At 54.7% G+C, this 115,343-nt stretch carries 105 protein-coding genes and 1 riboswitch (2 of these 106 cut by a window edge); of the genes, 48 read left to right on the top strand and 57 right to left on the bottom strand.

From position 1 onward, the window contains the following. Positions 1-926, top strand: the 3' portion of a protein-coding gene (locus tag IP582_RS08075; RefSeq protein ID WP_193795598.1) for a VirK/YbjX family protein. Its footprint begins 28 nt before the window's first position; 926 of the gene's 954 nt are visible here — the last part of the coding sequence; the start codon falls outside the window, past its left edge; the stop codon is at positions 924-926. On the opposite strand, the gene IP582_RS08070 is transcribed toward IP582_RS08075, so the two are convergent. Beyond that, on the bottom strand, positions 923-2,581 hold the full coding sequence (locus IP582_RS08070) for an ATP-dependent endonuclease (RefSeq protein WP_039078521.1): 1,659 nt from the start codon (positions 2,579-2,581) through the stop codon (positions 923-925). The genes IP582_RS08075 and IP582_RS08070 overlap by 4 nt on opposite strands. A 347-nt stretch (positions 2,582-2,928) precedes the next feature. Here IP582_RS08070 and aqpZ point away from each other — a divergent pair, with 347 nt between their 5' ends. The 3 genes from aqpZ (at position 2,929) to hcr (ending at position 6,595) form a co-directional block, all read left to right on the top strand. Continuing rightward, on the top strand, positions 2,929-3,624 hold the full coding sequence (aqpZ, locus tag IP582_RS08065) for an aquaporin Z (RefSeq protein ID WP_193795597.1): 696 nt from the start codon (positions 2,929-2,931) through the stop codon (positions 3,622-3,624). Positions 3,625-3,963: 339 nt separating this feature from the next. Next, a complete protein-coding gene (gene hcp / locus IP582_RS08060) occupies positions 3,964-5,616 on the top strand; it encodes a hydroxylamine reductase (protein ID WP_193795596.1) in 1,653 nt (550 codons plus the stop codon). Between the two features lie 10 nt (positions 5,617-5,626). Further along, positions 5,627-6,595 (top strand): NADH oxidoreductase, encoded by a 969-nt coding sequence (gene hcr, locus IP582_RS08055; RefSeq protein ID WP_193795595.1) that lies wholly within the window; start codon positions 5,627-5,629, stop codon positions 6,593-6,595. A 58-nt stretch (positions 6,596-6,653) separates the two neighbouring features. Here the strand turns inward: hcr and IP582_RS08050 are convergent, their stop codons facing one another. Continuing rightward, positions 6,654-7,085 carry a DoxX family protein gene (locus IP582_RS08050; RefSeq protein ID WP_165158926.1) on the bottom strand — a complete coding sequence of 144 codons (432 nt, stop codon included), beginning with the start codon at positions 7,083-7,085 and terminating at the stop codon, positions 6,654-6,656. Between the two features lie 152 nt (positions 7,086-7,237). On the opposite strand from IP582_RS08050, the gene poxB reads away from it, so the two are divergent. From poxB to IP582_RS08030, 4 genes are all read left to right on the top strand, one after another. Further along, on the top strand, positions 7,238-8,956 hold the full coding sequence (poxB, locus tag IP582_RS08045) for a ubiquinone-dependent pyruvate dehydrogenase (protein WP_193795594.1): 1,719 nt from the start codon (positions 7,238-7,240) through the stop codon (positions 8,954-8,956). Positions 8,957-9,109: 153 nt separating this feature from the next. Further along, complete coding sequence (gene ltaE / locus IP582_RS08040; protein WP_107222897.1) at positions 9,110-10,111, top strand: low-specificity L-threonine aldolase; 1,002 nt, start codon at positions 9,110-9,112, stop codon at positions 10,109-10,111. A 10-nt stretch (positions 10,112-10,121) separates the two neighbouring features. Continuing rightward, on the top strand, positions 10,122-11,558 hold the full coding sequence (locus tag IP582_RS08035; protein WP_193795593.1) for a DUF2867 domain-containing protein: 1,437 nt from the start codon (positions 10,122-10,124) through the stop codon (positions 11,556-11,558). 96 nt (positions 11,559-11,654) lie between these two features. Further along, a complete protein-coding gene (locus IP582_RS08030; protein WP_071196072.1) occupies positions 11,655-12,668 on the top strand; it encodes an NAD(P)-dependent oxidoreductase in 1,014 nt (337 codons plus the stop codon). A gap of 22 nt (positions 12,669-12,690) precedes the next feature. Here IP582_RS08030 and IP582_RS08025 read toward each other — a convergent pair whose 3' ends face one another. Together IP582_RS08025 and IP582_RS08020 are read right to left on the bottom strand one after the other, a co-directional pair. Beyond that, complete coding sequence (locus IP582_RS08025) at positions 12,691-13,521, bottom strand: N-acetylmuramoyl-L-alanine amidase (protein WP_193795592.1); 831 nt, start codon at positions 13,519-13,521, stop codon at positions 12,691-12,693. Beyond that, positions 13,521-13,841 carry a heavy metal-binding domain-containing protein gene (locus IP582_RS08020; protein WP_039078511.1) on the bottom strand — a complete coding sequence of 107 codons (321 nt, stop codon included), beginning with the start codon at positions 13,839-13,841 and terminating at the stop codon, positions 13,521-13,523. Before IP582_RS08020 ends, IP582_RS08025 begins: the two co-directional genes overlap by 1 nt. Before the next feature lie 103 nt (positions 13,842-13,944). Here IP582_RS08020 and IP582_RS08015 point away from each other — a divergent pair, with 103 nt between their 5' ends. The 6 genes from IP582_RS08015 to artJ all read left to right on the top strand — a co-directional run bounded on the left by IP582_RS08015 (position 13,945) and on the right by artJ (position 18,470). Further along, the gene (locus tag IP582_RS08015) at positions 13,945-14,460 is read left to right on the top strand and encodes a lipoprotein (RefSeq protein ID WP_193795591.1); all 516 of its coding nucleotides are present in this window, start codon (positions 13,945-13,947) and stop codon (positions 14,458-14,460) included. A 220-nt stretch (positions 14,461-14,680) separates the two neighbouring features. Next, on the top strand, positions 14,681-15,409 hold the full coding sequence (artP, locus tag IP582_RS08010) for an arginine ABC transporter ATP-binding protein ArtP (protein ID WP_169039651.1): 729 nt from the start codon (positions 14,681-14,683) through the stop codon (positions 15,407-15,409). 18 nt (positions 15,410-15,427) lie between these two features. After that, positions 15,428-16,159, top strand: a complete 732-nt coding sequence (gene artI / locus IP582_RS08005; protein WP_193795590.1) for an arginine ABC transporter substrate-binding protein ArtI — start codon at positions 15,428-15,430, stop codon at positions 16,157-16,159. Between the two features lie 6 nt (positions 16,160-16,165). Next, on the top strand, positions 16,166-16,882 hold the full coding sequence (artQ, locus tag IP582_RS08000; protein WP_039078507.1) for an arginine ABC transporter permease ArtQ: 717 nt from the start codon (positions 16,166-16,168) through the stop codon (positions 16,880-16,882). Continuing rightward, entirely contained in the window at positions 16,882-17,550 is a 669-nt protein-coding gene (artM, locus tag IP582_RS07995; protein WP_039078506.1) for an arginine ABC transporter permease ArtM, read from the top strand. Before artQ ends, artM begins: the two co-directional genes overlap by 1 nt. A gap of 188 nt (positions 17,551-17,738) precedes the next feature. Then, positions 17,739-18,470, top strand: a complete 732-nt coding sequence (gene artJ, locus IP582_RS07990) for an arginine ABC transporter substrate-binding protein ArtJ (protein ID WP_039078505.1) — start codon at positions 17,739-17,741, stop codon at positions 18,468-18,470. Between the two features lie 47 nt (positions 18,471-18,517). On the opposite strand, the gene IP582_RS07985 is transcribed toward artJ, so the two are convergent. Together IP582_RS07985 and IP582_RS07980 are read right to left on the bottom strand one after the other, a co-directional pair. Further along, positions 18,518-19,999: a sensor histidine kinase KdpD gene (locus IP582_RS07985; RefSeq protein WP_193795589.1), complete on the bottom strand. Its 1,482-nt coding sequence runs from the start codon at positions 19,997-19,999 to the stop codon at positions 18,518-18,520. Next, positions 19,996-20,715 (bottom strand): response regulator transcription factor, encoded by a 720-nt coding sequence (locus IP582_RS07980; RefSeq protein WP_193795588.1) that lies wholly within the window; start codon positions 20,713-20,715, stop codon positions 19,996-19,998. The genes IP582_RS07985 and IP582_RS07980 overlap by 4 nt, the downstream gene beginning before the upstream one ends. Before the next feature lie 190 nt (positions 20,716-20,905). Between IP582_RS07980 and IP582_RS07975 the strand changes: the two genes are divergently transcribed. Beyond that, complete coding sequence (locus IP582_RS07975; protein WP_039078502.1) at positions 20,906-21,160, top strand: hypothetical protein; 255 nt, start codon at positions 20,906-20,908, stop codon at positions 21,158-21,160. Between the two features lie 56 nt (positions 21,161-21,216). Here IP582_RS07975 and IP582_RS07970 read toward each other — a convergent pair whose 3' ends face one another. From IP582_RS07970 to nfsA, 10 genes are all read right to left on the bottom strand, one after another. After that, positions 21,217-21,816 (bottom strand): hypothetical protein, encoded by a 600-nt coding sequence (locus IP582_RS07970; RefSeq protein WP_193795587.1) that lies wholly within the window; start codon positions 21,814-21,816, stop codon positions 21,217-21,219. Positions 21,817-21,843: 27 nt separating this feature from the next. After that, a complete protein-coding gene (rlmC, locus tag IP582_RS07965; RefSeq protein ID WP_193795586.1) occupies positions 21,844-22,980 on the bottom strand; it encodes a 23S rRNA (uracil(747)-C(5))-methyltransferase RlmC in 1,137 nt (378 codons plus the stop codon). A gap of 40 nt (positions 22,981-23,020) precedes the next feature. Beyond that, complete coding sequence (locus IP582_RS07960; RefSeq protein WP_039078499.1) at positions 23,021-23,494, bottom strand: YbjO family protein; 474 nt, start codon at positions 23,492-23,494, stop codon at positions 23,021-23,023. Between the two features lie 71 nt (positions 23,495-23,565). Further along, positions 23,566-24,414 carry a putrescine ABC transporter permease PotI gene (gene potI / locus IP582_RS07955; RefSeq protein ID WP_079498317.1) on the bottom strand — a complete coding sequence of 283 codons (849 nt, stop codon included), beginning with the start codon at positions 24,412-24,414 and terminating at the stop codon, positions 23,566-23,568. Then, positions 24,411-25,364, bottom strand: coding sequence for a putrescine ABC transporter permease PotH (gene potH / locus IP582_RS07950; RefSeq protein WP_039078497.1), 954 nt, complete (start codon positions 25,362-25,364; stop codon positions 24,411-24,413). The genes potI and potH overlap by 4 nt, the downstream gene beginning before the upstream one ends. Before the next feature lie 9 nt (positions 25,365-25,373). Next, positions 25,374-26,507 (bottom strand): putrescine ABC transporter ATP-binding subunit PotG, encoded by a 1,134-nt coding sequence (gene potG / locus IP582_RS07945; protein WP_039078496.1) that lies wholly within the window; start codon positions 26,505-26,507, stop codon positions 25,374-25,376. A gap of 139 nt (positions 26,508-26,646) precedes the next feature. Further along, positions 26,647-27,756 (bottom strand): spermidine/putrescine ABC transporter substrate-binding protein PotF, encoded by a 1,110-nt coding sequence (gene potF, locus IP582_RS07940; RefSeq protein ID WP_039078495.1) that lies wholly within the window; start codon positions 27,754-27,756, stop codon positions 26,647-26,649. A gap of 346 nt (positions 27,757-28,102) precedes the next feature. Continuing rightward, positions 28,103-28,582 carry a YbjN domain-containing protein gene (locus IP582_RS07935; RefSeq protein WP_039078494.1) on the bottom strand — a complete coding sequence of 160 codons (480 nt, stop codon included), beginning with the start codon at positions 28,580-28,582 and terminating at the stop codon, positions 28,103-28,105. An 86-nt stretch (positions 28,583-28,668) separates the two neighbouring features. Then, the gene (gene rimK / locus IP582_RS07930) at positions 28,669-29,571 is read right to left on the bottom strand and encodes a 30S ribosomal protein S6--L-glutamate ligase (protein ID WP_193795585.1); all 903 of its coding nucleotides are present in this window, start codon (positions 29,569-29,571) and stop codon (positions 28,669-28,671) included. 198 nt (positions 29,572-29,769) lie between these two features. Continuing rightward, a complete protein-coding gene (nfsA, locus tag IP582_RS07925) occupies positions 29,770-30,492 on the bottom strand; it encodes an oxygen-insensitive NADPH nitroreductase (protein WP_193795584.1) in 723 nt (240 codons plus the stop codon). A gap of 172 nt (positions 30,493-30,664) precedes the next feature. On the opposite strand from nfsA, the gene IP582_RS07920 reads away from it, so the two are divergent. Beyond that, positions 30,665-30,928 (top strand): GrxA family glutaredoxin, encoded by a 264-nt coding sequence (locus tag IP582_RS07920; RefSeq protein WP_039078491.1) that lies wholly within the window; start codon positions 30,665-30,667, stop codon positions 30,926-30,928. Positions 30,929-30,956: 28 nt separating this feature from the next. Here IP582_RS07920 and IP582_RS07915 read toward each other — a convergent pair whose 3' ends face one another. Then, positions 30,957-31,325 (bottom strand): inner membrane protein YbjM, encoded by a 369-nt coding sequence (locus IP582_RS07915; RefSeq protein ID WP_071196063.1) that lies wholly within the window; start codon positions 31,323-31,325, stop codon positions 30,957-30,959. A gap of 277 nt (positions 31,326-31,602) precedes the next feature. Between IP582_RS07915 and IP582_RS07910 the strand changes: the two genes are divergently transcribed. Further along, a complete protein-coding gene (locus IP582_RS07910) occupies positions 31,603-33,288 on the top strand; it encodes an aspartate:alanine antiporter (protein WP_039078489.1) in 1,686 nt (561 codons plus the stop codon). 169 nt (positions 33,289-33,457) lie between these two features. Here IP582_RS07910 and IP582_RS07905 read toward each other — a convergent pair whose 3' ends face one another. Further along, complete coding sequence (locus IP582_RS07905; RefSeq protein WP_193795583.1) at positions 33,458-34,000, bottom strand: TetR/AcrR family transcriptional regulator; 543 nt, start codon at positions 33,998-34,000, stop codon at positions 33,458-33,460. Positions 34,001-34,080: 80 nt separating this feature from the next. Between IP582_RS07905 and IP582_RS07900 the strand changes: the two genes are divergently transcribed. After that, the gene (locus IP582_RS07900) at positions 34,081-35,283 is read left to right on the top strand and encodes an MFS transporter (RefSeq protein ID WP_169039655.1); all 1,203 of its coding nucleotides are present in this window, start codon (positions 34,081-34,083) and stop codon (positions 35,281-35,283) included. 99 nt (positions 35,284-35,382) lie between these two features. Next, a complete protein-coding gene (locus IP582_RS07895; RefSeq protein WP_039078486.1) occupies positions 35,383-35,640 on the top strand; it encodes a hypothetical protein in 258 nt (85 codons plus the stop codon). A gap of 36 nt (positions 35,641-35,676) precedes the next feature. Here the strand turns inward: IP582_RS07895 and IP582_RS07890 are convergent, their stop codons facing one another. From IP582_RS07890 to IP582_RS07875, 4 genes are all read right to left on the bottom strand, one after another. Continuing rightward, complete coding sequence (locus tag IP582_RS07890; protein WP_193795582.1) at positions 35,677-38,745, bottom strand: efflux RND transporter permease subunit; 3,069 nt, start codon at positions 38,743-38,745, stop codon at positions 35,677-35,679. Further along, complete coding sequence (locus tag IP582_RS07885; protein ID WP_193795581.1) at positions 38,742-39,893, bottom strand: efflux RND transporter periplasmic adaptor subunit; 1,152 nt, start codon at positions 39,891-39,893, stop codon at positions 38,742-38,744. Before IP582_RS07885 ends, IP582_RS07890 begins: the two co-directional genes overlap by 4 nt. Before the next feature lie 90 nt (positions 39,894-39,983). Continuing rightward, positions 39,984-41,159, bottom strand: a complete 1,176-nt coding sequence (locus tag IP582_RS07880) for a cell wall metabolism sensor histidine kinase WalK (protein ID WP_193795580.1) — start codon at positions 41,157-41,159, stop codon at positions 39,984-39,986. Continuing rightward, a complete protein-coding gene (locus tag IP582_RS07875; protein WP_193795579.1) occupies positions 41,156-41,851 on the bottom strand; it encodes a response regulator in 696 nt (231 codons plus the stop codon). Before IP582_RS07875 ends, IP582_RS07880 begins: the two co-directional genes overlap by 4 nt. 277 nt (positions 41,852-42,128) lie before the next feature. Here IP582_RS07875 and IP582_RS07870 point away from each other — a divergent pair, with 277 nt between their 5' ends. After that, positions 42,129-42,917, top strand: a complete 789-nt coding sequence (locus IP582_RS07870; RefSeq protein ID WP_193795578.1) for a MipA/OmpV family protein — start codon at positions 42,129-42,131, stop codon at positions 42,915-42,917. 65 nt (positions 42,918-42,982) lie between these two features. After that, complete coding sequence (locus tag IP582_RS07865) at positions 42,983-43,318, top strand: helix-turn-helix domain-containing protein (RefSeq protein ID WP_039078480.1); 336 nt, start codon at positions 42,983-42,985, stop codon at positions 43,316-43,318. A 145-nt stretch (positions 43,319-43,463) separates the two neighbouring features. Here the strand turns inward: IP582_RS07865 and IP582_RS07860 are convergent, their stop codons facing one another. Then, positions 43,464-44,246 (bottom strand): DsbA family protein, encoded by a 783-nt coding sequence (locus IP582_RS07860; protein WP_193795577.1) that lies wholly within the window; start codon positions 44,244-44,246, stop codon positions 43,464-43,466. Between the two features lie 253 nt (positions 44,247-44,499). Then, positions 44,500-45,732 (bottom strand): MFS transporter, encoded by a 1,233-nt coding sequence (locus IP582_RS07855; protein WP_193795576.1) that lies wholly within the window; start codon positions 45,730-45,732, stop codon positions 44,500-44,502. Positions 45,733-46,011: 279 nt separating this feature from the next. Between IP582_RS07855 and ybjG the strand changes: the two genes are divergently transcribed. Both ybjG and deoR read left to right on the top strand, forming a co-directional pair. Then, on the top strand, positions 46,012-46,620 hold the full coding sequence (gene ybjG / locus IP582_RS07850; protein WP_039078477.1) for an undecaprenyl-diphosphate phosphatase: 609 nt from the start codon (positions 46,012-46,014) through the stop codon (positions 46,618-46,620). 65 nt (positions 46,621-46,685) lie between these two features. Next, entirely contained in the window at positions 46,686-47,444 is a 759-nt protein-coding gene (deoR, locus tag IP582_RS07845) for a DNA-binding transcriptional repressor DeoR (RefSeq protein WP_193795575.1), read from the top strand. Positions 47,445-47,475: 31 nt separating this feature from the next. On the opposite strand, the gene dacC is transcribed toward deoR, so the two are convergent. Next, positions 47,476-48,675: a serine-type D-Ala-D-Ala carboxypeptidase gene (gene dacC, locus IP582_RS07840; protein WP_039078756.1), complete on the bottom strand. Its 1,200-nt coding sequence runs from the start codon at positions 48,673-48,675 to the stop codon at positions 47,476-47,478. 229 nt (positions 48,676-48,904) lie between these two features. Between dacC and IP582_RS07835 the strand changes: the two genes are divergently transcribed. Beyond that, on the top strand, positions 48,905-49,531 hold the full coding sequence (locus IP582_RS07835; RefSeq protein ID WP_193795574.1) for a glutathione S-transferase family protein: 627 nt from the start codon (positions 48,905-48,907) through the stop codon (positions 49,529-49,531). Between the two features lie 19 nt (positions 49,532-49,550). Here IP582_RS07835 and IP582_RS07830 read toward each other — a convergent pair whose 3' ends face one another. The 9 genes from IP582_RS07830 to IP582_RS07790 form a co-directional block, all read right to left on the bottom strand. Beyond that, on the bottom strand, positions 49,551-50,666 hold the full coding sequence (locus IP582_RS07830) for a PQQ-dependent sugar dehydrogenase (RefSeq protein ID WP_193795573.1): 1,116 nt from the start codon (positions 50,664-50,666) through the stop codon (positions 49,551-49,553). Between the two features lie 108 nt (positions 50,667-50,774). Beyond that, complete coding sequence (locus IP582_RS07825; protein WP_039077160.1) at positions 50,775-51,158, bottom strand: biofilm formation regulator BssR; 384 nt, start codon at positions 51,156-51,158, stop codon at positions 50,775-50,777. A 124-nt stretch (positions 51,159-51,282) separates the two neighbouring features. Next, complete coding sequence (gene atzF, locus IP582_RS07820) at positions 51,283-53,082, bottom strand: allophanate hydrolase (protein ID WP_193795572.1); 1,800 nt, start codon at positions 53,080-53,082, stop codon at positions 51,283-51,285. Next, complete coding sequence (gene uca, locus IP582_RS07815; RefSeq protein ID WP_193795571.1) at positions 53,079-56,681, bottom strand: urea carboxylase; 3,603 nt, start codon at positions 56,679-56,681, stop codon at positions 53,079-53,081. Before uca ends, atzF begins: the two co-directional genes overlap by 4 nt. Positions 56,682-56,858: 177 nt before the next feature. After that, positions 56,859-57,494, bottom strand: a complete 636-nt coding sequence (locus tag IP582_RS07810) for an urea amidolyase associated protein UAAP2 (RefSeq protein ID WP_370551795.1) — start codon at positions 57,492-57,494, stop codon at positions 56,859-56,861. A gap of 8 nt (positions 57,495-57,502) precedes the next feature. Then, positions 57,503-58,231, bottom strand: coding sequence for an urea amidolyase associated protein UAAP1 (locus IP582_RS07805; RefSeq protein WP_193795570.1), 729 nt, complete (start codon positions 58,229-58,231; stop codon positions 57,503-57,505). Positions 58,232-58,235: 4 nt separating this feature from the next. After that, entirely contained in the window at positions 58,236-59,012 is a 777-nt protein-coding gene (locus IP582_RS07800) for an ABC transporter ATP-binding protein (protein ID WP_193795569.1), read from the bottom strand. Continuing rightward, complete coding sequence (locus IP582_RS07795) at positions 59,009-59,824, bottom strand: ABC transporter permease (protein WP_039077166.1); 816 nt, start codon at positions 59,822-59,824, stop codon at positions 59,009-59,011. Before IP582_RS07795 ends, IP582_RS07800 begins: the two co-directional genes overlap by 4 nt. Before the next feature lie 22 nt (positions 59,825-59,846). Beyond that, complete coding sequence (locus tag IP582_RS07790) at positions 59,847-60,905, bottom strand: putative urea ABC transporter substrate-binding protein (RefSeq protein WP_193795568.1); 1,059 nt, start codon at positions 60,903-60,905, stop codon at positions 59,847-59,849. Positions 60,906-60,962: 57 nt separating this feature from the next. Further along, a riboswitch (guanidine-I (ykkC/yxkD leader) is annotated at positions 60,963-61,061 on the bottom strand. 223 nt (positions 61,062-61,284) lie between these two features. On the opposite strand from IP582_RS07790, the gene IP582_RS07785 reads away from it, so the two are divergent. From IP582_RS07785 to rimO, 3 genes are all read left to right on the top strand, one after another. Continuing rightward, the gene (locus IP582_RS07785) at positions 61,285-61,908 is read left to right on the top strand and encodes a glutathione S-transferase family protein (RefSeq protein WP_193795567.1); all 624 of its coding nucleotides are present in this window, start codon (positions 61,285-61,287) and stop codon (positions 61,906-61,908) included. Positions 61,909-62,408: 500 nt separating this feature from the next. After that, on the top strand, positions 62,409-62,768 hold the full coding sequence (locus IP582_RS07780; protein WP_071196050.1) for a hypothetical protein: 360 nt from the start codon (positions 62,409-62,411) through the stop codon (positions 62,766-62,768). 156 nt (positions 62,769-62,924) lie between these two features. Then, positions 62,925-64,250, top strand: coding sequence for a 30S ribosomal protein S12 methylthiotransferase RimO (gene rimO / locus IP582_RS07775; protein WP_193795566.1), 1,326 nt, complete (start codon positions 62,925-62,927; stop codon positions 64,248-64,250). Between the two features lie 39 nt (positions 64,251-64,289). On the opposite strand, the gene IP582_RS07770 is transcribed toward rimO, so the two are convergent. Continuing rightward, positions 64,290-65,630 (bottom strand): MFS transporter, encoded by a 1,341-nt coding sequence (locus IP582_RS07770; protein WP_228007949.1) that lies wholly within the window; start codon positions 65,628-65,630, stop codon positions 64,290-64,292. 39 nt (positions 65,631-65,669) lie between these two features. After that, entirely contained in the window at positions 65,670-66,623 is a 954-nt protein-coding gene (locus tag IP582_RS07765) for a 2-hydroxyacid dehydrogenase (protein WP_193795565.1), read from the bottom strand. A gap of 97 nt (positions 66,624-66,720) precedes the next feature. On the opposite strand from IP582_RS07765, the gene IP582_RS07760 reads away from it, so the two are divergent. Further along, complete coding sequence (locus IP582_RS07760) at positions 66,721-67,608, top strand: LysR family transcriptional regulator (RefSeq protein ID WP_039077172.1); 888 nt, start codon at positions 66,721-66,723, stop codon at positions 67,606-67,608. On the opposite strand, the gene gsiD is transcribed toward IP582_RS07760, so the two are convergent. The 5 genes from gsiD to iaaA are packed head-to-tail and all read right to left on the bottom strand — an operon-like array spanning position 67,598 to position 73,874. Continuing rightward, positions 67,598-68,509, bottom strand: coding sequence for a glutathione ABC transporter permease GsiD (gene gsiD, locus IP582_RS07755; protein WP_193795564.1), 912 nt, complete (start codon positions 68,507-68,509; stop codon positions 67,598-67,600). The genes IP582_RS07760 and gsiD overlap by 11 nt on opposite strands. A 2-nt stretch (positions 68,510-68,511) precedes the next feature. Further along, complete coding sequence (gene gsiC, locus IP582_RS07750) at positions 68,512-69,432, bottom strand: glutathione ABC transporter permease GsiC (protein WP_039077174.1); 921 nt, start codon at positions 69,430-69,432, stop codon at positions 68,512-68,514. Between the two features lie 47 nt (positions 69,433-69,479). After that, positions 69,480-71,018 carry a glutathione ABC transporter substrate-binding protein GsiB gene (gene gsiB, locus IP582_RS07745; protein ID WP_039077175.1) on the bottom strand — a complete coding sequence of 513 codons (1,539 nt, stop codon included), beginning with the start codon at positions 71,016-71,018 and terminating at the stop codon, positions 69,480-69,482. Between the two features lie 32 nt (positions 71,019-71,050). Beyond that, positions 71,051-72,922 (bottom strand): glutathione ABC transporter ATP-binding protein GsiA, encoded by a 1,872-nt coding sequence (gene gsiA / locus IP582_RS07740; protein ID WP_079498290.1) that lies wholly within the window; start codon positions 72,920-72,922, stop codon positions 71,051-71,053. A gap of 10 nt (positions 72,923-72,932) precedes the next feature. Beyond that, positions 72,933-73,874: a beta-aspartyl-peptidase gene (iaaA, locus tag IP582_RS07735; RefSeq protein ID WP_108701762.1), complete on the bottom strand. Its 942-nt coding sequence runs from the start codon at positions 73,872-73,874 to the stop codon at positions 72,933-72,935. Between the two features lie 203 nt (positions 73,875-74,077). Between iaaA and moeA the strand changes: the two genes are divergently transcribed. After that, the gene (gene moeA, locus IP582_RS07730) at positions 74,078-75,310 is read left to right on the top strand and encodes a molybdopterin molybdotransferase MoeA (protein WP_193795563.1); all 1,233 of its coding nucleotides are present in this window, start codon (positions 74,078-74,080) and stop codon (positions 75,308-75,310) included. A gap of 1 nt (position 75,311) precedes the next feature. Further along, entirely contained in the window at positions 75,312-76,070 is a 759-nt protein-coding gene (gene moeB, locus IP582_RS07725) for a molybdopterin-synthase adenylyltransferase MoeB (protein WP_193795562.1), read from the top strand. A 168-nt stretch (positions 76,071-76,238) separates the two neighbouring features. Here the strand turns inward: moeB and fsa are convergent, their stop codons facing one another. Next, positions 76,239-76,901: a fructose-6-phosphate aldolase gene (gene fsa / locus IP582_RS07720; protein WP_193795561.1), complete on the bottom strand. Its 663-nt coding sequence runs from the start codon at positions 76,899-76,901 to the stop codon at positions 76,239-76,241. Positions 76,902-77,035: 134 nt separating this feature from the next. On the opposite strand from fsa, the gene IP582_RS07715 reads away from it, so the two are divergent. The 4 genes from IP582_RS07715 (at position 77,036) to IP582_RS07700 (ending at position 82,802) form a co-directional block, all read left to right on the top strand. Beyond that, the gene (locus IP582_RS07715; protein WP_193795560.1) at positions 77,036-77,935 is read left to right on the top strand and encodes a glycyl-radical enzyme activating protein; all 900 of its coding nucleotides are present in this window, start codon (positions 77,036-77,038) and stop codon (positions 77,933-77,935) included. 4 nt (positions 77,936-77,939) lie between these two features. Next, positions 77,940-80,372: a formate C-acetyltransferase/glycerol dehydratase family glycyl radical enzyme gene (locus IP582_RS07710; protein ID WP_193795559.1), complete on the top strand. Its 2,433-nt coding sequence runs from the start codon at positions 77,940-77,942 to the stop codon at positions 80,370-80,372. 192 nt (positions 80,373-80,564) lie between these two features. Then, a complete protein-coding gene (locus IP582_RS07705) occupies positions 80,565-81,377 on the top strand; it encodes a Cof-type HAD-IIB family hydrolase (protein WP_193795558.1) in 813 nt (270 codons plus the stop codon). 168 nt (positions 81,378-81,545) lie between these two features. After that, on the top strand, positions 81,546-82,802 hold the full coding sequence (locus IP582_RS07700) for a DUF1479 domain-containing protein (protein ID WP_193795557.1): 1,257 nt from the start codon (positions 81,546-81,548) through the stop codon (positions 82,800-82,802). Here IP582_RS07700 and IP582_RS07695 read toward each other — a convergent pair. After that, complete coding sequence (locus tag IP582_RS07695) at positions 82,799-83,872, bottom strand: LacI family DNA-binding transcriptional regulator (protein WP_193795556.1); 1,074 nt, start codon at positions 83,870-83,872, stop codon at positions 82,799-82,801. The genes IP582_RS07700 and IP582_RS07695 overlap by 4 nt on opposite strands. 298 nt (positions 83,873-84,170) lie before the next feature. Here IP582_RS07695 and IP582_RS07690 point away from each other — a divergent pair, with 298 nt between their 5' ends. Together IP582_RS07690 and IP582_RS07685 are read left to right on the top strand one after the other, a co-directional pair. Beyond that, entirely contained in the window at positions 84,171-85,475 is a 1,305-nt protein-coding gene (locus tag IP582_RS07690) for an MFS transporter (RefSeq protein ID WP_193795555.1), read from the top strand. A 15-nt stretch (positions 85,476-85,490) separates the two neighbouring features. Next, the gene (locus tag IP582_RS07685; RefSeq protein WP_193795554.1) at positions 85,491-87,854 is read left to right on the top strand and encodes a TIM-barrel domain-containing protein; all 2,364 of its coding nucleotides are present in this window, start codon (positions 85,491-85,493) and stop codon (positions 87,852-87,854) included. 74 nt (positions 87,855-87,928) lie between these two features. Here the strand turns inward: IP582_RS07685 and IP582_RS07680 are convergent, their stop codons facing one another. Further along, the gene (locus tag IP582_RS07680) at positions 87,929-89,521 is read right to left on the bottom strand and encodes an ABC-F family ATPase (protein WP_039077188.1); all 1,593 of its coding nucleotides are present in this window, start codon (positions 89,519-89,521) and stop codon (positions 87,929-87,931) included. A 216-nt stretch (positions 89,522-89,737) separates the two neighbouring features. Between IP582_RS07680 and ldtB the strand changes: the two genes are divergently transcribed. Beyond that, positions 89,738-90,658 carry a L,D-transpeptidase gene (ldtB, locus tag IP582_RS07675; protein ID WP_039077189.1) on the top strand — a complete coding sequence of 307 codons (921 nt, stop codon included), beginning with the start codon at positions 89,738-89,740 and terminating at the stop codon, positions 90,656-90,658. 44 nt (positions 90,659-90,702) lie between these two features. On the opposite strand, the gene IP582_RS07670 is transcribed toward ldtB, so the two are convergent. The 9 genes from IP582_RS07670 to mntR form a co-directional block, all read right to left on the bottom strand. After that, a complete protein-coding gene (locus IP582_RS07670) occupies positions 90,703-91,419 on the bottom strand; it encodes a GntR family transcriptional regulator (protein ID WP_039077190.1) in 717 nt (238 codons plus the stop codon). 15 nt (positions 91,420-91,434) lie between these two features. Next, positions 91,435-92,757 carry a PTS sugar transporter subunit IIC gene (locus IP582_RS07665; RefSeq protein ID WP_193796205.1) on the bottom strand — a complete coding sequence of 441 codons (1,323 nt, stop codon included), beginning with the start codon at positions 92,755-92,757 and terminating at the stop codon, positions 91,435-91,437. A gap of 41 nt (positions 92,758-92,798) precedes the next feature. Further along, positions 92,799-94,175: a glycoside hydrolase family 1 protein gene (locus IP582_RS07660; protein ID WP_193795553.1), complete on the bottom strand. Its 1,377-nt coding sequence runs from the start codon at positions 94,173-94,175 to the stop codon at positions 92,799-92,801. Positions 94,176-94,351: 176 nt separating this feature from the next. Next, positions 94,352-95,392: an aldo/keto reductase gene (locus tag IP582_RS07655; protein ID WP_193795552.1), complete on the bottom strand. Its 1,041-nt coding sequence runs from the start codon at positions 95,390-95,392 to the stop codon at positions 94,352-94,354. A gap of 103 nt (positions 95,393-95,495) precedes the next feature. Then, positions 95,496-97,019 carry an efflux transporter outer membrane subunit gene (locus tag IP582_RS07650; RefSeq protein WP_193795551.1) on the bottom strand — a complete coding sequence of 508 codons (1,524 nt, stop codon included), beginning with the start codon at positions 97,017-97,019 and terminating at the stop codon, positions 95,496-95,498. 1 nt (position 97,020) lies between these two features. Beyond that, a complete protein-coding gene (locus tag IP582_RS07645) occupies positions 97,021-98,592 on the bottom strand; it encodes a DHA2 family efflux MFS transporter permease subunit (RefSeq protein ID WP_071195617.1) in 1,572 nt (523 codons plus the stop codon). After that, positions 98,589-99,692 (bottom strand): HlyD family secretion protein, encoded by a 1,104-nt coding sequence (locus tag IP582_RS07640; protein ID WP_103245799.1) that lies wholly within the window; start codon positions 99,690-99,692, stop codon positions 98,589-98,591. Before IP582_RS07640 ends, IP582_RS07645 begins: the two co-directional genes overlap by 4 nt. A gap of 100 nt (positions 99,693-99,792) precedes the next feature. Then, entirely contained in the window at positions 99,793-100,902 is a 1,110-nt protein-coding gene (locus tag IP582_RS07635; RefSeq protein WP_193795550.1) for an anion transporter, read from the bottom strand. Continuing rightward, a complete protein-coding gene (gene mntR, locus IP582_RS07630) occupies positions 100,899-101,369 on the bottom strand; it encodes a manganese-binding transcriptional regulator MntR (RefSeq protein WP_039077198.1) in 471 nt (156 codons plus the stop codon). Before mntR ends, IP582_RS07635 begins: the two co-directional genes overlap by 4 nt. A 193-nt stretch (positions 101,370-101,562) precedes the next feature. Here mntR and mntS point away from each other — a divergent pair, with 193 nt between their 5' ends. Beyond that, the gene (gene mntS / locus IP582_RS07625; RefSeq protein WP_039077199.1) at positions 101,563-101,691 is read left to right on the top strand and encodes a manganase accumulation protein MntS; all 129 of its coding nucleotides are present in this window, start codon (positions 101,563-101,565) and stop codon (positions 101,689-101,691) included. A 277-nt stretch (positions 101,692-101,968) separates the two neighbouring features. Further along, complete coding sequence (locus IP582_RS07620; RefSeq protein WP_039077200.1) at positions 101,969-103,552, top strand: phosphoethanolamine transferase; 1,584 nt, start codon at positions 101,969-101,971, stop codon at positions 103,550-103,552. Between the two features lie 66 nt (positions 103,553-103,618). Here IP582_RS07620 and ompX read toward each other — a convergent pair whose 3' ends face one another. Next, positions 103,619-104,131: an outer membrane protein OmpX gene (gene ompX, locus IP582_RS07615; RefSeq protein WP_039077201.1), complete on the bottom strand. Its 513-nt coding sequence runs from the start codon at positions 104,129-104,131 to the stop codon at positions 103,619-103,621. A 353-nt stretch (positions 104,132-104,484) separates the two neighbouring features. Between ompX and rhtA the strand changes: the two genes are divergently transcribed. The 6 genes from rhtA to ybiO all read left to right on the top strand — a co-directional run bounded on the left by rhtA (position 104,485) and on the right by ybiO (position 111,175). Continuing rightward, positions 104,485-105,372 (top strand): threonine/homoserine exporter RhtA, encoded by an 888-nt coding sequence (gene rhtA / locus IP582_RS07610; RefSeq protein WP_193795549.1) that lies wholly within the window; start codon positions 104,485-104,487, stop codon positions 105,370-105,372. Between the two features lie 297 nt (positions 105,373-105,669). Continuing rightward, complete coding sequence (dps, locus tag IP582_RS07605) at positions 105,670-106,173, top strand: DNA starvation/stationary phase protection protein Dps (protein ID WP_039077203.1); 504 nt, start codon at positions 105,670-105,672, stop codon at positions 106,171-106,173. Positions 106,174-106,547: 374 nt separating this feature from the next. Further along, positions 106,548-107,291, top strand: a complete 744-nt coding sequence (glnH, locus tag IP582_RS07600; protein WP_039077204.1) for a glutamine ABC transporter substrate-binding protein GlnH — start codon at positions 106,548-106,550, stop codon at positions 107,289-107,291. A 137-nt stretch (positions 107,292-107,428) separates the two neighbouring features. Beyond that, positions 107,429-108,088 carry a glutamine ABC transporter permease GlnP gene (gene glnP, locus IP582_RS07595; protein WP_039077205.1) on the top strand — a complete coding sequence of 220 codons (660 nt, stop codon included), beginning with the start codon at positions 107,429-107,431 and terminating at the stop codon, positions 108,086-108,088. Continuing rightward, on the top strand, positions 108,085-108,807 hold the full coding sequence (gene glnQ / locus IP582_RS07590; protein WP_039077206.1) for a glutamine ABC transporter ATP-binding protein GlnQ: 723 nt from the start codon (positions 108,085-108,087) through the stop codon (positions 108,805-108,807). Before glnP ends, glnQ begins: the two co-directional genes overlap by 4 nt. A 130-nt stretch (positions 108,808-108,937) precedes the next feature. Further along, complete coding sequence (gene ybiO, locus IP582_RS07585; protein ID WP_193795548.1) at positions 108,938-111,175, top strand: mechanosensitive channel protein; 2,238 nt, start codon at positions 108,938-108,940, stop codon at positions 111,173-111,175. Here ybiO and rlmF read toward each other — a convergent pair. Beyond that, the gene (rlmF, locus tag IP582_RS07580) at positions 111,138-112,100 is read right to left on the bottom strand and encodes a 23S rRNA (adenine(1618)-N(6))-methyltransferase RlmF (RefSeq protein WP_193795547.1); all 963 of its coding nucleotides are present in this window, start codon (positions 112,098-112,100) and stop codon (positions 111,138-111,140) included. The two genes, ybiO and rlmF, sit on opposite strands and share 38 nt — an antisense overlap. Positions 112,101-112,195: 95 nt before the next feature. Between rlmF and IP582_RS07575 the strand changes: the two genes are divergently transcribed. The 3 genes from IP582_RS07575 (at position 112,196) to ybiJ (ending at position 113,734) form a co-directional block, all read left to right on the top strand. Beyond that, complete coding sequence (locus IP582_RS07575; protein WP_039077209.1) at positions 112,196-112,810, top strand: flavin reductase family protein; 615 nt, start codon at positions 112,196-112,198, stop codon at positions 112,808-112,810. Between the two features lie 111 nt (positions 112,811-112,921). Next, a complete protein-coding gene (locus IP582_RS07570) occupies positions 112,922-113,188 on the top strand; it encodes a DksA/TraR family C4-type zinc finger protein (RefSeq protein WP_039077210.1) in 267 nt (88 codons plus the stop codon). 285 nt (positions 113,189-113,473) lie between these two features. Beyond that, positions 113,474-113,734, top strand: a complete 261-nt coding sequence (ybiJ, locus tag IP582_RS07565; RefSeq protein ID WP_039077264.1) for a DUF1471 family protein YbiJ — start codon at positions 113,474-113,476, stop codon at positions 113,732-113,734. A 122-nt stretch (positions 113,735-113,856) separates the two neighbouring features. Here ybiJ and ybiB read toward each other — a convergent pair whose 3' ends face one another. Together ybiB and dinG are read right to left on the bottom strand one after the other, a co-directional pair. Further along, positions 113,857-114,819, bottom strand: coding sequence for a DNA-binding protein YbiB (gene ybiB / locus IP582_RS07560; protein WP_039077211.1), 963 nt, complete (start codon positions 114,817-114,819; stop codon positions 113,857-113,859). 25 nt (positions 114,820-114,844) lie between these two features. Further along, a protein-coding gene (dinG, locus tag IP582_RS07555; RefSeq protein WP_193795546.1) for an ATP-dependent DNA helicase DinG crosses the window boundary here: on the bottom strand, positions 114,845-115,343 show its final stretch. The gene runs 1,643 nt beyond the window's last position; only the last 499 of its 2,142 coding nucleotides appear in the window; its start codon lies off the right edge, out of view — the gene reads right to left on this strand; it ends in the stop codon at positions 114,845-114,847.

Here is a 115,343-nt window from a genome sequence, read left to right as displayed (position 1 = left end):
CCGTACTCTGTGCAAAAACAGGCTGGCAACTTTTTTGTCAACTTGCCAGCGGCAAATTAATGCCAGGCCTTGCATGGAAAAACCCCTCTTATCGGCGAAAATTTCTGCTGCGCTCGTTGCTCAAACCACTCGGCACCGCGAAACTGCTATCCAGCCTGGCACAGCACCCGGATTTATTGCTTATTCTTAATGCCCAGCCAGGTTTGCCCTGCCGATTACATCGCCCGTGGCTGTCATTAGCCTTCGATGAGAAAAAAACAGTCGCCGCGCTCGATTATCATTACAAAACCTTTTGTGCGCGCCTACCCACCTCTGTACGTTCAGGTTTTTTTACGCCGCAGGGCATCACCTTTGCCGAATTAACCGGCAAGAATGGGGAGCAGTACACTATCCGTTTTTATACGGACCCGATGCTGGATAAAGAAGGTGAAGCGACACTGGTTTTCTGCGATGAGCAGCGAACCCAACTGGCGGGAATGACCTTCGCGCTGTGTCTGCACGAGGGGAAACGCACGCTGTTTATCGGTGGCTTACAGGGCGCTAAAGCGAATATTCCCCATGAGGTTATCCAGACTGCAACCAAGAGTTGCCACGGTTTATTTCCTAAACGCCTGTTGCTGGAAGCCTGTACAGAACTGGCATCATATCTGGATGTTGAACAGATTATCGCTGTCAGTAATGACACGCATATTTACCAAAGCTGGCGCTACCGCAAGAAAAAACAGGACAAGTTGCACGCCGACTACGACAGCTTCTGGGAATCGCTCAGCGGCGAACGCACCGCCGAGGGAACCTTCCGCCTGCCAATGTTGATTGCGCGAAAAACCATGGAAGAGATTGCCAGTAAAAAACGCGCGGAGTATCGCCGCCGCTATGATTTACTGGATTCACTACAAAACCAGATGCGTCAGATTTTACACCGCTAATCCGCTCTCCCGCGCGCCAGCCAGAGTACGCGGGAGAACATCTTACGTAGAAGTAATGGCACCGACTCCACGCCCCGCCGCCCCGCTTCCATCGCGACTTCAATAGCTAAGTCGGGTTTCGACGAACGATGAATCGCTTTGATAATGATACGCCGCATATTCATCGGCACATTTTCAGGCAACTGCGCCACACGGCGATACACATCGTCAAACCCCTCGCGAAACATAAAATGCTCCATGTCCAGCGCCGGCAGTTCGGTTAAGTGCTCACGCACCTGGTCACGTTCCTCGTTCAGCAGACCGCGCACCGTTGCCGCATATTTTTTGCCCGCTTCATCCCCGTCGACCAGCACATGCCATTCAATGCCCATGCGTCTGGCGAATTTGATCAAGGGCTTTAACCCGGACTGGGCGAACTCAATAACCTTAATCCCTTCCGCGTCGAAATGGTGCCCGCACTGCCGTGCCAGTTCGTTAATCACCCAGGTCTCCGTTTCCCCCTCTACCAGAAGCCAACAGCGGGCAAACAGCGCCGATGCACGGTTAAAACGAATATGGAAGGCAATACGCCGCCCCTCCTCTGCATTCATGCCGCCCGGCCCCAGCCGCCATGCGGCAACCCGTGAAGACTCCCTCACAAGGCGGCATACATGCTCAACCGGTGTTAGCGAAAGCAGTTCTCCTGAGTTAGTGGTCGTGATTTGCTGTAACGGCAGCAAGTTGAGTAATTGCCAGGCGACGGAAAGCATAATGGGGTGCAGTCGCGTTTCCGGATCTTCAACCAACAAAAGCGGTCGGGCGTCGCGGTCCAGGCGCACTGTCCCTTTGGCCTGTAACAACGTCGCAAAAAAGCCTAACAGAATGACCCGGTACATACGGCCACCGGGTTTATCGATCATACGGTTAATGATATCGAGGTAACGCCAGCTACGCTGCTCATCGTGAGAGCGACGGCGCATCAGACGCTGGTGGGATGGACCGCTGCCCTGTTCAGCAAAATAGTGCTCCAGCAGTTGCACCATGGCTGAAAGCCCGTGGCGAATTTGTCCGTCCGTCAGGTTTTGCGGATGGGTCACCAGTTCCCGTGAGAGAAAATCAAGCTGACGCGCGGTTGCTTCCACTTCCAACGTCTGCGGCAGCGAACCATTACGGATACGTCGCATAAAACGCGCATCACGCAGACGCAACACCGGCATCAGGCGGATAAGGTGGCGCGCCAGGTCATCAATATCGTCGAGTATCAGGGGGTGCCCCTGGGCATCAAGAAAGCTTCGTAGCGTCATGACGCTCTCATCTTGCGCCAGTTCCCCTTCCAGACGGTAAAACAGACGTTGATAGCCATCATCGCTGGGCACCCAGCAGGGCTGAAGCGGTCGATAACGGCGTGTACGGTAGCGCCCCGGTTCGGATTCACGAAACGTCAGGATAATGTGCAGATGGTGTTCCCGCCCCTGAATATCTCCCGGCGGAAACCAAAAATCTTCACGTACAAAATGATATAAATCTGTCTCCGGCGAGAGCAACAACGTCAGCGCATCCAGCAGGCTTGATTTACCCCAGGCATTTTCCCCGATCAGGACGTTGGTTTGTTCCAGCATCAGCGATAGCCGATTGATACCGCGAAACCCGACAATCTCTACGCGCTCCAGAATCATAGCCCCTCCGGGAAATATGTCTTTTTTCCATTAAGTTAGCTCAAGTATAGCGGCATGAAACGGGGCAAAACACCGTATTTATCATAGATTAAGCATCTTTGAATGAGAGCCGGCGTATCGACGCGCTTATGGTTTAATTTTTACCGAATGGCTTCTTTCATTCGAAATTATTTCCTGCTGCGTTTCTTCGTTCATCGAAAAGCTATTATCATCATTTTGCCTTAAATCAAATTTAGGCCATTTATTTGGCTGGTCCTCACGCGCTATTATTTCTAAAATAGTGACACAGCAGCCAGCGAAATGTTTTCGGCTGTCTTCACAGGATGTAAATTTTTATTGAGGATACTATGTTTAGAAAATTAGCGGCAGAATGTTTCGGGACATTCTGGCTGGTATTTGGTGGTTGCGGGAGCGCGGTATTAGCTGCGGCATTCCCAGAACTGGGAATTGGTTTTGTTGGCGTAGCGCTGGCATTTGGTTTAACCGTATTAACGATGGCTTACGCTGTCGGGCATATTTCTGGTGGGCATTTTAATCCCGCCGTAACCCTGGGATTATGGGCGGGTGGCCGTTTCCCGGCAAAAGAGATTATCGGCTATATTATTGCGCAACTGGCAGGCGGGATAATTGCTGCCGGTGTGCTATACCTGATTGCCAGCGGTAAAGCGAGCTTTGATGCTGTCGCCAGCGGCTTTGCGTCAAATGGCTACGGCGAACATTCTCCTGGTCAATATTCCATGACCTCAGCTATCATAATAGAAGTTGTTCTGACTTGTGGCTTCCTGTTAGTTATTCTCGGCGCGACGGATAAATATGCACCTGCTGGTTTTGCCCCTATTGCCATTGGTCTTGCTTTAACGCTGATACATTTGATCAGTATCCCTGTAACAAATACCTCCGTTAACCCGGCACGTAGCACCGCAGTGGCACTCTTTCAGGGTGGCTGGGCGCTAAATCAATTATGGCTATTTTGGGTCATGCCAATTATTGGCGGCATCCTTGGGGGGATTTTGTATCGCGCTCTGCTGGAAAAACGTGATTAATTCAAATTAAGCCAATAGGTTATTGGTTTATTTTATCTCTTCGTTTTACGTTGTCAGTTACTCCGAACATTCCTTCTGCCTCTAAGCGGCAACCGGCGTTTTTCATTTAAGGGAGACGCCGGTATCTTCGCCCCTGCCAGTATTGCTAATAATTCTCTTTATTATTAAGCGCCCTCTCTCGTGTTAACATTTACCCCTTAAGCGGTAGACTGGCCGCCTTAAAATTGCGCTAAATCAATCTCTCTGCACATTGCATAAAAAACATCTTTTAAGCCTTTCGGGAGCGGCATAATCTTAAACATGCATTTTAAATATAACTTTAATTTATAAGGTGTGATTATGTTTTGTGTGCAATGTGAACAGACCATCCGTACGCCGGCTGGTGATGGCTGCGCTTATGCGCAGGGTATGTGCGGCAAAACGGCCGAAACATCGGACCTGCAGGATCTGCTGATCGCCGCGCTACAAGGGCTGTCAGCCTGGGCCAGCAAAGCGCGTGACTACGGCATTATCGTTCATGACATCGACAACTTTGCCCCGCGCGCCTTCTTCTCTACGCTGACCAACGTCAACTTCGATTCCGTGCGTATCGTTGGCTATGCGCGTGAAGCGATTGCCTACCGTGAAGCCTTAAAAGCACAGTGCCTGAGCAAAGATCCGGCAGCCACAGTTGATAACCCGATGGCAGAACTGCAACTGGTCAGCGACGACCTGGGCGATCTGCAGCGTCAGGCAGCAGCCTTCACACCGAATATTGATAAAGCGGTTATCGGTGAAAATATTCTCGGCCTGCGCCTGCTGTGCCTGTACGGCCTGAAAGGGGCCGCAGCCTATATGGAGCATGCCCACGTACTCGGCCAGTACGACAACGAGATTTACGCCCAGTACCATAAAATTATGGCGTGGCTGGGTACCTGGCCTGCTGATATGAACGCCCTGCTCAACTGCTCGATGGAAATCGGTCAGATGAACTTTAAAGTGATGAGCATCCTGGATGCGGGCGAAACGACCGCCTACGGTCACCCGACGCCGACTCAGGTCAACGTAAAAGCGGTTGCCGGTAAATGCATCCTGATTTCCGGTCACGATCTGAAAGACCTGCATAACCTGCTGCAGCAGACCGAAGGCACGGGTGTTAACGTCTATACCCATGGCGAAATGCTGCCAGCCCACGGCTACCCGGAACTGCGTAAATATAAACATCTGGTAGGTAACTACGGCAGCGGCTGGCAGAACCAGCAGGTTGAATTTGCCCGCTTCCCGGGCCCTATCGTGATGACCTCTAACTGCATCATCGACCCGACTGTCGGTTCCTATGATGACCGTATCTGGACGCGTAGCATCGTCGGCTGGCCGGGTGTCAATCATCTGGAAGGCGATGACTTCACCCGCGTTATCGATCAGGCACAACAACTGGCAGGCTTCCCGTACAGCGAAATCGAGCATCTGATCACCGTTGGTTTTGGCCGCCAGACACTGCTCGGTGCAGCCGATACCCTGATTGATTTAGTGAGCCGTGAAAAACTGCGTCACATCTTCCTGCTTGGCGGCTGTGATGGCGCGCGTGGTGAACGTAACTACTTTACCGACTTCGCCACCAGCGTACCGGATGACTGCCTGATCCTGACCCTGGCGTGCGGTAAATACCGCTTTAACAAGCTGGACTTCGGCAATATCGAAGGCCTGCCGCGTCTGGTGGATGCCGGTCAGTGTAATGACGCCTACTCGGCCATTATTCTTGCCGTCACGCTGGCAGAGAAACTGGGCTGTGGCGTGAACGACCTGCCGCTGTCACTGGTGCTTTCCTGGTTTGAACAGAAAGCGATTGTGATTCTGCTGACCCTGCTCTCGCTTGGCGTCACCAATATCGTGACCGGCCCAACGGCACCTGGCTTCCTGACGCCAGATCTGCTGGCAGTACTGAATGAGAAATTCGGTCTGCGTTCAATCACGACCGTAGAGCAGGATATGCAGCAGTTACTGGGCGCATAAGGAGTAGAGAATGACGATGCCAACCCCGCAGTGTCCGTGGCGTATGCAGGTTCACCACATCCAACAAGAAACACCGGATGTCTGGACACTGTCGCTGTTATGCCACGATTATTACCCGTACCGCGCAGGACAATATGCGCTGGTCAGTATTCGCAACAGCGCTGAGCAGATGCGTGCCTATACGATCTCCTCCACGCCGGGCGTCAGCGAATACATCACGCTGACCATCCGTCGTCTTGGTGGCGGTCTGGGCTCAGAGTGGCTGACGCGAGACGTCAAACGCGGCGATTATCTCTGGCTGTCGGATGCGCAAGGGGAGTTCACCTGCGACAACAAAGCCAGTGATAAATTACTCTTGCTGGCGGCGGGCTGTGGGGTAACACCGATCATGTCGATGCGCCGCTGGCTGGCAAAATACCGTCCAGAGGTTGATGTGCAGGTTATTTTTAGCGTGCGCTCACCCCAGGATGTGATTTTTGCCGATGAGTGGAAAAACTACCCGGTTACCCTGGTGGCGGAAAACAACGCCACGGCTGGCTTCCTTGCCGGTCGTCTGACGCAAGAGATCTTGCGCAGCGTTCCGGACCTTGCTGCCCGTACCGTCATGACCTGTGGGCCAGCGCCTTATATGGACCAGATTGAGAAAGACGTTAAAGCTCTGGGTGTGACGCAGTTCTTTAATGAGAAGTTCTTCACCCCGGTGGCAGAAGCGGCAACCAGCGGTCTGACATTCACCAAACTACAGCCGGCGAAAACGTTCTACGGTCCGGTTGGCACTACGTTGCTGGAAGCATTCGAAAGTAACAAGGTGCCAGTCAATGCGGCCTGTCGTGCGGGTGTCTGCGGGTCTTGCAAAACGAAAGTGGTGTCCGGTAAGTACAGCGTCACCAGCACCATGACATTAACACCACAGGAAATTGCTGAGGGTTATGTTCTGGCCTGCTCCTGTCACCCGGAAAGCGATCTGGTACTGGCATAACCGCCAGTACCCTGTTAAGCAAAAGCCCTCCCTTTTCAGGAAGGGCTTTTTTTAAACCTTAACGCCACTCGGCTGGCGCAACGGAGTAACGCCCCGCGCCCAGGAAGGCCAGTGCCAGTGCGGCAACAAAGAAATAGACCAGGCTTTCGATCGCCCATGCGCCCGTCTTATCCAACATTGCCGTGTTGTTAATACCCACCATCAACCAGGCAACGACCATTGTGAATGCCAGCACCAGCGCTGCCGGACGGACCAGAATACCCAGAATGATCAGGGCCGGGCAAACCACTTCGCCAATCAGCACACCGTAAGCGATAAAGCCAGGCAATCCTTTCGCCACCAGCATACCCGCGATGCCATCAATGCCGCCGATGAGCTTGTGCAATCCGTGGAACAACATCAATCCACCGACAGTCAAACGCAGCAATAAACGACCAAAGTCCTCATGCGCCAACATCTTATTAACAGAACTTAACAGCGATTTAATCATTTGAAATGATTCCTATTTTTATCCAACTGTAAGCAGATTATTCCTAATCCAAAAATAAATAAAGCCCTAACTAATAAGGGGCAATTTACGCACAAATAATGACGTTTCATCGACTACGCTTGTAGACGGAACAATAAGATGGAGGCGTAACGATGAAACAGACTGTAGCCGCTTATATCGCCAGAACACTTGAGCAGGCAGGGGTGAAACGTATCTGGGGTGTAACCGGAGATTCGTTAAACGGATTAAGCGACAGCCTTAACCGCATGGGCACTATTGACTGGATGTCCACGCGCCATGAAGAAGTTGCAGCATTTGCAGCAGGCGCGGAAGCGCAACTCACCGGCGAGCTGGCCGTCTGTGCTGGCTCCTGCGGGCCTGGCAATCTGCATCTGATTAACGGGCTGTTCGACTGCCATCGCAACCACGTACCTGTGCTGGCGATTGCCGCTCACATTCCTTCTAGCGAAATTGGCAGCGGCTATTTTCAGGAGACCCACCCGCAGGAGTTGTTCCGCGAATGCAGCCACTATTGTGAGCTGGTTTCGACCCCCGAACAGATCCCGCAGGTGCTGGCCATCGCCATGCGCAAAGCCATACTTAACCGTGGTGTTTCCGTTGTCGTCATCCCCGGTGATGTGGCGTTGAAACCGGCACCAGAGACCGCCAGTAGCCACTGGTATCCGGCCCCGCAACCGGTGGTAGTACCCGCTGAGGAAGAGTTGAAAAAACTGGCGCAGTTGCTGCGCTACTCCAGCAACATCGCCCTGATGTGCGGCAGTGGCTGCGCGGGTGCGCACAGTGCGTTGATCGAGTTTGCCGGTAAATTGAAAGCGCCTGTCGTGCATGCCATGCGCGGTAAAGAGCATGTGGAGTATGACAACCCGTACGATGTTGGCATGACCGGTTTGATTGGCTTCTCGTCGGGTTTTCACACCATGATGAATGCCGATACGTTAATCCTGCTCGGCACCCAGTTCCCCTATCGGGCGTTCTACCCCACGGATGCCAAAATCATTCAAATTGATATCAATCCAGGCAGTATTGGCGCCCACAGCAAGGTAGACATGGCGCTGGTGGGCGATATCAATGCCACCCTCACCGCCCTGCTTCCGCTGCTGGAAGAAAAAACCGATCGCCGTTTTCTGGACAAAGCGCTGGAGCACTATCGCGATGCGCGTAAGGGGCTGGACGATCTGGCAAAACCCAGTGAGAAAGCCATCCACCCGCAATATCTGGCGCAACAGATCAGCCATTTCGCCAGCGATGACGCCATCTTCACCTGCGATGTAGGCACACCGACCGTCTGGGCTGCACGTTATCTGAAAATGAACGGTAAGCGCCGCCTGCTAGGATCGTTCAACCACGGTTCGATGGCCAATGCGATGCCCCAGGCTCTGGGGGCGAAAGCAACCTACCCACAACGGCAGGTTGTGGCGATGTGCGGCGATGGTGGTTTCAGCATGCTGATGGGGGATTTTCTCTCTGTGGTGCAAATGAAGCTGCCTGTCAAAATCATCGTTTTTAACAATAGCGTGCTCGGCTTTGTGGCGATGGAGATGAAGGCTGGCGGGTATCTCACCGATGGCACGGAACTGCACGATACCAATTTTGCCCGCATTGCCGAAGCGTGCGGGATTACCGGTATCCGGGTGGAAAAATCCGCCGATGTGGATGAGGCTCTCCAACGGGCGTTCTCCATTGATGGCCCGGTGCTGGTGGATGTGGTGGTCGCCAAAGAAGAGCTGGCCATCCCACCGCAGATCAAACTGGAACAGGCCAAAGGCTTTAGCCTTTATATGCTGCGCGCCATTATCAACGGACGCGGCGATGAGGTGATGGAACTGGCGAAAACGAACTGGCTCAGGTAAAACATCCTTTTTGCCTCGACACAAAATCCTTCATGATGCATCAGGATGGCACGTCTTCTAACCCCAGACGCAGAGATAACGATGCGACAGGGGTTAGCGGGCACAGCCTGCACAGAGGCAACCTGAGGGATGACGTGTAAATAAGGAAGTGCCATGATCGATTTACGCAGTGATACCGTCACCCGCCCGGGGCGCGCCATGCTGGAACATATGCTGGCAGCGCCCGTCGGGGACGATGTTTACGGGGATGACCCGACCGTCAATGAACTGCAGCGTTACGCGGCTGCGCTGGGCGGTAAGGAAGCCGCGCTGTTTCTGCCTACGGGTACCCAGGCAAACCTGGTGGCATTGCTCAGCCACTGCGAGCGCGGCGAAGAGTACATTGTCGGCCAGGCCGCACATAATTACCTGTACGAAGCCGGTGGCGCTGCCGTTCTGGGCAGTATCCAGCCGCAGCCTATCGACGCCGCACCGGACGGCAGCCTGCCGCTCGATAAAGTGGCCATGAAAATCAAGCCGGACGATATCCACTTTGCCCGCACCCGCCTGTTAAGCCTGGAAAACACTCACAACGGTAAAGTCCTGCCACGCGACTACCTGCGACAGGCGTGGGAGTTCACCCGCCAGCGCAACCTTGCGCTGCACGTTGATGGCGCGCGTATTTTCAATGCCGTGGTGGAATATGGCTGTGCGTTGCGCGATATCACCCAATACTGCGACTCGTTTACTATTTGCCTCTCGAAAGGCCTTGGCACGCCCGTCGGGTCGCTGCTGGTGGGAAGCAAGGATTACATCAGGCGCGCTACCCGCTGGCGTAAAATGACCGGCGGCGGTATGCGTCAGGCGGGAATACTGGCGGCAGCCGGTCTCTATGCGCTTGAGCACAATGTCCAGCGACTGAAAGACGATCACGATAACGCGGCCTGGCTGGCGGCACAGTTGCGTGAAATTGGCGCCGACGTGATGCGCAATGACACCAATATGCTGTTTGTCCGCGTAGGGGAAGAAAACGCGGCGGCGCTCGGAGCCTTTATGCGTGAGCGCGATGTGCTGATTAACGCTTCGCCGATTGTGCGCCTGGTGACCCATCTGGACGTCAGCCGCGATCAGCTTGCCGATGTTGTTTCTCACTGGCAGGCGTTTTTGCAGCGTTAAGGAGCAGGGTGTGCCGCAACGAATTCTGGTGCTCGGGGCCAGTGGCTACATTGGTCAGCACCTGATCCAGGCGTTAAGTCAGCAGGGGCATGAGATTCTCGCTGTGGCACGCCATCTTACTCGCCTGCAAAAACAGCAGTTGCCGGGGGTAAGTTGCCATGAAACGGATCTTATCTGGCCGGACAATCTCCCGGCGCTGTTTCAGAGGATCGATACCCTCTACTTTCTGGTGCATAGCATGGGCGAGAGCGGCGACTTTATCGCCCAGGAGCGACAAATTGCCCTCAACGTGCGCGATACGCTGCGGCAATGCCCGGTCCGGCAGGTGATTTTTCTCAGCTCACTGCAGGCCAAAGGATCCAGTGACTCCAGCCATCTGATTGCCCGCCAGCTCACCGGCGATATCCTGCGCGACGCGGGGGTTCCTGTTACGGAATTGCGCGCCGGGATTATTGTTGGCGCAGGCTCGGCCGCGTTTGAAGTGATGCGCGATATGGTTTACAACCTGCCGGTGTTGACGCCGCCGCTGTGGGTGCGTTCACGAACCACTCCCATTGCGCTGGAGAATCTGCTCCACTACCTGCTGGAGTTACGCCATCATCCGTCGCAAGAGCACCGCGTTTTTGAGGCTGCCGGCCCGGAAACCCTGAGTTACCAGCAACAGTTTGAACACTTTATGGCGGTCAGTGGCGTTACCCGTCCGTTGATCCCTGTCCCCCTGCCCACCCGGCTTATCTCGGTCTGGTTTTTACAGGTCATCACGTCCGTGCCACCGACTATTGCGCGCGCGCTGATTCAGGGGTTAAAGCACGATCTGCTGGCTGACGATGGCCCCCTTCGCCAGCTCATCCCCCAACCGCTGATCACTTTCGACGAAGCGGTTCGTCGTACGCTTCGCGAAGAAGAGAAACTGGTGAATTCCAGCGACTGGGGATATTCCCCGCAGGCATTTGCACGCTGGCGTCCGCAATACGGCTATTTCCCCAAACAGGCGGGCTTTACCGTTGAAACCGCCGCTAGCCTGGAGGCGCTGTGGGCGGTGGTTAACCAGATCGGCGGTAAAGAGCGTTACTTTTTTGGCAATGTTCTCTGGCAAACCCGTGCCGCGCTGGATCATCTGATCGGCCATCGTCTGGCGAAAGGTCGTCCGCAGCGTCCGTTTTTGCAGCCAGACGACCAGGTTGATAGCTGGAAAGTGATCATCGCCGAGCCGCAAGAGCAATTAGCACTGCTGTTCGGGATGAAAGCGCCGGGGCTGGGTCGCCTGAGCTTTACCCTCACCGACAAAGGTCAACACCGCCTGCTGGATGTACGCGCCTGGTGGCATCCGCACGGCATGCCAGGGCTGCTCTACTGGCTGCTGATGATCCCCGCGCATCTGTTTATTTTTCGGGGCATGGCGCGGCGAATTGCGCGACTGGCAGAACAAAACGCAGAAAAAAAGTAAATTCAGACATTATTCTTTCATGTTTCCCATTGCATACCGCCCTGTTTCACGGAAGAATGCGCACGCAATGATTGCGGGTCACTATAGTGGATTGCTATGAAGGTTCTGGTCACAGGCGCAACCAGCGGTTTAGGCCGAAACGCCGTCGAATATTTGCGTCAAAAAGGCATTAGCGTACGCGCAACGGGCCGCAACAAAGCCATGGGCGAGTTGCTGACGAAAATGGGCGCTGAGTTTATTCACGCCGATCTGACCGAGCTGGTCTCTTCGCAGGCCAAAGTGATGCTCGCCGGGGTGGATACCCTGTGGCACTGTTCCAGTTTTACTTCCCCCTGGGGTACACAGGCGGCCTTTGACCTGGCGAATGTCCGGGCAACCCGCCGCCTCGGCGAATGGGCCGTGGCCTGGGGCGTGCGTAACTTCATTCATATTTCATCGCCATCACTCTATTTCGATTATCACCACCATCACGACATTCGTGAGGATTTCCGTCCGGCGCGCTTAGCTAACGAGTTCGCCCGCAGTAAAGCCGCCAGCGAAGAGGTGATTCAACTGCTTGCGCAGGCCAACCCCAATACCCGTTTTACAGTTTTACGTCCGCAGAGTCTGTTTGGGCCACACGATAAAGTCTTTATCCCCCGCCTGGCGCAGATGATGCACCACTACCGCAGCATCTTACTGCCGCGCGGTGGGCAAGCGCTGGTCGATATGACTTACTACGAAAACGCGGTGCATGCGATGTGGCTGGCAAGCCAGCCCGTTTGTGATGCGCTGCCGTCCGGGCGAGCGTACAACATCACTAACGGCGAGCCGCGCACCCTGCGTAGCATCGTGCAAAAGTTGATTGACGATTTGGGGATGGACTGCCGCATCCGCTCCGTGCCTTATGCGATGCTGGATATGATCGCACGCAGCATGGAACGTTTCGGCGACAAATCAGCGAAAGAGCCTTCGCTCACCCATTATGGGGTATCCAAGCTGAACTTCGATTTCACGCTGGATATCCAAAGAGCGAAGGACGAGCTGGGGTATGAGCCTATTGTCTCTGTCGATGAGGGCATTGCCCGCACGGCTTACTGGCTGCGGGATCACGGGAAATTGCCGCGCTAAACGGCCCTTCCCTCAAGCGTCCTCATCCCTGACCATATTTTTCCAGCAGTGCCTCGGCAATCGCCTGGCTTTCCGCATCGGCTATGCCATTCCATAATGCCGGGCGGAAATGCATCTGGAAGGCCATAATCACCCTTTTCTGCTGGGCGGCGCTCATCTCTGGTTTAACCTCATAACCGTAGCGCGCCAGCAGATCGAGCATTGAGGCCGTTTCTACCGCTTCATACGGCGCGCGACCATTCAGATAGAATGCCACACGCGCGGCATCGGGCCATGCCCCTATCCCCTGTGCCGCCAGTTCACGCCAGGGGAAAAGTGGCCCCGGATCATCTTTGCGCTGCGGGGCGATATCCGAATGCGCCACCACGTTCTGTGGCTGGATATGATAACGACTGACAATGTCTTTCATCAGCGGAACCAGCGCGGCAATCTGTTCAGGCTCAAAGGGGGTAAATCGCTTCACCCCTGCCACGTTTTGCCAGCCACGGTTTTCCAGCTCAATACCGATAGAGGTATCATTGATTCGCGTAGCGTTGCGCCAGTAGCTGATCCCCGCATGCCAGGCCAGCTCACTTTCCGGCACCAGTTGCCAGATACGCGGCTTACCGTGATGGACAGGCGGGTGCGCCGGAATCAAATAGTGCGAACTCACCTGCTTATCGGTGAGCGTCGCCAGCGAAACATCAAAGTCATCCGCCGTGTAGTGCACCACCAGCACTTTGATACGCGGATACACCGCCTGCGCCTGACGGCGGGTATCAAGCTGGTAACCGTCTTTATCGACGATCCCCTTCTCACCCGCACAACCCACCAGAAGCAGCGCTAACAACAGTAAGGATAAAAAGCGGCTCATCAGCGTGTTTTCACCGCCGTACCGCTCACGCTCACCATCAGCATGCTGCTGTCTTTGCCCACCGTTTCGTAATCGATATCGATACCCACAACGGCATTCGCGCCCAGCGCTTTTGCCTGCTCGCCCATCTCGCGAAACGCAATTTCACGCGCCTTGCGCAACTCTTTTTCATACGCGCCTGAACGGCCCCCCACGATGTCGCGAATACCGGCGAAAAAGTCACGAAAAATATTGGCCCCCAGAATCGCTTCGCCGGTGACGACGCCGCAGTATTCGACAATCGGCTGGCCTTCGAGGGTGGGGGTTGTTGAAAATTGCATCAGCGTCTCCTTTTGATACTCAGTGCGTTATAAAGCACATTATCGGAGCAATACACTATTCTTGAAAGGTGGTTATATCCGAAGAGAAAATAAGGAAATCAATATGCGCTACTCTGCTTTGACTCTCGTTTTACCGTGTGCGCTGCTGCTCAGCGCCTGTACCACGGTTACACCAGCGTTTAAGGATATCGGAACCCGCAGCGGCCCTTGTATCGAAGGCGGCCCCGATACTGTTGCACAACAATTTTACGATTATCGCATTGAGCACCGCAGTAATGATTTTTCCGCACTGCGTCCGTACCTGAGCGACGATCTGGCGGCTTCGCTCACCGCGGCCAGTAAAGATAATCGCAATACTACGCTCCTGAAATCCGATCCCTTCTCCAGCAGAATCGTCATGCCAGAGAAAGCGAGCGTTGCCAGCGCCTCCACGATCCCGAACACCGATGCGCGAAACATTCCACTGCGGGTCACCCTGACTCAGGGCTCCCAGAGCTGGCAGGATGAAGTGCTGATGATCCGTGAGGGTCAGTGCTGGGCTGTGGACGATGTGCGCTACCTCGGTGGCGCGGCGCATGCTCCGGCCGGGACATTGCGCCAGTCTGTTGAGCATCGCTGACAAGATGCCCATGAAAGTGGGAAATATGCATTAATCCCCGCAAAATGTCTGGCATTCCAGCGTGAATGCCGACATTTATGCCTGCTTCCATCACGCCCCGGTATTTTGTGCTAACTTTATGTGTGAATGCGGTTTATATTTAAGTTTTAACGCACAAATATTGCATAACTATTCTGCGAACGTTACTATTTGCGGCCTCAATTGCTATTAGATTGCCTCGATGAGTATAAAATTAAACGGCATTAACTGCTTCTATGGTGCGCACCAGGCGCTCTTTGACATTACGCTTGACTGCCCGCAGGGTGAAACACTTGTGCTGCTTGGCCCGAGTGGCGCGGGTAAGAGCTCATTATTACGCGTATTGAACCTGCTTGAGATGCCGCGCTCCGGTCAGTTAAGCATCGCAGGTAATCACTTCGATTTTGCCAAAGCCCCTTCTGACAAAGCGATTCGCGATTTGCGTCAGAACGTGGGTATGGTGTTTCAGCAATACAATCTTTGGCCGCACTTAACGGTAGCCCAGAACCTGATTGAAGCCCCGTGCCGCGTGCTGGGTCTGAGTAAAGATGAGGCGCTCGCCCGTGCGGACAAACTGCTGGAACGTTTACGTCTTAAGCCCTACAGCGATCGTTATCCGCTGCATCTTTCCGGCGGCCAACAGCAGCGTGTGGCGATTGCCCGCGCTCTGATGATGGAGCCACAGGTTCTGCTGTTTGATGAACCGACGGCCGCGCTGGACCCGGAAATTACCGCGCAAATCGTCAGCATCATTCATGAACTGGCAGAAACCGGTATTACGCAGGTTATCGTGACCCATGAAGTGGAAGTGGCGCGCAAAACCGCCAGCCGCGTGGTCTATATGGAAAACGGTCATATTATCGAACAAGGGGATGCGAGCTGCTTTGCTTCGCCGCAGACCGACGCGTTTAAATATTATTTATCTCACTGAGTTCTCGGGGAAATGACAATGAAAAAAGTATTGATCGCCGCGCTACTTGCAAGCGTCAGCCTGTCTGCTTTCGCAGCACAGACTATCCGTTTCGCCACCGAAGCAAGCTACCCTCCGTTTGAATCTACCGACGCCAACAACAAAATCGTTGGTTTCGATGTGGACCTGGCAAACGCGCTGTGTAAAGAGATTGATGCCACCTGTACCTTCACCAACCAGGCGTTCGACAGCCTGATCCCCAGCCTGAAATTCCGTCGTTTCGACGCGGTAATGGCCGGTATGGATATCACCCCGGAGCGTGAGAAACAGGTTCTGTTTACCACTCCGTACTATGACAACTCCGCGCTGTTCGTGGGTCAAACCGGTAAGTACACCAGCATCGATGCCCTGAAAGGCAAGAAAGTTGGCGTGCAGAACGGCACCACTCACCAGAAATTCATCAACGATAAGCACCCGGAAATCACCACCGTTCCGTACGACAGCTATCAGAATGCTAAGCTGGATCTGCAGAATGGCCGTATCGATGCCGTATTTGGTGACACCGCAGTTGTCACAGAGTGGCTGAAATCGAACGATAAACTGGCTGCCGTTGGCGACAAAGTGACCGATAAAGAGTACTTCGGCACGGGCCTGGGTATCGCCGTTCGTCAGGGCAACACCGAGTTGCAGCAGAAATTCAACACTGCGCTGGAAAAAGTGAAGAAAGATGGCACCTACGAAACCATCTACAACAAATGGTTCCAGAAGTAATCCTTGATGAATGAAATTTTTCCATTAGCAAGCGCCGCCGGGATGACCGTCGGCCTTGCCGTTTGCGCACTGATCATCGGCCTGGTTCTGGCGATGATTTTTGCGGTATGGGAGTCAGCCAAATGGCGTCCCGTTGCGTGGGCTGGCTCGGCGCTGGTCACTATTTTGCGCGGCTTACCAGAAATTCTGGTCGTGCTGTTTATCTATTTCGGCTCGTCACAGCTACTGTTAATTCTTTCTGACGGTTTCACCCTCAATCTGGGGTTCGTGCAACTCCCGATACAGGTGCAGATCGAGAACTTTGATGTCAGCCCGTTCTTCTGCGGCGTGATCGCCCTGTCATTGCTTTACTCCGCCTACGCGTCACAGACCTTACGTGGCGCGTTAAAAGCGGTACCGCAAGGTCAGTGGGAATCAGGCCAGGCGCTGGGGCTGTCAAAAAGCGCCATTTTCTTCCGTCTGGTCATGCCGCAAATGTGGCGTCACGCGTTGCCGGGCCTTGGCAACCAGTGGCTGGTACTGTTGAAAGATACTGCGCTGGTGTCGCTTATCAGCGTTAATGACCTCATGTTGCAAACCAAAAGTATCGCCACCCGTACCCAGGAGCCATTTACCTGGTACATTGTGGCGGCAGCGATTTATCTGGTGGTCACCCTGCTCAGTCAGTGGATTCTTAAGCGTATCGATCTGCGCGCCACACGCTTTGAACGGAGACCAGACTGATGCTTGAGTACTTACCCGAGCTGCTGAAAGGCCTGCACACCAGCCTGACGCTCACCGTGGCGTCGCTGATTGCCGCGTTGGTTCTGTCGTTGCTCTTTACCATTGTGCTGACGCTAAAGACGCCCGTTCTGTCATGGATAGTCCGTGGCTATATCACGCTGTTTACCGGTACCCCGCTGCTGGTGCAGATCTTCCTGATTTACTACGGTCCGGGCCAGTTCCCGGTGCTACAGGAATATCCGGTTATCTGGCACCTGCTGTCGGAACCCTGGCTGTGTGCCTTGCTGGCGCTCTCCCTGAACAGCGCGGCCTATACCACGCTGCTGTTTTACGGGGCGATCCGCGCCATTCCGCAAGGCCAGTGGCAGTCCTGTAGCGCGCTGGGGATGAGCAAGAAAGACACGCTGGCGATTCTGTTGCCGTATGCATTCAAACGCGCCTTATCGTCCTATTCGAACGAAGTGGTGCTGGTGTTCAAGAGTACATCGCTGGCCTATACCATTACGCTGATGGAAGTGATGGGACACGGTCAGTTGCTGTACGGGCGCACCTACGATGTGATGGTATTTGGTGCTGCCGGGGCGATTTATCTTATCGTTAACGGCTTGTTGACCCTGATGATGCGTCTGATTGAGCGTAAAGCGCTGGCCTTTGAGCGTCGCAACTAAAACCACACAAAATGCATAAATAGTAATCAAGAAAGCGAGCAACTTATTAAATGTTCGCTTTTTTTATGTGAAAAATAAAATAATTAATCAAATATATTGCATACAAATTCATTAAATGGCATTGTTAGCCCCATGCCTCAGACACGGCAACCGCAAAACAATAAGATTGACAGACAGGAGCTCCAAAAATGAAAAAACTGATTCTGGCCGCATTACTTGCCTCTTTCGCTGCTGGCGCAACCGCCGCGGACAAAATTAATTTCGGTGTCTCTGCTACCTACCCGCCGTTTGAATCCATGGATGCGAATAACAAAATTGTGGGCTTTGATATCGACCTGGCAAACGCCCTCTGTACCCAGATGAAAGCAGAGTGTACTTTCACCAACCATGCCTTTGACAGCCTGATCCCGTCCCTGAAATTCAAAAAATATGACGCGGTTATCTCCGGCATGGATATCACCCCGGAGCGCAGCAAACAGGTCTCCTTCACCGAGCCGTACTACGCCAACTCCGCCGTGGTTATCGCCAAAAAAGATGCGTATAAAACCTTCGATGACCTGAAAGGCAAACGTATCGGTATGGAAAACGGCACCACGCACCAGAAATACCTGCAGGACAAACACCCGGAAGTGAAAACCGTAGCTTATGACAGCTACCAGAACGCGATTATCGACCTGAAAAATGGCCGTATCGATGGCGTGTTCGGTGATACCGCGGTGGTCAACGAGTGGCTGAAAACCAACCCGCAACTGGGTGTCGCGACTCCGAAAGTGACCGATCCGCAGTATTTCGGCACAGGGCTTGGTATCGCGGTACGTCCGGATAACAAAGCCCTGCTGGAAAAACTGAACGCGGCCCTGGCAGCCATCAAAGCTGACGGCACTTACCAGAAAATCAGCGATCAGTGGTTCCCGCAGTAAGCGGAATTGAAGAGAAAAAGCCGCGTAACGCGGCTTTTTTTATGCTCTCACGCTCCCTGAAACGGCAGCGTAAAGCGGAAACACGACCCCGGTTGCGCATCCACCAGCCGGATATCGCCACCGTGCAGTTGCAGCATACGCCGGACAATCATCAGCCCCAGCCCGCCGCGCGACTCTCCCGCACTGGCCTTGTCCAGCACCGACGGGCGATGGAACAACGTAGCCCGCAGCGCACCCGGTACACCGGCCCCGTTGTCCTCAACCTCAACCATAAGCTGGTCATCCTGCTGACGGGCGCGCAGATAAATCTTCCCACCGTTGGGCGTATGACGCACCGCATTATCCAGCAAATTGGTGAGCACCCGTTCCATCATCGACAAATCGGCATACACCAGCGGCAGGTTGGTGGGCAACTCCAGCAGTAATCGGATGTCGCGCGTTTCCGCCATCAGATCGAATTTCTGTGCCACGTCCTGCAAAAGTTCCGCCATCGAGAAGGGTTCCGGCTGCGGTTTGATGCCACCATGTTCCAGCCGCGCCAGTTCAAAGAGCTGTTGAGACAGGTGCCGGACTTTGTTTCCCTGGCGCAGGGCGATGCTCAGATAATGCTTCGACTCTTCCGGCGTTAAATGCCCGGCCTTCACCGAAAGGGTTTCCAGGTAGCCCAGTAATGAGGTCAGCGGGGTACGTAAATCGTGCGAAATATTGGCGACAAACTCCCGTCGCTGTCGGTCATTGTCCGCCAGTTGATCCCACTGGCTGGCTATCTGCCGGGAAAGCTCAATAAAGGCGTTTTCCAGGACCGCGACTTCATTTCCTGCCTCAGGATCCGGCGCACGCAACGCCAGTTGCTTGATGGCGCTGATGCTATCCTGCTCCAGCCCCTGCACCTCGCGGGTCAATTTTTTCACCGGACGCGTCACCCACCACCAGGTAAGACCGCCTGCCAGTGCGCCAAACACCGCCACTAACAGCAACGACCACAGCAAAGCGCTCCACAGCGCTTTTTGCCAGGCAGTATCCGCCAGCGCGTTCAGGTTCTCACCCTGCAAAATAATGTAGAGATAACCCCGCAACTGACCATCGAGACGAATCGGCGACACGCTAAAGACTTTTTGTTTGTCGAAACTGCGCGGATCGTCGCCGTAGACCGGCCAGGCCGCGCCGGATAAAAAGTGCTGCAACGGGGCAATATCGATATGCTCGCGACGAAGATGCCCCGGCGGCGCGGCATCGGCCAGCAAGTCGCCTTCCGGGGAGATCATATATAGCTCGACGCTTGGGTTGAGCGTCATCAGGCGGTCAAACAGCGATTTCAGCGTCTGGCGATTCACTTTGCCCTGGGAATCAAGCAGCGGCTCACTGCTGGCAATTTGCTGAGCAAGACCCGCAGAAAGCCGTTGCACCATCGCATCGCCGTAGCGGGTGCTACTGTAGAGCTGAACGCTGCAGGCTGCGGCGGCGCAGAGCAGGAGCAGCACGGTGAAGAGCAGCGTCAGGCGCTGAGTCAGACTTAAACGACGCATCATTCCCCCTCAGGCTCCGAAACGGCAAATTTATAGCCTTTCCCCCAGACGGTCAGAATAATTTCCGGTGCGGCGGCATCCTTTTCAATCTTCATACGCAGACGGTTGATATGGGTATTAACCGTATGCTCATAGCCTTCATGCTGATATCCCCACACCTGATCGAGCAGCGCCAGGCGCGAGAAGACCTCGCCGGGGTGACGGGCAAACCAGTAGAGCAGATCGAACTCGCGCGGCGTCAGATCAATCAACTCGCCACGCAGGCGCACCTCGCGGGGGAGCGGGTCGATGGTTAAACCGTGACAGACAATGCTACCCATATCGAGACGCAGGTTGCGTCCCATCGCCTCCTGGCGACGAAACAGCGCCTTCACCCTCGCCACCAGTTCCAGTATCGAAAACGGCTTCGCCAGATAATCATCCGCCCCCATTTCCAGCCCCAGAACCCGATGTGTCTCACTGGTTCGGGCGCTGATGATAATGACCGGCAGATAGCGGGTCATCTGGCGGATGCGGCGGCAAATTTCCAGCCCATCGACATTCGGCAGCATCAGATCGAGGATCACCGCATCCCAGTCGGTCTTTTCAAGCTGGGCGAGCGCACGCGCCCCATCCTCTTCATGAACAATCTGGTAGCCCTCGTCCTGCAAATTAAGCCGCAGCAGGCCAGCAATATCCCGATCATCTTCGACCAGCAGTATTTTTTTTGCGGTTTCCATAGCCCGTTCCGGTTGCCTTTCTCTTTATTAGCTTACCCAATAGTCGCGCATTGAGTTATCACAAATAATTTATATTTCCGTGAGGAAGTCGTGACTGGTCCAGGCGTAAGCTGCAGCCTGTCACCCACACTTTCCGGAATCAGGCAAGAGAGTCAGGTGACACCCCCTCTCACCTTGCAAGGAAACCACGATGAAAAAGATGATCCTCACCCTCGCCACTCTCTGTGCCTTTGGGGTGGCTAACGCCCATGCCGCCGACGCGATGAGCCAGGACGGTATGAAAAAGCAGGACGACAGCACCATGATGAAGAAAAAGGCGCCGATGAAACATGACGGGATGACAAAAAAAGAGAGCACGATGAAGCACGGCGACATGGCGAAAAAAGGGACCATGGGCAAAGACGACGACATGATGAAGAAAAAATCGGACGGCATGGACAAATAATCTCCCCGCCAGCCCCCCGGGCAGTATTGCCGGGGTCACTGCACCCACTGTTTACCCTAATCCAGAATGATGTCTCTTTTTTGTTGCCGCTCTGGCGTCATGGGCTGCGCATTCAACGCCATGACCATATCACGCAGCGTGATGAGGGGAAAAAACGGGTTGTGCTCAAGATTTTCCAGTGTACGCCCGGCCCTTGTCGCCGCATCAGAGAGCGCATCGAAAAGCTCTTCGTCATCGTCTAAAGCAAAAAGTGCCAGGCTGTCGTCTGCCCGCAGGGGGAAATTTAGCCGCACCAGGTCACGCCCGCCCCACGCCATCACGGTTTCCCAGACAGCGCGGATCACCCAGGCGTCCACATCCCGCCGAGGAAATGCGCGCGCAAACTGGCAAATGCTTTCGCCCTGACGCGCCTGCGCCAGTGCCGAGAGCCTCGCGCGCCGCTTGCGGCTGTCGACCATCCCGGAAACGCTCAACAGCACCACAAACAGCGCAACGGCGAAAATAAAAGGATTCCCCGTGCTCACAAAGTCACGCAACAGGCGATAAGCGCCGTAAAGAACCCCAGCCAACAGCGCAAACAGAACAACGAACGCCACCACACCGGAACCCGGCGCGGCAGGTTTAAGAGGGAATAAGTAACGAGATGGCATACGCATGGTCAGTGCCCCTGATAAGCGAATGCCTTAAACCGTAGAACATTTCACCAACAGTGTCAGCACTTCGTAATGCGCCGTGTGGGGGAACATATCAAACAGTTGTACACGCTCCACGCGATAACCCGGTAGCGCGTGTAAGTCCGCCGCCATCGTGCGGGCATTACAGCTTGAATAGACGATATACAGCGGCGCCATCCGGCTCAGATAATCGCAAAGCGCCTGGCCAATTCCACGACGCGGCGGGTTTACCAGCACCAGTTGTGGCGCATCCGTCTGGGCGGTCGCGAACTGGGTGGAGTCCAACGCCTGAAAGTGCAAATCGGTCAGCCCCAATTCAGCCGCGGACTGCTTCGCGCAGGCAATCGCCTCCGGGGCGATTTCGATACCGGTGAGCGTCATCTCCGGGGTTGCACAGTGCAGACCAAAACCGCCGACGCCGCAAAACAGATCCCACATATGGCGTACCGGCAGCGCCCTTACCCACTCACGCGCCGTAGCGTACAGCGCACTGGCGACGACCGGATTGGTTTGAAAGAAACTCTGCGGGCGGATCCACAACGGCACGCCGTTGAAATTTTCCGCCAGCGCCTGCTGCTCAGTCAGGAATATTTCCGTCTCCCCTTCCATAATTGCCATGTGCACCGGCTGGATATTGACTGAAATGACGCGAAGCTGCGGCAATTGCGCCTGTAACCACGGCAGCGCGGCACGAAGCTGCTCAAGCTTGGTCTGTGAACGCAACACAAACCGCAGCATCATGCCGCCCGTGTGCTGGCTTTCGGTTAATAGCAGGTATTTCAGCTCACCGCGTTTACGCGCCACGTTGTAGGGCGTTAAGCCCGCACGGGCGATAAAAGGTTTCAGGACGGCGAAAACCGTCTGAAACGAGGCGGGATAAAGCGGGCAATCGGTCAAATCTTCGGGGGTACCGTCGCGATGCAACATGCCGAACAGCGGTTTCTCCACGCTGCCGCTCACCACCATCTTGGCTTTATTACGAAACCCCTGTTCCGGGCCGCTAACCGGCGCGCACCATTCTGTCACCGGCAAATCCGCCAGCAAGGTGCGGAGATCGGTCATTTTTGCACAGAGTTGGTCGCCAGTCGGTTGTTCAATCCACTGACAGGAGTGACAGCGCCTGGCGTCAAAGAGTGCGCACTGCATAATAAAACCTTCTTAATTGCGGGGCGGCGATTGTACCCCGTTATTGCAGACGGAAAAAGCGTCGGCTGGGAGAAGGGACAAACAACAGGAAGAGTACCAGCAGGTCGGGCATTTTCTGCATCATTAGCGTACGGAAAATCTCACGTTTTGATTCGCCGGCAATACTGAAAAGCTCAGGATATCCATACCCCAGCGATGCCGCCCACAGATAACCGGTGGCAATAATTTGCGTCAACAGATACAGCCAGCGCGCCCAGTTTCGCCCCTTCACCACGGAAAAAGCACAGAGGATTTCAACGAAGACCAGCACCAGGCTGCCGAAGAAAATCAGCGTCAGGCTCCAGGTTTGCGCGCTGCGTACCACGAAGTCGATCATTCCCCGTATGCCCAGCACGTTGCAGAGCATGAAGACATCCACACAGCGGATAAGAATAATGGCGATAGCCGCCACTTGTACCAGTGCGGGTACATTCGGACGGGCGTGAGACTGATGCGCTTTAGTAAAGAATCCCAATGTGCAATATTCCCTGTGAAAAATGCCGCGACAAGCGCGGCATCCGTGACACAACGTTTAAGATTCTAGAATCATTGTCCCTGTCTTGCACGCTGGATATCGCGCACTCGCTGCTTTTCCGCGCGCGCCATCAGATACCAGGCGATTAAACCAACAATCCCCACGACACCCAGTATCAGGCTCGCCAGGGCGTTGATCTCCGGGTTCACCCCCATACGTACGCTCGAGAAGACCAGCATCGGCAGCGTTGTCGCCCCCGGGCCGGAAACGAAGCTGGCGATAACCAGATCGTCGAGAGAGAGGGTAAACGCCAGCAGCCAGCCAGAGATAATCGCTGGCATGATCATCGGTAGCGTAATAACAAAGAACACTTTCAGCGGCGTCGCGCCAAGATCCATCGCCGCCTCCTCAATTGATCTATCGAGTTCACGCAGACGTGAGGAGATAACCACCGCGACATAAGCCGTACAGAAGGTCACATGCGCCAGCCAGATGGTGAGCATGCCACGATCCGAGGGCCAGCCAATCGCATGGCCAAGGGCAACAAACAGCAGCAACAGCGACAGCCCGGTGATCACATCCGGCATCACCAACGGCGCGGTAATCATAAACGCAAAACCGTTGGCGCCACGGAAACGGCCAAAGCGCACCATCACCACTGCCGCAATCGTACCGAGGATCGCCGCCATCGTCGCGGCGCAGGCGGCAATAGTAAGACTCAGGCCCACCGCACTCATCATGGCGTCATCATGGAACAACTCGCTATACCAGCGCGTTGACCAGCCGGCCCACACCGTCACCAGTTTGGAGCTGTTGAAGGAATAGATGACCAGCATCAGCATCGGCGCATAGAGGAACGTGAACCCCAGCACCAGAATCAAAATACGCCACGGGGAACGCACTACCGGCAAGTTATTCATGCGTTGTCTCCCATCTGTTTCTGCTGATGTTTATGGAACCACATGATTGGCACGATCAGCAGCAGCAGCATAATAATCGCCACCGCCGAGGCCACCGGCCAGTCGCGGTTATTAAAGAACTCCTGCCACAGGACGCGACCAATCATGATGCTGTCCGGGCCACCGAGCAGTTCCGGGATCACGAACTCACCCACCGCCGGGATAAACACCAGCATAGAGCCTGCGATAATACCCCCTTTGGTCAACGGCACGATCACGCTAAAGAAGGTTTTCAGCGGGCGCGCGCCCAGATCCAGCGACGCTTCAACCAGCGAGTAGTCAATACGCGTCAGCGCGGTGTAGATAGGCAGCACCATAAACGGCAAATAGGCATAAACGATACCGATATACACCGCCAGGTTGGTGTGCAAAATCGTCAGCGGCTGATCGATAATCCCCAGCCACATCAGGAAATTATTCAGCACGCCGTTACTTTTCAGAATCCCCATCCAGGCATAGACGCGAATCAGGAAAGAGGTCCATGAAGGCAAAATAACCAGCAGCAGCAGAATATTACGCGTTGATGGCTTACTGTGCGCAACGGCCCAGGCCAGCGGATACCCCAGAACCAGACAGCAGATCGTCGACACCGCCGCGACCTGTAATGACTGGAGATACGCTTCAAAATAGAGCGGATCGTCGGTCAGTTGCAGGAAGTTATTGATGTTGAGCGAAATGGTGAGCTGATTATCGGCCCACTCCACCAGATCCGTATAGGGCGGGATCGCGCGCGCCATCTCTGCCAGACTGATTTTGAAGACAATCAGGAACGGCAGTAAAAACAGTAAGATCAACCAGATATAGGGAAGCGCGATAACGAACTTGCGCCCGTGCTTCATCTGAAAACGCGCCAACCACAGGTTAAAACCGCCCGGTTTTTCGACGCGGGTCGGTGGTTCAAGTGTACTCATCACCGCTCCTTAAACCGTCAGAACCACACAACTGTCGGCATCCCAGCACAGGCGAACTTCGTCGCCCCATGTCGGGGTACCTTTACGATAGCGGTGCTCGTTCTGCAACTGCGCACTGATCATTTGCCCGCTTTGCAGACGAACGTGGTAAATCGAGAGATCGCCAAGGTAGGCAATATGCACCACCTCACCCACCGCGAAGTTATAACCGTCAGCAGGCGGCTCTTCGCAGAGCATGATTTTCTCCGGGCGCAGCGCAACATAGACCGGCACGTTATCCACAACAGAGGCATCCGGGTCCACTTTCAGCGGATGAACCAGCCCCGGCGAATCAATCACCAGACCGTCGTCCTCACGCGCTTTAAGCAGGCCTTCGAACACGTTAACCGAGCCGATAAATTCGGCGCTGTAGCGGGTGGTCGGGTGTTCATAAATCTCTTCAGGTTCGCCAATTTGCACAAACTTACCGCGGTTCATAATAGCGATACGTCCGGCCATGGTCATGGCTTCTTCCTGATCGTGGGTGACCATAACGCAGGTCACGCCAACGCGCTCCAGAATGTCCACCACTTCCAGTTGCATACGGTCACGCAGTTTCTTATCCAGCGCACCCATCGGCTCATCAAGCAGCAGGAGTTTCGGGCGTTTTGCCAGACTACGGGCCAATGCGACACGCTGACGCTGACCGCCAGAAAGCTGATGCGGTTTACGCTTCGCGAACTCTTGCATGTGCACAAGACTCAGCATCTCCGCAACACGGCTGGCGATTTCCGCTTTGGGCAGCCTGTCCTGCTTGAGGCCAAACGCGATGTTCTGTTCAACGGTCATATGCGGGAACAAGGCATAGGACTGAAACATCATATTGATAGGACGCAGATAAGGCGGCACATGCGCCAAATCGACACCATCAAGCATAATTTGCCCGGTCGTTGGTTGTTCAAAGCCTGCCAGCATTCGCAGCAGCGTTGACTTGCCGCAACCAGATGCACCCAGCAGCGCGAAGATTTCGCCTTTATAAATGGTCAGACTGACGTCATCAACGGCGTGCTGGCCGTCAAACGATTTGGTCAGATTGCGGATTTCAAGCAGAGGCGTTAAATCCTTACGGGTTTTCGCCTGTGGGCGGGGGATAGCGTCATTCACTCAAGTGCTCTCCGGCAAAAAAACTCAACCAGTACCAGCCAGTTGTCTACAAACGACCGGACAGAGGCCAATGACCTCTGTCCAGATTTAGGGCAATTGCACCGCCCTGGTGCAACACAATCACTGTTCAGGTGATTGATTATTTGCCGCTTTTTACTTTTGTCCACGCGCGGGTTCTTACGCGGTCAATTTTCGGATCCTGCACTTTAAGCGTATACAGTTTCGCGAAAACATCCGCCGGCGGATAGATTGCCGGGTTGTCACGTACTTCTGCGCTGATCAACGGTTTGGACTCTTTGTTACCGTTAGCATAGAAGACGTGGTCACTGATGTGCGCGATAACGTCAGGACGCATCAGGTAGTTCAGGAACTGATACGCTTCGTCTTTGTTTTTCGCATCAACAGGCATGGCGAAGACATCGAAGAACGCCAGGGCGCCCTCTTTCGGAATGATGTAGTTAACATGCACGCCGTTCTTCGCTTCTTTAGCACGGTTAGCCGCCTGCCACACGTCGCCCGCCCAGCCGATGGCTACGCAGATGTCGCCATTTGCCAGATCGTTAATGTACTGAGAGGAGTGGAAGTAGCGAATGTTCGGACGCAGTTTCAGCAGCAGATCGGTTGCCGGGCCGGAATAATCATCCGCTTTGGTGCTGTTGGGATCTTTACCCAGGTAGTTCAGCACGGTCGCGAAAATCTCTTCTGGCGCATCCAGGAAGGAGACGCCGCAGCTTTTCAGTTTTTCGAGGTTTTCCGGTTTCAGCACCAGATCCCAACTGTTGACCGGCACATCGCCCAATACCGCTTTGACTTTATCAACGTTATAGCCAATGCCGGTGGTGGCCCACAGGTACGGCACCGCGTATTTGTTGTCCGGGTCATGCTGAGCAACCATTTTCAGCACATCCGGGTCCATGTTCTTCCAGTTCGGCAGCTTGCTCTTATCGAGCGGCTGGAACACACCGGCGGTTAACTGGCGCTCAAGGAAGCTTGCAGAAGGCACCACCAGGTCGAAACCGGTGCTGCCCGCCATCAATTTGCCTTCCAGCACTTCGTTGGAATCGAACACATCGTAAACAACTTTAATCCCGGTCTCTTTTTCAAAGTTTGCGACCGTATCCGGCGCAATATAGTCAGACCAGTTATATACATGCAGCGTCTTTTGCTCTGCGGCGAGTGTGCTGGCAGAGACAGCCATTAATGCACCTGCAACAAGACCTGATAACCATTTTTTACTCAAAGCGGTCATATCTCATTCCTTCTGGAAAGTCCGTTACCATACGAACTAAGTGTACGCATTTAAGGTATGCAAAATTCATGCATATTTTGTCAGTCTGCACTGGTCGAAGAGGAAAATTCTTTCGGCCGACGCCGCATGCTTTCAAAGCACCGCAAGAATAACTGTAGCCAGGGTTAGAGGCTATAGGGCAGATTAAAAAACGCCTTTTATCAATTTTTTATGCAGATTCTGTCTATGTGATAAGCCGAAACGGCGGGAATAGCGGTGAATAATTCTTTAAAAGAAGGTTAGAAGCAGAATTAAAACATTCATTATGCAGCCGCTCTGGCAGCGACTGCGCTAATGTCAGGCAGGTTTAGTGAAGAAAATTGTGTGCGTCTTCGCCAGCTTTGAGCTCTTCTTCTTCGGGAACAAACAGCATCTGATGGGCGCGGGCTTCAAGAATCACCATTGAAATTTGCTCTTCGCTCTGGCGCATGAACCATGCAAATTGTTCGAGTGTCACCCCGGCGCCAGAGGATAATGTCTGGCAAACGACCAGCTTAGGCAGGTTATCATCCTGAATGTCTAGAAATGCTTTCACTGTCAAAGAACTGGCATTGATGGCGGAAAGATCGGCGGCCAGCGCCAGCAAGGCGGAAGGCTTCACTTCCGCCATCGCCGTAAACAGGACAACGTCATTAATCAGATCGATTTTGGCGTCAAATACCCCGTCGAAATTCTGCATATGCGGCAGGTGTAACGCCTGGCAGGTATCGCATTCGAAGAAACTGATACCCAGTTCATCAAGCCATTGACGAAGCGTGTCCAGACCAGGTGCGACGAGTGAATTCATGCGCAAAACAACCTCTGACGAAAAAATGGGAGCCATAGCTTACGCAAAAAGCAGGCCGCATACCATTATGCAGCGCGGAAAATCGACTAGCCGCCGGTTTTGAGGCAATAGCCGGGCGTGGCATGGCGCTCAATCCAGGCAACCATTTTACCCGCGATATCCACCCCTGTGGTCTTCTCAATACCTTCAAGCCCGGGCGATGCATTCACCTCCATCACCAGCGGCCCCCGGTTGGCGCGCAGGATATCCACCCCGGCGACATCCAGACCGAGTGTCTGTGCAGCTTTAATCGCCATCTCCCGCTCACGCGGGGTGATTGTCGCCACGCTGGCCACGCCGCCACGATGCAGGTTGGAGCGAAAATCGCCCTCTTTCGCCTGCCGTTCAATCGCCGCGACAACCTCGTTGCCCACCACCAGGCAGCGAACATCCCGCCCCTTCGCTTCCTCAATGTATTCCTGAACCAGGATATGGGCGTTCAGGCCGCGAAAAGCGTCAATCACACTCTCTGCCGCCTGCCGTGTTTCGGCAAGGACCACGCCGATCCCCTGCGTCCCTTCCACCAGTTTTACCACCAGCGGCGCGCCGCCGACCATGGCAATCAGATCACTGGTGTCATCCGGTGAATGGGCGATCCCCGTCACCGGCAGATCAATCCCCTGGCGGGCCAGGAGTTGCAGAGAACGCAATTTGTCGCGCGCGCGCGTAATCGCCACCGACTCATTGAGCGGATAGCTGCCCAGCATTTCAAACTGGCGCAGCGCGGCGGTACCGTAAAAGGTAATCGCGGAACCAATTCGCGGGATCACAGCATCAAAATGGGGAAGTTGACGGCCTTTGTAATGGACCGAAGACGCCGCGGGGTCGATGTTCATATAACACGACAGCGGATCGAGAATTTCGACCAGATGCCCGCGCGCAATGGCAGCTTCGCGCAGGCGTTTGCATGAATAGAGCGTTCCGTCCCGGGACAATATGGCGATTTTCACCCTGCACCTCTCTGAATAGACTGGCAATACTCTACCTTTTTCACGTTGCCGGAAGGCGGCAAGTCAGTTAGCCCCGGCAGCAGAGATAACACTATGACCAGGGCGCCCAGTGATATAGCAAACGCACTGGCAACGTGAAGCATGACGAGTAGAAAGCCTGCGTATCATACACGCAGCGAGACACAGGATGAACGGGAATTAGCGCACTGCCCACCCTTGTTTATGCAAATAGTCGAGGATGAACGGGCGGCTCTCTTTAATAATGGTGCGCCGGATATGATCGCTCCAGGTATCCTGACGGGTATTGCTGCCTCGCGACGTATAATACGCGGCAATTTGCGCATCATATTGTGCAAGGATGTCGGCATCGACAGGCTGATAGCTGTTTTCATGCACCACCAGCGCGGCGGGTAAACGCGGCTTCACCTGCGGATCGTCGGCAGGCCAGCCAAGACAGAGCCCAAAGAGTGGCAAAACATGCTGAGGCAGATGAAGTAATTCGGTCACCGCCTCAATGCTGTTACGGATACCACCGATATACACACCGCCAAGGCCGAGTGATTCCGCAGCCGTCATGGCATTTTGCGCCATCATGGCCGTATCGACGACACCGAGAAGCAGTTGTTCCGCCAGCCCCAGTTGCGCCTGCGGGCAAATTTGCAGATGGCGATTAAAATCGGCGCAAAACACCCAAAATTCAGCGGCTTCAGCCACATGCTGTTGACCGCCGGTTAGCGTAACCAGTTGTTGGCGTAACGCCGGGTCGGTCACGCGAATAATTGAACTGCACTGTAAAAAGCTGGAACTGGAGGCGGCCTGGGCACCGGCGATGATCGCTTCACGCTGCGCTGCGGTAATGGGTTCCTGGGTGAAATGGCGGATAGAGCGGTGGGCGCGGAGCAGATCGATAACTGGAGTCATGGTCGTTTTCCCTGGAAACAAAACCCCCATTATAGCGAACACTCAGGCCGGAAATGCTCGTCAAAATGTGTTGAAAGGTTGCGGAAATTAACATAACAGGCACAACCTGTTTTATGCGTGGGCGCAAAAGCCGCATTATATCCCTGCTTACCGTCTGGTTTAAGGAGGATCCATGTACACAGTGATATTTGGTCGCGCAGGTTGTCCACAGTGCGCACGCGTAAAAGAGTTGGCTGAAAAAGTCAGCAAAACACAGGATAATTTTGAGTGGCGTTATGTTGATATCCATGCGGACGGCGTTACCCGCGCGGCACTGGAACAAGCCGCAGGCAAACCCATCGAAACGGTGCCGCAAATTTTTGTCGATCAAAAACACATTGGCAGCTTTACCGAGTTCGATAAGTTCGTTCGTAAACAGTTCGGTAGAATAAAATAAAGAGGCAACAACCGGGGCGACGCTGGCTTTAACGCGTCCCGTTGCCAAAGAAACTGCTGATAAACAGATAACAGAGCGCGCCCAGCGCGCACCAGAATACCGCACTAAACAGCCACGCCAGCTCCTGCCACACAGAACGCACCGGGGTAAAAAACAGACGCATGACGACGAAACAGAGCGGTGCGGCGAGGATCGCGCCAAACAGTGGCAACATCACTTTACGGCGACGTGAAAAAATACTGGCAACGGCGCCCGGTAACGTAAAAAACAGCAACCCCAGTTCAGGATGCCCGGACGCACGAAAGGCACCTTTCATATTCGTCACTTCTAAAAAACAGACGACAATGAAAAGTAAAAAACAACAAATGATGCCTGCAAGTCCGCGTTTATGTTTCAAACAATCCTCCTGACTTTTCTCTATCAAACTCTTCATCCGTTGCAATGAACGAACGGTCAGATAAAGCGTTATGGCACTCCCTGCCGAAAAACCCCCGCGCGAATAGATGATTCTTACTAGCCGTTGCAATTCAATACGATTAAACTAGCGGCCAGTTATTGTGTTGCCGGGAATAAAGACGCACTAGTGCGTTTTTCTAACTCAGATTCTTCGCAAAACAGTAGCCCAAATAACCCATTCTTTCAATAGCTTACAAGTAAACAAGAAGTTAGCCTCCGTGAATATAAACGTCGCAGATTTGTTAAACGGGAATTACATACTGTTATTATTTGTTGTTCTGGCGCTCGGACTCTGTCTGGGGAAATTACGCCTGGGTTCTGTACAACTCGGTAATTCCATTGGCGTTTTAGTGGTTTCCTTATTATTAGGTCAGCAACATTTCAGCATAAACACTGATGCCCTCAATTTAGGTTTTATGCTGTTTATTTTTTGCGTAGGAGTGGAAGCTGGGCCAAACTTTTTTTCTATTTTTTTCCGCGATGGCAAAAATTACCTGATGCTGGCGTTGGTATTAGTCGGCAGCGCATTGTTGATTGCCCTTGGGCTCGGCAAATTGTTCGGCTGGGATATTGGTCTGACGGCGGGGATGCTGGCAGGCGCAATGACATCCACGCCTGTACTGGTGGGTGCCGGTGATACGCTACGTCATTCGGGTATGGACAGTACCCAGCTTTCACAAGCACTTGATCACTTAAGCCTCGGCTACGCCCTGACCTACCTTATTGGCCTGGTCAGTTTGATTGTCGGCGCTCGCTATATGCCGAAGTTGCAGCATCAGGATCTGCAGACCAGCGCCCAACAGATCGCCCGTGAGCGTGGGCTGGACACCGACACCAACCGGAAGGTCTATCTGCCGGTCATTCGCGCCTATCGCGTCGGCCCGGAGCTGGTGGCCTGGGCGGACGGCAAAAATCTGCGTGAGCTGGGTATTTATCGCCAGACGGGCTGTTATATTGAGCGTATTCGTCGTAACGGTATTCTCGCGAACCCGGACGGCGATGCGGTACTGCAAATGGGCGACGAAATTGCGCTGGTTGGCTATCCGGATGCGCATGCGCGTCTCGACCCCAGTTTCCGTAACGGAAAAGAGGTATTCGACCGCGACCTGCTCGACATGCGCATTGTCACCGAAGAGGTGGTGGTGAAAAACCACAATGTGGTGGGGCGCCGTCTCGCTCAGATTAAGCTGACCGACCATGGCTGTTTCCTCAACCGCGTTATCCGCAGCCAGATTGAGATGCCGATTGACGACAACATCCTGCTTAATAAAGGGGATGTCTTGCAGGTGAGTGGTGATGCCCGTCGTGTGAAAGCCATCGCTGACCGCATCGGCTTTATCTCTATTCATAGTCAGGTCACGGACCTGCTCGCCTTCTGCGCTTTCTTTATTGTTGGCCTGATGATCGGCATGATCACTTTCCAGTTCAGCACCTTCAGCTTTGGTATCGGCAACGCGGCGGGCCTGCTGTTTGCCGGGATCATGCTCGGCTTTCTGCGCGCCAACCACCCGACTTTTGGCTACATCCCGCAGGGTGCGCTGAATATGGTGAAAGAGTTTGGTCTGATGGTCTTTATGGCAGGTGTCGGCTTAAGCGCCGGTAGCGGCATTGGTAACAGCCTGGGTGAAGTGGGAGGACAGATGCTGATCGCGGGCCTGATTGTCAGCCTGGTGCCTGTGATGATCTGTTTCCTGTTCGGTGCCTGGGTGCTGAAAATGAACCGCGCCCTGCTGTTTGGCGCGCTGATGGGGGCACGTACCTGTGCGCCAGCGATGGAGATTATCAGCGATACCGCGCGCAGTAACATTCCGGCACTGGGTTACGCGGGCACCTATGCGATAGCGAACGTACTGCTTACGCTGGCGGGGACGCTGATAATCATTGTCTGGCCGGGCTTAGGATAACTCCTAACTTAAAAAAATAATTAACACCTGGAGAACTTTTTTTCTCAGCATTAGTCATAACTAGTGCCACTGCTTTTCTTTGATGTCCCCAATTTGTGGAGCCCATCAACCCCGCCATTTCGGTTCAAGGTTGATGGGTTTTTTGTTGCCTTAAAACTGCCCCCTTCCCTCACTCACCCGCAATCCTGCCCACCATCGCGCGAATATCCGTACGGCTCAACGGTTCCCGGTCCACCACAAAATGCAGCGTCATCCCTTCGATAAAGGCATCCAGCGCACGGGCGGTTACCGGATCGAACCATCGCTCCAGCGTGGTCTGACTGGTGCGCATCCAGTTTTGCATTACGCTTTTCAGCATCGGTTTTTTGCTCATCAGGGCATAAAGCTGATACATCAACTCCATATTGTGCGGTGTCGTCACCTGAGCACTGAAAATCAGCTCAGTCACGGCATCACAGGCGGTTGCGGCGCTATCAACCTGAGTAAAAAAGGCCGCATATTGCGCGGACATTTGCTGCGTAAAGCGGGTAAAAGCTTCATCCAGCAGCGCATCAATGCCGGTAAAATAGTAGGTCATTGAACCGAGCGGCACATCGGCACAACTGGCAATTTTTCGGTGGGTGACGGCATGAATACCGTGCTGCGCAATGGTCTCCAGCGTGGCATCCAGGATGCGTTCACGCCGCTGCGGGTCGTTCGGTCGTCGGCTCATAAATCCTCGCAATCAGATGTGTACAAATGTACACATGCTTGCTAGTGTTGTCCTCTCTTTTCCTTGCAGGATGCGACGTAATGCCAGTCACCTCACATCGTAATGCGCTAAAACACCGGCTCTGGGCGCTTTTCACCTTCTTCTTCATCCCGGGACTGTTGATGGCGTCGTGGGCGACCCGTACCCCGGCCATCCGCGACATCTTATCTGTCTCAACGGCGGAAATGGGTGCCGTGCTGTTTGGCCTCTCCGTAGGCTCCATGAGTGGCATCCTCTCATCCGGCTGGCTGGTTAAACGCTTTGGTACGCGCAAAGTCATTCGTGCCAGTATGGCTGCCGCCATCGCGGGCATGCTGGTATTAAGTCTCGCCCTGTGGCTGGCTTCCCCGTTGCTGTTTGCCGTTGGACTGGCGTTTTTTGGCGGCAGTATGGGGGCTGGCGAAGTGGCGATAAATATTGAAGGCGCGGTGGTCGAGCGCGAAATGAACAAAACCGTTCTGCCGATGATGCACGGCTTCTACAGCCTCGGCACGCTGGCTGGCGCAGGGGTTGGTATGACCCTGACCGCATTGGGTACGCCGGCAACCTTGCACATTCTGCTGGCGGCCGTGGTCGCCATTACGCCTATCGTGTTGGCTATTTCTGCCATCCCCGAAGGGACGGGAAAAGACACGCCGGAAGATAAAGCGCGTAACAAAGCGGGCCTGCCCTTTTATCGCGATATTCAACTGCTGCTGATTGGGGTGGTGGTGCTGGCAATGGCCTTTGCCGAAGGTTCTGCCAATGACTGGCTGCCGCTACTGATGGTCGATGGACACGGGTTTAACCCCACCTCCGGCTCGTTGATCTATACCGGTTTTACCCTCGGCATGACGGTCGGGCGCTTTACCGGCGGCTGGTTTATCGACCGCTACAGCCGCGTCGCCGTGGTTCGCGCCAGCGCAATGATGGGCGCATTGGGTATTGGGCTGATTATTTTTGTCGATAATGCATGGATTGCCGGAATGTCGGTGATCTTCTGGGGATTGGGTGCATCGCTGGGCTTCCCGCTGACCATTTCTGCCGCCAGTGATACCGGCCCCGATGCGCCAACCCGCGTCAGCGTGGTCGCCACTACGGGTTATCTGGCGTTTCTGGTGGGGCCGCCGCTGCTTGGTTTCTTAGGGGAACACTACGGATTGCGCAGCGCGATGCTGGTGGTGTTAGGCCTCGTGCTGGTTGCCGCACTGGTTGCTAAAGCGGTAGCAAAGCCGGAGCGCGACATGCAATCCGCAACCGAGTAATGCGCACACGCGGCAACACATTGCCGGGATCGATTACGCATACTTCGCCCCACTGCGTGGCTGGCGCTCTGCCAGCCACCGTCAATTATCGAGGCGAAAATGAAAATTCAACTGTTAACGGCACTGCTGTTTAGTACGCTCTCCATCGGCGCTCTGGCGCAAAACGTGACGGTCAATGTCCCGGACGGTTACAAAATCGAGTTAGTCCCCATCAACACCCCGACAGCGCAAACAACCTATGTTGCGCCGCAGGTCGTTGCCCCTGCGCCTGTGGTCCGCGTTGCACCTCGTGCCCGTCATCTGGCAAGCGTCGGTGAAGGGATGATCATCGAACATCAGATTGACGATCATCACTAACCCTTCAACAGAAATAACGCGCGCGCATTTTCTTATTTATTTCTGTTTAGTTGTCCTCTCTTCTCTGGCTAGCAGCAGGCTCAATGAAGCAGGTAATACCGTCAGTGTTACCAGCGTGGCCACGAGAAGCCCCCCGATAATGGCATAGGCCATAGGTCCCCAAAAAACCTGATGTGATATGGGGATCATCCCCAGTATTGCCGCGCAGGCCGTTAAAACAATGGGGCGTGAACGATGTTCCGCTGCCGCAACGATAGCGTCGCGCGAAACCATCCCCTGCGCCAGGTTACTGTCCACTTCGCTTATCAGGATGACCGCATTGCGAATAATCATCCCTGCCAGCGCGATCACGCCCAGCAATGCCACAAACCCCATCGGCGTACCTGTCGGCAGCATGGCTAATACGATGCCAGGCAAGCCAAAAGGCGCCATAAAGAGTGCCAGCAACATGCGGGAGAAACGCTGCAACTGAATCATTAACAGAACCAACATAGCGATGAGCGTCACAGGTAACACCGCGAAAACTGAGCTATTTCCCTTCTCCGATTCCGCGACTGTGCCCCCTTCTTCGATGTGATATCCCGCGGGCAGTTGCGCGCGTAATGTATCGATATCCGCACGCAGAGCAGACGACACGGTCTGTGCATTAAGGCCCGGCGCCAGGTCTGTTTGCACGGTAATGAAAGGCAGTCGTTGGCGACGCCAGATAACCGGATCGTCAACGCCCCATACGGGCGTAGCGACTTCACTAAGGGGAATTTTCTTTCCCGCCGAGGTTGTCAGCACCAGTGACGATAACGTGCTGATATCCAGACGTTCCTTATCGTTTGCACGTAGCACCACATCCACGAGGCGATCATTATCCCGCACGGTGGTGACGGTCCGGCCAGACCAGACCGTATTAAGCGTTTGAGCAATATCCTCTGAGGAGACGCCCGCCGCCCGTGCAGCAGTCTGGTTAACATTAAAGGTGATCACCCTCTCCGGTTCGCCCGCGGTCAGGTTAACTTCCCGCGTGAAAGGCGACGCTCCCGTTTTAGCGGCAACACGGTTGGCGATTAAGCGCACCTGGGCATAGTCAGGCCCGCTCACGCGGTATTTTATCGGCCAGCCTACTGGCGGCCCTAATTCGAGGGGGGATACCCGCGTCGTCAGCTCGCCAAACTGGCTGGCTAACAGGGCCGAGAGTTGCCGTTGTAAGCGGTCTCTTGCCGCTAAATCCTTGGCGACGATAACGAGTTGCGCAGTGTTTTCATTATCCAGCAAGACTTCCATCGGCAAATAAAAACGTACGGCGCCCGATCCGACATAGGTCGTGTAGTGATCAATATTTTCATTACCGCTTATCGCTTTTTCAAGACGCTCGGCCTGCCGTTCTGTTTCGGGTTGTGACGTATTCGCCGGGAGCGAGAGACTGACCAGCAGTTCCGGCCGATCCGATGCCGGGAAAAATTCCCCTTGCATATAGGTCGTCCCAACGCCTGACAAAATAAGCGCCAGCAGGGCAATTCCGATTGTCCTCAACCGATAACGCAATACGCGATCCAGTAACGCACGATAGGCCCGGGCAAGCCTGACTGCGCTCCCGCCATGATGCTTAATATGCGCAGGAAGTAACCAGGTGCCGGTCAGTGGTGAAAACAGAATGGCGACGACCCAGGAGCAAAGTAGCGCAATCAGGACAACGGCAAACAGTGAGAAGCAATATTCTCCGGCACTCGACGCCGCAAAGCCGACAGGAATAAACCCCGCTATCATCACCAGGGTGCCCGTCAACATGGGAAAAGCCGTGGTTTTGAACGCATAAGTGGCGGCGTTTTTACGCGAGTCGCCCGCCTCAAGCCGCGCCACCATCGCTTCAACCGTTATCATCGCATCATCGACCAGAAGCCCGAGCGCAATAATGAGCGCGCCCAGAGAGATGCGCTGCAAGCCAATATTGGCCAGCATCATGCCGACAAATGTCATTGCCAGTACCAGAGGTATTGCCGCAGCAACGACCAGCCCGGCGCGCATACCGAGCGAGATAAATGAAACAGCCAGAACGATCAGAACGGCTTCGATAAGCACGCGAACAAAGCTGCTGACTGCATCGCTCACGACCACAGACTGATCGGCAACTTTTACCATTTCAATACCATGCGGTAACTGGTTTTTGACCTCCTCCATTCTGGCGTTAAGCGTCTTACCGAAAAGCAACATGTTGCCGGTTGAGGCCATCGAAATCGCAAGCCCTATCGCAGGCTGTCCGTTTACCCGAAAAACAGGGGTGGCGGGCTCGGCAATTTGACGCGTGACGGTCGCAATATCCGTCAGGGGAATGTAGCGATCATTGATATGCAGTGTGACACCGCGAAGGCTCTCTTCTGAGGTCAACGCACCGCTCACACGCAAGGCAACGTTATCGTTTCCGGTACGAATCGTTCCGGAGGGTTCAACGGCATTCTGGGCCTTTAATGCCTCGCTCACCTGCTGAACATCTAATCCCATACCGGCAAGTTGCCGGGGGGAAAAGGCGATAACCATCTGCTCCTGCTGTTCACCCAGAAGCGTAATCTTCCCGATATCTTTCACAGACATCAGATTACGCCGGACAGCTTCTACGCGATCGCGTAACTCCCGCGAAGTGAAACCGTCTGCAGTGAAAGCATAAATAGTGCCGAACGTATCATCAAATTCATCATTCACAGCAGGCCCTTGCGCCCCCTCGGGTAACGAGGTTGCGATATCCTGCATTTTTTTACGCACCTGATACCAGATCCCCTGAACGTTCTGCGGTGGCGTGTCGTCTCGCAAGTTCACATAAATCACGCTACTGCCTGCCCGGGTTTCACTTTCTATATAATCAAGCCAGGGCGTCTCCTGCAGTTTTTTCTCCAGCACATCGGTCACCAGCCGGGTCGTATCCTCAATGTTGGCGCCGGGCCACTGCGCAGAGACCACCGCCGTTTTTATGGTAAATGCCGGATCTTCATTACGCGGGAGCTTTTGATAACAGAGGATCCCCGCCACGAGAATCAGCATCATAAACATGCTTACCAGTTGCTGATGTTCAAGCGCCCAGGCGGAAAGGTTGAAGCGTTGCTTTTTATCGGGAGCGTTCATGACTGGCGCTCCCCCGGAATAATTTTTTCGCCATCGCGTAACTTAGTCACTCCTGCGGTAATGACTTTATCACCGGGATACAGGCCGGATGAAACGAACGCGGAAGCAGCCGAGTAGCCTGATAAAGTGACCTCACGTAACTGCGCCTCTCCGTTATTACCAATAACAAAGATGGCGGGTTTATCGCCCGTGCGACTCAGCGCGGAGGCTGGGATCCTATAACCAGGCAATGCTGACGACGGTATCTCAATGGTCGCGCTTGCCCCTAACGCCATGGCGGGCTGGTCGTTAAGAGCGACCCTGACTTGCCAGGTTCGGGTTTGTGGGTCGGCCTGCGGGCTGATATCACGAAGTACGCCGGTGGTCTTTATAGCCGGGTTCGACAGCAACGCGACCTGAAATACCCGCTCTTTCGCATCGGGTGCGGAAAGTTGCTGCGGGTCAGCAATATCAAATACCACATCGCGAGCCTCACTGGTCGCAAGGGTAAAGACCGTTTGTCCTGCACTGACGACCTGCCCTGCAGAAACACTGACGCGGGTAATCACGCCATCTGCAGGTGCAGTCAGTTTTGTCCAGGCAAGGTTATCCTGCGCATTGCGCAACGCAGCCATACTGCTTTTAAGGCGTGAGGCCGCCGATTGCCAGTCAGCGCGCGCCGTATCAAGCTGAGTACGGGCGATAGCGCCGGAGGGCAACAATTTTTGCATGCGATTCAAATTCAGCAACGCGACTTGTTCGGCTGCTTTGGCGCTCTCCACATCGGCGCTGGCGCTGGCAAGCTCATTTGTGCCGGTCTGGTTTTCTAATGTGGCCAGCACTTGTCCCGCATGCACATGATCGCCGATATCAACGAGACGGCTCACCATGCGGCCACTCAGTCGGAAAGCGAGCAGGGTTTCATCGTGGGCACGTATTTCTCCGGTTCGCACATCGACCGGCAAAGAGGATAACGTCTGGATAACCACGTAGCGAACGGGCCGCGGCGGCGCAGCCTTGTGCGTATCCTTCTCGCCACAGCCGGTCAGTAAAAAAATGAACACCAGCGGGGCGATAAACGGCAAAAAAGAAAGAATAGAAAACTGACGCGCGGCATTAAAAAGATGATGCACACTTTGACGAAATAACACGGTGAGTTCTTCTGACATAACGCCACTCCTGATCGGTAATGGCGCCATTACATCTTTATGAAGTCGAGATTCTCTTCATTTTTCATCAAGGATTCATCAAGAATGCATTTATCTGTTTTCAGACGGCAGTGTTATTTCTATCAACAGACCGCCCTTTTCAGGTAAAGACGCGGCAATATTCCCACCGTGGGCAAGGCAAATAGCCCTGGCTATGGATAACCCCAATCCACTGCCCCCGGAATGCCGCGCCCGCGATGCATCGGCCCGCGTGAAGCGCTCGAAAATGATCGGTAAGAAATCGGGGTCCACGCCAGGGCCGTCATCCGCAAAAGTGATGCTGAACACCTCAGCATCCCGACGAATGCCAATGTTTAGATGCCCACCCTGTCGGCCATAGCGCAAGGCATTTTCCATAATAATCGTGAAGGCCTGCCCCAGACGCAGCGCATCCCCATTGAAAAGCGCAGGTGCAGTATCAACAACATTAATGCTCACGCCTGATGTATCCGCCTGTAGCTTTAGCCAGGCTGCACGCTCACGCAATAGCTCCCCAAGGCAAAGAGGATGGCGATCGAGCGTCAACTGTCCGGCGTCCGCCAGTGAAAGTAAGTGTAATTCCCCGGTAAGACGGTTCAGGAGTAGCAACTGGTTCATCACCATACTCAGTTGCTCTTGCGTAGGGCTAAAGACGCCATCCAGCATCCCCTGCAGCCGACCTATGGCCGCCGTTAACGGGGAGCGAAGTTCATGCGCCATCGCCACATGCGAAGCGCGCAGTTCGCGTTCATACAGGGCAAGTTGCTGTGTCATGCTGTTAAAATCAACGGCGAAACGTATCATTTCCGCAGGCGCATCCTTGATAAGTTCCGCCTGGCTGCCGAATTGCCCTTGTGTGACTTTATCAGCCGCCTCTCGTAACCGGCTGAACTGAGAGGATAAGGGCCGCGCGTAGCGTAGACCCATAATGACGATAAAAGGGATCATCACCAGAACAAGTACGCCAACCATGATCCAGTCGGTCGAGGCAATGGAGGGGGTCGAGTAACTGATTCCCCACCACGTGTCGACAATGTAATGGAAGCGATCCGGGTTCACATGCGGGTTGTCTTTCAATGCGAGGAATTCGGCTCTGACACTGGCGGGCATATCATGCAAAGCCCAGTAATTCTGGACGGCATAACGTAGCCACATGCACAGCGCAATGATAATCACAGTCCCGATGGCAAGGGCAAGGATACGGGCGCAAATCCAGCGCCACAGGGACTGATGAACGGGACTTTTCATAGTTGCTGGAACCTGTATCCAATACCGCGCACGTTTGCCAGAACGCCAGTGACCCCAGCGCTCTCTAATTTTTTACGCAAATTATAAATATGTGTATCCACAACGCGCTCTAGCGCATCGCTGTCCGGAAGGCATTGTTCCAGCAGGAATTGCCGCGTAAAAGGGCGCGTGGGATGGCGCATTAGCGTCGTCAGCATGGAAAATTCAGAGGGCGTAAGATCCAGAACAATCGCGGGTTTTTCGCGATCGGTCACAATGGCGGTAATCGCCACCGTATTGACCGACAGATTTTGCCAGTTAAGTGTCTCTTCGGGTTTTTCAGCACGCGCGGTGCGGCGCAATACAGCCTGGACTCGCGCAACGACTTCACCAGGAAAATAAGGCTTAACAACAAAATCGTCAGCGCCATAGCGCAATGCGCCAATACGTTCCGACGCCTCCCCCATTGCGGTGACCATAATGACCGGGACATCGCTGTCGCGCCGAATGGAAGCCAGCACTTCGGTGCCACTTATGCCCGGCAGCATAATATCCAACAGAATGAGATCGGGTTTAAGCCGCCGCGCCATTTTCAGCCCTTTAGTCCCGTTTTCTGCTATCAGTACGTCAAAACTATCCCGACGGAGGTAGGCTTCCAGTACGTCGGCAGCATCCGTATCGTCTTCAATTATCAATATTTTTCGACAAACCATTTATGTACCCTGGTTTTTTTAGAGAACAGCAATTGCCGATCTGTTACGCCAATACATACAATACCCTTTTTATGACAGTCAATGCGCATTAATAAAATGACAAATGATATAAACCGCCCGGAGAAGATTAAATTCATCAGAGACAGCGCGCTAAAAAGCGGAACTTGACAGTATCTTAACAATTCCCTGACTGTTTATTGATAACAGCCCTTCATACTGAACTATCAGAAAACCTTGCGCTGAAATAATACGCTTTTAATGATTCCGGAGATGCTCAATGTTCCCCCAAAAAACAGTACCGTTGATGACAGGTTTACTCTTTACCTCGGTAACGTCATTTGCGAATGCGGATGACACTACCGCTAATACAGACACGTTTACCATGGGGATTGCAGGGCAATACGCGCCGCGTTACAGCGGGTCAAATCATCAATTTTTCCAGGTCTTGCCCGTTATTCAGGGGCGAAAAGGCGCGTTTTTTGTTGATTCGGAAAAGGGTCTGGGATATGACCTGCAGGCCGACAACGGCCTGTATTTAGAACACTCGCTGGGTTATAGCCTGGGGCGTTCTGATCGTAATTCCAACTGGCGGGATGGCGCAAATGAATTAAAAGGAATGGGCAATATTAAAGCGGCCATGAATACTGCGCTGGCAGTTGGCTGGTCCATAGCGCCCTGGGTAAGCATTGAAGGAAAAGCCATTCTTCCTGTCACTGATAGCCAGGGGGTAGAATATCAGGCTTCCTTTACGCTTATTCCTTTGCAGAATGAAATCGATACTATCGCATTGCAGAATACAGCCATGTTCGGCGATCGCCGCTATATGCAAATTCATTATGGTGTCAGCCAAAAACAGAGCGATCGCACGGGATATCAAACATTTACCCCTGGCGGCGGCTTATACGGCATAAGCACAAATCTGCTGTGGAACCACCAAATTGACACACATTGGGGAACAACCTTAAGTGCGGGTTATAACTGGCTGAATGATGATGTTGCAAATAGCCCTATTGTTTTCAGACGAAATACGTTCTCTTTTACCGGTGCCATCACCTATACATTCTAACTACACGTTTTCAAAAATGGAGAGTGAGGATAGACGAAAAAGAGATAATGGCGAGGCGCAGAAAAATGCCACAATTACAAGCAACGGTAATCATGGAAATAACAATGTGGATTGACGCCAACCTGGATAAAAACATCACCATAGCAATCGCTGCAAAAAGAGCGGGGTATTCTAAAAGGCACCTGCAAAGAATCTTCAAAGATCATACAGGGCTCAGCCTTGCTCGATACATCAGACAAAAAAAGATCATGGAAGCGACATCAGATCTACAAAAAACCAGTATGCCTATTATTGAAATAGCCTCTAAGTACGGATTTGACGATCAGCAAAGCTTCTCAAAGACTTTTAAGAAAATTCATAATGCGCCACCCGGGCAATGGCGAAAAAAGAATGGCGAATAACAGATAAATCCCCCGAAAGTACTGAGACTACTTTTTCGATAAAAATAATTAACAGAGCGTTTTACGTTTAATACTTTTTTAATTCGTCACCACACCAATAACTGGCATTGCCGCCGGTAATGTTTACCGACGGCAATGTTGCGAATCAGTGGCTGGCTTTTTTAATCGCGGCCTGAATCTGTTCCGCGCTCGCCAGCCCAGGGAAGACGGTGATGTTCTCCGGGGTTGCGCCTTTAACCGGCATCACAATCAGCCCTGGCGTCCCGGTGAGTTCCAGCGTCTGCGCCAGCGTATTGGTGTTCTCAAGGATATTGCTGTAATCCGCCTGCAGCTTATCCGTGGCACCGGCAGCCTTCGCAGCAGCATTGATATCCTCGACGGTCAGTTGGCCTTCGTTATGCCCGGTATGGTAAATGCTGTTGTGATAGATGGCATACCCGGCAGCACCTTTCTGCTTCCAGACATCAAGACCGCGCAGCGCGGCTTTCTCTGAGTTCTCCCAGCGCGATGCGAAAATAGGCCACTCTTTGAAGATATAACGTACGTCCGGACTGGTCTTCATTACTTTCTCCAGCTCCGGGGCGAGTTTGCTGCAATAAATGCACTGATAATCGAAGAATTCGATAACCGCCACTTTCGCATCCTGTGGACCAATCACCGGCGTATCTTTGTCACGCAAGAGGGCTTCCTGGTTCTCCATCACCTTCTGGGTAAGCGCCATCTGTTGACGCTCCTGTTCTTGCTGCTGCAATTTCTGGCTGACCTGCACCAGCACCTCCGGATGGGCAACAAGGTAGTCGGCGGCGATTTTACCGATTTGCGCTTCCTGCTCAGGCGTGAATGCCGGCGCAGAGGCGGCCAGCACAGGGCTTAAATGGAAAAGAGTGTATGTGGTCACTAAAGAAATTAGCGTCTTTCTGAAGGTCATCGGTGGTGTCCCTAACGTTTTTCTGAATAGTTTGCGAACAGGCAGGTGCGTCGTGCTCCGCAATATCGCCATCAAAGATACGCGTTTTCAGTAAAGGTGACACGCCGGAAGTGATAGCAGATATGTCGATATAATCACAGGCGGAATAACAAGTGGCGCAGGCTTGCGCGATACCCGCTGCCCGCAGGCTAAAGCGGGTAACGAAAGCGCATCACTGGCCGAATGACGCTCTCCCCTCACCCACCGTGGAGCCTTAGCTTTCGAGCGAGTTCCCGACGCTTTTATCACGCAGGAAAATCACCATCAGCCCCACCCAGAACAGGCCGTTGAGCAAATTAAAGAGGCTGAACAGGCCGTTGCCGCCGACCAGATACGCATGTTTACTGACTTCGATACCGACGGTGAAAATCAGCATTTGCAGCATGCCCATCGCCGCCGAAACCGCGCCTTTACTGACATCGCTGGCAAACAGCGTCAGGCGCACCAGTCCGGCATTAGCCAGACCAATACCAAACGCGTACAGGCTCAAACCTGCCGTCATCCAGAGATATGCGTGCGAAGAGGCTACCGTTGCAATGGCCGCCAGGATAAGCCCGACAGCAATAGGCCAGCCGCCAAGAATAATCAGCGACCGCACGGTACGCCGCGAAGTCAGCCGTGCCAGCACAAGGTTGCCGACGATCAGCGCGCCAAAAATCGGCACCTGCAATAACCCATATTCATAGCTGCTGAGCTGTTCGCCACTGATAATAATAATCGGTGACTGGGCAATCCAGGCCAGCAGCGGCAGGCTGACAAAGCCGGTTGCCAGCGCCCCGGCGACGAAGCGAACGTTTTTCATCACCAACGCATAGTCGTGCCACAGGGCTTTTAACGAAAGCGGCTCACCCAGCCGGGTGGCGGTTTCTGGCATCGCCCGTTGCAGCCCGACAAACGCCACCGCCGCCAGCACGGCAAACAGTACAAACATCCCCTGCCAGGGCGCGGCATGAACCCAGGCTGCACCCACCAGCGGGCCGAGCAGCGGTGCGATAAGCGCCACGTTGGCCATCAGCGCGGTTATCTTAATGCACACCGCCTCTTCAAAAGATTCCTGAATGGCCGCATAGCCGACCGCGCCAATAAAGCACAGGCTGATCCCCTGCAAAAAGCGCAGCAGGGTGAACTGTTCAATGGTTTGCGCCAGCAGCGTGGCAAGGCAGGTCACTACGAACCACACTACCCCGGTCAGCATAACAGGTCGACGGCCAATACGGTCCGACAGCGGCCCCAGCAGCCACTGTAAAAACATGCCGCCCGCAAGATAGGCGGTCATTGATGTCGGCACCCACTCAATCCCTGCCTGATATTGCTCGACCACGGCCAGCATGCCGGGCTGAATCATATCGTTGGCGATATAGGTTGAGAATTCGTACAGGACCAGGCAAAGGGGAAATAACAGTGCCTGCCGTCCCAGGCGGCGACCAGTAAGTGTAGGGTTTTGCATGCCATCTCTTTTACGTGAAAAATCGCGCAGAGTGTAATCAAAGCAGTCGGTCGACGATAGCGAATTATGCCAGTCGCCCCGTGGAAAGCACTTTTTTCGACCTTAAGGTTTACTTAATCATACCTGCGTACCGTGTCACATCAATGCAATAATCGGCTTAAGAATCGTCTAACTCTCCGCGAAATAAGCGGAAACGACTTTACCGTTTATCGCGCCGCTTTTAAGGTGAGCGCTGTCATCAAACATTCACATCAGCCAGAGCCCGGAGTCATATAGAGCATGTTGGAAAATCTGAATTACACGCTGTTCGCGATGATCAACGCCACACCGGATTCCCCCGCATGGATGATTGCCGCCGCACGGTTTATCGCCAACGATGTAATCAGCATCGTGCCGCTACTTGCCGTAGCGCTATGGCTCTGGGGGCCGCGTAAACAGCTTAGCGCACAGCGCCAGTTAGTCATTAAAGTCACTATGGCGATGGCGATCAGCATGAGCCTTTCGCTGGTGTTGGGGCATCTGTTCCCCCATAACCGCCCGTTTGTTGATCATGTCGGTTACAACTTTCTGCCCCATTCGCCGGATTACTCGTTCCCGAGCGATCACGGTACGGTGATTTTTACGTTTGCCATTGCCTTCATTGCCTGGCATCGGGCCTGGTCCGGTGCGGTGCTGATGCTGGTTGCGCTGGCGATTGCCTGGTCTCGCGTGTACGTGGGGGTACACTGGCCGCTCGATATGGTGGGCGGTCTGTTTGTTGGTCTGTGCGGTTGTCTGAGCGCGCAGATACTGTGGCAGATCTTCGGTCCGGCGCTGCACCGCACGCTACAGCATCTTTACCGCCTCTGTTTTGCCTTTCCGATTCGCCGGGGCTGGGTACGTGACTAAGCCCGGCGGCAAAGGTAAGATGAACGCCCTGCTAAACGCGGGGCTTTCTTTTATTCAGGGGTATTATGGAAACAAGACGTGACGAACGGATAAGCCAGTTACTGTCGGCGCTCAAGCGCAGCGATAAGCTGCATCTGAAAGAGGCCGCTGCCCTTCTGGGTGTTTCAGAAATGACGATTCGCCGCGATCTCAGCGCCAACAGCGCGCCGGTTGTGCTACTGGGCGGCTATATCGTGCTTGAGCCGCGCACCGCCAGCCATTATCTGCTAAGCGATCAGAAAACCCGTCTGGTCGATGAAAAGCGCCGCGCGGCAGAATTAGCCGCGCAACTGGTGCAGCCACACCAAATGGTGTTCTTTGACTGCGGCACCACCACCCCCTGGATTATCGAAGCCATTCCGGCCGACCTGCCGTTCACCGGGGTGTGCTACTCCCTGAATACGTTCCTTGCCCTCCAGGAAAAGCCGCTGTGCCGTGCCATCCTGAGCGGCGGCGAATTTCATGCCAGTAATGCCATTTTTCAGCCGCTCAATTTCAAAGAGACACTGAGCTATCTGCGCCCGGATATGGCCTTTTATTCTGCCGCCGGGGTTCACATTGAGCAGGGGGTTACCTGCTTTAATCTGGAAGAGTTACCGCTAAAACACTGGGCGATGGCGAGCGCGCAATTTCATGTCCTGGTAGTTGATCACAGTAAGTTCGGCAAAGTGCGTCCGGCGTGCATGGGAGATTTGAGCCATTTTGACGCTATCGTCAGCGACTGTCGCCCCGACGAAGCACTGGTTGAGTTCGCCAAAGCTGCGCAGATCAAACTGGTATTCTGACCGTGCCCCCACGGGGCACGGTGTGCCGTTATCAGGCGAACCAGCCAAACCACTGGTGGAATTTCATCAGCACAAAATCCCACATCCGGCCAAAGAATCCGGCCTCTTCAACCGCTTCCATCACAATCAGCGGGCGCTTCTCAATGGTCTGTCCGTTAAGCTGAAAATCAATGGTGCCGACAACCTGCCCCTGTTTAAGCGGCGCGGTAAGCTGCGGTTCGGTTAAGGTATAAGAGGCTTTCAGGTTTTTCAGTTGCCCTTTCGGGATGGTGACCGAACCGGCCTCCCCCGCGCCCAGTTTTGCCTCGCTTTGCGCGCCAAACCAGACGCGTTGATTTACAAAGGTGGCGTCTGGCTTGATAGGCGTGACCGTTTCGAAGAAGCGGAAGCCCCATGTCAACAGCTTTTCCGACTCGTTAAAACGGATGCGGTCGGTTTTCGCCCCCAGTACCACGGAAATGAGGCGCATGTCACCCATCGTGGCCGACGCCACCAGGTTGTACCCAGCGCCATCCGTTGTCCCGGTTTTCATCCCGTCAACGTTCATGCTGGTACTCCACAGCAGACGGTTGCGGTTCGGCTGACGAATTTTGTTGAAGGTGAACTCTTTCTCTTTGTGGATAGCGTACTCGTCCGGCACGTCGTGAATCAGCGCCTTACCGAGCAACGCCATATCGCGGGCGGTACTGAACTGCCCCGGCGCGTCCAGCCCGTGGACGGTCTTGAAGGTGGTGTTGGTCAGGCCGAGTTTTTGCGAATAGCTGTTCATCAGGCTGACGAAAGAATCCTGGCTGCCCGCCACGAAATCGGCAATGGCGATACTGGCGTCGTTGCCAGACTGAATAATGACCCCTTTGTTAAGGTCAGCCACCGAGACCTGATCGCCCGGCTTGAGGAACATCAGTGAAGAGCCCCGTAACGCCGGGTTTCCGGTGGCCCAGGCATCTTTACCTACCGTCACGATGTCGGTCAGGTGAATCTTCCCTGCCTTCAACGCCTGGCCAACAACGTAACTGGTCATCAATTTGGTGAGGCTGGCAGGGTCCAGTTTCTCATCGGCATTCCCTTCTGCCAGCACCTTACCGCTGGCGTAATCCATGAGGATCCATGCGCGGGCATCAACAGGCGGAGCCTCCGGCGCTTGTTCCACTGCATACAGAGAAGGTGAAAAGAGAACGATCAATGCGGCTCCCGCCGCCAGGCCGCGTGGAAATAAAGAAAAATGCGTCATATAGGCCACCCAGGTATCCATTCTGAAATCAACGTCGCACCACCGTGCAGCAACAAGCCGTGAGTAATAGCGCATAACAAGCGTGAATAAAAGCACTGGAAAGTAAAGTTTATGCAATAACATATTGTTGTGCTCTGGCGCGTGGATAATTTTGTAAATCGTTGCCAGAACGTTAACTTTATCTCAACATGGAAGGCCTCAGACTGGGTGGTAAACACAAGGGGGTAACATGATTACGCTATGGGGCAGGAATAACTCTTCCAACGTCAAAAAAGTGCGCTGGATACTTGAAGAGCTTGAACTGCCGTACGAACACATCCTCGCGGGCGGCGCGTTTGGCCTGAACCGCGAAGCCGAATTTCTGGCAATGAATCCCAACGGTCTGGTGCCATTGCTGCGCGATGACGAAACCGACGTTGTGCTGTGGGAATCCAATACCATTGTTCGCTATCTGGCCGCGCAGTATGGTCAACGCCGCCTGTGGAACGATGAACCCGCGCTGCGCGCGCAGGGGGAAAAGTGGATGGACTGGGCGCTGTCCACGCTGGCGCCGAAACACGGTATTTTGCTGGTGGGGCTGGTGCGCACCCCCGTCGAAAAACGCGACAATGCGGCCATCGAAGCGGGTATCAATGCCTGTGAAGCGCTTTTTGCTCTGCTTGACGACGCCCTGGCCCGACAGCCGTGGCTCTCCGGCGCTGAGTTCGGCCCCGGTGATATTGCCGTCGCGCCCTTTATCTACAACCTCTACAACATCGGGCTGAGCTGGACGCCACGCCCACATCTTGAACGCTGGTACCAGACGCTGACGCAGCGCCCGGCGTTTCGTGACGTGGTGATGATTCCGGTAACCTGATAAGCCTGCCCGGTGCCCCTTACCGCGCCGGGCTGACTTTTAGCAGTTCACCGTCTGACGCATCGGTCAGCACATACAGATAACCATCCGGCCCGACGCGGACATCGCGAATGCGCGCCTTGCGGTCTTTAAGGATGCGTCCGTCTTCGGTCACGGTGTTGCCGTTTACGCTCATCACAATGACATCTTCATCTTTCAGCGCACCGATAAAGAGTTTATTTTTCCACTCGGGGAAGACATCGGAGTTATAGAACGCCATGCCGCTGATAGCCGGCGATTTTTTCCAGTAGAAAATGGGCTGCTCGGTCCCCTCGACACTGCCCCCTTTCGCCTCGGGAATGGGTAATCCGCTGTAATTTATCCCCCAGGTCGCCAGCGGCCAGCCGTAATTTTTTCCTTTCCCGGCAATATTGATTTCATCACCTCCACGCGGGCCATGCTCATGCATCCACAGGGTGTGACTCCACGGATTCATCGCCATCCCCTGTGGGTTACGAAGCCCGTATGCCCAGATTTCCGACCGTGCTCCGGCTTTCCCAACGAAGGGGTTATCCGGCGGGACTTTACCCTGGTCGGTCAGACGAACCAGTTTGCCCTGTAATTTGTCGAGGTCTTGTGCGGTGGGGCGTTGGTTATTTTCCCCCAGCGCAATCCACAGGTAGCCTTTACCGTCAAACACCATGCGTCCGCCAAAGTGATTGCCGGTCGACAATTTGGGCTGCTGGCGAAAAACCACCTGGAAAGCCTCAAGGTGTTTTGCATCATCACTAAGGCGGCCATACCCCATGACTGTGCCTGCTTTGCCGTCCTGCCCGGCTTCGGCATAGCTCAGCCAGACCCGGCGCGACTTAGCAAAATCCGGGGCCAGCACCACATCCAACAGACCTCCCTGCCCGTTAGCCCAAACCTTCGGAATGCCGGTTATCGGGTCAGAAAGACCTTTCCCCGGCAGCCATTGTCGCAACTGACCGCCGCGCATCGTTATCAGCATGCCCTGATCGCCGGGCAAAAAAGCCAGAGACCAAGGGTGATCGAGTTTGGTTTGTAACACCTCAACCTTCACGGGCGCGGGGGCTGCGATGACAGAGGCTGAAAGAAATATCGCAGGAATAACAAACGCGGTGGAACGATGCATGACCCACTCCTTTATTCATGGTTTGCATAAAGGTTAGCCAGCACGGCAAGGCGAAAGGGGATTTTTACAAAAGCTTAAAAAGAAAGGGGGGAGTGGCCTCCCCCGCGTTTAGATTTCGGCAAGCGATACATGTTCGGAAAGATACTTGATACTGAAATTCAGCACATTAAAGGCTCTTTCCAGTTTTTCGACGTTCACCGCTATATAGGTTGGGCAATCCTGGCGCCCGCTTAACAGGCACACCGCCACAGAGGAGATAGCCTCCTCCGCACGGTACAATGCCCCTCGGGTATCGGCATCCTGCAATGTGTTCAGTTGCACACCGTTATCGCGTATTTCCCTGGCAAGATCGAAGAAGTGCTCGCGTAATTGATCGTTTTCGCTGACTGACATATACCCTTTCGCTTTTCGCATCTGGATATAGGTCGCAAGATCAGCTCTGGCATCGACCAGTTTGTCCAACAGACATTGTGTAAGTTCGTCAACGGTCATACGTTCCCCCCCTTGTCAGCCATCAGGCACAACTTATAGTATGGCTGTTTTTTGAGCGAAAGCATGCGCAACTTCAATTATTAAACGCAGACGAAACTTCTTTACACTTTAGGGCTGCTTAACATTATCCCCGACTGGCAAGCCACGCACGCCAGCCGCCATATTCCGTGATGTCCGTTGCGCCCTCTAATCCATTATTTTCACAAATGAATCCGGTCAGCCACTGCCCCTCTTCGAGCTCCACTTTGCCTAACCCGAGCGGTGCCGGGATCCCCGCCAGAAATGATCCCAATTCACTGGACGGCAGCGACCACACCTCAACGGCAATGGCCCTGCCGCCTTCGCTAACGCGAACCATCCCCGGGCGCTTGCCATCCGCCAGCGCATACAGGCGGTAAGCAGGTGCACTTAGCGTCGCCTCCACCAGATGTCCCTGACGCTGGCGCAACTGATAATTGAGCGCCAGACCGTCAAGGTGCGCACCGCAGACCACCACGTTTACCCGGTCATTTACCGCAGCATGCGTGGGGGCATCAGCCCCGATGGTTGTGCCCCCAGGCAAGCGCAGCGGATTCACACGCTGCAAGGCATCCGCCACGCTCAGCAGATACTGATCGGTAAAGGCGCGGCCAAACAGGGTCACGCCCGAGGGGAGTCCATTGGACATAAACCCGACCGGAACCGCGACGGCCGCGTAATCGAGCAGGTTCATGAAATTGGTGTAGTACCCGAGATCAGAATTGCGCTTCACCGGTTCATCGCGCAGTTCAGCCAGCGTTACCGGGCGCGGGTAGGTCGGCGTCAGTACGCAATCCAGCGCATCGAGCAAGGCATCGCATTGCCGTTTATAGCTCTGCAACCGATAAAGACCGTCAAACGCGCTGACCGCATCGGTGGTCGGGGCTTTTTGCAGAACATCGCGGATAACCGACAGCACCGCATCCGGCTGCTGCTCAATCAAATGGCCTGCCACATGGTAGCGCTCTGCCACCCATGGCCCTTCATAAAGCAGTTTTGCCGCCGCCAGAAACGGCGTGAAATCAAGCGCGACCGGTATTCCCCCCAGCGCCTCCAGCTGCGCTTTGGCGTGATAAAAGAGCGCTTCACTCTCGGCGCAGCCCAGGAACTCCAGCTTATCCGGCACGCCAAAACGGAACCCGGCCTGCGGCACGCCAAACGCCTGCTTGCTGTTCCACAGTGGGTTATGGCGGCTGTAGTCGTCATCCGGGTCCTGGATTGCGGTCAGCGCCAGCAGGGTACTGGCCTCGGCGGCCGTGGCGGTAAAGAAGGTGACGCAATCCAGGGTTCGGCACGCTGGCACGACGCCCGCCGTTGAAATCAGCCCTTTGGTGGCTTTCAGCCCCACCAGATTGTTCAGCGACGCGGGGACGCGCCCGCTTCCTGCGGTGTCGGTGCCTAATGAAAAACTGGCGACGCCCAGCGCCACCGCCAGCGATGACCCGGCGCTGGAGCCACCCGACGGATACTCAGGATGAACGCTGTTGCGACAGGCGCCATAAGGCGAACGGGTGCCGTTCAGTCCGGTGGCAAACTGATCGAGGTTGGTTTTACCCAACGGAATCGCCCCCAGGGCAATCAACTGACGCACCAGGGTAGCATCCTGCCCGGCCATATAAGCAAATGCCGGGCAGGCCGCCGTGGTGGGAACGCCTGCGAGATCGATATTGTCTTTGATGGCGAACGGAATGCCGTACAGCGGCAGATCCTCCGGCTGATGTTGCTCCAGCGCCGACAGATGCGGTTCCAGTTCGGCTTCATTCAGAATATGAATGAACAGATGAAATTCCGGGTTGAGCGCCATCGCCCGCTCGCGCAATTGCATGATAAGCGCACGCGGCGTTATCTCACCGCTGCGGTAGCGTTTCGCCAGCGTATCGAGGCGCAAATCAAAGGTCTGTGTCATTGTGCTTTCTCCATCACCACTACGCATTGCCCGGCGCGCACGGAGCTTCCCGGCTGCACCCGAACCTGACTGACCACGCCGTCATGCGGCGCAGTTAACGGAATTTCCATCTTCATCGACTCCAGCACCACCAGCGTCTGGCCCTCTTTCACCACGGAGCCCACTTCCACATTGACCTGCCAGAGGTTGCCGGAAACCGGGCTGTCGACACCGCTTTCCCCGGCCCTGAGCGGGGCATCGTCCCCCTCGTCGGCAATCACATCGCTGCTGTCGAAATGGGCCTGGCCGCTGGCAATCCAGCGATCGCGCTCAGCGGCAAACGCCTGCTGTTGATGGGTGCGGTTCGCCGCAATGCTCTGCGCTTCATCGGCCAGGAACTGTTGATATTCCGCCAGGCGCAGGGTGGTCTGTTCGATGCGCAGCGGGTAGCGCCCGAGCGGGAAGTCCCGACGGATGGTGAGCAGTTCATCGGCTGAGACCGGGTAAAAGCGAATCTGGTCGAAAAAGCGCAGCAGCCACGGCTTACCGCCAAAATCAGCGACCGCACGATAGCGATTCCACATTTGCAGGGTGCGGCCCACAAACTGATACCCTCCCGGCCCTTCCATGCCATACACACAGAGGTATGCGCCGCCAATGCCGACGGAGTTTTCCGCCGTCCAGGTACGCGCCGGGTTGTATTTGGTGGTCACCAGACGGTGACGCGGGTCAAGCGGTGTCGCCACCGGCGCGCCAAGATAAACATCTCCCAGCCCCATCACCAGATAACGGGCATCAAAGACGGTTTTGTAGACCTCATCGATATTTTCCAGATCGTTAATCCGGCGGATAAATTCGAGATTACTCGGGCACCATGGCGCGTCGCGGCGCACGGTGGTCATGTATTTTTCAATCGCCTTCTGACAGGCCGGGTCATCCCAGGAGAGCGGCAGCCAGACCACCCTGGATGGCACATCCAGATCTTCGTGCTGGCACACATCGGCCCACAGATCGTGAATAATCGCCAGCAAACGGCTCAGCGCCAGGGTTTCCGGCTGATAATGCACCTGCAATGAACGGATCCCCGGCGTCAGATCGATAACCCCCTCCAGCGCGCGGGATTCCAGCGCCTGCATCAGGGCGTGGCCGCGAAAACGCAGTACCAGGTCGAGTTCCGGTTCGCCTATTTCCAGCAGCAGATGGGTATCGCCTGAAAGACGCGCCACCAGCCGCTTATCCGCTTCCCCGGTCTCCAGCACCACCGGGGAAGCCAGCGCGGCAGGATGCCAGTTGACGGGGACAGGTTGCAGTGTTTCCACTTCCTGGCGGCTGGCCTGTGCCAGCCGACGCGCCGTTGCCACGTCCACCGGGACAAAACGCACCTTGTCCCCCGCTTTCAGTTGCCCAAGCTGGTGCAAATCCGCTTCGATAACCGTCACCGGACAGACAAAACCGCCGAGGCTTGGGCCATCCGGGCCAAGGATAACCGGCATATCCCCGGTGAAATCCACCGCGCCAATGGCATACGGGTTGTCATGAATATTGGACGGGTGCAGCCCCGCCTCGCCGCCGCTCTCGCGCACCCACTCCGGCTTCGGCCCAATCAGGCGGATCCCGGTTCGGCTTGAGTTGAAGTGCACTTCCCAGTCGGTGGCAAAAAAGGTGTTGATATACGCGCCGGTGAAATATTCCGGTGCCCCATGCGGCCCATAGATCACGCGCAGTTCACGCACGGCAGGCAATGTGGTCTGCAACGCCTGCGCGAGCACAACACCGCTTGCGCGGTTCGTCAGCGGGTTGAGATGCAGCACATCGCCAGTACGCAGCGCGCGCCCGGCGTGACCGCCAAATTGGCCGAGGGTAAAGGTGCTTTTGCTGCCAAGATAATCCGGCACATTAATGCCACCGCGCAGGCAAAGATAGCTGCGCACCCCGGCACCGCTCACCTCACCCAGACGCAGGGTGCTGCCCGCGGAAATCGTAAACACGGTATGCATCGCAAGCGATGTACCGTCGAGCGTGACCCCGATACTCGCCCCGGTCACTACCGCCACGGCGTCGGTATTAAATTTCAGCGTCGGACCGCTGAGCGTGATTTCCAGCGCAGCATCGGTTGCGGCATTCCCCAATAACGCATTGCCCAGACGCAGCGCGCGATCATCCATCGGGCCGGACGGCGGCACACCCACCGCCCAGTAGCCCTGGCGGCCAGGGTAATCCTGCACCGTGGTTTGAGTTCCGGCGCTCACCACCTCAAGGGTAGTGGCCTCGTAGCGCAACCCTTCCAGGCAGCGCGTCCAGGGCTCGCCCTCCGCAAACGGGGCAAAGGCTAAAATCTGGCGCAGGTACTGGCGGTTGGTCTCTACGCCATACAGACGGGTTTCGCCCAGCGCGGCATCCAGGCAGGCAATCGCCTGCGCACGCGTGGGCTGCCAGGTGATGATTTTCGCCAGCATCGGATCAAAAAACGGCGGTACTTCGCAGCCCGCTTCCACCCAAGTGTCAATGCGCAGCGTGCGGCGATCGTCGGCCGGAAACGCCACGTCGGTCAGTAGCCCCGGCGACGGCTGGAACTGGCGGCCCGGATCTTCGGCATAAACGCGCGCCTGCACAGCATGTCCCTGCGGCGTAAGCCCTGCAACCAGCTCGGTCAGCGGCGGCAGATCGCCGGCGGCCAGTTCAATCATCCAACGCACCAGATCCACGCCCCAGACCTGCTCGGTAACACCATGCTCCACCTGCAAACGGGTGTTCACTTCCAGGAAGTAAAAGCGTTTTGCGTCACTGTCATAGACAAATTCAACGGTCCCGGCGCTGCGGTAATTCGCCGCTTTACCCAGTTTGATGGCCGCTGAGCACAGCGCCGCTTCCATGCCATCCGGCAGGTTCGGCGCGGGGGTCTCTTCCAGCACTTTCTGGTTACGGCGTTGTACCGAGCAGTCGCGCACGCCAAGGGAAACCACCTCACCCTTACCGTCGCCAAAAATTTGCACTTCCAGATGACGCGCGCGCTCGATGTACTTCTCAATAAACACACCCGCGTCGCTAAAGTTGTTTTTGCCCAGCCGCACTACCGCGTCAAAGGCATCGGCCAGTTCATCGGCGCTATAGCACACCCGCATCCCGATACCGCCGCCGCCCGCGGTGCTTTTCAGCATCACCGGGAACCCCACCTGCGCGGCAGCGTGCTGCGCTTCATCGAGGTTTGCCAGCAGCTCTGTGCCTTCCAGCATCGGTACGCCATGCGCTTTGGCCAGCGCGCGGGCCGTATGTTTTAAGCCAAAGACCCGCAGTTGTTCCGGCGTCGGGCCCACAAATGCCATTCCTGCGGCTTCGCAGGCTTCGGCAAAGGCGGCGTTCTCAGAAAGAAAACCGTAGCCGGGATGAATCGCCTGTGCGCCGCTCTGGCGGGCCGCATCAATAATTTTTTCGCTGACAAGATAAGTCTGTGCCGCCGGGCCGTCGCCCAGGCTAATGGCTTCATCGGCATCACGAATATGCAGACTGCTGGCGTCGGCCTCAGACCAGACGGCAACGCCGGTGACATTGAGTGTGCGCAAGGTGCGCAGGATACGGCAGGCGATCGCGCCACGGTTAGCGATAAGGAGTTTCGTAAACATAGTCAGGACTCAATCGTGGCGGGTCGTCCCGCCGAAATTCGGCTCGCCTTATGGCCGTCCATAAGGGGCTGGTCGTTTACGGACGCGGTGGTGTCTGGCGCGTCTGACTGAGCGGTAAACGGTTCGCACGCACGTCAAACAGGTGGTAAATAAAAAGGCGCAGACGCGCACCCCGACTCAGTTCCATACCAGCACCTCCGCCGGGGTCGGGTTCCAGCCATTGCACGGGTTGTTCAACTGTGGGCAGTTGGAGATGAGCACGATGACGTTGCATTCGGCGCGCAGTTCAACGTATTTGCCAGGCGCTGAGATGCCATCTTCGAAGGTCAGTCCGCCCTCCGGGGTCACCGGAACGTTCATAAAGAAGTTGATGTTGGCGCCAATGTCGCGCTTGTGCAGACGTCCATCGCGCAGGCAGGCGCAGAGAAAGTTATCGCGGCAGCTATGCATATGGCGTTTATCCAGCGCATAACGCACGGTGTTGCTCTCCTGGGCGCACGCGCCGCCGAGGGTGTCATGGCGGCCACAGGTATCGGCGACAATGGTCAGCAACGGGTTACCCATATTGGACCACAGCACGCTGCCGGTGGTCAGATACGCATTGCCCTGGCGGCGCAACGTGCGCTGCGGATCGTAGCGTTCCCGGTGGTTGTCGGCGTTATAAAACAGCGTATCCACGGCCTGGTTTCCTTCAAGATCGAGCAAACGCAGGGTCTGGCCCATTTTCACTTCAAACAGGTACGGCTCCCCTGCCGGGATCACATGGCGAAAAACGGCCTCGTCGGGGTGCTTCTGGCTGGTGATATTCATCATGCGGCTCCTTACAGGGCAAATAAGCGGGTGTTGGTGAAGGCACGCGTGTTTTCCGGGCGCGTCATCAAAGCCTCAATGGCGGCGTTTTCGTCTGCCGCCTGTCGCCAGGCCAGTTGTACCGGGCGGGGCGCATAATCTGCGGCAGGGTCCATCGGGTGTTGCAGCGCGGTGAGCACCACCAGCACATCCATTGGCGCAAACAGTTCAACGTAGCAGCCAGCCTTCGACGCACCGCTGTGGAAGGTAAAAGCGCCGTGCTCATCCACCGTGACTTTGCTAAAGAAGTTCACCACCATCAGCAAGTCTTCAAGGTTCAAATCCCATTTGCCCATCTCAATGAGCAGGTTGTCGGCGCCGTTGCGGAAAAAACCGTTACGCAAATCCTGATAACGCCCCTGACCATATTTCTCCTTCACTTCTGCCGCATCCAGCACGCCGCCAAACGGGTCATGCCAGCCGCAGGTATCCGCGATAATCCCCGCCAGCACACGCCCCATATCGGAGTAAAAACAGTGGCCTGCCGTCAGGCGCGCGGTGTGCTGGCCTTTTAAGGTATCGGGCAGGTTCAGACGTTCGCTCTTTTCATGCGGGTTAAGCATCATCAGGCTGACGTTTGCCCCACCTTCGATGTCGGTCATGCGCAGGATCTGCCCGCGCTTGAGAATAAAGGAGAGACTGCCGCCGCCTGGCAGCGTCTCTTCACGCAGAACAGATGTTTCTTTATCTAATAAAGTCATTAAGTTAACTCCTTAATGCGTAGACGTTATCGGGCTGCGGGTCGGTCATTTCCGCCAGACGCGCTTCATTGAGCGGAATGTCATAAGTAATGCGCGCGCCGTAGGCATTGGGTTCGTGCGGGTCGATACGCACCTTGTCGAACACCAGCAGCCGGGTGCCGAGGTTAAAGCCCTCGGAGAGATCGTGGGTGACCATAAAAACCGTCATCCGGGTTTCGCCCCACAGTTGCAGCAACAGGGCGTGCATATCTTTGCGAATGCCGGGGTCGAGTGCGCCAAAGGGCTCATCAAGCAGCAACACGCGCGGTTGCATAATGAACGCCTGGGCAATAGCAAGGCGCTGTTGCATACCGCCGGAGAGCTGGGCCGGGTATTTATCCAGCGCCTGCCCAAGGCCCACTTTTTGCAGCATCCACACGGCGCGCTCCCGCGCCTCACGCTTGCTGGCGCCAAACAGACGTCCGAGGAAGCGCGCATTCGGCAACTCAAGACCAATGGTGACGTTATCGAGCACGTTTAAATGGGGAAAGACGGAGTAACGCTGGAAGACCACGCCACGGCTGCGGTCCGGCTCAGCCTGCAACGGCTTGCCATCAAGCAAAATGGTGCCGCGACTCGGCGCTTCCTGGCCCAGCAACAGACGCAGAAAAGTCGATTTCCCGCAGCCGGAAGCTCCCACCATTGAGCAAAACTCCCCGGCGTTGACCCGCAGATTGAGGCGTTCGAGCACCACATGGGCGCCATATTCCTGCCAGATATTGTTGATGTCGATAAAACTCATGCCTTCCCTCCTTCCGCCCAGGGAAAACAGGTTTTATGCAACTGGCGCAGGCCGAGGTCCATCAGCCATGCCAGCAACGTTATCCACACCACGTAGGGGATGATGACGTCCATCGCCATATAGCGGCGCACCAGAAAAATGCGATACCCCAGCCCTGCCGTTGAGGAGATGGCCTCTGCTGAGATAAGAAACAGCCAGGCCGATCCCAACAGCAGACGCAGCGAGGTCAACAGGCGGGAGAGAAGCTGCGGCAGTACCACCCGCAGCACCAGCGTCCAGCTTGATGCCCCCAGCGTTTGCGCCTTAATCAGGATTTCCGGCGGGATTTCGCAGGCGCGATGCTCAAGGTCGCGGGCGAGCATCGGGGTGATACCAATCACAATCAGCATCACTTTTGACAACTCATCCAGCCCGAAGACGATGAACAGCACCGGCAGGATCGCCAGCGGCGGGATCATCGACAGCACGGTCATCAGCGGCGAGAGCGAGGCGCGCCACATCGGAAAGACCCCGGCGGTAATGCCCAGGCACAGACCAATCAGCGAGGCAATCGCCAGCCCGGTCAACAGACGCGCCAGGCTCACCAGCGTATCCATCCAGAAGAGGTAGTCGCCGCTGCGTTTATCCGGGGTGAACGCCATTCGCGACATTGCGTCCAGCATCTGCTGCATGCCAGGCAGCAGCTTATCCTGCGGGTTGGCCTCCAGCCGCACCGCAGAGCCCAGAAAGTACGCCGCCAGCAAAATGACGAAAGGCAGCAGAACAAGCGTCAGACGCATGCCCCGGGTCGGATGGCGGTTAATGTGTCGCATGGCGTGAGTTCCTGTCATTCGCTCAAAGCTTGCCGTCGGCGGCCATCTTCACGAAGCTGTCGTCAAAGCGCAGCTTCACGTTGGCGGCATCCCCGGCAGAAACGTTGCCCGGAAAGGCCATGCCGATGAAATCCGCACTTTGCGCGCCGTCACCCAGCAACCCTTTTTCAAAGGAGAATGCCGCAACGCGCTGCATGGTTTTCGCCAGATCCGGGGAGCTGATAAACGCCAGATTATCGGCCGGGGTGTAGAAGAGATGGGTGGTTTTAAGCTGCGCCTGATAGCCCGCCAGATCGGTGCCGGACGCCGCCGCCATGGCGCTCAGCGCCTCTTTATTCTGCGCCTTCATCTGCGCCATCATTTCGTACCATGCGCCAGTGAGGGCTTTACCCAACGCCGGGTTATCTTTAAGGGTCTGGGTGTTGACCACCATCATGTCGATAAGCTCGCCGGGTACCTGAGAGGAGCTAAAGACTTCGGTGGTTTTCGGCGTGCCTTTGATAACCGACAGTTGCGGGTTCCAGGCGACAGCCGCCTGCACTTTCGGGGTGGCGAAGGCAGAGACGATATCGGCATCGGAGGTATTCACCACGGTGACATCTTTTTCTGCCAGACCGGCTTTCTCCAGGCCGCGCACCAGCAGATAGTGGGAAACGGACAGTTCAGGCAGGTAGATCTGCTGGCCTTTCAGGTCTTTGAGGGTTTTGCCCTCGCCTTTCATCACCACGCCATCGTTGCCTTCGGAGTAGCTGCCGAGAATAAGCGCGGTGCTATCCACGCCGCCCGCCGCCGGTATGGTCAGCGCATCCATGTTGGTCATGGTGCAGCCATCAAACTGGCCCGCGGTATACTGGTTAATAGATTCGATATAGTCGTTGAGCTGTACGACATTGATTTTAATACCGTATTTGTCGGCCCATTTATCAATGATTTTGCTGTTACTGATGGTGCCCCACGGCATCCAGCCTGCGTAGATGGTCCAGCAGACATTGAACTCTTTCTTCACGGCGGCAAAGGTTGGGAGAGTGGTCAGCATGACCAGCGACAGCACGAGAGAGCGGAGCAATGGAGATTTCTTCATTATTGACCTCTGATTGGTACAAAAAAAGGGGGCAGCGCGACACCCACTGGTGCTGCTGTCTCCCGGGTTTTTGTCCCGCCGTGTAACCTCTCAGAGGTCGCCAGCTCTTGGACCAGACATCCGCCTTAGCGAACCGGAACCCTAGCCAGCTATTTATCAAATTGTGTGTTGCACTGCGTTAGCGTTATTGCAAGCACTATGCCAGGTTGCGCTTAATGACATTTCAGCAACTTAGCGATAACTCAGGGCAAACGTACCCATTTTGGTGAACCAGAATGAGGCAGCGCACCATGCTGGTGCTCAAGGGCCCTGTAGCCAGGTGATGCGCTGCTGGTGTATTGTTTTTAAACGATTAATCTCGCAAAAGGCGATTCGCGTCATGCTGAAAATATTGGGTAAAACGTCTTCAATTAACGTGCGTAAAGTGTTGTGGACCTGCGAAGAAGCGGGGCTGGCGTATTCACAGGAAGACTATGGCAGCGGCTTTGCCTCGACGCAGACGGACGCCTTCCGGGCCATGAACCCAAATGCGATGGTGCCGGTACTCATTGATGATGACTTTATCCTGTGGGAATCCAACTCCATTTGCCGCTATCTGGCGCGTAAAGCGGGCCGCGACGATCTGCTTCCTGGCGAACCGCGAGCTTGCGCGAATGTGGAGCGCTGGATGGACTGGCAGGCCACCGACTTTAATAGCGCATGGCGCTACGTTTTCCCGGCACTGGTGCGTAAAAACCCTGACTACAACGATCAGAATGCGATTGCCGCCGGTATCAAGGAGTGGAATCACTGCGTCGGTATTCTCGACCAACAGTTGCAACGCACGGGCGCCTGGGCCGCCGGGGAGACGTTCACTCTTGCCGATATCGTGCTGGGATTGTCGGTGAACCGCTGGAAGATGACGCCCTTTGAACACCCGGATTTCCCGGCAGTGGAGGCATGGTTTGAACGCTTAAATCTGCGCCCTGCTTTCCTGCGCTATGGAAATAACGGTACCCCGTGATGCAACGCTTTCTATGTAGAGATATATAGAGAGTAGAGAAAATCCCCATGAGCATGAAATCCGGGATCTGCTCATGGGGGCATGCAAATGCATGATGCGTTACGCCGCCACTATTTCAAACGAGCGCAGCGGCACAAATCATACTCTGTCTGATTTTTATACTATGTTGACGGCCATCACAGCGCACATTTAGCCAAAATTTAGCGATAAACGTGGCAGACAAGATATCATTAGCAAGCTATTATTTAGCTCGTAAATCATTATGTTTCTGCGTAATTCCGTGTTGTCTCTATGCCGTTCGTCCGAGCGGCTTTTTTTTGGTTTTTATATTTACACGCAAACACCGGAGCCTTCTCGGTGTAAATTCAATCCGCAGAGATATCCTTTAGAGGTATTTTCCCCGGCCCGATTTCGTACCCCGAAATACCCCGTTAACGGTTTATGAAGAACCACGAAGTGCGTGTTATGTTAATGCCATACACCGTATTACAAGGGTCGCTATGAACACGTTTCCGCTGCCAGTCGCTATTCATAAGCACAATGCAGATTCCGCCGTACAGCTTCAGCATTATCTTGAGCAAAACCGACAAAATCCGGCGCTTATCCCTATTCTGAACATGGACTTAACCTTCATCAGCCCGCATGCGCGCTCAACCAACGATTTCGTTATCAGCAGGGTTGAGCATCTACACGACAATACTTACGTCCTTTATTATCAGATTAACTATTTCATCTTTAATTTATGTCAGGACATGAATATTGAAGATGTTTATGAAACCAGTATCAGCTTCAATGTCGTTCAGGATTATTTAGCGTTTACCGTTATTCATGCTGACCGGGATACGGTTGATGAATTTTGATAGCGGCAATTTTCGTCGTATTAAATTATAACGAAGCCGTTGCCAGGCAGGCAGTCGTTTTTTCACCCTGCCCGGCCGAGAATCCTCTATAAATCTCCCGGCGTTATCTGTACAATCCCTGCCCTGAGCATCCCTTAACTGATTATTTTTTGAACTATGAGCAATGTGACCCTGCAGCCGAAAATCGGCTTTGTTTCTCTCGGTTGCCCGAAAAACCTCGTTGACTCCGAGCGCATCCTCACCGAACTGCGCACCGAAGGCTATGACGTGGTACCGAGCTACAACGACGCCGATATGGTTATCGTCAACACCTGCGGCTTTATCGACAGCGCGGTACAAGAGTCGCTGGAAGCCATTGGCGAAGCCCTTAATGAAAACGGCAAAGTGATTGTCACCGGCTGTCTGGGCGCCAAAGTCGATCAGATTCGTGAAGTCCATCCGAAAGTGCTGGAAATCACCGGTCCGCATAGCTACGAGCAGGTGCTTGAGCATGTGCACCACTATGTGCCGAAACCGAAGCACAACCCGTTCCTGAGCCTGGTGCCGGAACAGGGCGTCAAACTGACTCCTCGTCATTACGCATATCTGAAAATTTCCGAAGGCTGCAACCATCGCTGCACCTTCTGCATTATTCCCTCGATGCGTGGCGATCTGGTAAGCCGTCCTATTGGCGACGTTTTAAGTGAAGCCAAACGTCTGGTGGATGCGGGTGTGAAAGAGCTCCTCGTTATCTCCCAGGACACCTCAGCCTATGGCGTGGACGTGAAGCACCGTATGGGCTTCCACAATGGCGAACCGGTAAAAACCAGCATGGTTGGCCTGTGCGAACAACTGTCAAAACTGGGTATCTGGACGCGTCTGCACTACGTCTACCCTTACCCGCACGTTGATGATGTCATTCCGCTGATGGCAGAGGGCAAAATCCTGCCGTATCTGGATATTCCGTTGCAGCACGCCAGCCCGCGTATCCTGAAACTGATGAAACGTCCTGGCTCCGTGGATCGTCAACTGGCGCGCATCAAGCAGTGGCGCGAAATCTGCCCGGAACTGACCCTGCGCTCGACCTTCATCGTCGGCTTCCCTGGCGAAACCGAAGAAGATTTCCAGATGCTGCTCGATTTCCTCAAAGAAGCGCGTCTGGACCGCGTTGGCTGCTTCAAATACAGCCCGGTAGACGGTGCGACCGCCAACGAACTGGCCGATCAGGTGCCGGAAGAGATCAAAGAAGAGCGCTGGAACCGCTTTATGCAGCTCCAGCAGCAGATTTCCGCAGAGCGTCTGCAGGAAAAAGTGGGCCGCGAAATTCTGGTCATTATCGATGAAGTCGATGAAGAAGGGGCAATCGGCCGCAGCATGGCGGATGCACCGGAAATCGACGGCGCGGTCTATCTGAACGGGGAAACGAATGTGAAACCGGGCGATATCATCCGCGTGAAAGTCGAAAACGCCGACGAGTACGATCTGTGGGGTAGCCGGGTCTGACCCTGTCGCCGCCTGTTTCCAGGCGGCGCCTTTCTCTCTTTATGCCGCGTCAACACGTTCAAAGCGTGTCGCAATCACTACGTAACTCACCACCGCCAGCACACCGTGCGCTGCCACAAACCACAACGCGTTGTTAAACGAGCCGGTTACCGTTACCACATAACCGATCACCAATGGTGTCACGATCCCGGCAATATTACCGATGCCGTTAAACACGCCGCCGCACAGGCCAATCATGGTTTTCGGCGCAACATCGGACAATACCGCCCAGCCCACTGCCGCGAAGCCTTTACCGAAGAACGCCATTGCCATCAGGAAAATTACCGCGCTGTTACTGTCGACGAAATTGGCGAATACCAGCATGGTGGACAGCCCCATTCCCAGCACAAACGGCGTTTTACGGGCACGGGAAGGATGTATGCCCCGGCTAATCAGAATGTCAGACAGATAACCCCCCAGCAGACCGCCGGTAAAGCCACAGATGGCAGGCAGTGCGGCAACCCATCCCGCCTGCATGATGGTCATACCGCGCCCCTGAATCAGGTAGATGGGGAACCAGGTAATAAAAAAGTAAGTCAGCGCGGTAATACAATACTGCCCCAGGTAAATGGCCCACAGGTTGCGGTTGGTAAACAGACATTTGGCATCGCGCAGCGAGGTTTTCTTCGCCTTTGCCGCCCCTTCACTGTCCAGATCCACCAGCGCCCCGCCCTCGCGCATCAGGTTTTTCTCTTCTTCTGTCAGACGCGGGTCTTTATGCGGCTCCTTATACCAGGCAAACCAGACGGTCGCCAGCACCAGTCCCACTCCCCCCATCCACAGGAACACATGCTCCCAACCCCATGCATGGGTCAGCCAGGCCATGATCGGCGTGAAGACCACTACCGCCATGTATTGCCCGGAGTTAAACAGCGCCGAGGCCACGCCACGCTCGCGCGTCGGGAACCAACTGGAGACGATACGGGAGTTTGCCGGGAATGCGGGGGATTCCACCAGGCCTAGCATAAAGCGCATCAGAAACAGGGTCATCGCCGCCAGACTACCGGTCATCCCGATCCAGCCCACGGTACCCTGTAGCATAGTGAACACGGACCACAGCACCAGGCTCATGCCGTAGACTTTTTTGGCACCAAAACGGTCCAGTAGCCAGCCGCCGGGGATCTGCCCCAGCGCGTAGGCCCAGGCGAAAGCGGAGAAGATCATCCCCAACATCATCGGGTCGAGACCCAGCGCTTTCACCACCGAGGTGCCAGCAATCGACATGGTCGCGCGGTCGGCATAGTTGATAACGGTGATGATGAAAATCAATCCCAGCACCCAATAGCGGTGATGTCCGACCCGTTTGACCTGCTCCAGCGAGACATCCATTTGTTTGCTCATTGTTTTCTCACTTTTATTTGTAGGGTTCAGAAACGATGGCTATACCCGGTGTGGCGGCACGTTGCCGCTAAAACAGGCCGCCAGATTCGTCAGCACAATGTTGCCCATCTCCAGGCGAGTCTGAACGGTCGCGCTGGCGCGGTGCGGCTGCAGGGTGACGTTATTGAGGGTGAAAAAGCCTTCCGGTACGTGCGGCTCATGGGCAAACACATCCAGCCCGGCTCCGGCAATACGCTTGTGGGTCAGGGCATCAAGCAGCGCCGCTTCATCCACCAGCTTGCCGCGCGCCACATTGATGAAATAGCCCTCGGGCCCCAGCGCCTCCAGCACCGACTCACTGATGATCACCTCGCCGCTGTCGGCAGAGGCCGCAAGCACCAGAACATCCACTTCCTGCGCCAGCGCCTGAATATCAGCAATAAAGGTGTAATCAAGGGCGGCAATCGGCGCGAGGTCGGTATAGAGAATACGGGCGTCAAAGGCGGCGACCCGTCTGGCAATGGCCTGGCCAACACGCCCCATGCCGATAATCCCCACCGTCGTGCCAGTGACTTTGCGCGCCAGCGGCAGGTTGGTTTGCGGCCAGCGCCCCGCACGGACGACCTGCTCACCTTCGCTCATTTGTCGCAGGGTGGAAATCAACAGGCCCAGCGCCATATCCGCCACGTCATCGGTCAGCACGCCGGGTGTGGTGGTGACATAGATACCGTGCTTTGCGGCATACGCCAGGTCGACGGCATCTGTGCCGATACCGCTGATGGCGATAATTTTAAGCGCCGGCAGAGATTCCATTATCTCCCGGGAAAGCCCTTTTGCGCCGCCGGTCACCACGCCTTCAATCAGTGGGCCAATATCTGCCAGCATTTTTTGCGGCTCGCTCGCCTGGTAAAGACGATGCACTTCGTAATCGCGCCGTAATATTTCATCAATTGGTGCTGGCACCGCCTGGGTTAATAAAATGTGTGTTTTTTGTTGAGCAATATTATTTGTCATATCTATCATCCGTCGCGTAGTTAATAACCAGATGATGGACAGGGCAATAATTCATGTCTAATATAAATCCGGTATTCATTAATATAAGAATTGAATTATGGATTTACATCAGTTGCGTTGTTTCATCGCCGTTGCTGAAGAATTGAACTTCGGACGCGCCGCAGCCCGCCTGCATATGACCCAGCCGCCGCTCAGCCGCCAGATACAGCTTCTGGAGAAGAGTCTGGGCGGAGCGTTGTTTGAAAGGAATAACCGTCACGTGCAGCTTACCCATATGGGCCAACATTTGCTGACGGAGTCACGATTAATACTGAAATTAGCAGACCGACTTGAATCCTCCGTTCAGCAATGCGCATCCGGCGAAATCGGCACGTTATCTATGGGATTTACGGCGGTATTTGCCTGGAGTTTTATTCCGCAGTTGCTTAAAGCGCTGTCGGTGAAATTACCGGGGGTGGATTTCCGTCTATTTGAGCAGGTCTCGCACAAACAAATTAGCTCTGTCGAAAATAACAGTATTGACGTTGGTTTTGTGCGCCATGTCCCACCCAACCCGCTGCTGGCGTATCAGCCTCTGCAGGGGGAGACATTTGTCGCCGCCTTTCACTGCGATCACCCGCTGGCACGCAAGCGAAAAATTCCCCTCAGCGCCTTTAACAATGAGCCCTTTTTTCTCTACAGCCCGGATGAAGCGCGCCACTTTTACGATCGCATTACCGACCTGTTCGTCTTTAACGACATTACGCCGGATTTTAAATATCAGTTGGCCCAGACCCACACGATCCTCGGAATGGTAAATGCCGGGCTGGGATGCGCCATCGTGCCAGCATCATCGCGCGCGCTGGGCATGGCCAATGTCACCTTTATGAACATCGAAGGGGTCAATATTCAGGCACACAACTTCCTGGTGTACTCAAAGGCCAATCCAAACCCGGTACTTCCCGCGTTTCTCAAGGCCCTCAGTGAAGTATTAATTACCCTTTGATTTTGGGATCCAGCGCGTCCCGAAGCCCGTCGCCCAGCAGGTTAAACGCGAGCACGGTCAGAAAAATCGCCAGGGAGGGGAACAGCGCCACATGGGGAGCAATCACCATATCCGCGCGTGCTTCATTGAGCATGGCGCCCCACTCCGGTGTGGGCGGTTGCGCCCCCAGTCCGAGGAAGGAGAGGCTCGCCGCCGAAATGATCGACGTGCCAATACGCATCGTGAAATAGACGACGATCGACGACACCGTACCCGGCAGAATATGGCTAAACAGAATGGTCATATCGCTTGCGCCAATACTGCGCGCCGACTCGACAAAGGTCTGGTGTTTAAGGACCAGGGTATTGCCGCGCACCAGCCGGGCGAAAGCCGGAACAGAGAAAACCGCCACGGCAATGATGACATTCGCCATACCGCTACCCATCACCGCCACCACGGCAATCGCCAGCAAAATACCGGGAAAAGCGAACAGCACATCGCAAATGCGCATGATGATGCGATCCCACCAGCCTTCGTAATACCCGGCCAGCAAACCCAGCACGGTGCCAATCAGCGCGCCAATCAGTACCGCCAGCACCCCGGCGGCAAGCGAAATTCGCGCCCCCAACAGCACGCGGCTAAAGATATCGCGGCCCAGGGAATCCACGCCAAACCAGTGCAATGGCGATGGTCCGTCATTAAGGCGGTCGTAATCGAAATAGTTTTCGGCATCGAAGGGGGCAACCCAGGGGGCGACGATAGCCAACAAAATCAGAATCAGCACAAACAACCCGGCGGTCATCGCCAGGGGCTGACGACGAAAACGCCGCCAGAACTCATGCCACGGGGTACGCACCTGGTCCGGTTTCAGCCCAGGCATGGCGTTTAAAATCGCCGCTCGACGCCAGTTTAACAATCGCATCCTTACTTGTACCTGATAGCGGGGTTAATGGCGGCGTACAGCACATCCACCACTAAATTGATAAGAATAAACTCCAGCGAGAAGAGCAGAACTTCCGCCTGGATAACCGGGTAATCGCGCATATCAACGGAGTCCACCAGCAAACGCCCGAGGCCGGGCCAGTTGAACACTTTCTCGACGACAATCGAGCCGCCAAGCAAAAAGCCGAACTGTAGCCCCATCATGGTGATCACCGGGATCAGCGCATTACGCAGGCCATGCTTGAGTATGACCCATTTTTCGCTGAGCCCTTTGGCGCGCGCGGTACGCATGTAGTCTTCATTGAGCACATCGACAAAGGACGCACGAGTAAAGCGCGCCATTACTGCGGCCACGGCGGCCCCCAGCGTTATCGACGGCAAAATATAGTGCCGCCAGCTATCGGCCCCGACCGTCGGCAACCAGCCCAACTCCACGGAGAAAACCTGCATCAGCAGCATGCCCAGCGCGAAAGCCGGAAAGGAGATCCCGGTCACCGCCAGCGCCATGCCGAGCCTGTCCGGCCAGCGGTTGCGCCATACCGCGGCGGCAATCCCCGCCACCAGGCCAAACAGCATCGCCCAGGTCATACTGGCGATGGTCAACCAGAACGTCGGGAAAAAGCGGCTGGCGATCTCTTCCACTACCGGACGGCGTGAGGCCATCGAGATACCGAAATCACCCTGCAGCACATTAACAATGTAGTGCCCGAACTGGATATAGAGCGGCCTGTCGAGACCTAATTGCTGGCGTACCAGTCCAATCACCTGCTCATCGGCCTCCGGCCCGGCGATCAACCGTGCCGGGTCGCCCGGTAAGAGGTGAACAAATAAAAACACCAGTACCGCCACGATCAGTAGCGTCGGGATAAGACCCAGAAGGCGTTTCAAAACATAATTCAGCATCGTCTCTTCCGTCACTCCCCTCTCACGAAGAGAGGGGACATGCGCTCTTATTTCAGGTCGGCCTCGTCAAAGCTAAAGCCGGTGTCCGGCATGATGTAGAACCCTGTCAGGTTCTTGTTGTGAGCGGAAACCAGCTTCTCCACCACCAGCGGCACCCAGGGGGACTCTTTCCAGATGATATCCTGCGCATCCTTGTAGAGCCTGGTTTTTTCCTCATTATTGGTGGTTTTCAGCGCGTCGGCCAGGTCTTTATCCACCTGCGGGTTGCTGTAGAACGCCGTGTTGAAGAGGGTTGGCGGCCAGTTCTGCGAGGCGAACAGCGGCGACAACGCCCAGTCGGCCTCCCCGGTCGACGCCGACCAGCCCGTGTAGAACATCCTCACACCGCTCTCTTTCTGCCCTTTCGCTTCCACTTCCGCCGCACGCTGTCCGGCATCCATCGCCGTCACCTGCGCTTTGATACCCACCTGCGCCAGTTGCTGCTGGGTAAACTGCAGCACTTTTTGCGCGGTACTGTGGTTATGGGATGACCACAGCGTGGTGCTGAACCCATTTGGATAGCCAGCCTCTTTCAACAGTTCGCGGGCTTTTGCCGGATCGTAAGGCCACGGCTGGTAGGTTTGCGCATTCGCCAGTGACGGTGGAACAATACCGGTTGCCGGTGTTGCATACCCGGCAAACGCCACTTTCACCAGCGCCTGACGGTTAATGGCGTAGTTGATGGCTTCACGAACTTTCGGGTTGTCGAACGGCTTTTGCGTTACGTTCATGCTGATGTAGCGCTGCATGATCGAGGGGCTGGCCACCAGCTCCAGTTTGCTGTTTTTCTGCAGCACCGCCGCCTGCTCATAGGGAATCGGGAAAGCGAACTGCGCTTCGCCCGTCTGCAACATCGCCGCCCGGGTATTATTGTCGACCACCGGACGCCAGGTGATGGTATCCAGTTTCGGCAACCCTTTTTGCCAGTATCCGGCGAATTTCTTCACCTTCACAAAGTCGGTCTGGTTCCAGGTGTCCAGTTCATAAGGACCTGTCCCCACCGGGTGAAAGCCAATGTCCTTCCCGTATTTTTCCAGCGCGGCAGGCGAGATCATCGCCGTCGCCGGGTGGGCCAGGATATTGATAAAGGCCGAGAACGGCTGTTTCAGGGTGATTTTGACCGTTGTCGCATCCACCGCATCGGTTTTGGCGATGTTTTTATAGAGGTTGTAGCGCTTGAGCGCATTTTCCGGATTACTCGCGCGATCGAGGTTCGCCTTTACCGCCTGGGCGTTAAAGTCGGTGCCATCCTGGAATTTCACACCCTGACGCAGCTTGATGGTATATACCAGCCCGTCATCCGACACCGTATAGCTTTCGGCGAGCACATTATGCAGCTTCATGTCTTTATCAAGGCCAAACAACCCCTGATAGAATGACTTAGCGACAGCCTGCGACAATGTGTCATTGGCATTGTAGGGGTCGAGAGTGGTGAAATTTGACGCCACTGCGACCACAACATCTTTGGCAGCCAGTGCTGGCGCGGCGCTCAGCGCGATGGCAACTGCGAACGCAATCTGCCATTTACGTGGTAAAGGTTGTGTCATGTTGTTCTCCTGAGTGTCCCTGCCTGTTTCTGTCAAAAACGTGATTGTGTGCTGCCCGGTGTCGAACGGGCGACGAAATGACCCGGGCCGATGTTATGTAACTGCACACGCTGTACCGTCTCGCCGCGTTTATGGATGTTGCTGGGGATTTCATCCGACAACAACACCCGTTGCGCCCTCGGGTGAGACGGGTCGGCCACCGGAACGGCGGCCATAAGTTTACGGGTGTAAGGGTGCTGCGGGTTCTCAAACACGGCGCGACGTGGGCCAATTTCCACAATCTGACCGAGATACATCACCGCCACACGGTGGCTGATTCGCTCCACAACCGCCATGTCATGAGAGATAAACAGAAACGCAATCCCCATCTCCCGTTGTAAGTCGAGTAACAAATTGATGATTTGCGCACGGATCGAGACATCCAGTGCCGAAACCGATTCGTCTGCCACCACCACGCGCGGGTTTAAGGCCAGCGCTCTGGCAATACAGATACGCTGGCGTTGACCGCCGGAAAACTCATGGGGATAACGCCACGCATGTTCCGGTTTCAGCCCGACACGTTCCAGTAACCACAGCACGCGCCGCTGGGCATCTTCTTCATTCATTACGCCATGCACCCGCAGCGGCTCCATGATGGAATAGCCCACGGTCTGCCGGGGGTCGAGGGAGGCGTAGGGATCCTGAAAAATAAATTGAATGTCCCGACGCAGTGGCTGCAACTTACTGTCGGGAAGCGTATCGATACGCTCGCCTTTAAAGGTAATCACCCCGCTCTGGCTTTCCACCAGCCGCAGCAGCGCCCGCCCGGTAGTCGACTTGCCGCAGCCGGACTCGCCCACCAGCGATAACGTTTCGCCGGGCCACAGGTCGAAGCTCACCCCTTCCACCGCATGCACTTCTCGGGTGACGCGATTTAACACCCCGCTGCGCAGCGGGAAGCGCGCCACCAGGTCGCGAACCTGCAGAATCGGCTCGCCCGCCACCACGGTGTCCTGCTCGGTTTCCGGCTCCTGATTTTCAGGATGTTGTAACGAAACCAGCGGAAAACGACGCGGCAGATCGCTGCCGTTCATCGCGCCAAGGCGCGGCACCGCCGCCAGCAAGGCTTTCGTATAAATATGCTGCGGTGCGCTAAAAATCTCTTCTACGGTGCCGGTTTCCACCGCTTCGCCCTGATACATCACCAGCACGCGGTCGGCAATATCCGCCACAACCCCCATATCGTGGGTGATAAAAATCACCCCCATCGCCATCTCTTTTTGCAGCACGGCGATAAGTTGCAGAATCTGCGCCTGGATAGTGACATCCAGCGCCGTGGTCGGCTCATCGGCAATCAGCACCGCCGGACGGCAGGAGAGCGCCATTGCAATCATCACCCGCTGGCGCATACCGCCGGAAAGCTGATGCGGATAACGAGACAAAATGGCCTGTGATTCAGGGATGCGCACCAGGTCCAGCATTCGCCGGGCTTCCGCTATCGCCTCTTCTTTGCCCAGCCCCTGATGCAGACGGATGGATTCGGCAATTTGCTCACCCACCGGAAAGACCGGATTCAGTGAGGTCATAGGCTCCTGAAAAATCATAGCAATGTCGGCCCCACGCACGCCGCGCAGGCGAGAGGCGTTGAGCGTCGCCAGATCGACACGCTCCCGGTTACGGCGCAACAGGCGCATATGATCGCAACTCACCTCGCCGCCGGATTGTTCCAGCAGACGCAGTAGCGACATGGCGGTGACCGACTTACCGGACCCCGACTCCCCGACAATCGCCAGCGTTTCACCGCGTTTGAGGGTAAACGACAGGTTACGCACCGCCTGGGTGAGCTGTTTGTCATGGCGAAACGCGACATTCAGATTGCTGACATCCAGCACCACATCGGCGTCTGTTTCATACCCGTGCGACACCCTACTCTCCTTATTCACGATAAATCCCTACGCTTGGCGCATCTCCGGCATAGCCCCAGGCGCGATACATCCCTTCACTGTTAAAAGGCAGGGCAATGTTACCTTCACGATCGACGGCAATCAGGCCGCCGCTACCGCCCAGCGCAGGCAGTTTTTCCATTACCACCGCCTCACAGGCTTCGTGCAGGCTTAAACCGCCGTAATCCATTAACGCGGCGATATCATAGGCAGCCAGCGTGCGAATAAACACCTCCCCGGTTCCGGTGCAGGAGACCGCCACGCTGGCGTTGTTGGCATAACATCCCGCGCCGGGCAGTGGACTGTCCCCTACCCGACCCGGTAATTTATTGGTCATGCCGCCTGTCGAAGTCGCCGCCGCCAGGTTTCCCTGCTTATCCAGCGCCACCGCACCGACAGTGCCCATTTTTTTCGTTTCATCCAGCGGCGCACCGCCATGATCCAGCACGGTCTGCCCCTCGGCACGGGCGGCAAGAAGCTGCTCGTAACGCTCTGGCGTCGAGAAAAGCTCGGGCGACACCGGCTCCATCCCTTCGGCAAAGGCGAAGTTCTCCGCCCCTTCCCCCACCAGCAACACATGGGGGCTGCGCTCCATCACCAGACGCGCCGCCAGCACCGGATTACGTAAGCGGCTTACACCGGCGACGGCACCCGCGCGCAGTGAATACCCGTCCATCACGCAGGCATCCAGCTCATGGGTTTCATCGCGGGTAAAAACAGAACCAATGCCCGCGTTAAACAGCGGACACTCTTCGAGTAAGCGCACGGCCTCGGTCACCACGTCCAGCGCGCTTTCACCAGCATTGAGCATCTTCTGGCCGGTTTCGACAATGGCCGATAGTGCGGCAATGTACTGCCGTTCTTTTTCCGGGCTCAGTTGCGCGCGGGAGATGGCCCCTGCGCCACCGTGAATTGCAATTACCGCTTTGGTCATTTTTTTATCGCCCGGTCAGGATAGCTTGCTGCTTTTTCTATAAATATCATTATCGTCGTCACAGCTTCATACAATTTTTGAATATAGAAAGTCGATCCTGCGATGTAAAGCAGGCATCTCACTATGGCACTTGAGGAGTACATGCAGTCAGGCCTCATTTTCTGCCATAATGGCCCCTTTCACGCGTGGTGCTGGAGTAAATTATGGAATATACCGCAGGCTTGATCCCGCTGGATTCAGCCCTGGCGCAAATGCTGTCCCGCGTTTCGCCACTCACAGAGAGCGAAACCCTCCCGTTGCTGAGCTGTTTTGGTCGCGTTGTGGCGCAGGATGTGATTTCACCGCTGAATGTGCCGGGCTTTGACAATGCCGCCATGGACGGTTATGCCGTACGCCTGGCCGATATCGAAAAAGGTGAACCGCTGCCGGTTGCCGGAAAAGCGTTCGCCGGGCAGCCCTTTCACGGCGAATGGCCTACAGGCACCTGCGTGCGCATCATGACCGGTGCCCCTGTGCCGGCTGGCTGCGAAGCCGTAGTGATGCAAGAAGAGACTGAGCAAACCGACGCGGGCGTGCGCTTTACCGGTAAGGTTAAAGCCGGGCAAAACATCCGCCTGTTGGGTGAAGATATTCGCGCGGGCGCCGCCGTGTTCAGCGCCGGGAAGAAACTGACCGCCGCCGAACTTCCGGTGCTCGCCTCGCTGGGCATTGCCGAGGTGCCAGTCGTCCGTAAAATCCGCGTGGCGCTCTTTTCCACCGGCGATGAGCTGCAACTGCCTGGTCAGCCGCTGGCGGACGGACAAATCTACGATACCAATCGCCTGACGGTTCACCTGATGCTGGAACAACTGGGCTGTGAGGTCATCAACCTTGGTATCGTCCGTGACGATCCGGCCACACTGCGCGAAACCTTTATCGCGGCTGACCAGCAGGCCGACGTGGTGATAAGCTCCGGCGGCGTGTCGGTGGGGGAAGCGGATTACACCAAAACTATCCTGGATGAGCTGGGTGAAATCACCTTCTGGAAGCTTGCTATCAAACCTGGCAAACCGTTCGCCTTCGGCCATCTCAAGAATAGCTGGTTCTGTGGCTTACCCGGTAACCCGGTCTCTGCCGCGCTGACCTTCTATCAGTTAGTACTGCCGCTGCTGGCGAAGCTGAGCGGTAATACCGCCAGCCCACTGCCGCTACGCCTGCGCGCCCGCGCGGCAACCCGCCTTAAGAAAACACCGGGTCGCCTTGATTTCCAGCGCGGCATCCTCAGCCGTGATAGCGACGGAGAGCTGATTGTCCGCACCACCGGCCCGCAAGGTTCACATATTTTCAGCTCCTTTAGTCAGGGCAACTGCTTTGTGGTGCTGGAGCGTGAGCGCGGTCATGTGGAAGCCGGTGAATGGGTCGAGGTTGAAACCTTTAACCATCTCTTCGGAGGCTAAGATGGCAGACGAGTTGAGCGATGAAGAGATGCTGCGCTATAACCGGCAGATTATTCTGCGCGGCTTCGATTTTGATGGCCAGGAGCGGTTAAAAGCATCACGCGTGCTGGTGGTGGGATTAGGCGGTCTTGGCTGCGCAGCCGCACAGTATCTGGCTGCGGCGGGGGTTGGTCAGATGACGCTGCTGGATTTCGATACCGTGGCGCTCTCCAATCTTCAGCGCCAGACGTTGCACAGCGACGCGACAATTGGCGAGCCGAAGGTGGCATCCGCCAAAGCTGCCCTGGCGCGAATCAATCCGCATGTTCAGCTCGACACCCTTAACGCCCTGCTGGATGAAAGCGCCCTGTCAGCGCAGATTGCCGCCCACGACCTGGTGCTGGATTGCACGGATAATGTCGCCATTCGCAATCAGCTCAACGCCGGGTGTTTTGCGCAGAGTATTCCGCTGGTCTCCGGCGCCGCCATTCGTATGGAGGGGCAAATCAGTGTCTTTACCTGGGGGGACGGCGAGCCCTGCTACCGCTGTCTGAGCCGTCTGTTTGGTGAAAACGCGCTGACCTGTGTCGAAGCAGGCGTGATGGCGCCGCTGGTGGGGGTGATGGGTTCATTACAGGCGCTGGAAGCGATTAAAGTGCTGACGCACTTTGGCGTGCCCGCCGCCGGAAAAATCGTAATGTATGACGCGATGACCTGCCAGTTCCGGGAAATGAAGTTGATGCGTAACCCCCAGTGTGAGGTGTGCGGAGATAAACACTAAAAAGGCAACGTAAGTTGCCTTTTTAGTGTTTGCTCCCTCTCCCGTGGGAGAGGACCGGGGTGAGGGCATCAGACCGCACAGGGTAAATTGCCCGGTAGCCCGGATCAGGCGCTTACGCCGCCATCCGGGAAAGACATTGATGTGGAACCCTGTGTAGCCCCCACAGGGTTAAATCGATGTCCGGCCAAACGCCGTTTGCCAGTCCTGCTCAAACTTCGCGACAGCAGCCTCTACCGCGGGCGCGGCGATAAACTGTTGCGCCACATCCAGCGGAAGCGTAATCGACTCACAGCCTGCCAGCAGACACGCCAGCGCCTGGCGCGGTGTCTTAAAGCTGGCCGCCAGCACCTTCGCCCCTGGTGCATGCAGGCTCAACAAACGCTGTAAATCATTTACCGTCTGAACTCCGTCACCGCCCTGCGCATCCACGCGGTTCACATACGGCGCGACATACTCAGCCCCCGCGAGTGCGGATAACAACCCCTGCCCGGCGCCGTAGACCGCCGTGCCAAGCGTTGGAATGCCTTCCGCTTTCAGACATTTAATGGCTGCCAGCCCCTCCGCCGTCACCGGCACTTTCACCACCAGGTCGGGAATAATGGCACGCAGCTTATGGGCATCCGCCACCATCCCCTCAGCGGTGTTCGCCATTACCTGGGCAAACAGGCGGCCTTTGCCATCCAGCGCGTCGTTCAGTTGCGGCAGCAACACCTCAACAGGCGTTTTGCCTGCCGCCACAATACTCGGATTGGTGGTCACGCCCGCCAGCGGAAAAATGCGCGCCAGCCGTTTCACCGCCGCCACGTCTGATGTATCGAGATACAGTTCCATTCTTTCACCCTCAAAATGTGAGATTCAGCATGCTTTAAAACTAACACGCCCCAACCTGCCCTGGAGTTGACCTTTATCAATATAACTTTCATTCGAAAGTAATTTAATCTTCATATGCAAGATGAGGGCAACCTATGATTTTCAATATTCAACGCTATTCCACCCATGATGGCCCCGGTATTCGCACAGTCGTCTTTCTAAAGGGCTGTTCATTAGGCTGCCGCTGGTGTCAGAACCCGGAGAGCCGCGCCCGCGAACGCGAAGTGCTGTTCGACGCCAGACTGTGCCTGGAAGGCTGCGATCTTTGCCAGCAGGTGGCCCCGAAAGCCATTAGCCGGGCGCTTAACGGCCTGCTTATTGCCCGTGAAAATCTGACGGATAACGACCTTAACGCCCTGACCGACTGCTGCCCGACGCAGGCGCTGACCGTCTGCGGGGAAGATAAATCCGTTGAGGACATCATGGCGACAGTGTTGCGTGATAAAGCCTTTTATACCCGCAGCGGCGGCGGTATTACCCTTTCCGGCGGCGAGCCGTTTATGCACCCGGAACTGGCTTTCTCCCTTTTTAAAGCCAGCCACGAACACGGGATCCACACTGCCGTTGAAACCTGCCTGCATGTGCCCTGGCGCTACATTGAGCCCTCTCTGCCCTATGTGGATCTGTTTCTCGCCGACCTGAAACATGTTGATAGCGGCGCGTTTAAACAGTGGACCGACGGCAGCGCCAGACGCGTGCTGGACAACCTGAAACGACTGGCGCAAGCCGGTAAGCAGATGACCATTCGCGTTCCATTGATTCCCGGCTTCAATGCCGATGAAAAATCCATTGCCGATATTACCAATTTTGCCGCCGACGAACTGAACGTCCGCGAGATCCACTTTTTGCCCTATCACACGCTGGGCATGAATAAATACACCTTACTCAGTCAACCCTACACCGCCCCTGACAAGCCGCTTAATGCACCGGCGTTACTGGCATTCGCCCAGAACTACGCCTGCGAGAAAGGGCTGACAGCGATATTACGAGGATAATCTCATGACGACTTTACAACTCTCAACCCTGACCGACCGTATTAAGGCGCATAAGAACGCACTGGTGCACATTGTAAAACCTCCGGTGTGTACCGAGCGTGCGCAGCACTACACCGAGATGTATCAGCAGCACATGGATAAGCCCATTCCGGTACGCCGCGCGCTGGCGCTGGCTCATCATCTGGCGGCGCGTACCATCTGGATCAAGCACGACGAGCTGATCATCGGCAACCAGGCAAGCGAAGTTCGCGCCGCGCCGATCTTTCCGGAATATACCGTCAGTTGGATTGAAAAAGAGATCGATGACCTGGCAGATCGTCCAGGGGCTGGCTTTGCGGTAAGCGAAGAAAATAAACAGGTGCTGCACGCCATTTGCCCGTGGTGGCGTGGCCAGACCGTGCAGGATCGCTGCTACGGTATGTTTACCGATGAGCAAAAAGCGCTGCTGGAAACCGGCATCATCAAGGCCGAAGGCAATATGACCTCGGGCGATGCGCATCTGGCGGTGAATTTCCCGCTACTGCTGGAAAAAGGGCTGGACGGCCTGCGCCATAAAGTGGATGAACGCCGTTCACGTATTAACCTTACCGTTCTGGAAGATTTGCACGGTGAGCAGTTCCTGAAAGCGATTGATATCGTGCTGGACGCCGTCAGCCTGCACATTGAACGTTTCGCCAACCTCGCCCGTCAAATGGCCAGTGCAGAAACCCGAACCAGCCGCCGCGATGAACTGCTGGCGATGGCGGAAAACTGCGATGTGATAGCCCATGAGCCGCCGAAAACCTTCTGGCAGGCACTGCAACTGTGCTACTTCATTCAGTTGATCCTGCAAATTGAATCCAACGGCCATTCTGTCTCCTTTGGCCGTATGGATCAGTATCTGTATCCGTACTATCGCCGCGATGTGGAGCTGGACCAGACGCTTTCCCGCGAGCAGGCCATTGAAATGCTGCACGGTTGCTGGCTGAAATTGCTGGAAGTGAACAAAATCCGCTCCGGCTCGCACTCCAAAGCCTCTGCGGGCAGTCCGCTGTATCAGAACGTCACCATTGGCGGTCAGAAACTGGTCAACAATGCGCCGATGGATGCCGTGAACCCGCTCTCTTACGCGATTCTGGAATCCTGTGGCCGCCTGCGCTCAACCCAGCCGAACCTCAGCGTGCGCTACCACGCGGGCATGAGTAACGACTTCCTCGACGCCTGCGTACAGGTGATCCGCTGCGGCTTCGGGATGCCGGCGTTTAACAACGATGAAATCGTGATCCCTGAGTTTATTAAGCTTGGCGTCGAACCACAGGATGCGTATGACTATGCGGCGATCGGCTGTATCGAAACCGCCGTCGGTGGCAAATGGGGGTATCGCTGCACCGGGATGAGTTTTATCAACTTTGCCCGCGTGATGCTGGCAGCGCTGGAAGGCGGTCGCGATGCCACCAGCGGCAAAGTGTTCCTGCCGCAGGAACATGCGTTGTCGAAAGGCAACTTCACCCACTTCGACGAGGTGATGGCCGACTGGGATAAGCAGATCCGCTACTACACCCGGAAATCGATTGAGATTGAGTATGTTGTCGACACCATGCTCGAAGAGAATGTCCACGATATTCTCTGTTCCGCGCTGGTGGATGACTGTATCGAGCGGGCGAAAAGCATTAAACAGGGTGGCGCGAAATATGACTGGGTGTCCGGCCTGCAGGTGGGCATCGCCAACCTCGGCAATAGCCTGGCGGCGGTGAAAAAACTGGTCTTCGAACAGGGGGCCATCGGGCAACAGCAGCTTGCGGAGGCGCTGGCCGCTGATTTCGACGGTCTGACGCATGAGCAGTTGCGCCAGCGTTTGATTAACAACGCGCCGAAGTATGGCAATGATGATGATAGCGTGGATGCGCTGCTGGTACGCGCTTACCAGACCTATATCGATGAACTGAAAAATTACCATAATCCACGTTTCGGACGCGGCCCGATTGGCGGCAACTATTACGCCGGGACATCGTCTATTTCCGCCAACGTGCCATTTGGTGCGGCAACCATGGCGACGCCGGATGGACGTAAAGCCAAAACGCCGCTCGCCGAAGGGGCCAGTCCGGCATCGGGCACTGACCATCTCGGCCCGACGGCGGTGATCGGTTCAGTGGGGAAACTGCCGACAGCGGCGATCCTCGGCGGCGTGTTGCTTAATCAGAAGCTGAACCCGTCAACGCTTGAAAATGACAGTGACAGGCAGAAACTGATGTTGCTGTTGCGCACGTTCTTTGAGGATCATAAAGGCTGGCATATTCAGTACAATATTGTGTCCCGTGAGACGTTGCTGGAAGCGAAGAAACACCCGGATCAATATCGCGACCTGGTGGTGCGTGTAGCAGGCTATTCTGCATTCTTTACCGCCCTGTCACCGGATGCGCAGGATGATATCATCGCGCGTACTGAACATACGCTTTAACCCTGGCATGACCTCTGCGGTCTGGTGCCCTCACCCCGGCCCTCTCCCACGGGAGAGGGTGCAAACACCAAAAACGGCAACCAGGGGGGTTGCCGTTTTGCTTTCACCTTGCTTTCGAATGAAATAAATTTGTGCTTCAGGTCACACTGTTATTACAATGTTACGAGTGGTACCCAGACCAGGAGCTTATGTATGACTGTAAAAGTTATCGTCACTGATATGGACGGAACTTTTCTTGACGACGCCAAACAATACGACCGCGATCGTTTTATGGCACAGTTTGCCCAACTCAGGCAGCGTGATATTGAATTTGTCGTCGCCAGCGGCAACCAGTATTACCAGCTCATCTCCTTTTTCCCGGAACTGAAAGATCAGATCTCTTTTGTCGCCGAAAACGGCGCGCTGGTCTTTGAACACGGTCAGCAACTGTTTCACGGTGAACTTACCCGTCATGAAGCCCAGGTCGTTATCGGTGAGTTACTGAAAGACAAAGCGCTGAATTTCGTCGCCTGTGGGCTGGAAAGCGCCTGGGTCAGCGAAAACGCGCCGGATAGCTTTATCGACCTGATGGCAAAGCACTATCATCGTCTGCAACGCATCAGCGACTACCACCAGATTAACGATACCCTGTTCAAATTCTCGCTCAATTTACCGGACAGTGACATCCCGCAACTAATTGATAAGCTGCATGTTTCGCTGGATGGCATCATGAAGCCTGTGACCAGCGGCTTTGGTTTTGTCGACCTGATTATTCCCGGTCTGCACAAAGCCAACGGCATTACCCGTCTGCTGAAACGCTGGCAGTTGTCGCCGCAAGAGTGTGTGACGATTGGCGATAGCGGTAACGACGCCGAAATGTTGCGCATGACGGCGTTTTCGTTCGCCATGGGTAACGCCAGCGACGCCATCAAAGCCATTGCCCGTCATCGCACCTATGACAACAACCACCAGGGCGCGCTGAATGTGATTCAGGCGGTACTGGACGGTGCCCCCCCGTTCCAGTGATTTTCCCGGCCGGAGTCGTCGCTCCGGCTTCTTTCCTTCTCCCTTGCCCTGCCCCTTCTTTCAGCTTTGTGCTCTGCATCAAGTTTTTAAACTTGCATTAACTTATTTTTAACTTAAATTATCACTTGTAAGCTTAATTACTTTCGAATGAAAGATTGCGAGGCCATTATGACATTCACCAGCGAAACTTTACCCGCCGACCATAAAGCGGCTATCCGGCAAATGAAGCAGGAATTGCGCCAGCAAATCGGTGACGTGAAAGCCGTATTCAATCAACTCCACGCGCGGATTAGCCAGCGCGTCGCAGAGATCAACGCGTTAAAGGCGCAGGGCGAGGATGTCTGGCCGGTGATCCCCTTTGAAGCGATAAAACAGGAGCGGGTAAGCGAGCAACAGCGTGCGCTGATTAAACAACGCGGTTGTGCGGTGATCAAAGGGCATTTTCCCCGCGAGCGGGCGCTCGGCTGGGACCGCGACATGATGGCCTACCTTGAGCAAAACCACTTTGATGATGTCTACAAAGGGCCAGGCGATAACTTCTTTGGATCTCTCGATGCCTCTCGCCCGGAAATTTACCCTATCTACTGGTCGCAGTCACAAATGCAGGCACGCCAGAGCGACGAAATGGCTGCCGTACAGTCGTTCCTCAACCGTCTGTGGCGCTTTGAAAGCGAAGGGACAACGTGGTTTGACCCGGATGTCAGCGTGATTTACCCGGACCGTATTCGTCGCCGTCCGCCGGGAACGACGTCAAAAGGTTTAGGTGCCCATACCGATTCCGGCGCCCTGGAACGCTGGCTGCTTCCGGCGTATCAACGGGTCTTTGCCAACGTCTTTAACGGTAAACTGGACGAATACGATCCGTGGGATGCCGCGCATCGTACCGAGGTGGAAGAGTATACCGTCGAAAACACCACCAAATGTTCGGTGTTCCGTACCTTCCAGGGCTGGACGGCGCTCTCCGATATGATCCCAGGCCAGGGGTTGTTGCATGTCGTGCCGATCCCGGAGGCAATGGCCTATATTCTGCTACGCCCACTGCTGGATGATGTGCCGGAAGATGAGTTGTGCGGTGTGGCTCCGGGTAAGGTGCTCCCCATTTCTGAGAAATGGCACCCGCTGTTGATAGAGGCGTTAACCTCCATCCCGGCGCTGGAAGCGGGCGACTCCGTCTGGTGGCATTGCGATGTGATTCACTCCGTCGCCCCGGTAAACGATCAGCAGGGCTGGGGCAACGTGATGTATATCCCCGCCGCTCCCCTGTGCGAGAAAAACCTCGCCTGGGCGCGTAAAGCAAAAGTCGCGCTGGAAAATGGCGTATCGCCAGGTGATTTTCCGCGCGAAGATTATGAAGCAAACTGGGAGGGGCGCTTCACGCTGGCCGATTTAAACGCCTATGGAAAACGGGCGTTAGGCATAGACTAAACGTCATACAGCCCTTCTCGCTCCACGGCGGTACGTCGTTGTCCCGGACGTATCCGCCGTACCGACTCCCTCACCACCAGCATGCCATTAATCAGCAGCGAGCCAATTGCCGCCTGCGGGCGAATCAGCCGTTGCTGCAACATGTGAACGGCCTCTGTACCAAGTTCATCGCGCGGTACATGGACCGCCGTCAACGGTACGTCCTGAATGGCCGCCAGGTTGAAGGCATCAATGCTCATCACCGAGACATCCTGCGGAACGCGTAAGCCGCGTTGCTGCAGCGCCCGTACGGTCCCTTCCGCCATAAAATCTCCCCCGACTAAAAACGCGGTCGGCGGGTTTTTATGTGCGGGACTGTCGAGCCACTCTGCAACCCGCTGCTGGGCTTCTCTGGCGCTAAAACTGGGAACAGTGATCAGATCGCGCTTACTCTGAAAACGCAGATTTCGCTGTTGCCAGGCTTCTTTAATGCCCGCCAGCCGCAGATCCATGGTATAGCGGCGCAGACACATCACGACCACCATATCGCGATGGCCGGAGTCAAACAGATAGTCAGCGGCAAACTCACCAATTGCCCGATGATCCGGGGCCACAGTCGGCAGGCGCATCCGCTTATCACGGCAGTTAATCAGTACGCAAGGTTTGGCAAAATCCGCGGCCAGTTCGTGAATATGCGGATCGTCAATCCCCAACAAAATTGCCGCCTGGGTTTCCGGCTCATTCATTCGTGTAATAAATACATTAGCATCGCTATCCAGCTCCTCCAGCGGGCAGTAACGCAGCCGCACCTCATGAGAATCCAGCGCCTTACTGATGCTTTGAATCACGCGGTAATAAAAGATATCGGAGCGCTCATCGAACGCCCGCTGTGGCGCGAAGATCATCAGGTTATTGAGCAGCAACCTCCCGGCGGCAATCCCCTCCATTACCCCTAACTCACGCGCACATTCCAGTACCAGGCGTCTGGCCGTTTCGCTGGTATTGGCCTTACCCGCCAGCACACGGGAAACGGTGCTGGTCGACAGGTTGGTACGCCGGGCGATTTCAGTGATTTTTAGCTTTTTATCCATTCTGTGATCTTGCTCCGTTTCCGCGATGGGAAAATTTTCATGAAGCCTAAGTCTCATGAATACTGGTCCTGCGAGCATAGTGCCCTTTTCTTTGGCAAATTGATGAGAATCTTTGCACAAAATCCACTATGGCTGACCTTTTTTCTCCCCTAACGTAAAGATGTCGTACAACTTCCATACTAGTTGTCGGTGTATTTCAGGCTGAAGCAGAAAAAAATCCCCATGCGGTCCAGATCGGTATAACAAATTTCGAATGGCCCGCAACGACTTCCCTACAGAACGCTGCGTGGAGAAAAAAATGAGCCAGGGAATCAACAATAATGAAGTGGTGGCAAGCAAAAGCCGCCGGATAGTCAAAAACTTACGCTGGTGGGTGCTAGTCCTGTTTTTACTGGGCGTCACGGTGAACTACATCACCCGTAACTCGCTCGGTATTCTTGCCCCCGAACTGAAAACCAGTATGGGCATTACGACCGAGCAGTACTCATGGATCGTAGGTGCTTTTCAATTGGCCTATACCGTTTTCCAGCCATTATGCGGTTGGTTGATTGACGTGATTGGCCTGAAAGTGGGCTTTATGGTCTGTGCCATCATCTGGGCGCTGGCCTGTATTTTCCACGCCGGGGCGAGCAGTTGGTTGCAACTGGCTATTTTGCGTTTCACGATGGGGGCATCCGAAGCGGCCGCCACGCCAGCGAATGCCAAAACCCTGGGCGAGTGGTTCCCGAAATCGGAGCGCCCGGTTGCCGCAGGTTGGGCTGGCGTTGGTTTCTCGATTGGCGCCATGCTGGCACCGCCAATTATCTATTTTGCCCATGCCTCTTTTGGCTGGCAGGGCGCGTTTATGTTTACCGGTGTTCTGGCGCTGGTGTGGGTGCTGCTGTGGTGGGCGTTTTACTATAACCCGGAAAAACACCCGAACCTGAGCAAAGAAGAACTGGTCTATATCAAGCAGGACAACGAGGCGCCTGCGGTCAAACTGCCTTTCTTTTCCGCGCTGAAAACAGTCGCCAAAAACAAACGCTTTTACGGTATCGCCATCCCGGCGTTTATGGCGGAACCCGCCTGGGCCGTGCTGAGCTTTTGGGTACCCCTGTACCTGGCGAAAGAGCACGGGATGGACCTTAAGCAAATCGCCATGTTTGCCTGGCTCCCCTTCCTTGCCGCCGATCTGGGCAGCGTGGCAAGCGGTTATCTCACCAAACTGTATACCCGCTGGTTCGGCTGCTCTCGGGTGAACTCGGTGGTGGCAAGCTCCGTCACCGGTGCGTTTCTGATGATCTCGCTGGGCATCGTCGCAATTACCCGCGATCCCTATATCACTATCGTGCTGATCTCGATTGGCGGTTTCGGTCACCAGATCATCTCCTGCATGCTGAGCGCGCTGGTGGTGGAATCCTTCGATAAGGGCCAGATGGCTACCGTTAACGGTATGCGCGGCTCGGCGGCATGGATCGCCAGTTTCCTCTTTTCTCTGCTGATTGGCGTTACCGCTGACAAAATCGGTTTCAATCCGCTGTTTATCGCAATGGGCTTTTTTGACCTGATTGGGGCCATTTTCCTGGTGTCATTTATTGCTGAACGTCGCGCAAAACGCGTCTGATAATGGATGTCTGATATGAAAACGTTGAAAAACTGGACCTTACAAAAACAGGCGGCTCACCATATTGAACTGTTGGTGGATGGGCAGCATACGCTGTGCCTGTATGTGCTGGAAAAAACGCTGTTCCGCGTGCTGTTAAAACGTAAAGGTGAGCTGGCGCTAGACAGAACCTGGAGTATTGCCCCCACGCAGGATGTGCCATGGGAAGGCCGTCACCGTGAAGATATCAGCGGCTTTACCTGCCCGGACTGGACGCTTGAGCAACACGATCAGCAGTTGGTTCTCGCCACCGAAGCGTTACGGGTCACCGTGCACCAGCCGCTGTGGCTGGAATGGCACTATCGTAATGAGGCCGGAGAGTGGCAATGGCTGGCAGGCGATCGTCCTACCAGCGCCTATCAACTCAATGCGCATGGCGACGGTGTGGCGCATTATCTGAGCCGTAAAAAAGATGAGCGGTTTTATGGTCTCGGCGAGAAAGCAGGCAATTTGCAGCGTAACGGCAAACGTTATGAAATGCGCAACCTGGACGCGATGGGCTATAACGCGGTCAGTACCGATCCTCTCTACAAACATATTCCGTTTACCCTCACCCACCGGGACGACATAAGCTACGGTCTGTTTTATGACAACCTGAGCAGTTGCTGGCTGGATTTGGGTAATGAAATCGATAATTACCATACCGCCTATCGCCGCTGGCAGGCCGAAGCGGGCGATATCGATTACTACCTGTTTACCGGCGCACGGGCGCTGGATATCACCAAAGCGTTTGTCCGCCTGACCGGGAAAACCCTGTTTGGGCCGAAATGGAGTCTGGGCTACAGCGGATCCACTATGCATTACACTGATGCGCCGGATGCGCAAAACCAGCTAATGAACTTTATTCGCCTGTGTTCTGAACATGCGATCCCCTGCGATTCGTTCCAGCTCTCTTCGGGCTATACCTCCATTAATGGCAAGCGCTACGTCTTTAACTGGAACTACGACAAGGTGCCGCAGCCAAAAGTCATGAGCCAGGCCTTCCACGATGCGGGCCTGAAACTGGCGGCCAATATCAAGCCGTGCCTGCTGCAGGACCATCCACGCTATAACGAAGTGGCAGAGAAAGGGCTGTTTATTCGCGATTCAGAAAAGGATGCGCCAGAACGTTCGAGCTTCTGGGACGATGAAGGGTCGCACCTCGACTTTACGAATCCGCAGACCGTCAAATGGTGGCAGCAAGGCGTGACCACGCAACTGCTGGAGATGGGCATCGACTCTACGTGGAATGATAACAACGAGTTTGAAGTGTGGGATGGCGAAGCCCGCTGCTACGGTTTTGGCCGCGAGATTGCCATCAAACATATTCGCCCGGTGATGCCGCTGCTGATGATGCGCGCCTCGCTGGAAGCACAGCAACGATTCGCCCCGGATAAACGCCCGTACCTGATCTCCCGCTCTGGCTGCGCCGGGATGCAGCGCTACGTACAAACCTGGAGCGGTGATAACCGGACCAACTGGGATACGCTGCGCTTTAACACCCGAATGGGGCTCGGGATGAGTCTGTCCGGGCTGTATAATGTGGGGCACGATGTGGGCGGCTTCTCCGGGGATAAACCGGATGCTGAACTGTTTGTTCGCTGGGTACAAAACGGCGTGATGCACCCTCGTTTCACCATCCATTCATGGAATGACGATCATACGGTGAATGAGCCGTGGATGTATCCAGGGGTGACGCCGGCCATTCGCAGCGCCATCGAACTGCGTTACCGTCTGCTGCCCTATTTTTATACCCTGTTGTGGCAGGCGCATGCGGACGACGAACCGATGCTGCGCCCGACTTTCCTCGATCACGAGCATGACACGCAGACGTTTGAAGAGTGCGACGATTTCCTGCTGGGCCGCGATATTCTGGTGGCCAGCGTAGTCGAAGAAGGTCAGCGCGAACGCCGTGTCTGGCTACCTGCGAACGAGACCGGCTGGTATGATTTTTACACTCACGAGTGGTTCTGCGGCGGGCAGTGGATTGTGCGCGACGCGCCGCTGGAAAAACTGCCATTGCTGGTCCGCGCCGGGGCGGGATTGCCGCTCAGCGCGCGAATCAGGCATGTTAGCGCGACGGCGGATGATACCCGTGAGCTGAAACTGTTCCCGGTGAAAGGAACGGGGCGCTCAGACGGGTTGCTGTTTGAAGATGATGGTGAAAGCTGGGGTTATCAGAACGGGAATGCTCTGTGGCTGGAATGGACAATGGCCTGCGACGCGGACTCTATTAATCTGACGATCGCCGCAACCGGTGATTACCGTCCGGCATGGCCGTCGCTTACGGTATCGCTACCGGCAGGCGAAGGACGTAAGCTTCTGATCAACGGCGAAGCGCGGAGCGAGTGGGTGCTGTAGCCCCCTCACCACAAACGGCGGGTGAAAACCACTCCAGGCAGTCCCCTCTCCCCTATGGGGGAGGGGTTATTGGCTTACTCGATGCCTTTACTGCGCAGATAATCTTCGTAATTGCCCGTAAAGTCGATGACTTTCTCCGGCGTAATTTCGATGACGCGGGTCGCCAGCGAGCTCACAAATTCACGGTCGTGAGAGACGAAAATCAGCGTACCCTGATACATTTCCAGCGCCATGTTCAGCGATTCGATAGATTCCATATCCAGGTGGTTGGTCGGTTCGTCCATCACCAGAATATTGGGTTTTTCCATCATCAGTTTGCCGAACAGCATGCGACCTTTCTCACCACCGGACAGAACCTTCGCGGGCTTTTTGATGTCATCCTGGCTGAACAGCAGACGCCCCAGAATGCTGCGTACCGCTTGCTCATCATCGCCCTCTTGTTTCCACTGGCTCATCCAGTCAAACACGGTGAGGTCGTTTTCGAATTCGTATTCATGGTCCTGCGCGTAATAACCAATCTGCGCATTTTCCGACCATTTCACGGTGCCCTTGTCCGCTTCCAGTTCACCCACCAGCGTTTTCAGCATGGTGGATTTACCCACGCCGTTCGCACCGAGGATCGCGAGCTTCTCACCCACTTCCAGCAGCAGGTTAACACCTTTAAACAGTGGGCCTTCATCAAACCCTTTAGCGAGGGCTTCCACTTCCAGCGCGTTACGGAACAGTTTCTTGTCCTGCTCGAAACGGATGAATGGGTTCTGACGGCTGGAGGCTTTAACCTCTTCCAGTTTGATTTTATCAATCTGGCGCGCACGTGATGTAGCCTGGCGAGATTTAGAGGCGTTGGCGCTAAAGCGGCTAACAAACGACTGCAGATCGGCAATTTGCGCTTTCTTCTTGGCGTTATCCGCCAGCAGACGTTCACGCGCCTGGGTTGCCGCCGTCATATATTCGTCATAGTTGCCCGGATAAACGCGCAGTTCGCCGTAATCCAGGTCAGCCATATGGGTACAGACCATATTCAGGAAGTGACGGTCATGCGAAATGATGATCATGGTGCTGTTACGTTCGTTCAGCACCTGCTCCAGCCAGCGAATGGTATCGATGTCCAGGTTGTTCGTCGGTTCGTCGAGCAGCAGGATGTCCGGATTGGAAAACAGTGCCTGTGCCAACAGCACACGCAGTTTCCAGCCGGGTGCCACTTCGCTCATCGGACCGTAATGTTGCTCAACCGGGATCCCGACGCCGAGCAGCAGTTCGCCTGCGCGCGCCTCGGCGGAGTAACCGTCCATCTCGCCATATTGCGTTTCGAGATCGGCAACTTTGTACCCGTCCTCTTCGCTCATTTCGGCCAGACCGTAGATACGGTCGCGCTCCTGCTTCACTTCCCACAGCTCGCCATGACCCATGATCACGGTGTCGAGGACGGTGAACTCTTCGAAGGCAAACTGATCCTGACGCAGCTTACCGATGCGTTCATTCGGATCGAGGGAGACATTCCCCAGCGTCGGCTCTAAATCGCCGCCAAGGATTTTCATAAAGGTGGATTTACCGCTCCCGTTGGCGCCGATCAGGCCGTAACGGTTGCCGCCGCCAAATTTGACGGAAATGTTTTCAAACAGCGGCTTGCTGCCGAACTGCATGGTGACGTTGCTGGTGACTAACACGGAATTATCCTGAAATGTGTGACAAACACCCTATTATGCCACAATTCCGAATTAGATTCCTGCCCGGAAACGAAGGGCTAAAATGAAACCAACGGGAAAAAAGTGTGATTTCGTACACATCTCAATTCCCTGTGCGCGGGAATGCACATATAATGCGCTCCCATCTATTAGAAAGAACCATTAACCTAACGGCCTGTGGCACGAATCTCGCACACCATGAATATGAAATTAACAACGCTTTTAGCGGCGGCGTTTGCCGTCGTGGGCTTTTGCAAAACCGCGTCTGCTGTAACTTATCCGCTTCCGACCGATGGCAGCCGAGTGATCGGTCAAAACCAGGTCGTAACCATCCCAGAGAACAACAGCCAGCCGCTGGAGTACTTTGCCGCGCAATATCAGATGGGTCTTTCTAATATGCTGGAAGCGAACCCGGGTATTGATGCCTATCTGCCGAAAGGCGGTACGGTGATGAACGTACCTCAGCAGCTGATTCTGCCGGATACCGTCCATGAAGGTATCGTTATCAACAGCGCCGAAATGCGTTTGTACTATTACCCGGCAGGGACCAAAACCGTTATTGTTCTGCCGATCGGTATCGGCCAGTTGGGTAAAGACACCCCGATTGCCTGGACCACTAAAGTAGAACGTAAGAAAGCCGGTCCGACCTGGACCCCAACGGCGAAAATGCACGCTGAATATGCCGCCGCAGGTCAACCGCTGCCGCCAGTCGTCCCGGCGGGTCCGGATAACCCGATGGGTCTGTACGCGCTGTACATTGGCCGCCTGTATGCGATCCACGGGACCAACGCCAACTTCGGTATCGGTCTGCGCGTAAGCCACGGTTGTGTGCGTCTGCGTAACGACGACATCAAATTCCTGTTCGAAAACGTACCGGTCGGCACGCGCGTACAGTTTATTGATGAGCCGGTAAAAGCCACCACCGAGCCGGATGGCAGCCGCTACATCGAAGTACACAACCCGCTGTCCACCACCGAAGCGCAGTTCAACGGCGGTGAAATCGTGCCGATCGCGCTGACCAAGAGTGTACAGAGCGTTACCAGCCAGTCTGACGTTGACCAGAACATCGTAGACCAGGCAATCCAGAACCGCTCAGGTATGCCGGTTCGTGTGAACTGATCCTTGCGCAAGCATGAAAAAAGCGGGTTTAAAACCCGCTTTTTTTATCCGTTATTTACCACAATAATGCCGCCATGATCGTAGCGGTAACGGCAATGGGCATACTCCAGCGGCGTGCCGTCCTCCAGATAAATCACCTGCTCCACTTCCAGCACCGGGTCCGTCTCGTCACAGTTCAGATATTCACGGTCCTCAACGCCAGGTTTCAGCGCGCGCACGATGCGATAAGACCCCATAATCTTGAGCGCCAGATCGTCCTGCACATAGCGAAACACCGAACTTTCCAGATGTCCACGGTTAAGCCCTGGCACCAGGTTTACCGGCATCAGGGTAAATTCCAGCGACACCGGCTCCCCTTCCAGCAGGCGTAAGCGATTAAAGTCGTAGACCGGCTCGTCGGGCCCCAGCAGTAGCGAGTCCTGCTCTTTTTCCGTCGGGAAACGCAGCTCGAATTTGATGATTTTACTGGTGACCTGGCCAACGTTTTCCCAGGTCTTGGTCGCCCCGTAATAGTCGCTGCCCGGTAAATCCCAGCGGGAAAGTTGCATAAAATTCTTGCGTACAAAGGTGCCTAATCCTTTACGGGTATAGACCAGCCCTTCGACAATCAACTGACGCATCGCCTGCTGGATGGTCATCCGGCTGGTATTGAATTCCGCCGCAAGGGCAAACTGATCGGGCAATGGCTCATTGGACGAGTACTGCTGACTCAGGATCCGTTGTTTAATTTCGCGCGCAATAGAAATGTATTTCGACGCCATTGCCTTTCCTTCTTGTTATTCAGCTATCCCATTGTTTCTTAAGGCCACTCTCTCGGCTATTTTGAGGAAAGGCAGGTAGAAGAATACACCAAAGATGATGATTATCAACTGAACCACCACCGCCCGCCAGTCTCCCGCGGTCGCCAGCCAGGCGCTTAAAATGGGCGGTGTCGTCCACGGGATCATCACCACACAACGCGACATCCACCCCAGCGTGGTACACAGCCAGGCAAAGTAAATGCCGATGGCGGGCAACAAAACAAAGGGGATCATTAGCGGCAGGTTAAAAACAATCGGCAGACCGAAGATAACCGGTTCGTTTATATTAAACAGCCCCGGTGAAATCGACAGTCGTGCCACCTGTTTCGCTGATTTCTGACGCGAGAAAATGAATATTGCCAGCAACAGGGAAATCGTACTGCCCGTCCCGCCAATCATGCCGAAGGTCGGCACAAAGATATTATTGATGATATGTGGAATCGGCTGCCCATTGGCAAAGGCCAGCATATTCTCATTGGTGTTGATAAGCAGGAACGGTTCCAGAATCACCCCATTTACCACCGACTGATGAATCCCCAGGGTAAACAGGAAGTTGCCGAAGCTATAAATAAAAATGGTTCCTGGCAGGCTGGTGTTAATCAGCCGCAGCGGTTGCTGGATAAGCGTAGTGATCAGATGAATTAAGTCGGTATGCAGCACATTAGCCAGTACGGCGGCGATCACCGCGAACGTCGACAGAGTGATAATGGTCGGAATCAGAGCGGAAAAGGATTTACCCACCGCCGGTGGTACATTTTCACCCAGTGAAATATTCAGCTTTTCAATGCTGGCGATGCGGATAAACAACTCCGTCGACAGCAAACCGATAATCACCCCGGCGAAAATACCGGTGGAGCCGATATTGGCAAAAGAGAGCATCTGGCTGACGGTAACGGTCGCTTTCGCACCGTCCGGCACCACCTCCAGATGCATCGGCATCATCATGATGTAGCTGGAGAGCGCGATAACCACCGCCGAAACCGGGTTATTAAAGTTGCGATTGCGCGCCAGCGACCAGGCGGTCATGGGGGCAATCAATAATGCTGCAATGTTCAACGTACCGTTGATGACCGCTTCCCCCCAGACCTTGAAGCGCACCAACGTCTCGCCCTCCAGGATCCACGGGAACACCACGTTATTGACCAGAACCGCCAGGCCGGCAAGGATAAAGATCGGCATCACGGCGGCAAAGGCGTCCCTTAAGGAACGCAGATGAACCTGGTTGGCCAGGCGGGCGGAAAAATCGACGAACTTATCCACAAAAGACTGCATGTTCGCTGTTGTTTTTGTTTCAGGCATCATGGTCTCCCTTCGTTCGGCATCAAACGGTACGCTGCTGTTTACAGTTCGCGGCCGTTGCTGTGTATCACCTGTTTTAACCAGGCATAGCTCCGTTTCGGCACGCGTTTAAGATCTTTTAGGTCATGGTTTTCGCGATTGACGTAGACCACGCCATAACGCTTACGCATATCGCCCTGTGAGCTCAGAATGTCGATAAGCCCCCAGCCGAGATAGCCCACCACCTGCGCGCCATCTTCAAACATGGCGTCTTTCATCGCCTGCAGGTGATCACGGTGATAGGCAATGCGGTAATCGTCATTAACAGGATTCACCCCGTCCCAGGTTTCAATCACGCCGATACCGTTTTCAATAGGGAAAACCGGCAAGCGCCAGTCGTTGTAGTAGCGGGTGATAATGGCGCGAAAACCGAGAGGGTCGATTTGCCAGTTCCATTCGGTGGCGTGCAAATACGGATTAGGCACATCGCCCTGTTGCAGGTAATAGTTCACCGGCGCGTCTGGTGCGATCGCATCGCTGTTAAGCGCCTTGCTGGCGTAATAGCTAAACGCCATATAGTCGCTTTTCACACGGGCAATGAGCGCCAGATCCTCAGCACGATAGATATCGCTAAAGCCTTCGCGCTCAACCACCGCCATCACCGCCGGGCTATAGCCCTGGCCGGCAAACACCCGCAGGAGATTCTGGTTGAGAAACTCGTCGTATTGCTGGGCACAAAAGACATCGCGCGGTTTACAAGTCGCAGGATAGACAAGCTGATGGGCCAGCATACCGCCCATCAGTTTGCCGGGTTTGGTCTCATGCAGGTACTGGGTTAGCTGTACGTGGGCCATCATCACGTGATGCTGAATTTGATACAGCTCGCGCAACGTTTTGTCGCCACGCAAATAGCCGCTAACCCGAAACGCTTCCGGCATATGGTAGATATTCTGCTCGTTAAACGTCAGCCACCAGGTTACGCGATCGCCAAAGCAGTCGATCATCTTCTGCCCATAACGAACAAACGCGTCCAGCACGTGACGATCGGTAAAACCATTGTATTTTTCCGCCAGCGCCAGCGGCATATCAAAGTGGTACAGGCAGATCATCGGTTCGATGCCGCGAGCGAGCAGATCGTTGATAAAGCGATCGTAGAAGGCGATACCTTCCTCGTTGAACGCGCCGTCACCTTCCGGGCAGACACGGCTCCAGGATATCTGAAAGCGGTAGCAGTTCATGCCCAAATCGCACATGTAATCAAAATCTTCCTGATAACGATGGTAGGAATCGGTCGCGACTTTCCAGTCAGAAGCAAACTCGCTGGCTTCGCGAATGTCGTAAACCGATGGCCCTTTTCCACCTTCATTCCATGCCCCTTCGGTCTGCATACTGGAAACGGAATTTCCCCATAAAAAGTCTGGCGGCAGCGTTTTACTCATCTGGACATCTCCCTCATCATATGACTAGTCATTTCGTGTATATGACTAGTCATATAGTCAAAGGTGAAAAGTCAGGCAAAACGAAAGGATCGTTTTTGTGAGCGGGATTGAGAAATTAGGTGGGAAGATAAATCCCCGGTCAGCGACACGCCGCCGGGGAAAATCACAATGCGGGGTTACTTGTGGGCTAACTGGTTACGACGATATTCACCCTGGCGTTCGAGCATCCAGCCGGGGTATTCGCGCGGCAACGCACTCACTGCATCAAGCTGGCGCAGCTCCTCTTCCGTTAAGCGAATATGAGTCGCGGCGATATTATCCTCAAGCTGATCCGGGCGTTTAGCGCCGATGATCACGCTGCTTACTACCGGCTGGTGAAGTAGCCAGGCCAGCGCTATCTGTGCGACAGAAACACCTTTTGCCTCGGCGATAACGCGCATCACGTCGATGCAGTCAAACGCGCGGTCTTTGTTCACCGGCGGGAAGTCAAACTCCAGACGACGACTGCCCTCTTCGCCCTTGCCATCGCGGCTGTATTTACCGCTAAGCAGGCCGCCCGCCAGCGGGCTCCAGACCATCAGGCCGACATTTTCGCTTTGCAGCATCGGCGCCAGTTCACGCTCAAGGTCACGCCCGGCAATAGTGTAATAGGCCTGCAAGGACGCGAAACGCGCCAGCCCGAGCCGTTCAGATATGCCCAGCGCTTTGGCAATCTGCCACGCCGCCCAGTTGGATACGCCGATATAGCGGACATGCCCATGTTGTACGAGGTTATCCAGCGCGTAGAGCATCTCTTCCATCGGCGTCGCCGGGTCAAAGCCGTGCAACTGATAGAGATCGATATGATCGAGCTGCATCCGTTTCAGGCTCTCTTTCACGCTGCCAATAATGTGATAGCGGGAACTGCCGCGCGAGTTCACCCCCGCCGTGCCGGTTTCGCCGAACACTTTGGTCGCCACCACCACATTTTCTCGCGGCACCTTGAGGTTTTTCAGTGCCTGCCCGGTGATTTGCTCGGAGCGACCTTCGGAATAGACGTTAGCGGTATCGATAAAGTTGACGCCTGCGTCCAGCGCGCTGCCGACCAGCTTGTCCGCCTGCGCCTGATCCAGTTGCCCAATTTTGCCCCACATGCCGCCTTCACCACCGAAGGTCATGGTGCCGAGGCACAGTTCAGAAACAAACAGACCGGTATTGCCGAGTTTTTGATAACGCATTTGGCGTCTCCTCACACTGTTGGTTGACGCAGATAGTTATACGCAATACAGCGTGCTGTGGAATGTGGCGATCCTGTCTGTTTCTTGCCCAATCCTCCAAACCTTATCCGCGTGGGGCATCGCCAAAGACAGAATATTCCGGCAAACGCACCTGCTGATAAGGCTCCCAGCCGCCGCCAAGCGCTTTATACAGCGCCACTAAATCCAGACTGCTCTGCACCCGCGCCTGCGCACGCTGCTGCTCCGCCTGCGCCAGTTGACGTTGGGCATCAAGCACATCGATAAAGCTGGCAATACCTTGCCGATAGCTGTCGCTGGCCAGCGTAAAGGCGTTATGCAGCGCATCAAGAGTTTTATCGAGCCCGGCCTCGCGCTGCTGATCGGCGCGATAGCTGACCAGCGCATTTTCCACATCCCCCAGCGCTTCCAGCACCGTCTGGCGGTAATTGAGCACCGCCGCTCCCTGCTGCGCGCGGGCCAGTTTCACGCTGGAGACCAGCCGCCCGCCCTGAAAGATAGGGATAGAAATCTGCGGGCCGAAACTGTAGAAATGGCTGCTCCAGTCGGTGAGCCAGTCGGTCTCACTGTTACGCAAGCCAAACTGCCCGCTCAGCGTCAGGCTCGGGAAAAGCTGCGCGACAGAGACGCCAATTTGCGCCGTCGCGGCGTGTAATGACGCCTCTGCCTCACGAATATCCGGGCGTCTGCGGGCAAGCGTCGACGGAATGCCGGTTGAGACCAGCGCAGGCAGCTTTGGCAACGGCTGCACATTCCTGAGTTCGCTATCCAGCGCACCTGGCGGTTTGCCGAGCAAAATCGCCAGCGCATTCATGGCCTGACGCTCCTGAGCCTGATACTGCGGTAGTTGCGCTTCCAGGCTACCCACCTGGGCCCGGGCATTTTCAACGTCCATTTGCGGCGACAACCCACTACGCTGGCGGTTATCCGTCAGGGCATAGGTTTGCTGCGCCGTCTCGATTTGCGTCTGCAAAGTGGAGATAACGCTTTGCGCGCCGCGCAGTTGCAGCCACGCACGCGCCACTTCCGCCTCCAGCGACACCAGCGCATCGTTACGCTGCTCTATCGCCTGCTGCTGCTGCGCCTGCGCCCCTTCAACCTGACGGCGCACTTTACCCCACAGATCCAACTCCCACTGCGCGTCGAAGCTGCCCTGATAGAGGTTCACCGGCTGCGTTAATGCCCCCAGCGCCCCGGCGATTTGCGGATCAACATTGTCCAGTTGGCCGTAAACATCGTGGGATTTCAGCTCCCCTTCCAGCCCCAGTTGCTGGCGCGTGGCTTTGACGCTGCCGTTGACCGCCGGTAAAAATGCGCCGCCAGCCTGATTAATCTGTTCACGCGCCCCTGCGATACGCAGCACCGTTTGTTGCAACGAGAGATTCCCGGCGATAGCACGCTCAATCAGGCTATTAAGTTGCGGTGACTGAAAGGTGGTCCACCAGCGCGGGTTAACCGCCTGGGACACGGTCTGCGAGGCCACGGTTTTATCGCCCGGATCGTTCCAGTGCGTTGGGGTTTGCGGCGACGGCTGCTGGTAATCCGGACCCACGCTACAGCCTGCCAGCCAAAGAGAGAGAAATGTCAGTGAAACACCACGCCTGGACATATTAATGTGCTCCTGCGCTGCCTTCGCTCTTAATCGGCGATAGCAATAAACAAAAAGGAATCAATAACAGTGCGACAATACTGAGCAGTGTGAACACGTCGATATAGGCCAGAAAACGCGACTGCGCGATCATCGTTTTATACATCTGCCCCATCGCTGTATTCATCGGGTCACCCACCAGTGCAGTGAAATTGCGGATCGCCTGCGCTGATTCGCGCACCGCCAGTTGGAATTGTTCATTAAGCGGCGACATGTTATAGGCCAGATGCGCACTGTGCGCCTGCGACCGTTCGGTTATCGCCGCCGTGGAAAGCGAAATGCCCACCGATCCCGCGACATTGCGGAACATCGTGAACAGCGCGGCCGCATCGGCATTAAGCTGGCGAGGAATGGTAATAAAGGCAATGGTGGTCAGCGGCACAAACAGGAAGCCCAGGCCTATCGATTGCGCGCTGCGAAACAGCATCAGGGTTTCAAAATCGATATCGGGCGTCAGCGTACGCGACCACCAGAACGAGGCCGCGAGGCAGAAAAAGCCAAAGGCGATAATCCAGCGCGTTTGCACGATGGGCATCAGTTTGAGCACCAGCGGGATAGTCAGCACAATAAGTACCGCGCCCGGTGACAGTACCAGCCCGGACCAGGTAGCGGTGTAGCCCAGATCCTGCTGCGCCAGTTGTGGGATCACCACGGAGCTGCCATAGAGGATCATCGCCATACCCGCCATCAGCAGACTGGAGACAGCAAAGTTTTTATCTGCCATACAGCGCAAATCCACCACCGGCTTTTTGGCATACAACAGCCAGTAAATCGCGCCGACAATGCCGACTGCCGTCAGTACGGCAAAAATGCGGGTAAAATCAGAGGCGAACCAGTCTTCATCTTCCCCACGGTCCAGCATCACCTGCAGGCAACCGAGTCCGAGGGCGATAAGGCCGATCCCCGGCCAGTCGATGGTCAATTTTTTGTCCGATTTACGCTCCCACGGCGGATCTTCCAGTAGCTGATAAATCGCGAGTACCGTAACAATACCGACCGGGATATTGATAAAAAAGACCCAGCGCCAGGAGTAGTTATCGGTGATCCAGCCGCCCAATGTTGGCCCCATGACGGGGGCAACAATGATGGCAATCGAAGAGAGGCCAAACGCTTTGCCGCGATCCTCAGGCTTGAAGTAATCCAGCAGCACCGACTGTTGCGTTGGCTGTAAGCCGCCGCCAAAAAAGCCCTGCAACACGCGAAAAAGAATGATTTGCCACAGTTCCGTCGCGATACCGCACAAGAAGGAGCAAATCGTGAACATCACGATGCAAATCAGGAAAAACTGCTTGCGACCGAACACGCGGCTGAGAAACGCCGAAATGGGCAGCACGATACCATTGGCCACCAGATAACTGGTCAGTACCCAGGTGGATTCGTCGTAACTGGCGGAAAGCGAACCGGCAACATGCGGCAGTGCGACGTTAACGATGGTGGTATCGAGGATCTCCATAAAGACCGCCAGCGTCACCACCCAGGCGACGGCCCATGGATTACTGGCCGGTCGCCAGTTTTCATGGCTAACGTCTGTCATTCCACGGTTACCTTCGGTTCAACTGACAGACCCAGCGGCAGCGGACGGTTCGTATCCAGCCCTTTATCAATGACGATTTTCACCGGCACGCGCTGGACGATTTTGACAAAGTTACCGGTAGCGTTCTCGGACGGGAAAGCAGAGAACTTCGAGCCGCTCCCCTGCTGAATACTGTCAACGTGCCCTTCCAGCTCCAGATCCGGCCAGGCATCGACCTTCACCGTCACTTTATTGCCCGGACGCATGCGTTCAAGCTGTGACTCTTTGAAATTCGCCGTCACCCAGATTTGCGGTGAGACCAGCGAAAACAGCGCCGTACCCGCCTGCACCAGGGTGCCAGTTTGCACATTACGTTTGGTGACAAACCCGTCGAACGGCGCACGGACCTCAGTCCAGGAGAGATTCAGCTCGGCGGTTTCAAGCTGCGCTTTCGCCTGATCCACCTGACGCTGACGGGCCTCGACATTGGTCTCCTGCTGGCGAATCTGCAACTGCACCTGATCCGCCACTTCCAGTTGCGCCTGCGCGCTCGCCAGTTGTGCCTGCGCGCTGCGTAACTGCGCATTGGCGCTGTCGATATTTTGTTGTGTCGTGGCGCGAGGATCGACACCGCGCTGGCGTTTATAGGCAGCCTGGGCGTTCGCTAAATCCGCCTGCGCCTTCAACACCTGCGCCCGCGCTTCGTCGCGCTGGGCCGGGTACTGCACTTTTGACAAATCCAGTTGTGCCTGCGCCTGGTGGAGCTGCGCCGTCGCCAGCCCAAGTTGCGCCTGCGCCTGATCGCGCTGCGCCGTGGCGTCACGGGGATCAATCACCACCAGCAGATCGCCCTTTTTCACCTGCTGGTTATCTTTGACACGCAGTTCAGTGACGTAGCCCGCCACTTTCGGCGCAATAGTGACCGCATCGCCGTCGGTGAAGGCATCGTCTGTCGTCTCTTCATTGCGGGTCAGTAACCACCACACCAGCGCGACGACAACCATCACAATCACCACAATGCCGAGGATGATGAGGGGCTTTTTACCGGGGCGTTTGCGGTTTTGCGTCTCTTCTGTTTGAGTTTCCTGCCCGTTCTCAGGGGCGGTTGAATGTTCTGCCATAGTACGCAACAGTCCTGTCAGTGAACGGCGTCACAGTTACGCCGTTCACTAAACTTAGGCGGTAGCTATACATTTGCCAGGATAAACTGACAAATCAGCACTATCTGACCAGGAATAGTCCGTAGCCAACCAGCGCGGCCCACAGCAGCATGGGAAGGGAATAAACATGGAAGCGCCACCAGATGCGACGGTCATTCGCCATACGCAGCGCAATCAGATTCGCCAGCGAGCCGGGCAACAGGCCAAATCCACCGACATTGACCGCCCAGGCCAGCAGAGTGTCTGGCGGCACATAATTGAGCAGTAAAATGGTCGCGGGCACATTACTGATAAACTGTGACAGACCAATCGCCGTCAGCCACAGACCGGACGGCGAAAGCTGGCTGGTACTGGCGAGCAAATGGTGCAATGCGGGCAACTGGATCAGCAAATGCACATCGATAAACATAGCGATAAACACCAGCAGCAACGTCCAGTCCACGCTTAGCACAACGCGTCTTGCGAGCAATAAGAAGCCTGCGCCTACCACCACCAGTCCCCACAGCTCCTGCTTTAGCTCCAGCGCCGTAATAAAAACCAGGTAAAAGCCCAGGCAGCTCCAGACCAGCCTGGGTTGCCAGTCCGGGTTTTTAACGCCGCTATGGTAATTAAGCGTCTTACTGGAAAAACAGAACCAGCACAGCGCCAGCAGCGTCACCATCATCGCCAGCGCCAGGGGTGTCATCTGCCAGATAAAGGCCGGGAATGACATCCCGGAACGTCCCCAAATCAGGATATTTTGCGGGTTGCCAATGGGGGTTAACAACGAACCCGCGTTTACGGCCAGCGCCTCAAAAATGATCAACCGATTGACCGGGATTTCGCACAGTTTTTTTAAGGTGATGGTAAGCGGCACCACGATAAACAGCGCCACGTCATTGGTCAGGAAGGTGGAAAGGAGTGCCGCCGCCAGGACCATAAACATGGCCAGTTGCCGCTCGGTACGAAAACGCCGCACCATACGACGCCCCAGCACATCAAAATAGCCGCTCAGTTCCACACCTTTCGTCAGCAGCATCAAACCGCTGAGGGTAATAATGGTGTGCCAGTCAATGGCACCGGGCCAGGTGGCAGGCGCAAAAGGAACGGCAAAACAGAGACCCAGACCAATAACCAGCAGGAGCAGCAAAAAGCGATCGCGCAGTAACGCGCGAAAGAATGGAAGGTTCATTCAGACGGCAACCCTTGTTGCAAAGTGAACAGACGAAAACGCTCAAGCGTTTCTTCACTGACGTGGTGTTCCATTCCTTCCGCGTCACGGCGTGCAATCTCCGGGCTAACACCCAGCACCAGTAAAAAGCTTTCAACAATTTGATGGCGTTCGCGACTGGCCTGGGCGAGTCTCTCCCCTTCCGGCGTCAAAAACACCCCACGCCAGGGAATTTGCTCAATCAGCCCTACCGTCGCCAGACGTTTTAACATTTTTGCTACCGTTGGCTGAGAGACACCCAGCCGCGCGGCCATATCCACCTGGCGAGCTTCGCCCACTTCGCGGATTAAATCTGAAATCAATTCAACATAATCGTCGATCAGCTCGCGGCGATGCGCTTCGCGCACCTGACGAAAGCCTTCCACGTGCTCTTCAACATTTACCAGCGTCACTTTTTTTATTGTTTGCTTACCTGCGCGACGGTTCATTGTGCTTCCTCTGGGGGGGTGACGCGATACCCGCATCATATAAGAGAAGGCACATTGTAAACCATAGGTGAACCAGCACAAAAAATTAACGTCTTAGCCATAGCTATAAAATATAGCCTGTGCTATATCTGTATGTAATACGTTCAACCGGGCATGGATGGTCGGGAGCGAACAAGTCAGTAAGGAGGTCAATATGAACGAATTTCAGAGGTGCATGAGCGTGTTTACTCACTCCCCATTTAAAGTTCGTCTGCTGCTGCTGAACATGCTGTGTGATATGTTTAACGGCAAGCCACAGAAAGACGATAAAACTTCTCATTAATGCGGCGTCGCGGTACGCCGCTTCATTTTTCCGTCACATTCTCCCGTTATCATCGGATTGCCCGCACATAATTTTCACTTATTTGTTTGATTTGCAACCGCCCTCCCAAAACGACACGGTAGCAGGTGTTGACCTTCAGCACGGCTAACTTTATCTTTGCGCAGCCCTGCACAAATTGCGGCTCGCAGAAGCGGACCTCTTCCCCTCTCCACGCACTGTCCGGCAGGTTTTGACCCTTTCGCCAGGGTGAGCACATGGCGTTTTCGTGAAGTAATCTATGAGCATAATCCTTAAAGAATCCGTTGCCTTCCGCAGCCAGACGATCAATCCGTGGACAGGTTTCTACTTTCTCCAGTCAATGTTGATTAATTTTGCTCTTGGTTATGAATTTAGTGTCCTGTACGCCGTGGTCTTTACCTGTGCTCTGTGCGTACTGTGGCGGCATGCGCCCAGGGCGCAAAAAATTGTCATCGGTATTACCTCGCTTGTCGCCGCCAGCTATTTCCCGTTTGGCCAGGCCTATGGCGCACCGAACTTTAATACCCTGCTGGCCCTGCACTCGACCAATATGGAAGAGTCGACGGAAATTCTGACTATTTTCCCGTGGCACCACTACGCTATCGGCGCGTTTATCTTTGCGATGGGTATTGTGTCAATGCGTCGCCGGGTAACGCAGCCGTCAACCCCGTGGCTGAAATGGGATACGCTCGGCGTGGTATTTTGCGTTGCGTCCTATTTTATTGGCCCAGTACAAAACCACTTCCGCGGCTTTGAGTTCAGGCTCATTGATACCGGCGTTCCGGTGCTGCGCTTCGTGCGCGATGTGGCAGTGAACAACTACGAAGTGGTGAAAGAGCAGGAAAACATGGCGCAGCTCGCCAGCATGAAGGACACCTGGACCGTCCTTGGCGTCAAACCGAAGTATCACACCTATGTGGTGGTGATTGGTGAGAGTGTACGCCGTGACGCGGCGGGCGCCTTTGGCGGCCACTGGAACAACACGCCGTTCGAAAGCCAGGCCAATGGCACATTCTTTATGGATTACATCTCTGCCAGCGGCTCGACACAGAAATCGCTGGGCCTGACGCTCAACCGTGTGGTCGATGATAAGCCGCAGTATCAGGATAACTTTGTCACCCTCGCAAACCGTGCGGGCTTCCAGACCTGGTGGTTCTCCAATCAGGGGCAAATTGGCGAGTACGACACCGCCATTGCCAGTATCGCGAAACGCGCGGATGAAGTGCAGTTCCTGAAAAGCGGTGATTTCGAAGCGGATAAAAACACCCGTGATGACGATCTGCTTAAGCTGACTAATCAGGTACTGGCCACCAAACGCAACCAGCCGCAGTTAATTGTGCTGCATCTGATGGGCTCACACCCTTCAACCTGCGAGCGCTCCGGCGGTAAATACAGCGAGTTCGTCCAGTCAAAAGAGACCTCTTGCTATCTCTATTCCATCACCGCAACGGATGAACTGCTGGGTAAACTCTACTCCCAACTGGTCGCCACGAATGACAGTTTCTCAATGGTCTACTTCTCTGACCATGGTCTGACATTCAGAGAGCGTGGGACGGATGTGCAATATCTGGCGCATGACGACCTGTTTAAACAAAACTTCCAGGTGCCGTTTATGGTGCTGTCGAGCGATGACACAAAGCATCGGGTGATTAAAGCGCGCCGTTCTGCGAACGATTTCCTGAGCTTCTTCTCGCAGTGGACGGGGATTACCACACAAGAGATTAAAAATTCTTACCCGTTCATGTCCGAGCAAAAAGCCGGGCCAGTCTACATTACCAACTTTAAGTTACAGAAAATTGACTACGACCGCCTGGCGACCGATGTTTTCGATACGCACCGCTAAGCGAATTTCTGAATAGCAGGCAAAAAAAATCCGCCCCTTGAGGCGGATTTTTTATTGCCAGCCGAATTAGAAACGGTAGCCGACGCCTGCGATCCAGGTGCCTACGTCAACGCTACGAATGCGAGACTGCTCGTAGGAGAAGTCCAGTGCAACGTTTTCCATCGGGTTGAACTGCAGACCCGCGCCGTAGGAGAAACCGTAGTCGCTGGTATCGGAAGTTTTAGCAGTGTCAACGGTCTGCTGGAATTTACCGTAGCCAACACCTACAACACCGTAGATGCTTGCCCAGTCGTTCAGACGGTAAGCCGGACCTGCAGTGATACCGTAGTACTGGCCTTTGTTATAGACGCCATCTTCAGTGCGATCTTTTTCAGTGTACGTGAAGGAGCCAATAACACCCAGCGGGTTGTTGTCCTGCTCGTAGCGGTATTTCAGGTTGAAGCCGTTTGCTTTGTTCGCTACACCCTGAGCGTCGCTCTGTGCGTAACCACCGGTAACAGTGGAAGTAGCTGCAAAAGCGGAACCTGCGGATACCGCCAGAACAGCGGCCAGTGCTGAAAGACATGCAATTTTTTTCATAACCACCTCAAATGTGCTTCAAGTAAATCCTAAGTTTTAAATATATCAAAAATTGTTAAGAAACTCTTTGGGATAAACGATGTCTAATGGCCCATTTCATGTAACAGAACATTTCATAAGCTTACTAACTCTTTCATTAAACGGTCATTTTTCCGCATGACATGCCATTATGAAGCGTGTTACCCGGCATGTTCATCCAGATTATTCCTAATCGGACAGGTTAATTAACCATCAACTGTCATCTATTTTACGTATTTTTAGCCGCTGTTTTTCAACAAAGTCTCAACCAGCCGGGGCTATTTCAAGTAGACTGCAGGTTTTACTTTGATTGACATAATTTGACAGGAGAAAGGATGCCTGGGTCGTCTCGTAAGATACCGGTTTGGTTATCTGTGGTGGTGTTGCTCATTGCGATGTGTTCGATACAGGGGGGCGCATCACTGGCAAAATCGCTATTTCCGATAGTGGGCGCACCGGGAATGACCGCGCTCCGTCTGGCACTGGGTACGATGATTCTGGTGGTTATCTTTAAACCCTGGCGTCTGCGTTTTACCCGCGAACAGCGCCTGCCCCTTCTGGCCTATGGTTTATCGCTGGGGGCGATGAACTACATGTTTTATCTCTCTATTCAGACTATACCTCTGGGTATTGCGGTTGCGCTGGAGTTCGTCGGCCCCCTGTCCGTTGCTCTTTTTGGCTCCCGTCGCCCCATTGATTTTCTGTGGGTCATTCTGGCGGTGCTCGGTCTGTGGTATTTATTACCGCTTGGTGACAATGTTTCCCATGTCGATTTAACCGGCGCGGCATATGCGCTCGGCGCAGGCGCATGCTGGGCTGTATATATTATTTCTGGTCATAAGGCCGGGGAAGAACATGGTCCGGCAACCGTTGCACTGGGTTCATTAATAGCCGCGCTGGTTTTTGTACCTTTAGGCACTTTCCAGTCCGGCGCTCTATTATGGCAATGGTCTGTGCTACCGCTGGGAATAGCGGTCGCAATATTATCGACCGCACTGCCTTATTCGCTGGAAATGATTGCCCTCACCCGGTTACCGACGCGCACCTTTGGGACACTGATGAGCATGGAACCCGCCCTGGCGGCAGTATCAGGCATGATCTTCTTGAGTGAAACACTTTCTCTTCAACAGGTTGCCGCGCTGATGTGCATTGTGATTGCCTCAATAGGCTCAACCATGACGCTACGCAGAGAAGTAAAAGTCGAGAAGGTGGAGATAGGGTAATAATTATTATTCAGCATGGTTATCGTATCATGCTGAATAAGCATTCACGCCAATAAAAGCTGTTTCATTGCGATAAATTGTCACACTTCAATATATATTCTTACATCCCAAAACCACGTTCCCGATAATTTATACGCATCGCGAATGGCTAAATAATAATTATTACTCTCCAGTATCGATGTATGTTTATCGCTGCTATTGAACCGATAGGTATATCCAAAACAGCAATCAAAAATCTGGTGCTATACTTAGTTTCGATAATTACCTGGGACACAAACATCAAGAGGATATGAGATTATGAGTACCGCTAAACTGGTTAAAACGAAAGCGTCTAATCTGCTTTATACCCGTAACGATGTATCAGACAGCGATAAAAAAGCGACTATCGAGTTGCTTAATCGCCAGGTGATCCAGTTCATTGACCTGTCACTGATCACAAAACAGGCCCACTGGAATATGCGCGGTGCTAACTTCATCGCCGTCCATGAAATGCTCGACGGCTTCCGTACTGCCCTTGTTGATCACCTTGATACCATGGCGGAACGTGCGGTGCAGTTAGGTGGTGTCGCACTGGGCACAACGCAGGTCATCAACAGCAAAACAGCACTGAAAAGTTACCCGCTGGACATCCACAGCGTCCAGGATCACCTGAAAGAACTGGCTGACCGTTATGCCATCGTCGCGAACGATGTGCGTAAAGCCATCAGCGAAGCAAAAGATGAAGATACCGCAGATATCTTTACCGCTGCTTCACGCGACCTGGATAAATTCCTGTGGTTTATCGAATCCAACATCGAATAAGCCCTGCCGCTAACATAAATACTCCAGATGACCCCTTTGCCGCATCGGCAAAGGGGTTTGCACTTTTATGGTGCATCATTTTGTTCTTCCCCACCCGAAAGACCGCCAGACTGTTATCATCACTTCACAAAATTGTTAAGAAAAGATTGTTAAATGGTGCATTCCTGCGCTAAATAATCGTGTTTTCTGTGCAGAAGTTAATGTGCACCAATATGAAGCCCCAAAATGGTGCACAACGTCACTTGCGCTTCGTTCAGGGCACAGATTCAGAAGATCGCCTCTTTACAAAACAACAGGTTGTAAACCTGGCATGATTTTTTCATACTGCGTACGTTCTCGCAGGGGATCGCCCCGTGGATATAAAAGGAAAAACTATGAAGTCTGTATTCAAACTTTCCCTGGCTACACTCGCTCTCGCCTTTGCTGTTTCTTCCCAGGCTGCAAACAAACTGGTTGTCGCAACCGACACCGCATTCGTTCCTTTCGAATTCAAGCAGGGTGACAAATACGTTGGTTTCGACGTTGATCTGTGGGCCGCTATCGCGAAAGAACTGAAACTGGATTACGAGTTAAAGCCGATGGATTTCAGCGGCATCATCCCGGCTCTGCAAACTAAAAACGTTGACCTGGCGCTGGCCGGTATCACCATCACCGAAGAACGTAAGAAAGCGGTTGAGTTCTCTGATGGCTACTACAAAAGCGGCCTGATGGTGATGGTTAAAGCCAATAACAACGACGTAAAAAGCGTAAAAGATCTCGACGGTAAAGTGGTTGCCGTGAAGAGCGGTACCGGTTCTGTTGATTACGCGAAAGCGAATATCAAAACCAAAGACCTGCGTCAGTTCCCGAACATTGACAACGCATACATGGAACTGGGCACCAACCGTGCTGATGCGGTCCTGCACGATACCCCGAACATTCTCTATTTCATCAAAACCGCAGGTAACGGTCAGTTCAAAGCGGTAGGTGATTCACTGGAAGCACAGCAGTACGGTATCGCGTTCCCGAAAGGTAGCGACGAGCTGCGTGAAAAAGTGAACGGCGCGCTGAAAACGCTGCGCGATAACGGTACTTACAACGAAATCTATAAAAAATGGTTCGGTACCGAGCCTAAATAATATTTTGTTCTGTGCGGTAGTGTTGCCCGGCAGCGCTAAGCTTACCGGGCCTACGTAAGCAGACTTATCACCCGTAGGCCGGGAAACCGGCACTATGGGTGTTTGTATATTTCCACCACGGTTTACAGGAATTCATCATGCAGTTTGACTGGAGTGCCATTTGGCCTGCCATTCCGCTTCTGATTGAAGGCGCAAAAATGACGCTTTGGATCTCGGTCCTCGGCTTAGTTGGCGGCTTGATTATTGGACTGGCGGCAGGTTTCGCACGCACCTTTGGCGGCTGGGTCGCCAACCACATCGCACTCGTTTTTATTGAGATTATTCGCGGTACCCCGATTGTTGTTCAGGTGATGTTTATCTACTTCGCCCTGCCCATGGCATTCAACGATTTGCGTATCGACCCCTTTAGCGCCGCCGTTATCACCATCATGATTAATTCGGGCGCGTATATCGCGGAAATCACCCGCGGTGCGGTACTGTCCATTCATAAAGGTTTTCGTGAAGCAGGCCTGGCGCTGGGGCTGTCTAAGGGCGAAACCATCCGCCACGTTATCCTGCCACTGGCGCTGCGTCGTATGCTGCCACCGCTGGGTAACCAGTGGATCATCAGCATTAAAGACACGTCTCTGTTTATTGTTATCGGCGTCGCCGAGCTGACCCGTCAGGGCCAGGAGATCATCGCCGGCAATTTCCGCGCCCTGGAAATCTGGAGTGCCGTTGCGGTTGTTTATCTGATCATCACCCTGGTGCTGAGCTTTATTTTGCGTCGTCTTGAAAGAAGGATGAAAATCCTGTGATTGAATTTAAAAATGTCTCCAAGCACTTTGGTCAAACCCAGGTGCTGCATAACATCGACCTGAACATTACCCAGGGCGAAGTGGTGGTGATTATCGGACCGTCGGGCTCAGGTAAATCTACCCTGCTGCGCTGCATCAACAAGCTCGAAGAGATCACCAGCGGTGAGTTGATTGTTGATGGCCTGAAAGTGAACGATCCCAAAGTTGACGAGCGTCTGATCCGTCAGGAAGCCGGGATGGTGTTTCAGCAGTTTTATCTGTTTCCACACCTGACCGCGCTGGAAAACGTTATGTTTGGTCCGCTGCGCGTGCGCGGTGCGAAAAAAGACGAAGCCGAGAAACTGGCAAAAGAGCTGCTGGCGAAAGTCGGCCTTGCCGAGCGCGCGCATCACTATCCGTCTGAGTTGTCCGGCGGCCAACAGCAACGTGTGGCTATCGCCCGCGCGCTGGCGGTAAAACCAAAGATGATGCTGTTTGATGAACCGACCTCCGCACTCGACCCGGAGCTGCGCCATGAGGTGCTGAAAGTCATGCAGGATCTGGCCGAAGAAGGGATGACGATGGTTATCGTGACGCACGAAATCGGTTTTGCCGAGAAAGTGGCCTCTCGTCTGATCTTTATTGATAAAGGCCGTATTGCCGAAGACGGCAATCCGCAGACGCTTATCGAGAACCCGCCAAGCCCGCGCTTGCAGGAATTCTTGCAGCACGTCTCCTGAGTTGTCGCTACCCTCTTCCCGTCGGGAAGAGGGCTATCTCCCCTTTTCCCCGGATTTATCTCATTTCCTTCGACGCATTTCCCGGCATCTATACTTATCATTTTGCTGGACTTTCTCGCCGGAGGCACCCATGCCGTGGATCCTGTTACTCATCAGTCTTATTTGGCTGCCTGCGCAGGCGGCTGGTATTCCCGGCGTCACAACCGGGGCCACGAGCACACAGCCCACCGCCGAAACCCCACCTCCTGATATTGAGCAGAAAAAAGCCGCCTATGCCGCGCTGGCCGATGTGCTGGATAACCCGCAATCACGCCAGGAACTGATTGACCAACTGCGCAAAGTCGCAGCGACACCGCCACAGGAACCCGTCCCCGTCATTACGCCACCGCAAATCGTTGAGCAAAAAACGGTACTGGAGAACGTTACGGAAGTCAGCAGCCGCTATGGTGAAGAGTTCGCGTCGCGGTTTGCTCAACTCTATCGCAACATTACCGGCTCTCCGCATAAGGCGTTTAACCCGGAAACCTTTACCAGCGCCGCCGGGCATTTTTTACTGCTCGCCATCCTGGTGTTCGCCTTCTGGCTGCTGGTGCGTCTTGCCGTGATGCCGTTGTACCGCAAAATGGGTTACTGGGGGCGTAATAAAAACCGTGAGCGCAATAACTGGTTACAACTCCCGGCGATGATTATCGGGGCGTTTATCGTTGACCTGCTGTTGCTGGCGCTAACGCTGTTTGTCGGTCAGATACTTAGCGCCAATCTGAATAATGGAAACCGGACCATCGCTTTTCAGCAAAGCCTGTTTTTAAATGCTTTTGCTCTGATTGAATTCTTTAAAGCCATTCTGCGGCTTATCTTCTGTCCACGCATTCCAGAGCTGCGCCCATTTCGTATTGAGGACGACACCGCCCGCTACTGGCATCTGCGACTCAGTGCGCTGAGCAGCCTCATCGGCTACGGTTTGCTTGTCGCCGTGCCGATTATCTCCAATCAGGTGAATGTGCAGGTAGGCGCGCTGGCTAACGTGACCATCATGCTCTGTATTACCGTCTGGGCGCTGTACCTGATCTTTCGCAATAAGCGCATTATCCAGCACAACCTGATCCACCTGGCGGACCATTCACTCGCCTTCTTTAGCCTGTTTATTCGCGCTTTCGCGCTTATCTGGCACTGGCTCGCCAGCGCTTACTTCATCGTGCTGTTCTTCTTCTCGCTCTTCGATCCCGGCAACAGCCTGAAATTTATGATGGGAGCGTCATTGCACAGTGTGGCGATTTTAAGCATCGCGGCGTTCCTTTCCGGCATGCTGTCGCGCTGGATTAATAAGACCATCACCCTGTCACCGCAGGTGCAGCGTAACTACCCGGAACTGCAAAAGCGGCTTAACGGCTGGCTTTCTGCGTCGATGAAAGCGGCACGTATCCTCATTGTTTGCGCCACCGTACTGCTGTTGCTCAACGCCTGGGGCCTGTTCGATTTCTGGTACTGGCTGACCTATGGCGCAGGCGAAAAAGCGGTTGATATTATTATTCGCATTGCCCTGATTCTGTTTTTCTCCGCCGTAGGCTGGACGGTGCTGGCAAGCATTATCGAAAACCGCCTCGCCTCCGATATTCACGGCAGGCCGCTTCCCAGCGCGCGAACCCGTACGCTGTTAACCCTGTTCCGTAACGCGCTGGCGGTGGTGATCAGTACCATCACGGTGATGATTGTGCTCTCGGAGATAGGCGTTAATATCGCGCCGCTGCTGGCGGGTGCAGGGGCGCTGGGTCTGGCGATCTCTTTCGGTTCGCAAACCCTGGTGAAAGATATTATTACCGGCATCTTTATTCAGTTTGAAAATGGGATGAATACCGGGGATCTCGTGACCATTGGCCCGCTCACCGGTACGGTTGAACGGATGTCGATTCGTTCCGTTGGCGTACGCCAGGACACCGGGGCGTACCATATTATTCCGTGGTCATCGATTACCACCTTTGCCAACTTTGTACGCGGGATCGGTTCGGTTGTCGCCAACTATGATGTGGATCGCCACGAAAACACGGAAAAAGCGAATCAGGCGTTAAAAGATGCGGTCGCGGAGTTGATGGAGATGGAGGATATTCGCGGGCTGATTATTGGCGAACCGACATTTGCCGGGCTGGTCGGACTAACCAATAACGCGTTTACGCTGAGGGTGACATGCACCACGCTGCCGCTCAAACAGTGGACAGTGCGCTTTGCGCTGGACAGCATGGTGAAAAAACACTTCGATTTAGCCGACGTTCGCGCGCCGGTACAAACCTACCAGATACTGCCCATGCCGGGCAGTACCCCTGCGCCACAAGCGGTTAACGCGCCGCAGCCGCCTGTTGAGCCTGCGCCTTAAATCGGGTTTGCGCCCAGCGCTTGCGCTGGGCCTCATCCTGAAATGTCCAGGCGATAAAGCGGCTCTGCTTCTGCCCTTGTGACATCTCTTTTTTGACCACGTTAATGGCACCGGCCTGGGTCAGCGCGCGATATAGCGGCGGTAAATTATCACCACGAGAAACCAGCGAGGTAAACCAAAGAACCTGACGCGCGAACTGTTTGCTCTCATCAATCATCTTGCTGATAAACGCCACTTCCCCGCCTTCGCACCACAGCTCCTGCTGCTGGCCGCCGAAGTTGAGCGCCGCGTCATTATCAAGCCCAAGATTGCGGCGTTTACGCTCACTGCCCGCCTGCGCAGCCTGCGCGCTGTCGTGAAAAGGTGGGTTACAGAGCGTGGCATCATACTGCTCATTTTTATGGATGATGCCCGCCAGGATCGCCGCCGGATCTTTTTGTCGACGTAAACGCACTGAACGGCTCAGGCCAGGGTTGGCATTGATAATCGCCTGCGCGCTGGCGAATGCGGCATTGTCGACTTCGCTGCCGGTGAAGCGCCAGCCATATTCATGGGCGCCAATCAGCGGATAGATACAGTTTGCACCGGTACCGATATCCAGCACGCTGGCCTGCGACGGAACAGCCCCGCCCGTGTCCTGGGCGAGCAAATCGGCAAGATGGTGAATATAGTCTGCGCGACCTGGAACGGGTGGGCAAAGAAAGCCCGGCGGAATATCCCACTCTTTTACGTCATAAAAGTGCGCCAGCAGCGCTTTGTTCAGCGCTTTCACGGCCAGGGGATCGGCAAAATTAACCGTCGGTTCGCCCGCCGGACTGGTAATCATAAATTCACGCAATGTGGGCATCGTGGCGCAAAGGGCGTCAAGATCGTAGCGGCTATTGTGACGGTTACGCGGGTGCAATCCCGGCTTCTGGGCTTTCATGGCTTTCTCCTGTTGGCAGCGGCGTAAGATACCCGTTGACGGCGGCAGGGTAAATAAGTGAGGCTAAAGAAACTCGCTTCCCAAAGGGACTCGCAATGTATTTTTACGAACCGTCTCAAGGCCATGGCCTGCCCCACGACCCGCTCAATGCGATTATCGGCCCGCGTCCTATCGGCTGGATCTCCTCGCTCGATGGTGAAGGGCGACAGAATCTCGCCCCGTACAGCTTCTTTAACTGTTTCAATTACCGCCCGCCTATTATCGGCTTTGCCAGCAGCGGCTGGAAAGACAGCGTGCGCAATATTTGTGAGACCAAAGAGTTCGTCTGGAATCTGACGACCCGTGCGCTGGCGGAGCGTATGAACGAGACATCCGCCTCACTCCCGCACGGCGAAGATGAGTTCGCCTTTAGCGGTCTGACCCCGCTTGCCAGCCGCATTATTAAAGCACCGCGTGTCGCAGAAAGTCCGGTGCATTTTGAGTGCCGCCTCTCCCAGTGCATTCAACTGACCAAAGCAAACGGTGAGGCGCTGGATAGCTGGCTGGTACTGGGTGAGGCGGTTGCCATTCATATTGATGAATCCCTGCTTGAAAATGGCATCTACCAGACGGCCAAAGCGCAGCCGATCCTGCGCGCGGGTGGCCCGACGGCCTATTACACCGTTACCGACGCGCAGCGTTTTGATATGCGTCGTCCGGATGATCGCTAAAATATAAATATGTGTCAGGTGGACACTGTTTCGTTCACCCACACATTGAAATGGCGAATATTTGCGCAAATATTATACTGATATGTCCTTACTCACTGAGGAGAAATCACAATGGCATCCGGTTGGGCAAATGACGGGGCGGTACAGGATCAAATAGACAGCACCATTGAAGATGCGGTGGCGCGTGCGCGTCACGACTTGCCGAAAGGAGAAAGCCTTAAAGAGTGTGCAGAGTGCGGCGAACCGATTCCGGAAGCGCGTCGCAAAGCGATTCCTGGCGTTCGTTTCTGTCTGCAATGCCAGCAACAGAAAGATTTACATAACTCTACACATGCAGGATATAATCGCAGAGGATCGAAGGATAGCCAGCTTCGTTGACTGTTCTTTACCTGTCTCATCAGCGCAAGCGGTTGCTTTCTTGCGCACAAAATTCCGCAGATAAAGTAGCATTCTGTGCCAGAAAAAAACCCCGCGGCTGCCGAAACGGCAAAACACATAATTTACATCAATAAATCACAATAATTTCATTGACTTGGTGATTGTTCAATTTTTTAGAACAAGGTCGTCAATTCTCTTAGATTTTATCTCTCGCAAAAAACCGTGATACTTATCACATCGACGGAACAACGTCTCCTTAACAGAATAACCTGCGAGATTATGACCATGAAAACCATCAAATATGCTGTAGCCGCTATCGCTCTTTCAACCCTTTCTTTCGGTGCTTTCGCTGCACAGGCTATCAGCCCGTCTCAGGCACAGAGCATGAATAAAGTCGGTGTAGTATCTGCTGACGGCGCGACCACGCTGGACGGCCTTGAAGCACAACTGGCTGAGAAAGCAGCCGCCGCTGGCGCAACGGGTTACAGCATCACGTCCGCGAACAGCAATAATAAAATGAGCGGTACTGCGGTTATCTACAAATAAGAATGTTTTACCCCGTCGGCGACCCTCCGACGGACACTGCTCCAACCCTCATTGACCCTGTTGTTGTTACCCTTTTTGGCCCGTCCAGTGATGAGACGGGCTTTTTTTCGTTTGAACCACGCTTAAAAACTCGCGTCGATACGCGCTAATGCGCTCTCAAGCGTCTCTGACTCGCCGGTTGCCACCAGGCAGCACGCCATCTCAATTTTTATCGACTGAGGAACAGGCTCACTTCCGGCCAGGCAGCGTTCAATCCATTTAGCCGTGGTTTCGGCATCTTTGGCCGCAGGCAGAACGACATCTGTGAGTTCATCCTGACGTTCATAGATAACGCGGCTTCCCTGCGCATCAATCAGATTGATCTGCGGGCAGCGTTGTGGATTGGCGTAAACCTCCCCTTCCGTTCCGTGCATCAGCAAACCTCGCCCACCGATATCGCTAAAGAATTTCCCCACACGCGAGACGTATTCGGGATGCGACACGCTGGAGAGGCGCAGCGCGGCGTCTTTCTCAAACGGTGTGGCCAGTTTCGCCAGCGTATGGGCGCTGTTACGCACGCCCATTATCCAGCGCAGCGCTAACTGTTTTTCCAGCGGCGGGCACAGCGCGCTCACCGGAATGTACACTGGCTGATGTCCATCGAGCCGTGCCTGGGCCTGACCCGCATGGTGCGTCGCCTCAATACCCAGCAGCGCGAAAATGGTTTCGCTGACTACCCGCGTCGGATCCTCGCTGACGCCGTGGACCACCACCGGGAAACCCAGTTTGTGCAATAAAATAGCCAGTAGTGGCGTCAGGTTTGCCTGTTTACGCGCACCGTTGTAGCTTGGGATAACAATCGGCATCGGTTTCGCGACCGGCGGCGTAAGGCGCATCGTACGTTGCTGCATTGCCTCGTAAAAACCGAGCATTTCCGCTTCGCCTTCACCTTTAATACGCAGAGCTATCAGGATGCCCCCCAATTCCAGATCGGGTACATCACCCTCCAGCATCCGGGTGTAAAGCCCCCGGGCGGTATCAAAATCCAGATCGCGGGCATGATTTTTTCCCCGGCCAATCTCTTTAATGATTTTGCGGTAATCCATCAAAACTCCTTACAGGCTCACAATGTCAGCGGCGCTTACGGCGGCTTTGTTTCGGTTTCTTCACTATAACGTCTGGTACATCTGGTTGGGAAATAGGAAAAACCGGCAGCGCGTCCAGCAGACGTTTGCCGTAGCTTTTATTGAGCAGGCGGTTGTCATAAATGACCACTTCACCGTGACAACTGTGGCTACGTATTAAACGCCCCACCTGCTGAATCAGCGTAAAGGAGGCGCTGGGGAGACTTTGCACCTCGAAAGGGTATCGATTGAGGCTTTTAAGCCATTCGCCTTCGGTAATCACCACCGGGCTGTCGATAGGCGGGAAGGCAATTTTATGGATATGTACCTGGGTAAGGTAGTCACCTTTTAAATCAAGCCCTTCGGCGAAGGACTGCAGCCCCACCAGCACGCTGCGCTCGCCGCCGTCGATACGTTTACGGTGCAGTTCCACCAGACGGTAGCGCGGCTGATCGCCCTGCACCAGCAACAACAGGCGCAGATCGGTCACAAACGTCAAAAAGAGC

The sequence above is a fragment of the Citrobacter sp. BDA59-3 genome, assembly GCF_015167655.1.
Taxonomy (GTDB): domain Bacteria; phylum Pseudomonadota; class Gammaproteobacteria; order Enterobacterales; family Enterobacteriaceae; genus Phytobacter; species Phytobacter diazotrophicus.
The sequence above is the reverse complement of the archived record's forward strand: the minus strand, read 5'-3'. Positions and strand labels throughout refer to the sequence as shown.

What these genes read in the sequence shown, in the direction of transcription:
- IP582_RS07650 (WP_193795551.1), bottom strand. Translation starts at nt 97,019, where the DNA reads ATGTCCAGGCGTGGTGTTTCACTGACATTTCTCTCTCTTTGGCTGGCA.
- IP582_RS07855 (WP_193795576.1), bottom strand. Translation starts at nt 45,732, where the DNA reads ATGCAAAACCCTACACTTACTGGTCGCCGCCTGGGACGGCAGGCACTG.
- artJ (WP_039078505.1), top strand. Translation starts at nt 17,739, where the DNA reads ATGAAAAAACTGATTCTGGCCGCATTACTTGCCTCTTTCGCTGCTGGC.
- rhtA (WP_193795549.1), top strand. Translation starts at nt 104,485, where the DNA reads ATGCCTGGGTCGTCTCGTAAGATACCGGTTTGGTTATCTGTGGTGGTG.
- nfsA (WP_193795584.1), bottom strand. Translation starts at nt 30,492, where the DNA reads ATGACTCCAGTTATCGATCTGCTCCGCGCCCACCGCTCTATCCGCCAT.
- moeB (WP_193795562.1), top strand. Translation starts at nt 75,312, where the DNA reads ATGGCAGACGAGTTGAGCGATGAAGAGATGCTGCGCTATAACCGGCAG.
- ltaE (WP_107222897.1), top strand. Translation starts at nt 9,110, where the DNA reads ATGATCGATTTACGCAGTGATACCGTCACCCGCCCGGGGCGCGCCATG.
- IP582_RS07695 (WP_193795556.1), bottom strand. Translation starts at nt 83,872, where the DNA reads ATGGATAAAAAGCTAAAAATCACTGAAATCGCCCGGCGTACCAACCTG.
- IP582_RS08025 (WP_193795592.1), bottom strand. Translation starts at nt 13,521, where the DNA reads ATGAGCCGCTTTTTATCCTTACTGTTGTTAGCGCTGCTTCTGGTGGGT.
- IP582_RS07835 (WP_193795574.1), top strand. Translation starts at nt 48,905, where the DNA reads ATGATTACGCTATGGGGCAGGAATAACTCTTCCAACGTCAAAAAAGTG.
- IP582_RS07975 (WP_039078502.1), top strand. Translation starts at nt 20,906, where the DNA reads ATGAAAAAGATGATCCTCACCCTCGCCACTCTCTGTGCCTTTGGGGTG.
- mntR (WP_039077198.1), bottom strand. Translation starts at nt 101,369, where the DNA reads ATGAACCGTCGCGCAGGTAAGCAAACAATAAAAAAAGTGACGCTGGTA.
- IP582_RS07825 (WP_039077160.1), bottom strand. Translation starts at nt 51,158, where the DNA reads ATGACCGTTGACGAACTTACACAATGTCTGTTGGACAAACTGGTCGAT.
- rlmC (WP_193795586.1), bottom strand. Translation starts at nt 22,980, where the DNA reads ATGCAGTGCGCACTCTTTGACGCCAGGCGCTGTCACTCCTGTCAGTGG.
- IP582_RS07890 (WP_193795582.1), bottom strand. Translation starts at nt 38,745, where the DNA reads ATGAACGCTCCCGATAAAAAGCAACGCTTCAACCTTTCCGCCTGGGCG.
- fsa (WP_193795561.1), bottom strand. Translation starts at nt 76,901, where the DNA reads ATGGAACTGTATCTCGATACATCAGACGTGGCGGCGGTGAAACGGCTG.
- IP582_RS07710 (WP_193795559.1), top strand. Translation starts at nt 77,940, where the DNA reads ATGACGACTTTACAACTCTCAACCCTGACCGACCGTATTAAGGCGCAT.
- IP582_RS08020 (WP_039078511.1), bottom strand. Translation starts at nt 13,841, where the DNA reads ATGCAATTTTCAACAACCCCCACCCTCGAAGGCCAGCCGATTGTCGAA.
- gsiB (WP_039077175.1), bottom strand. Translation starts at nt 71,018, where the DNA reads ATGACACAACCTTTACCACGTAAATGGCAGATTGCGTTCGCAGTTGCC.
- dacC (WP_039078756.1), bottom strand. Translation starts at nt 48,675, where the DNA reads ATGACGCATTTTTCTTTATTTCCACGCGGCCTGGCGGCGGGAGCCGCA.
- IP582_RS07830 (WP_193795573.1), bottom strand. Translation starts at nt 50,666, where the DNA reads ATGCATCGTTCCACCGCGTTTGTTATTCCTGCGATATTTCTTTCAGCC.
- gsiD (WP_193795564.1), bottom strand. Translation starts at nt 68,509, where the DNA reads ATGCGATTGTTAAACTGGCGTCGAGCGGCGATTTTAAACGCCATGCCT.
- moeA (WP_193795563.1), top strand. Translation starts at nt 74,078, where the DNA reads ATGGAATATACCGCAGGCTTGATCCCGCTGGATTCAGCCCTGGCGCAA.
- IP582_RS07860 (WP_193795577.1), bottom strand. Translation starts at nt 44,246, where the DNA reads ATGACCTTCAGAAAGACGCTAATTTCTTTAGTGACCACATACACTCTT.
- atzF (WP_193795572.1), bottom strand. Translation starts at nt 53,082, where the DNA reads ATGACACAGACCTTTGATTTGCGCCTCGATACGCTGGCGAAACGCTAC.
- IP582_RS07795 (WP_039077166.1), bottom strand. Translation starts at nt 59,824, where the DNA reads ATGCGACACATTAACCGCCATCCGACCCGGGGCATGCGTCTGACGCTT.
- IP582_RS07705 (WP_193795558.1), top strand. Translation starts at nt 80,565, where the DNA reads ATGACTGTAAAAGTTATCGTCACTGATATGGACGGAACTTTTCTTGAC.
- rimO (WP_193795566.1), top strand. Translation starts at nt 62,925, where the DNA reads ATGAGCAATGTGACCCTGCAGCCGAAAATCGGCTTTGTTTCTCTCGGT.
- IP582_RS08050 (WP_165158926.1), bottom strand. Translation starts at nt 7,085, where the DNA reads ATGATTAAATCGCTGTTAAGTTCTGTTAATAAGATGTTGGCGCATGAG.
- IP582_RS07980 (WP_193795588.1), bottom strand. Translation starts at nt 20,715, where the DNA reads ATGGAAACCGCAAAAAAAATACTGCTGGTCGAAGATGATCGGGATATT.
- IP582_RS07700 (WP_193795557.1), top strand. Translation starts at nt 81,546, where the DNA reads ATGACATTCACCAGCGAAACTTTACCCGCCGACCATAAAGCGGCTATC.
- rlmF (WP_193795547.1), bottom strand. Translation starts at nt 112,100, where the DNA reads ATGAAAGCCCAGAAGCCGGGATTGCACCCGCGTAACCGTCACAATAGC.
- aqpZ (WP_193795597.1), top strand. Translation starts at nt 2,929, where the DNA reads ATGTTTAGAAAATTAGCGGCAGAATGTTTCGGGACATTCTGGCTGGTA.
- uca (WP_193795571.1), bottom strand. Translation starts at nt 56,681, where the DNA reads ATGTTTACGAAACTCCTTATCGCTAACCGTGGCGCGATCGCCTGCCGT.
- IP582_RS07920 (WP_039078491.1), top strand. Translation starts at nt 30,665, where the DNA reads ATGTACACAGTGATATTTGGTCGCGCAGGTTGTCCACAGTGCGCACGC.
- IP582_RS07620 (WP_039077200.1), top strand. Translation starts at nt 101,969, where the DNA reads ATGAGCATAATCCTTAAAGAATCCGTTGCCTTCCGCAGCCAGACGATC.
- ybjG (WP_039078477.1), top strand. Translation starts at nt 46,012, where the DNA reads ATGTTGGAAAATCTGAATTACACGCTGTTCGCGATGATCAACGCCACA.
- IP582_RS07640 (WP_103245799.1), bottom strand. Translation starts at nt 99,692, where the DNA reads ATGGCAGAACATTCAACCGCCCCTGAGAACGGGCAGGAAACTCAAACA.
- artP (WP_169039651.1), top strand. Translation starts at nt 14,681, where the DNA reads ATGAGTATAAAATTAAACGGCATTAACTGCTTCTATGGTGCGCACCAG.
- IP582_RS07685 (WP_193795554.1), top strand. Translation starts at nt 85,491, where the DNA reads ATGAAAACGTTGAAAAACTGGACCTTACAAAAACAGGCGGCTCACCAT.
- IP582_RS07905 (WP_193795583.1), bottom strand. Translation starts at nt 34,000, where the DNA reads ATGAGCCGACGACCGAACGACCCGCAGCGGCGTGAACGCATCCTGGAT.
- potH (WP_039078497.1), bottom strand. Translation starts at nt 25,364, where the DNA reads ATGAGTACACTTGAACCACCGACCCGCGTCGAAAAACCGGGCGGTTTT.
- IP582_RS07665 (WP_193796205.1), bottom strand. Translation starts at nt 92,757, where the DNA reads ATGCCTGAAACAAAAACAACAGCGAACATGCAGTCTTTTGTGGATAAG.
- IP582_RS07760 (WP_039077172.1), top strand. Translation starts at nt 66,721, where the DNA reads ATGGATTTACATCAGTTGCGTTGTTTCATCGCCGTTGCTGAAGAATTG.
- ybiO (WP_193795548.1), top strand. Translation starts at nt 108,938, where the DNA reads ATGCCGTGGATCCTGTTACTCATCAGTCTTATTTGGCTGCCTGCGCAG.
- IP582_RS07780 (WP_071196050.1), top strand. Translation starts at nt 62,409, where the DNA reads ATGAACACGTTTCCGCTGCCAGTCGCTATTCATAAGCACAATGCAGAT.
- IP582_RS07985 (WP_193795589.1), bottom strand. Translation starts at nt 19,999, where the DNA reads ATGATGCGTCGTTTAAGTCTGACTCAGCGCCTGACGCTGCTCTTCACC.
- artQ (WP_039078507.1), top strand. Translation starts at nt 16,166, where the DNA reads ATGAATGAAATTTTTCCATTAGCAAGCGCCGCCGGGATGACCGTCGGC.
- hcr (WP_193795595.1), top strand. Translation starts at nt 5,627, where the DNA reads ATGACGATGCCAACCCCGCAGTGTCCGTGGCGTATGCAGGTTCACCAC.
- deoR (WP_193795575.1), top strand. Translation starts at nt 46,686, where the DNA reads ATGGAAACAAGACGTGACGAACGGATAAGCCAGTTACTGTCGGCGCTC.
- IP582_RS08070 (WP_039078521.1), bottom strand. Translation starts at nt 2,581, where the DNA reads ATGATTCTGGAGCGCGTAGAGATTGTCGGGTTTCGCGGTATCAATCGG.
- poxB (WP_193795594.1), top strand. Translation starts at nt 7,238, where the DNA reads ATGAAACAGACTGTAGCCGCTTATATCGCCAGAACACTTGAGCAGGCA.
- IP582_RS07800 (WP_193795569.1), bottom strand. Translation starts at nt 59,012, where the DNA reads ATGAGTTTTATCGACATCAACAATATCTGGCAGGAATATGGCGCCCAT.
- IP582_RS07770 (WP_228007949.1), bottom strand. Translation starts at nt 65,630, where the DNA reads ATGAGCAAACAAATGGATGTCTCGCTGGAGCAGGTCAAACGGGTCGGA.
- IP582_RS07785 (WP_193795567.1), top strand. Translation starts at nt 61,285, where the DNA reads ATGCTGAAAATATTGGGTAAAACGTCTTCAATTAACGTGCGTAAAGTG.
- IP582_RS08015 (WP_193795591.1), top strand. Translation starts at nt 13,945, where the DNA reads ATGCGCTACTCTGCTTTGACTCTCGTTTTACCGTGTGCGCTGCTGCTC.
- IP582_RS07655 (WP_193795552.1), bottom strand. Translation starts at nt 95,392, where the DNA reads ATGCGTTATCAAAAACTCGGCAATACCGGTCTGTTTGTTTCTGAACTG.
- glnH (WP_039077204.1), top strand. Translation starts at nt 106,548, where the DNA reads ATGAAGTCTGTATTCAAACTTTCCCTGGCTACACTCGCTCTCGCCTTT.
- IP582_RS07895 (WP_039078486.1), top strand. Translation starts at nt 35,383, where the DNA reads ATGAAAATTCAACTGTTAACGGCACTGCTGTTTAGTACGCTCTCCATC.
- IP582_RS07690 (WP_193795555.1), top strand. Translation starts at nt 84,171, where the DNA reads ATGAGCCAGGGAATCAACAATAATGAAGTGGTGGCAAGCAAAAGCCGC.
- IP582_RS07885 (WP_193795581.1), bottom strand. Translation starts at nt 39,893, where the DNA reads ATGTCAGAAGAACTCACCGTGTTATTTCGTCAAAGTGTGCATCATCTT.
- IP582_RS07575 (WP_039077209.1), top strand. Translation starts at nt 112,196, where the DNA reads ATGTATTTTTACGAACCGTCTCAAGGCCATGGCCTGCCCCACGACCCG.
- IP582_RS07880 (WP_193795580.1), bottom strand. Translation starts at nt 41,159, where the DNA reads ATGAAAAGTCCCGTTCATCAGTCCCTGTGGCGCTGGATTTGCGCCCGT.
- artI (WP_193795590.1), top strand. Translation starts at nt 15,428, where the DNA reads ATGAAAAAAGTATTGATCGCCGCGCTACTTGCAAGCGTCAGCCTGTCT.
- IP582_RS07900 (WP_169039655.1), top strand. Translation starts at nt 34,081, where the DNA reads ATGCCAGTCACCTCACATCGTAATGCGCTAAAACACCGGCTCTGGGCG.
- ldtB (WP_039077189.1), top strand. Translation starts at nt 89,738, where the DNA reads ATGAATATGAAATTAACAACGCTTTTAGCGGCGGCGTTTGCCGTCGTG.
- IP582_RS07865 (WP_039078480.1), top strand. Translation starts at nt 42,983, where the DNA reads ATGCCACAATTACAAGCAACGGTAATCATGGAAATAACAATGTGGATT.
- IP582_RS07810 (WP_370551795.1), bottom strand. Translation starts at nt 57,494, where the DNA reads ATGATGAATATCACCAGCCAGAAGCACCCCGACGAGGCCGTTTTTCGC.
- IP582_RS07645 (WP_071195617.1), bottom strand. Translation starts at nt 98,592, where the DNA reads ATGACAGACGTTAGCCATGAAAACTGGCGACCGGCCAGTAATCCATGG.
- IP582_RS07715 (WP_193795560.1), top strand. Translation starts at nt 77,036, where the DNA reads ATGATTTTCAATATTCAACGCTATTCCACCCATGATGGCCCCGGTATT.
- dps (WP_039077203.1), top strand. Translation starts at nt 105,670, where the DNA reads ATGAGTACCGCTAAACTGGTTAAAACGAAAGCGTCTAATCTGCTTTAT.
- mntS (WP_039077199.1), top strand. Translation starts at nt 101,563, where the DNA reads ATGAACGAATTTCAGAGGTGCATGAGCGTGTTTACTCACTCCCCATTT.
- artM (WP_039078506.1), top strand. Translation starts at nt 16,882, where the DNA reads ATGCTTGAGTACTTACCCGAGCTGCTGAAAGGCCTGCACACCAGCCTG.
- potF (WP_039078495.1), bottom strand. Translation starts at nt 27,756, where the DNA reads ATGACCGCTTTGAGTAAAAAATGGTTATCAGGTCTTGTTGCAGGTGCA.
- IP582_RS07570 (WP_039077210.1), top strand. Translation starts at nt 112,922, where the DNA reads ATGGCATCCGGTTGGGCAAATGACGGGGCGGTACAGGATCAAATAGAC.
- IP582_RS07805 (WP_193795570.1), bottom strand. Translation starts at nt 58,231, where the DNA reads ATGACTTTATTAGATAAAGAAACATCTGTTCTGCGTGAAGAGACGCTG.
- ompX (WP_039077201.1), bottom strand. Translation starts at nt 104,131, where the DNA reads ATGAAAAAAATTGCATGTCTTTCAGCACTGGCCGCTGTTCTGGCGGTA.
- IP582_RS07660 (WP_193795553.1), bottom strand. Translation starts at nt 94,175, where the DNA reads ATGAGTAAAACGCTGCCGCCAGACTTTTTATGGGGAAATTCCGTTTCC.
- IP582_RS08030 (WP_071196072.1), top strand. Translation starts at nt 11,655, where the DNA reads ATGAAGGTTCTGGTCACAGGCGCAACCAGCGGTTTAGGCCGAAACGCC.
- IP582_RS07765 (WP_193795565.1), bottom strand. Translation starts at nt 66,623, where the DNA reads ATGACAAATAATATTGCTCAACAAAAAACACACATTTTATTAACCCAG.
- IP582_RS07670 (WP_039077190.1), bottom strand. Translation starts at nt 91,419, where the DNA reads ATGGCGTCGAAATACATTTCTATTGCGCGCGAAATTAAACAACGGATC.
- IP582_RS07635 (WP_193795550.1), bottom strand. Translation starts at nt 100,902, where the DNA reads ATGAACCTTCCATTCTTTCGCGCGTTACTGCGCGATCGCTTTTTGCTG.
- ybiJ (WP_039077264.1), top strand. Translation starts at nt 113,474, where the DNA reads ATGAAAACCATCAAATATGCTGTAGCCGCTATCGCTCTTTCAACCCTT.
- IP582_RS07870 (WP_193795578.1), top strand. Translation starts at nt 42,129, where the DNA reads ATGTTCCCCCAAAAAACAGTACCGTTGATGACAGGTTTACTCTTTACC.
- ybiB (WP_039077211.1), bottom strand. Translation starts at nt 114,819, where the DNA reads ATGGATTACCGCAAAATCATTAAAGAGATTGGCCGGGGAAAAAATCAT.
- glnP (WP_039077205.1), top strand. Translation starts at nt 107,429, where the DNA reads ATGCAGTTTGACTGGAGTGCCATTTGGCCTGCCATTCCGCTTCTGATT.
- IP582_RS07790 (WP_193795568.1), bottom strand. Translation starts at nt 60,905, where the DNA reads ATGAAGAAATCTCCATTGCTCCGCTCTCTCGTGCTGTCGCTGGTCATG.
- IP582_RS07970 (WP_193795587.1), bottom strand. Translation starts at nt 21,816, where the DNA reads ATGCGTATGCCATCTCGTTACTTATTCCCTCTTAAACCTGCCGCGCCG.
- IP582_RS07935 (WP_039078494.1), bottom strand. Translation starts at nt 28,582, where the DNA reads ATGAATTCACTCGTCGCACCTGGTCTGGACACGCTTCGTCAATGGCTT.
- gsiC (WP_039077174.1), bottom strand. Translation starts at nt 69,432, where the DNA reads ATGCTGAATTATGTTTTGAAACGCCTTCTGGGTCTTATCCCGACGCTA.
- potI (WP_079498317.1), bottom strand. Translation starts at nt 24,414, where the DNA reads ATGAATAACTTGCCGGTAGTGCGTTCCCCGTGGCGTATTTTGATTCTG.
- IP582_RS07875 (WP_193795579.1), bottom strand. Translation starts at nt 41,851, where the DNA reads ATGGTTTGTCGAAAAATATTGATAATTGAAGACGATACGGATGCTGCC.
- hcp (WP_193795596.1), top strand. Translation starts at nt 3,964, where the DNA reads ATGTTTTGTGTGCAATGTGAACAGACCATCCGTACGCCGGCTGGTGAT.
- iaaA (WP_108701762.1), bottom strand. Translation starts at nt 73,874, where the DNA reads ATGACCAAAGCGGTAATTGCAATTCACGGTGGCGCAGGGGCCATCTCC.